Origin of the sequence: Microbulbifer bruguierae, assembly GCF_029869925.1 — a bacterium.
GTDB classification, from domain to species: domain Bacteria; phylum Pseudomonadota; class Gammaproteobacteria; order Pseudomonadales; family Cellvibrionaceae; genus Microbulbifer; species Microbulbifer bruguierae.
Genome location: NZ_CP118605.1, coordinates 1800001 through 1915343, shown reverse-complemented (window position 1 = coordinate 1915343; position 115343 = coordinate 1800001). Strand labels below are relative to the sequence as shown.

General features: G+C 56.6%; 107 protein-coding genes (2 of these 107 only partly in view). 73 read left to right on the top strand and 34 right to left on the bottom strand.

The genetic code is table 11. From position 1 onward, the window contains the following. Together PVT68_RS08255 and PVT68_RS08250 are read right to left on the bottom strand one after the other, a co-directional pair. Nucleotides 1-520, bottom strand: the beginning of a protein-coding gene (locus tag PVT68_RS08255; protein WP_280322257.1) for an alkaline phosphatase PhoX. Its footprint begins 983 nt before the window's first position; the window shows 520 of its 1503 coding nt (coding positions 1-520); it begins with the start codon at nt 518-520; its stop codon lies off the left edge, out of view. 268 nt (nt 521-788) lie between these two features. Further along, nucleotides 789-1265: an aminoacyl-tRNA deacylase gene (locus PVT68_RS08250; protein WP_280322255.1), complete on the bottom strand. Its 477-nt coding sequence runs from the start codon at nt 1263-1265 to the stop codon at nt 789-791. Between the two features lie 209 nt (nt 1266-1474). Here PVT68_RS08250 and rpsJ point away from each other — a divergent pair, with 209 nt between their 5' ends. From rpsJ to PVT68_RS08105, 29 genes are all read left to right on the top strand, one after another. Beyond that, nucleotides 1475-1786 (top strand): 30S ribosomal protein S10, encoded by a 312-nt coding sequence (gene rpsJ / locus PVT68_RS08245; protein WP_066967210.1) that lies wholly within the window; start codon nt 1475-1477, stop codon nt 1784-1786. A 110-nt stretch (nt 1787-1896) separates the two neighbouring features. Continuing rightward, nucleotides 1897-2532, top strand: a complete 636-nt coding sequence (gene rplC / locus PVT68_RS08240; RefSeq protein WP_280322253.1) for a 50S ribosomal protein L3 — start codon at nt 1897-1899, stop codon at nt 2530-2532. Nucleotides 2533-2550: 18 nt separating this feature from the next. Further along, complete coding sequence (gene rplD, locus PVT68_RS08235) at nt 2551-3165, top strand: 50S ribosomal protein L4 (protein WP_280322252.1); 615 nt, start codon at nt 2551-2553, stop codon at nt 3163-3165. Beyond that, the gene (rplW, locus tag PVT68_RS08230) at nt 3162-3458 is read left to right on the top strand and encodes a 50S ribosomal protein L23 (RefSeq protein ID WP_280322251.1); all 297 of its coding nucleotides are present in this window, start codon (nt 3162-3164) and stop codon (nt 3456-3458) included. The genes rplD and rplW overlap by 4 nt, the downstream gene beginning before the upstream one ends. 14 nt (nt 3459-3472) lie before the next feature. Continuing rightward, nucleotides 3473-4297: a 50S ribosomal protein L2 gene (gene rplB, locus PVT68_RS08225; RefSeq protein WP_280322250.1), complete on the top strand. Its 825-nt coding sequence runs from the start codon at nt 3473-3475 to the stop codon at nt 4295-4297. Nucleotides 4298-4334: 37 nt separating this feature from the next. Continuing rightward, nucleotides 4335-4613, top strand: a complete 279-nt coding sequence (rpsS, locus tag PVT68_RS08220; RefSeq protein ID WP_020411388.1) for a 30S ribosomal protein S19 — start codon at nt 4335-4337, stop codon at nt 4611-4613. A gap of 15 nt (nt 4614-4628) precedes the next feature. Continuing rightward, nucleotides 4629-4961 (top strand): 50S ribosomal protein L22, encoded by a 333-nt coding sequence (gene rplV / locus PVT68_RS08215; RefSeq protein WP_043320801.1) that lies wholly within the window; start codon nt 4629-4631, stop codon nt 4959-4961. A 19-nt stretch (nt 4962-4980) separates the two neighbouring features. Beyond that, a complete protein-coding gene (gene rpsC / locus PVT68_RS08210; protein WP_280322249.1) occupies nt 4981-5661 on the top strand; it encodes a 30S ribosomal protein S3 in 681 nt (226 codons plus the stop codon). An 11-nt stretch (nt 5662-5672) separates the two neighbouring features. Then, the gene (gene rplP / locus PVT68_RS08205; RefSeq protein ID WP_010133841.1) at nt 5673-6086 is read left to right on the top strand and encodes a 50S ribosomal protein L16; all 414 of its coding nucleotides are present in this window, start codon (nt 5673-5675) and stop codon (nt 6084-6086) included. Then, nucleotides 6086-6277: a 50S ribosomal protein L29 gene (gene rpmC / locus PVT68_RS08200; RefSeq protein WP_043320803.1), complete on the top strand. Its 192-nt coding sequence runs from the start codon at nt 6086-6088 to the stop codon at nt 6275-6277. The genes rplP and rpmC overlap by 1 nt, the downstream gene beginning before the upstream one ends. A 2-nt stretch (nt 6278-6279) precedes the next feature. Then, nucleotides 6280-6543, top strand: coding sequence for a 30S ribosomal protein S17 (gene rpsQ, locus PVT68_RS08195; protein WP_160154547.1), 264 nt, complete (start codon nt 6280-6282; stop codon nt 6541-6543). Nucleotides 6544-6599: 56 nt separating this feature from the next. Further along, a complete protein-coding gene (gene rplN / locus PVT68_RS08190) occupies nt 6600-6968 on the top strand; it encodes a 50S ribosomal protein L14 (RefSeq protein WP_280322246.1) in 369 nt (122 codons plus the stop codon). Nucleotides 6969-6988: 20 nt separating this feature from the next. Further along, nucleotides 6989-7306, top strand: coding sequence for a 50S ribosomal protein L24 (gene rplX, locus PVT68_RS08185; RefSeq protein WP_280322245.1), 318 nt, complete (start codon nt 6989-6991; stop codon nt 7304-7306). A 14-nt stretch (nt 7307-7320) separates the two neighbouring features. Continuing rightward, entirely contained in the window at nt 7321-7860 is a 540-nt protein-coding gene (gene rplE, locus PVT68_RS08180) for a 50S ribosomal protein L5 (RefSeq protein ID WP_280322244.1), read from the top strand. Nucleotides 7861-7869: 9 nt separating this feature from the next. After that, on the top strand, nt 7870-8175 hold the full coding sequence (gene rpsN / locus PVT68_RS08175) for a 30S ribosomal protein S14 (protein WP_280322243.1): 306 nt from the start codon (nt 7870-7872) through the stop codon (nt 8173-8175). Between the two features lie 27 nt (nt 8176-8202). After that, nucleotides 8203-8595 carry a 30S ribosomal protein S8 gene (gene rpsH, locus PVT68_RS08170; RefSeq protein WP_280322242.1) on the top strand — a complete coding sequence of 131 codons (393 nt, stop codon included), beginning with the start codon at nt 8203-8205 and terminating at the stop codon, nt 8593-8595. 12 nt (nt 8596-8607) lie between these two features. After that, nucleotides 8608-9141: a 50S ribosomal protein L6 gene (rplF, locus tag PVT68_RS08165; RefSeq protein ID WP_280322240.1), complete on the top strand. Its 534-nt coding sequence runs from the start codon at nt 8608-8610 to the stop codon at nt 9139-9141. Between the two features lie 9 nt (nt 9142-9150). Next, the gene (gene rplR, locus PVT68_RS08160; RefSeq protein ID WP_105101956.1) at nt 9151-9501 is read left to right on the top strand and encodes a 50S ribosomal protein L18; all 351 of its coding nucleotides are present in this window, start codon (nt 9151-9153) and stop codon (nt 9499-9501) included. 10 nt (nt 9502-9511) lie between these two features. After that, nucleotides 9512-10021, top strand: coding sequence for a 30S ribosomal protein S5 (rpsE, locus tag PVT68_RS08155; RefSeq protein ID WP_078084432.1), 510 nt, complete (start codon nt 9512-9514; stop codon nt 10019-10021). A 67-nt stretch (nt 10022-10088) separates the two neighbouring features. Then, on the top strand, nt 10089-10274 hold the full coding sequence (gene rpmD / locus PVT68_RS08150) for a 50S ribosomal protein L30 (RefSeq protein ID WP_280322239.1): 186 nt from the start codon (nt 10089-10091) through the stop codon (nt 10272-10274). A gap of 1 nt (nt 10275) precedes the next feature. Next, a complete protein-coding gene (rplO, locus tag PVT68_RS08145) occupies nt 10276-10710 on the top strand; it encodes a 50S ribosomal protein L15 (RefSeq protein WP_280322238.1) in 435 nt (144 codons plus the stop codon). 12 nt (nt 10711-10722) lie between these two features. Next, on the top strand, nt 10723-12069 hold the full coding sequence (gene secY / locus PVT68_RS08140; RefSeq protein WP_280322237.1) for a preprotein translocase subunit SecY: 1347 nt from the start codon (nt 10723-10725) through the stop codon (nt 12067-12069). Nucleotides 12070-12110: 41 nt separating this feature from the next. Next, on the top strand, nt 12111-12227 hold the full coding sequence (rpmJ, locus tag PVT68_RS08135; RefSeq protein ID WP_010133825.1) for a 50S ribosomal protein L36: 117 nt from the start codon (nt 12111-12113) through the stop codon (nt 12225-12227). 406 nt (nt 12228-12633) lie between these two features. Next, nucleotides 12634-12990, top strand: a complete 357-nt coding sequence (rpsM, locus tag PVT68_RS08130; protein WP_138236927.1) for a 30S ribosomal protein S13 — start codon at nt 12634-12636, stop codon at nt 12988-12990. 40 nt (nt 12991-13030) lie between these two features. Continuing rightward, a complete protein-coding gene (gene rpsK / locus PVT68_RS08125) occupies nt 13031-13420 on the top strand; it encodes a 30S ribosomal protein S11 (RefSeq protein WP_043320820.1) in 390 nt (129 codons plus the stop codon). A 15-nt stretch (nt 13421-13435) separates the two neighbouring features. Next, the gene (gene rpsD / locus PVT68_RS08120) at nt 13436-14056 is read left to right on the top strand and encodes a 30S ribosomal protein S4 (protein WP_280322236.1); all 621 of its coding nucleotides are present in this window, start codon (nt 13436-13438) and stop codon (nt 14054-14056) included. Between the two features lie 45 nt (nt 14057-14101). Continuing rightward, nucleotides 14102-15106, top strand: coding sequence for a DNA-directed RNA polymerase subunit alpha (locus PVT68_RS08115; protein WP_280322235.1), 1005 nt, complete (start codon nt 14102-14104; stop codon nt 15104-15106). Between the two features lie 124 nt (nt 15107-15230). After that, nucleotides 15231-15623, top strand: a complete 393-nt coding sequence (rplQ, locus tag PVT68_RS08110) for a 50S ribosomal protein L17 (RefSeq protein WP_010133817.1) — start codon at nt 15231-15233, stop codon at nt 15621-15623. Nucleotides 15624-15732: 109 nt separating this feature from the next. After that, complete coding sequence (locus tag PVT68_RS08105; RefSeq protein WP_280322233.1) at nt 15733-16008, top strand: DUF1315 family protein; 276 nt, start codon at nt 15733-15735, stop codon at nt 16006-16008. A gap of 155 nt (nt 16009-16163) precedes the next feature. On the opposite strand, the gene PVT68_RS08100 is transcribed toward PVT68_RS08105, so the two are convergent. The 12 genes from PVT68_RS08100 to PVT68_RS08045 form a co-directional block, all read right to left on the bottom strand. Then, nucleotides 16164-17111, bottom strand: a complete 948-nt coding sequence (locus PVT68_RS08100) for a 5-oxoprolinase subunit C family protein (RefSeq protein WP_280322232.1) — start codon at nt 17109-17111, stop codon at nt 16164-16166. Continuing rightward, entirely contained in the window at nt 17108-17887 is a 780-nt protein-coding gene (pxpB, locus tag PVT68_RS08095; RefSeq protein WP_280322231.1) for a 5-oxoprolinase subunit PxpB, read from the bottom strand. The genes PVT68_RS08100 and pxpB overlap by 4 nt, the downstream gene beginning before the upstream one ends. Then, nucleotides 17884-18642 carry a 5-oxoprolinase subunit PxpA gene (pxpA, locus tag PVT68_RS08090; RefSeq protein WP_280322230.1) on the bottom strand — a complete coding sequence of 253 codons (759 nt, stop codon included), beginning with the start codon at nt 18640-18642 and terminating at the stop codon, nt 17884-17886. Before pxpA ends, pxpB begins: the two co-directional genes overlap by 4 nt. A gap of 195 nt (nt 18643-18837) precedes the next feature. Then, nucleotides 18838-19593 carry a WecB/TagA/CpsF family glycosyltransferase gene (locus PVT68_RS08085; protein WP_280322229.1) on the bottom strand — a complete coding sequence of 252 codons (756 nt, stop codon included), beginning with the start codon at nt 19591-19593 and terminating at the stop codon, nt 18838-18840. A 16-nt stretch (nt 19594-19609) separates the two neighbouring features. Further along, nucleotides 19610-20635 (bottom strand): polysaccharide deacetylase family protein, encoded by a 1026-nt coding sequence (locus PVT68_RS08080; protein WP_280322228.1) that lies wholly within the window; start codon nt 20633-20635, stop codon nt 19610-19612. Nucleotides 20636-20637: 2 nt separating this feature from the next. Then, the gene (wecC, locus tag PVT68_RS08075; RefSeq protein WP_280322226.1) at nt 20638-21975 is read right to left on the bottom strand and encodes a UDP-N-acetyl-D-mannosamine dehydrogenase; all 1338 of its coding nucleotides are present in this window, start codon (nt 21973-21975) and stop codon (nt 20638-20640) included. Further along, entirely contained in the window at nt 21953-23086 is a 1134-nt protein-coding gene (gene wecB / locus PVT68_RS08070) for a non-hydrolyzing UDP-N-acetylglucosamine 2-epimerase (RefSeq protein ID WP_280322225.1), read from the bottom strand. The genes wecC and wecB overlap by 23 nt, the downstream gene beginning before the upstream one ends. A gap of 515 nt (nt 23087-23601) precedes the next feature. Further along, nucleotides 23602-25863, bottom strand: coding sequence for a GumC family protein (locus PVT68_RS08065; RefSeq protein ID WP_280322224.1), 2262 nt, complete (start codon nt 25861-25863; stop codon nt 23602-23604). Between the two features lie 11 nt (nt 25864-25874). After that, nucleotides 25875-26438: a polysaccharide biosynthesis/export family protein gene (locus PVT68_RS08060; protein ID WP_280322223.1), complete on the bottom strand. Its 564-nt coding sequence runs from the start codon at nt 26436-26438 to the stop codon at nt 25875-25877. Between the two features lie 19 nt (nt 26439-26457). Beyond that, complete coding sequence (locus PVT68_RS08055) at nt 26458-27642, bottom strand: outer membrane beta-barrel protein (RefSeq protein WP_407666133.1); 1185 nt, start codon at nt 27640-27642, stop codon at nt 26458-26460. Nucleotides 27643-27804: 162 nt separating this feature from the next. Beyond that, nucleotides 27805-29238 (bottom strand): undecaprenyl-phosphate glucose phosphotransferase, encoded by a 1434-nt coding sequence (locus PVT68_RS08050; protein WP_280322221.1) that lies wholly within the window; start codon nt 29236-29238, stop codon nt 27805-27807. A gap of 138 nt (nt 29239-29376) precedes the next feature. Then, nucleotides 29377-29811 carry a hypothetical protein gene (locus tag PVT68_RS08045; RefSeq protein ID WP_280322220.1) on the bottom strand — a complete coding sequence of 145 codons (435 nt, stop codon included), beginning with the start codon at nt 29809-29811 and terminating at the stop codon, nt 29377-29379. A 542-nt stretch (nt 29812-30353) separates the two neighbouring features. Here PVT68_RS08045 and PVT68_RS08040 point away from each other — a divergent pair. Further along, on the top strand, nt 30354-31670 hold the full coding sequence (locus PVT68_RS08040) for a right-handed parallel beta-helix repeat-containing protein (RefSeq protein WP_280322219.1): 1317 nt from the start codon (nt 30354-30356) through the stop codon (nt 31668-31670). An 82-nt stretch (nt 31671-31752) separates the two neighbouring features. Here PVT68_RS08040 and PVT68_RS08035 read toward each other — a convergent pair whose 3' ends face one another. The 3 genes from PVT68_RS08035 to PVT68_RS08025 all read right to left on the bottom strand — a co-directional run bounded on the left by PVT68_RS08035 (nt 31753) and on the right by PVT68_RS08025 (nt 36475). Next, on the bottom strand, nt 31753-33258 hold the full coding sequence (locus PVT68_RS08035) for a hypothetical protein (protein WP_280322218.1): 1506 nt from the start codon (nt 33256-33258) through the stop codon (nt 31753-31755). 76 nt (nt 33259-33334) lie between these two features. Further along, complete coding sequence (locus PVT68_RS08030) at nt 33335-34957, bottom strand: hypothetical protein (protein ID WP_280322217.1); 1623 nt, start codon at nt 34955-34957, stop codon at nt 33335-33337. A gap of 45 nt (nt 34958-35002) precedes the next feature. Beyond that, complete coding sequence (locus PVT68_RS08025; RefSeq protein ID WP_280322215.1) at nt 35003-36475, bottom strand: oligosaccharide flippase family protein; 1473 nt, start codon at nt 36473-36475, stop codon at nt 35003-35005. A gap of 308 nt (nt 36476-36783) precedes the next feature. Here PVT68_RS08025 and PVT68_RS08020 point away from each other — a divergent pair, with 308 nt between their 5' ends. The 5 genes from PVT68_RS08020 to PVT68_RS08000 all read left to right on the top strand — a co-directional run bounded on the left by PVT68_RS08020 (nt 36784) and on the right by PVT68_RS08000 (nt 42814). Then, the gene (locus PVT68_RS08020) at nt 36784-38070 is read left to right on the top strand and encodes a polysaccharide pyruvyl transferase family protein (protein ID WP_280322214.1); all 1287 of its coding nucleotides are present in this window, start codon (nt 36784-36786) and stop codon (nt 38068-38070) included. A gap of 231 nt (nt 38071-38301) precedes the next feature. Next, complete coding sequence (locus PVT68_RS08015; RefSeq protein ID WP_280322213.1) at nt 38302-39567, top strand: Coenzyme F420 hydrogenase/dehydrogenase, beta subunit C-terminal domain; 1266 nt, start codon at nt 38302-38304, stop codon at nt 39565-39567. Nucleotides 39568-39640: 73 nt separating this feature from the next. Further along, entirely contained in the window at nt 39641-40990 is a 1350-nt protein-coding gene (locus PVT68_RS08010; protein ID WP_280322211.1) for a hypothetical protein, read from the top strand. Continuing rightward, complete coding sequence (locus PVT68_RS08005) at nt 40987-41967, top strand: glycosyltransferase family 2 protein (RefSeq protein ID WP_280322210.1); 981 nt, start codon at nt 40987-40989, stop codon at nt 41965-41967. Before PVT68_RS08010 ends, PVT68_RS08005 begins: the two co-directional genes overlap by 4 nt. 1 nt (nt 41968) lies before the next feature. Continuing rightward, on the top strand, nt 41969-42814 hold the full coding sequence (locus PVT68_RS08000; RefSeq protein WP_280322209.1) for a glycosyltransferase: 846 nt from the start codon (nt 41969-41971) through the stop codon (nt 42812-42814). 75 nt (nt 42815-42889) lie between these two features. Here PVT68_RS08000 and PVT68_RS07995 read toward each other — a convergent pair whose 3' ends face one another. The 4 genes from PVT68_RS07995 to uvrA form a co-directional block, all read right to left on the bottom strand. Then, nucleotides 42890-44188, bottom strand: coding sequence for a GNAT family N-acetyltransferase (locus PVT68_RS07995; RefSeq protein ID WP_280322489.1), 1299 nt, complete (start codon nt 44186-44188; stop codon nt 42890-42892). Between the two features lie 42 nt (nt 44189-44230). Then, nucleotides 44231-50059, bottom strand: coding sequence for a non-ribosomal peptide synthetase (locus PVT68_RS07990; protein WP_280322208.1), 5829 nt, complete (start codon nt 50057-50059; stop codon nt 44231-44233). Further along, on the bottom strand, nt 50056-50865 hold the full coding sequence (locus PVT68_RS07985) for a CheR family methyltransferase (RefSeq protein ID WP_280322207.1): 810 nt from the start codon (nt 50863-50865) through the stop codon (nt 50056-50058). The genes PVT68_RS07990 and PVT68_RS07985 overlap by 4 nt, the downstream gene beginning before the upstream one ends. 458 nt (nt 50866-51323) lie before the next feature. Continuing rightward, a complete protein-coding gene (gene uvrA / locus PVT68_RS07980) occupies nt 51324-54149 on the bottom strand; it encodes an excinuclease ABC subunit UvrA (RefSeq protein WP_280322206.1) in 2826 nt (941 codons plus the stop codon). Between the two features lie 129 nt (nt 54150-54278). Between uvrA and PVT68_RS07975 the strand changes: the two genes are divergently transcribed. The 4 genes from PVT68_RS07975 (at nt 54279) to PVT68_RS07960 (ending at nt 58590) form a co-directional block, all read left to right on the top strand. Next, entirely contained in the window at nt 54279-55682 is a 1404-nt protein-coding gene (locus PVT68_RS07975; protein WP_280322205.1) for a mannose-1-phosphate guanylyltransferase/mannose-6-phosphate isomerase, read from the top strand. Nucleotides 55683-55811: 129 nt separating this feature from the next. Further along, nucleotides 55812-56987: an MFS transporter gene (locus tag PVT68_RS07970; RefSeq protein WP_280322204.1), complete on the top strand. Its 1176-nt coding sequence runs from the start codon at nt 55812-55814 to the stop codon at nt 56985-56987. 167 nt (nt 56988-57154) lie between these two features. After that, nucleotides 57155-57724, top strand: a complete 570-nt coding sequence (gene ssb, locus PVT68_RS07965; protein WP_280322203.1) for a single-stranded DNA-binding protein — start codon at nt 57155-57157, stop codon at nt 57722-57724. A gap of 17 nt (nt 57725-57741) precedes the next feature. After that, on the top strand, nt 57742-58590 hold the full coding sequence (locus PVT68_RS07960) for a sugar nucleotide-binding protein (protein ID WP_280322202.1): 849 nt from the start codon (nt 57742-57744) through the stop codon (nt 58588-58590). Nucleotides 58591-58720: 130 nt separating this feature from the next. Here PVT68_RS07960 and fabB read toward each other — a convergent pair whose 3' ends face one another. Both fabB and fabA read right to left on the bottom strand, forming a co-directional pair. Next, on the bottom strand, nt 58721-59944 hold the full coding sequence (gene fabB / locus PVT68_RS07955; RefSeq protein WP_280322201.1) for a beta-ketoacyl-ACP synthase I: 1224 nt from the start codon (nt 59942-59944) through the stop codon (nt 58721-58723). 61 nt (nt 59945-60005) lie between these two features. After that, a complete protein-coding gene (gene fabA, locus PVT68_RS07950) occupies nt 60006-60530 on the bottom strand; it encodes a 3-hydroxyacyl-[acyl-carrier-protein] dehydratase FabA (protein ID WP_280322200.1) in 525 nt (174 codons plus the stop codon). Nucleotides 60531-60793: 263 nt separating this feature from the next. Here fabA and galU point away from each other — a divergent pair, with 263 nt between their 5' ends. The 3 genes from galU to PVT68_RS07935 all read left to right on the top strand — a co-directional run bounded on the left by galU (nt 60794) and on the right by PVT68_RS07935 (nt 63926). Next, nucleotides 60794-61639, top strand: a complete 846-nt coding sequence (gene galU / locus PVT68_RS07945; protein ID WP_280322199.1) for a UTP--glucose-1-phosphate uridylyltransferase GalU — start codon at nt 60794-60796, stop codon at nt 61637-61639. Further along, the gene (locus PVT68_RS07940; RefSeq protein ID WP_280322197.1) at nt 61632-62981 is read left to right on the top strand and encodes a phosphohexomutase domain-containing protein; all 1350 of its coding nucleotides are present in this window, start codon (nt 61632-61634) and stop codon (nt 62979-62981) included. The genes galU and PVT68_RS07940 overlap by 8 nt, the downstream gene beginning before the upstream one ends. Nucleotides 62982-63200: 219 nt before the next feature. Beyond that, entirely contained in the window at nt 63201-63926 is a 726-nt protein-coding gene (locus PVT68_RS07935; protein WP_280322195.1) for a hypothetical protein, read from the top strand. Nucleotides 63927-64181: 255 nt separating this feature from the next. Here PVT68_RS07935 and ispB read toward each other — a convergent pair whose 3' ends face one another. Next, the gene (ispB, locus tag PVT68_RS07930; RefSeq protein WP_280322194.1) at nt 64182-65144 is read right to left on the bottom strand and encodes an octaprenyl diphosphate synthase; all 963 of its coding nucleotides are present in this window, start codon (nt 65142-65144) and stop codon (nt 64182-64184) included. 292 nt (nt 65145-65436) lie between these two features. On the opposite strand from ispB, the gene rplU reads away from it, so the two are divergent. The 4 genes from rplU to proB all read left to right on the top strand — a co-directional run bounded on the left by rplU (nt 65437) and on the right by proB (nt 68534). Further along, on the top strand, nt 65437-65748 hold the full coding sequence (gene rplU, locus PVT68_RS07925) for a 50S ribosomal protein L21 (protein ID WP_280322192.1): 312 nt from the start codon (nt 65437-65439) through the stop codon (nt 65746-65748). Nucleotides 65749-65779: 31 nt separating this feature from the next. Beyond that, entirely contained in the window at nt 65780-66037 is a 258-nt protein-coding gene (gene rpmA, locus PVT68_RS07920; protein ID WP_010132157.1) for a 50S ribosomal protein L27, read from the top strand. Nucleotides 66038-66138: 101 nt separating this feature from the next. Further along, nucleotides 66139-67344, top strand: coding sequence for an Obg family GTPase CgtA (gene cgtA, locus PVT68_RS07915; RefSeq protein ID WP_280322190.1), 1206 nt, complete (start codon nt 66139-66141; stop codon nt 67342-67344). A 56-nt stretch (nt 67345-67400) separates the two neighbouring features. Next, complete coding sequence (gene proB, locus PVT68_RS07910; protein WP_280322189.1) at nt 67401-68534, top strand: glutamate 5-kinase; 1134 nt, start codon at nt 67401-67403, stop codon at nt 68532-68534. Nucleotides 68535-68683: 149 nt separating this feature from the next. Here proB and rpsT read toward each other — a convergent pair whose 3' ends face one another. The 5 genes from rpsT to PVT68_RS07885 all read right to left on the bottom strand — a co-directional run bounded on the left by rpsT (nt 68684) and on the right by PVT68_RS07885 (nt 73293). Beyond that, entirely contained in the window at nt 68684-68950 is a 267-nt protein-coding gene (gene rpsT, locus PVT68_RS07905; RefSeq protein ID WP_226666362.1) for a 30S ribosomal protein S20, read from the bottom strand. A gap of 154 nt (nt 68951-69104) precedes the next feature. After that, nucleotides 69105-71258, bottom strand: a complete 2154-nt coding sequence (locus PVT68_RS07900; RefSeq protein WP_280322185.1) for an ATP-binding protein — start codon at nt 71256-71258, stop codon at nt 69105-69107. Further along, nucleotides 71212-71904 (bottom strand): proteobacterial dedicated sortase system response regulator, encoded by a 693-nt coding sequence (pdsR, locus tag PVT68_RS07895; RefSeq protein WP_280322184.1) that lies wholly within the window; start codon nt 71902-71904, stop codon nt 71212-71214. Before pdsR ends, PVT68_RS07900 begins: the two co-directional genes overlap by 47 nt. Before the next feature lie 340 nt (nt 71905-72244). Continuing rightward, entirely contained in the window at nt 72245-72952 is a 708-nt protein-coding gene (locus tag PVT68_RS07890) for an OmpA family protein (RefSeq protein WP_280322182.1), read from the bottom strand. A 200-nt stretch (nt 72953-73152) separates the two neighbouring features. Further along, complete coding sequence (locus PVT68_RS07885; RefSeq protein WP_280322181.1) at nt 73153-73293, bottom strand: hypothetical protein; 141 nt, start codon at nt 73291-73293, stop codon at nt 73153-73155. Between the two features lie 314 nt (nt 73294-73607). Between PVT68_RS07885 and murJ the strand changes: the two genes are divergently transcribed. The 12 genes from murJ to PVT68_RS07825 all read left to right on the top strand — a co-directional run bounded on the left by murJ (nt 73608) and on the right by PVT68_RS07825 (nt 88179). Further along, nucleotides 73608-75161: a murein biosynthesis integral membrane protein MurJ gene (murJ, locus tag PVT68_RS07880; protein WP_407666145.1), complete on the top strand. Its 1554-nt coding sequence runs from the start codon at nt 73608-73610 to the stop codon at nt 75159-75161. 75 nt (nt 75162-75236) lie between these two features. Beyond that, the gene (gene ribF, locus PVT68_RS07875; protein WP_280322180.1) at nt 75237-76214 is read left to right on the top strand and encodes a bifunctional riboflavin kinase/FAD synthetase; all 978 of its coding nucleotides are present in this window, start codon (nt 75237-75239) and stop codon (nt 76212-76214) included. 451 nt (nt 76215-76665) lie between these two features. After that, nucleotides 76666-79470 (top strand): isoleucine--tRNA ligase, encoded by a 2805-nt coding sequence (gene ileS / locus PVT68_RS07870; RefSeq protein ID WP_280322179.1) that lies wholly within the window; start codon nt 76666-76668, stop codon nt 79468-79470. After that, nucleotides 79463-79981, top strand: coding sequence for a signal peptidase II (lspA, locus tag PVT68_RS07865; RefSeq protein WP_280322178.1), 519 nt, complete (start codon nt 79463-79465; stop codon nt 79979-79981). The genes ileS and lspA overlap by 8 nt, the downstream gene beginning before the upstream one ends. Before the next feature lie 34 nt (nt 79982-80015). Then, entirely contained in the window at nt 80016-80456 is a 441-nt protein-coding gene (locus PVT68_RS07860) for an FKBP-type peptidyl-prolyl cis-trans isomerase (RefSeq protein ID WP_280322177.1), read from the top strand. A gap of 33 nt (nt 80457-80489) precedes the next feature. Beyond that, nucleotides 80490-81422: a 4-hydroxy-3-methylbut-2-enyl diphosphate reductase gene (gene ispH / locus PVT68_RS07855; RefSeq protein WP_280322176.1), complete on the top strand. Its 933-nt coding sequence runs from the start codon at nt 80490-80492 to the stop codon at nt 81420-81422. Nucleotides 81423-81628: 206 nt separating this feature from the next. Next, nucleotides 81629-82171 carry a GspH/FimT family pseudopilin gene (locus PVT68_RS07850; RefSeq protein ID WP_280322175.1) on the top strand — a complete coding sequence of 181 codons (543 nt, stop codon included), beginning with the start codon at nt 81629-81631 and terminating at the stop codon, nt 82169-82171. Next, nucleotides 82168-82644 carry a type IV pilus modification protein PilV gene (gene pilV, locus PVT68_RS07845; protein ID WP_280322173.1) on the top strand — a complete coding sequence of 159 codons (477 nt, stop codon included), beginning with the start codon at nt 82168-82170 and terminating at the stop codon, nt 82642-82644. The genes PVT68_RS07850 and pilV (PVT68_RS07845) overlap by 4 nt, the downstream gene beginning before the upstream one ends. Beyond that, nucleotides 82641-83690, top strand: a complete 1050-nt coding sequence (locus PVT68_RS07840) for a PilW family protein (RefSeq protein ID WP_280322172.1) — start codon at nt 82641-82643, stop codon at nt 83688-83690. Before pilV (PVT68_RS07845) ends, PVT68_RS07840 begins: the two co-directional genes overlap by 4 nt. After that, nucleotides 83690-84229 carry a pilus assembly PilX family protein gene (locus tag PVT68_RS07835; protein ID WP_280322171.1) on the top strand — a complete coding sequence of 180 codons (540 nt, stop codon included), beginning with the start codon at nt 83690-83692 and terminating at the stop codon, nt 84227-84229. The genes PVT68_RS07840 and PVT68_RS07835 overlap by 1 nt, the downstream gene beginning before the upstream one ends. A gap of 18 nt (nt 84230-84247) precedes the next feature. Further along, the gene (locus PVT68_RS07830; RefSeq protein ID WP_280322170.1) at nt 84248-87649 is read left to right on the top strand and encodes a pilus assembly protein; all 3402 of its coding nucleotides are present in this window, start codon (nt 84248-84250) and stop codon (nt 87647-87649) included. An 83-nt stretch (nt 87650-87732) separates the two neighbouring features. Further along, complete coding sequence (locus PVT68_RS07825) at nt 87733-88179, top strand: type IV pilin protein (protein WP_280322169.1); 447 nt, start codon at nt 87733-87735, stop codon at nt 88177-88179. A 15-nt stretch (nt 88180-88194) separates the two neighbouring features. On the opposite strand, the gene PVT68_RS07820 is transcribed toward PVT68_RS07825, so the two are convergent. Further along, complete coding sequence (locus tag PVT68_RS07820) at nt 88195-88707, bottom strand: GspH/FimT family pseudopilin (RefSeq protein WP_280322167.1); 513 nt, start codon at nt 88705-88707, stop codon at nt 88195-88197. Between the two features lie 313 nt (nt 88708-89020). On the opposite strand from PVT68_RS07820, the gene PVT68_RS07815 reads away from it, so the two are divergent. The 6 genes from PVT68_RS07815 to PVT68_RS07790 are packed head-to-tail and all read left to right on the top strand — an operon-like array spanning nt 89021 to nt 96381. Continuing rightward, the gene (locus PVT68_RS07815; RefSeq protein ID WP_280322165.1) at nt 89021-89563 is read left to right on the top strand and encodes a GspH/FimT family pseudopilin; all 543 of its coding nucleotides are present in this window, start codon (nt 89021-89023) and stop codon (nt 89561-89563) included. 14 nt (nt 89564-89577) lie between these two features. Continuing rightward, a complete protein-coding gene (gene pilV, locus PVT68_RS07810) occupies nt 89578-90039 on the top strand; it encodes a type IV pilus modification protein PilV (protein WP_280322163.1) in 462 nt (153 codons plus the stop codon). Between the two features lie 12 nt (nt 90040-90051). Beyond that, nucleotides 90052-91116, top strand: a complete 1065-nt coding sequence (locus PVT68_RS07805; protein WP_280322161.1) for a PilW family protein — start codon at nt 90052-90054, stop codon at nt 91114-91116. 30 nt (nt 91117-91146) lie between these two features. After that, entirely contained in the window at nt 91147-91689 is a 543-nt protein-coding gene (locus PVT68_RS07800) for a pilus assembly PilX family protein (RefSeq protein WP_280322159.1), read from the top strand. 42 nt (nt 91690-91731) lie between these two features. Beyond that, nucleotides 91732-95937, top strand: a complete 4206-nt coding sequence (locus tag PVT68_RS07795) for a pilus assembly protein (RefSeq protein ID WP_280322157.1) — start codon at nt 91732-91734, stop codon at nt 95935-95937. A gap of 18 nt (nt 95938-95955) precedes the next feature. After that, nucleotides 95956-96381, top strand: a complete 426-nt coding sequence (locus tag PVT68_RS07790; RefSeq protein ID WP_280322156.1) for a type IV pilin protein — start codon at nt 95956-95958, stop codon at nt 96379-96381. Nucleotides 96382-96425: 44 nt separating this feature from the next. On the opposite strand, the gene PVT68_RS07785 is transcribed toward PVT68_RS07790, so the two are convergent. Together PVT68_RS07785 and PVT68_RS07780 are read right to left on the bottom strand one after the other, a co-directional pair. After that, complete coding sequence (locus PVT68_RS07785) at nt 96426-97877, bottom strand: sigma-54-dependent transcriptional regulator (RefSeq protein ID WP_280322154.1); 1452 nt, start codon at nt 97875-97877, stop codon at nt 96426-96428. A gap of 40 nt (nt 97878-97917) precedes the next feature. Further along, the gene (locus PVT68_RS07780) at nt 97918-99573 is read right to left on the bottom strand and encodes a sensor histidine kinase (protein ID WP_280322152.1); all 1656 of its coding nucleotides are present in this window, start codon (nt 99571-99573) and stop codon (nt 97918-97920) included. A gap of 104 nt (nt 99574-99677) precedes the next feature. Here PVT68_RS07780 and PVT68_RS07775 point away from each other — a divergent pair, with 104 nt between their 5' ends. Then, nucleotides 99678-101306, top strand: a complete 1629-nt coding sequence (locus PVT68_RS07775) for an NAD+ synthase (protein WP_280322150.1) — start codon at nt 99678-99680, stop codon at nt 101304-101306. Between the two features lie 155 nt (nt 101307-101461). Here PVT68_RS07775 and PVT68_RS07770 read toward each other — a convergent pair whose 3' ends face one another. Further along, on the bottom strand, nt 101462-102409 hold the full coding sequence (locus PVT68_RS07770) for an outer membrane protein assembly factor BamD (protein WP_280322148.1): 948 nt from the start codon (nt 102407-102409) through the stop codon (nt 101462-101464). 124 nt (nt 102410-102533) lie between these two features. Here PVT68_RS07770 and rluD point away from each other — a divergent pair, with 124 nt between their 5' ends. The 5 genes from rluD (at nt 102534) to PVT68_RS07745 (ending at nt 111558) form a co-directional block, all read left to right on the top strand. Then, the gene (rluD, locus tag PVT68_RS07765) at nt 102534-103487 is read left to right on the top strand and encodes a 23S rRNA pseudouridine(1911/1915/1917) synthase RluD (RefSeq protein WP_280322146.1); all 954 of its coding nucleotides are present in this window, start codon (nt 102534-102536) and stop codon (nt 103485-103487) included. A 25-nt stretch (nt 103488-103512) separates the two neighbouring features. Beyond that, entirely contained in the window at nt 103513-104274 is a 762-nt protein-coding gene (gene pgeF, locus PVT68_RS07760; RefSeq protein ID WP_280322144.1) for a peptidoglycan editing factor PgeF, read from the top strand. A 268-nt stretch (nt 104275-104542) separates the two neighbouring features. Further along, nucleotides 104543-107149, top strand: coding sequence for an ATP-dependent chaperone ClpB (clpB, locus tag PVT68_RS07755; protein ID WP_280322142.1), 2607 nt, complete (start codon nt 104543-104545; stop codon nt 107147-107149). A 57-nt stretch (nt 107150-107206) separates the two neighbouring features. Then, on the top strand, nt 107207-108394 hold the full coding sequence (locus PVT68_RS07750) for an efflux RND transporter periplasmic adaptor subunit (RefSeq protein ID WP_280322141.1): 1188 nt from the start codon (nt 107207-107209) through the stop codon (nt 108392-108394). A 29-nt stretch (nt 108395-108423) separates the two neighbouring features. Further along, on the top strand, nt 108424-111558 hold the full coding sequence (locus PVT68_RS07745) for an efflux RND transporter permease subunit (protein WP_280322140.1): 3135 nt from the start codon (nt 108424-108426) through the stop codon (nt 111556-111558). Between the two features lie 13 nt (nt 111559-111571). On the opposite strand, the gene PVT68_RS07740 is transcribed toward PVT68_RS07745, so the two are convergent. Further along, on the bottom strand, nt 111572-112081 hold the full coding sequence (locus PVT68_RS07740) for a DUF4124 domain-containing protein (RefSeq protein WP_280322139.1): 510 nt from the start codon (nt 112079-112081) through the stop codon (nt 111572-111574). Between the two features lie 496 nt (nt 112082-112577). Between PVT68_RS07740 and PVT68_RS07735 the strand changes: the two genes are divergently transcribed. From PVT68_RS07735 to ilvC, 3 genes are all read left to right on the top strand, one after another. After that, nucleotides 112578-114314, top strand: a complete 1737-nt coding sequence (locus PVT68_RS07735) for an acetolactate synthase 3 large subunit (protein WP_280322138.1) — start codon at nt 112578-112580, stop codon at nt 114312-114314. Nucleotides 114315-114327: 13 nt separating this feature from the next. Further along, the gene (ilvN, locus tag PVT68_RS07730) at nt 114328-114819 is read left to right on the top strand and encodes an acetolactate synthase small subunit (RefSeq protein ID WP_280322135.1); all 492 of its coding nucleotides are present in this window, start codon (nt 114328-114330) and stop codon (nt 114817-114819) included. A gap of 71 nt (nt 114820-114890) precedes the next feature. After that, on the top strand, nt 114891-115343 hold the start of the coding sequence (ilvC, locus tag PVT68_RS07725; RefSeq protein WP_280322134.1) for a ketol-acid reductoisomerase. The gene runs 573 nt beyond the window's last position; the window shows 453 of its 1026 coding nt (coding positions 1-453); its start codon is at nt 114891-114893; its stop codon lies off the right edge, out of view.

The window sequence follows — 115343 nt, the reverse complement described above, 5'->3', positions numbered from 1 at the left end:
GGGTAAACTGGCCGAGCTTGAGGTCGAATTCCAGGGTGGTGGTGCCGCCGTACTCCGCGGGGTCGTACATGCCTCCCTCGACCAGGCACTGTGTGCCTTCCTGGGCGCTCAGTTCGTGGTTGCGTACCATGGCGATGGTTGTGCCGCGGCGCCCGCAAACGGCCATGCCGTCGTGATCGGTAGGGGTGGGACGGCCATCGTCCATCCGTTGCCCGGTCCAGCCGAACGACAGGTAGTCAAAGCCCGTCGGCAGGGCGAGTAGGCTAAGCCCCGTTGCCATACATTTGGTGGGCTTCAGAGGCCCGTAGTCTGCGCTTTGGGGGCGGTTGTGATGGGGGTTGTCGTTACCCTTATTGTGGTCTGGGTTGCGCCCGTTACCGGCTTCAACCCGGCTGGCGAGGGCGGCAAAGGCGAGGCTGGCGGCGCTGCCCATCACGCCGGTGCGCACAAAGCTCCGGCGGCTGAGTTGCGTGCTTTCTTGTTTCTGTTGGGTTGGGTTCCCCTGCTGCTGATTGTCCATAAGTCGCATCCTTATCTGGTTATGTGGATATCGTGGTGTGGTGGTAACGCCGCGAGCAGGGTGGTCGCAGGTAGTGAATTGCAAGTGCAGGGGTTGTGAAGTTTCTGCTACAGGCGCTGGATTGGTGCCCGTTGTCACACTACTTGGACGAAAGAGGTGTCGGCGGTTCGTTTTGGGGTGGGGCGTTTGGCGTTCATGCATGGACGTCGCCCACTGCGCAGAGGTGCGCAGGGGCTTGTATTATGTCGGGCCCGATTAGGGGGGGGCGTCAGAACCAGTCTTTACTCAGATCGCAATGGATGCATCCCGCCATCAGCTGGTTGAAGTCGCGACCGTCCATTGCCACCAGCGATTCGTGATCTCCCGACTCCAGATAAACCGTATCGCAAAGATCCAGGCTGCTGTCGACCAGGGTGGTGATACCATACGCGGGTCCCAGTGGTGGCAGGGCACCGACTTCGCAGTCGCTGAAGATCTCGCCGAATTCGGTTTCTTTTACCATTTCGAGCTGGTTGCGCCCGGTTTCATCGTGCACTGCGCGCATGTCCAGGCTGCTGCTCGAGGGGATGATCGCCATTACCAGGCCCTGGTCGTCCTCAAGCAGAATGGCTTTAGCAACGGTGTCTTCCCTCAGTCCGGCCTTGTGTGCGCTTTCACGGCTTGTGGCGCTATGGTCATGGGGGATAACCCGGTAGTGGACTGAATGTTCATTTAAATATTGACTGACAGTTGTGGCCATGGTCATAGTGTTGCCCTCCCGGTTTGTGCGCCCTGAGAGCGCTTTCTCTTAGTGTAGATTCGCGCCGCCACCGCCCGCACTCCATTGGCGGTTTTTCATTCTCCCTGGCGGTTGACAGATCAAATAATCACCCGTAGACTTCGCGCTCCTTTTCGCCCGCCCTCGGGGCTGTGCAAAAGGACGTTCTTTGGTTTTATTGATTGGAGTTTGATTCCATGCAGGGTCAACGCATCCGAATTCGCCTGAAGGCGTTCGATCACAAGCTGATTGACACATCTACTCAGGAGATCGTAGAGACGGCCAAGCGCACTGGCGCTCAAGTACGCGGTCCCATTCCGCTGCCGACTCGTAAAGAGAAGTACACCGTACTGATTTCTCCGCACGTCAACAAAGACGCGCGTGACCAGTACGAGATTCGTACTCACAAGCGTTTGCTGGACATCGTCGAGCCTACCGAGAAAACCGTCGACGCGCTGATGAAGCTCGATCTGGCGGCCGGTGTTGAGGTTCAGATCAGTCTCGGCTAACACTTCAAATTAACTACCGAATCCCAGGCGAAAAAGGTCTGGGTAGTGTAACGCTCTGAAATTGGGCGGCCGCAGTGGGTTAAAGCCCCGTGCACTGAGAGGTTGAAAAGATGACTATAGGTATTGTCGGCCGCAAGAGCGGCATGACTCGCATCTTCACTGAAGACGGCGCGTCTATCCCGGTAACTGTTATCGAGGTAGCTCCGAATCGCGTCACTCAGGTGAAAACTCTGGAAACTGATGGCTACTCCGCGGTTCAGGTAACTGTGGGTTCCCGTAAAGCTTCCCGTGTCTCCAAGCCCCAAGCGGGCCACTTCGCCAAAGCCAACACTGAGGCTGGCTCTGCTCTTTTCGAACTGCGTACTGACGGTTCTGAAGAGTCCTTCGAAATCGGTTCTGAAATCACTGTTGCTGGCTTTGAAGCTGGTCAGAAGATTGACGTAACCGGCACTTCCAAAGGTAAAGGTTTCCAGGGCGGTATCAAACGCTGGAACTTCCGTACCCAAGACGCTACTCACGGTAACTCTCTGTCTCACCGCGCTCCCGGTTCTATCGGTCAGTGCCAGACTCCTGGCCGCGTGTGGAAAGGCAAGAAAATGGCCGGTCACATGGGTGCCGAGCGTGTTACCACGCAAAACCTGGAAGTAGTTCGTGTGGACGCCGAGCGTAACTTGCTGCTGGTTAAAGGTGCCGTTCCTGGCGCGCCCGGCGGTAATGTAATCGTTCGTCCGGCCGTTAAAGCCTAAGTCTGAGGGGAAATAGATATGGAACTGAATATCGCTACTCCCGAAGGCGCTAAAGGCACTGTTGCAGTTTCTGAAGTGGCTTTCGGTCGTGAATTCAATCAGGACCTGGTGCACCAGGCAGTTGTCGCCTATATGGCTGGCGCTCGTCAGGGTACCAAGGCTCAGAAAAACCGCGCTGCGGTTTCCGGTGGCGGCAAGAAGCCTTGGCGCCAAAAAGGTACTGGCCGTGCTCGTGCCGGTACTATTCGCAGCCCGCTGTGGCGTTCTGGTGGTGTAACTTTCGCTGCTGAACCCCGTGATCACAGCGTCAAGCTCAACAAGAAAATGTACCGCGCTGCACTGCGCTGCATTCTCTCCGAGCTGGCTCGTCAGGAGCGCCTGGTTGTAGTTGAGTCTTTCGACGTTGACGCGCCGAAGACCAAACAGCTGGTAACCAAACTGGCACAGTACGATCTGTCTGATGCGTTGATCGTGACCGAAGAGGTAAATGAAAACCTCTACCTGGCCGCGCGCAACCTGCACAAGATCGATGTTCGCGATGTACAGGCAATCGATCCGGTAAGCCTGATTCGCTTTGACAAGGTCGTGGTTACCGTTTCTGCACTCAAGAAAATTGATGAGGTGCTGGGATGATCCAAGAGCGACTCTACAAAGTACTGCTGGGCCCGGTAATTTCCGAGAAAGCTGCTGGTCTGGCGGACGCCGCTAACCAGGTAGTGTTCAAAGTTACCACCGACGCTTCCAAGGCCGATATCAAGGCCGCGGTAGAAAAGCTGTTCAACGTTTCCGTTGAACAGGTTCGCACCGTGAACGTAAAAGGCAAAACCAAGCGCACCCGCTACGGCATGGGTCAGCGCAATGATTGGAAAAAAGCCTACGTTCGACTGGCCGAAGGCAGCGACATCAACTTCGAAGCTGCTGAGTAAAGGGGAAAGTTACAATGGCTATTGTAAAAACAAAACCGACCTCTGCTGGCCGTCGTCACCTGGTTAAGGTTGTTAACTCTGACCTGCACAAAGGTGCGCCTTACGCTCCGCTGGTTGAGAAGAAGTCCAAGACCGGTGGCCGTAACAATAACGGTCGCATTACCACCCGTCATATCGGTGGTGGTCACAAGCATCACTACCGTATGGTGGATTTCAAGCGCAATAAAGATGGCATTCCAGCCACCGTTGAGCGTCTGGAATACGATCCGAACCGTACTGCGCACATCGCCCTGGTGTGCTACGCCGACGGTGAGCGTCGTTACATCCTTGCACCGAAAGGCCTGAAAGCTGGTGCCAAGATCCAATCTGGCGACGCTGCGCCTATCGCTGTAGGTAACACCCTGCCGCTGCGCAACATCCCGGTTGGTTCCGTGATTCACGGTATCGAGCTGAAGCCTGGTAAAGGTGCTCAGCTGGCCCGCTCTGCCGGTGCCTCTGTTCAGCTGGTTGCCCGTGAAGGTCAGTACGCGACCATTCGTTTGCGTTCTGGTGAAATGCGTAAAGTTCTGTCTGAGTGTCGCGCCACCCTGGGTGAAGTGAGCAACTCTGAGCACAGCCTGCGCAAGCTGGGTAAAGCTGGTGCCAAACGCTGGCGCGGTGTTCGTCCTACCGTTCGCGGTGTGGCGATGAACCCGGTAGACCACCCGCATGGTGGTGGTGAAGGTCGTACCTCCGGTGGTCGTCACCCAGTGACACCTTGGGGCGTTCCGACCAAGGGTAAGAAAACGCGTAAGAACAAGCGCACCGACAACATGATAGTACGTCGTCGCGGCAAATAAGCCGCGCGATGTCTGAGCTGCTAGAGAGGAATCGACAGTGCCACGCTCATTAAAGAAAGGTCCCTTTATTGATCTGCATCTGATCAAGAAGGTGGAGGCAGCGATCGAAGCCAATGATCGCCGGCCGATTAAAACCTGGTCCCGCCGTTCCATGATTATGCCGGAAATGGTGGGCCTGACGATTGCCGTGCACAACGGTCGTCAACACGTGCCCGTACTGGTCAACGAAGAAATGGTTGGCCACAAACTGGGTGAATTCGCAGCTACCCGCACTTACCGTGGCCACGCCGCGGACAAGAAAGCGAAGAAGCGCTAAGCCGAGGTTATAGAGATGGAAGTACAAGCAAAATTACGCGGTGCTCGTCTGTCGGCACAGAAAGCGCGTCTGGTAGCTGATCAGATCCGCGGCAAAGGTGTCGAGGAAGCCCTGGATATCCTGGCTTTCAGTCACAAGAAAGGTGCTGCGATCGTCAAGAAGGTTCTGGAATCTGCAATCGCCAACGCCGAGCACAACGAAGGTGCCGACGTCGACGAGCTGAAGGTTTCCACCATCTTCGTGGATGAGGGTATGACTATGAAGCGCATTAAGCCGCGTGCCAAAGGTCGTGCCGATCGTATTCTGAAGCGTACTTGTCACATCACTGTGAAAGTAGCCGAGAAATAACAGGACAGGCGAGAAAACCATGGGACAAAAAGTACATCCTACCGGCATTCGTCTGGGTATCGTTAAAAAGCATACCTCTGTTTGGTATGCCGGCAGCGACGAGTACGCAGACAAGCTGTACACGGATCTGAAAGTTCGCGAATACATTCGCAAAAAACTGGCCCACGCTTCCGTGAGCCGCATCGAGATCGAACGTCCGGCCAACACCGCTCGTGTGACCATTCACACTGCGCGTCCGGGTATCGTGATCGGTAAAAAAGGTGAAGACGTAGAGCGTCTGCGCAACGACGTTAGCGCCCAGATGGGTGTGCCGGTGCACATCGACATCGAAGAAGTGCGCAAGCCGGATCTGGACGCCACTCTGGTAGCCCAGAACGTTGCTCAGCAGCTGGAGCGTCGCGTTATGTTCCGTCGCGCTATGAAGCGTGCCGTACAGAACGCTATGCGCCAGGGCGCTGAAGGTATCAAGATCCAGGTTAGCGGCCGTCTGGGCGGCGCCGAGATCGCGCGTACCGAATGGTACCGTGAGGGTCGTGTACCTCTGCACACTCTGCGTGCCAACATCGACTACGGCACTTATGAAGCCAGTACTACCTACGGCATCATCGGTGTGAAAGTTTGGATCTTCAAAGGCGAAGTCATCGGTGACGAAATCCCCGAAGAGAAGCCAGCGAAGTCTCGCAAAAAAGCTGCTAAGTAAGGGGTGCGCAGATGCTACAACCGAAGCGTACAAAATTCCGCAAGGTACAGAAGGGTCGCAACCGCGGTCTTTCCCAGCGCGGCTCTAAAGTGAGCTTTGGCGAGTTCGGCCTCAAGGCCATCGGTCGTGGACGCATTACTGCGCGTCAGATCGAAGCGGCTCGTCGCGCAATGACTCGTCACGTTAAGCGTGGCGGTAAGATCTGGATTCGTGTGTTTCCGGACAAGCCCATCACCAACAAACCTCTCGAGGTTCGGATGGGTAAAGGTAAGGGTGGCGTTGAATACTGGGTTGCCCAGATTCAACCAGGAAAAGTCCTCTATGAAATGGAAGGCGTTTCCGAAGAACTGGCTCGCGAAGCATTTGAACTCGCCGCAGCCAAGCTGCCTGTAAAAACAACTTTCGTTAAGCGTTCGGTGATGTGATGAAGACTGCAGATCTACGCTCAAAGTCAGTTGAAGAACTGAACCAGGAACTGCTGAGCCAGCTTGAAGCACAGTTTAAGCTGCGTATGCAGAAGTCCACCGGTCAGCTGACTCAGACCCATCTGCTGAAGCAGACTCGTCGCGACATTGCTCGCATTAAGACTGTGTTGACCGAGAAGGCAGGTAATTAATCATGGCTGAAGCACAACTGAAGCGGACTCTGACCGGCAAGGTCGTGAGTGACAAGATGGATAAAACCATCACCGTTTTGATCGAGCGCCGTGTTAAGCACCCGATCTACGGCAAAATCGTGAGCAAGTCCACCAAGCTCAAGGCACACGACGAAAACAATGAGTGCGGCATCGGTGATGTCGTAACCATTGAAGAATCTCGTCCGCTGTCCAAGAGCAAATCCTGGTCCTTGCAGAAAATTGTAGAGCGTGCGGCGAAGGTTTAACCCCTAGCGCATTGACATTGACTGTGAAGACCTAGAAAGGTCTTCGGAGAGGAACAATGATTCAAGCAGAATCCTACTTAGAAGTAGCCGATAACAGTGGGGCTCGCCGTGTCATGTGCATCAAGGTGCTGGGCGGCTCCCACCGTCGCTACGCTGGCGTTGGCGACATCATCAAGGTAACCGTTAAGGAAGCAATTCCTCGCGGTAAAGTAAAAAAGGGTCAGGTTATGAACGCGGTTGTGGTTCGCACCAAAAAAGGTGTTCGCCGTACCGACGGTTCCCTGATCAAGTTTGACGATAACGCAGCGGTGTTGCTGAACCAGAACCTTGCTCCGGTCGGCACCCGTATTTTTGGCCCGGTAACTCGCGAGCTGCGCGGTGAGAAGTTCATGAAGATCATCTCACTGGCTCCCGAAGTTATTTAAGCCACGAGCGGAGAAGAGTTATGCGCAAGATCAAGCGTGACGACGAAGTCATCGTTATCGCCGGTCGCGACAAAGGCAAGCGCGGCACCGTACGTAAGGTGCTGAACGACGGTCGCCTGATCGTATCCGGTGTACAGATGATCAAAAAACACCAGAAGCCGAACCCCCAGCTGGGCGTTGCTGGTGGCATTGTTGAGAAAGAAGCTGCTATCCAGGCTTCCAACGTTGCCATCTTCAACTCGAGCACTCAGAAAGCTGACCGGGTAGGCTTCAAAGTACTGGAAGATGGCACTAAGATTCGCGTCTTCAAATCCAGCGGCGAAGCCGTTGACGCATAAGTCAGGTGGAAAAAATGGCAAGGCTTAAAGAGCTCTATACCAAAGAACTCGCGCCCAAGCTGAAAGAAGAGCTGGGACTTGAGAACGTAATGTCAGTGCCACGCATCACCAAAATCACCATCAACATGGGTGTTGGTGAAGCGGTTGGTGACAAGAAGGTACTGGAACACGCAGTCAGTGACATGACTGCGATTACTGGTCAAAAACCTATCGTGACCAATGCGCGCAAGTCTATCGCGGGCTTCAAAATCCGTGATGGCTGGCCGATCGGCTGTAAGGTAACTCTGCGCGGTGAGCGCATGTATGAGTTCCTGGAGCGTCTGATCGGTATCGCGATTCCGCGTATCCGTGACTTCCGTGGCATCAGCCCGAAGCAGTTCGACGGTCGTGGTAACTTCTCGATGGGTGTAACAGAACAAATTATCTTCCCGGAAATTGACTACGACAAAGTAGACAAAATCCGCGGTCTGGATATTTGTATCACTACTACAGCAGCTAACGACGACCAAGGTCGTGCCCTGCTGAAAGCATTCAACTTCCCTTTCAAGGGTTAAGAGGATTCCATGGCGAAGAAATCCATGATTGCGCGCGAAACCAAGCGCGCTCGAACCGCAGCTAAGTACGCTGAAAAGCGTCAAGAGCTGAAGGCGATCATCGCCAGTGCCAACGCTTCCGATGAGGAGCGTTGGGAGGCTCAACTCAAGCTGCAACAACTGCCGCGCGATGCAAGCCCGGTACGTCAGCAACGTCGCTGTCGTATCACTGGTCGCCCCCACGCTGTCTACCGCAAATTCGGCCTGTGCCGTAACAAACTGCGTGAAGCAGCCATGCGTGGTGATGTCCCCGGCCTGGTTAAGTCCAGCTGGTAATCCGGCAGACTTGAGGAGTCTTAAGTAATGAGTATGCAAGATCCGTTGGCAGATATGCTGACCCGCATCCGCAACGCCCTGGGCCGCGGTAAGGGTAGCGTTTCCATGCCTTCTTCCAAACTGAAAGTATCTGTGGCCAACGTGCTGAAAAGCGAAGGTTACGTTACTGATGTGGCCGTCAGCGAAGGTGCCAAGCCTGAACTGACCATCGAACTGAAATACTTCCAGGGCAAGCCGGTTATCGCTGAACTGGATCGGGTTTCCCGTCCGGGCCTGCGTAACTACGCTGGCAAGAAAGCACTGCCTTCCGTACGCGGCGGCCTGGGTATCGCAATCGTCTCCACCTCCCAAGGTGTAATGACTGATCGCGCTGCCCGTCAGGCTGGTGTCGGTGGCGAAGTGCTCTGCACCGTATTCTAAGCGGGGGTTAATATGTCTCGAGTAGCTAATAGTCCAGTAAGCATCCCCGCTGGCGTGTCCATTGACCTGAAAGGTCAGGATATCGCTGTGAAAGGTGGTAACGGCAACCTGAACTTCTCTGTTCACAGCGATGTGGAAGTGAAGCAGGAAGAAAACCAGCTGACCTTTGCTGCACGCAACGGTTCCAAGCAGGCGCGTGCCCTCGCAGGTACTACCCGTGCGCTGGTTAACAACATGGTGGTCGGTGTCAGTCAGGGTTTCGAAAAGAAACTTCAGTTGGTCGGTGTTGGTTACCGTGCGAAAGCATCTGGTAAGTCCGTCAATCTGAGCCTCGGTTTCTCTCATCCGGTCGATTACGATCTGCCGGAAGGTGTTACCGCAGAAACTCCGAGCCAGACTGAAATCGTACTGAAGAGCAGCAACAAGCAGCTGTTGGGTCAAGTGGCCGCTGAGATCCGCGCATTCCGTCCGCCGGAGCCTTACAAAGGTAAGGGTGTCCGTTACGCCGACGAGCGCGTGTATCGCAAAGAGGCCAAGAAGAAGTAAGGCATAGATATGAACGTTAAAAAGCAATCTCGCTTGCGTCGTGCACGTCGTGCCCGCGCCAAAATGCGTGAGCTGGGCGCCGTTCGCCTGACAGTGAACCGCACTCCCCGCCACATTTACGCACAGATCCTGTCTGCCGATGGCGACAAGGTATTGGCCTCAGCCTCTACTCTGGACAAGGACCTGCGTGAAAGCAAAACCGGTAACGTCGACGCTGCTAAAGCCGTTGGCACCCTGATCGCTGAGCGCGCGAAAGCCGCTGGCGTTGAAGCGGTAGCCTTCGATCGTAGCGGCTTCAAATACCACGGCCGTGTTAAGGCCCTGGCAGACGCTGCCCGTGAAGCCGGTCTGAAATTCTAAGGGTTGAGTTATGGCTAGAGATAAAGTCGAGAAAAGCAACGACGAAGGCCTCCAGGAAAAGCTGGTCCAGGTCAATCGCGTTGCCAAAACCGTAAAAGGTGGTCGTATCTTCGCGTTCACCGCTCTGACCGTAGTTGGCGACGGCAATGGTCGCGTTGGCTTCGGTCGTGGTAAAGCGCGTGAAGTGCCGGTTGCCATCCAAAAGGCAATGGAAGCTGCGCGTCGCAACATGATCCAGGTAGACCTGAACGGTGACACCATTCAGTACGCTACCAACGGTCGCCACGGCGGTTCCAAGGTATACATGCAGCCCGCTTCCCAGGGTACCGGTGTTATCGCCGGCGGTGCCATGCGCTCCGTACTGGAAATGGCTGGTGTCCACAACGTACTGGCCAAGTGCTACGGCTCTACCAATCCGGTAAACGTCGTACGTGCAACTTTCAGTGCGCTGGGCAAAATGAGCAGCCCAGAAGACGTTGCCGCCAAGCGCGGTAAGTCTGTGGAAGAAATCCTGAACTGATTCAGTTACGGGTCGCAGCAGCAGAATCGCTGTGGCCCGATCTGAACTTGCTTTGAGTGAATGAGTCATGGCTAATAAGACCATCAAAGTCACCCAGGTCAAGAGCGTCGCTGGTCGTCTGAAGAATCATCAGGCGTGTGTCGCTGGTCTGGGTCTACGCCGCATCGGTCACACTGTGGAAGTGGAAGACACTCCCTCTGTGCGCGGCATGATCAACAAAGTGAACTACCTCGTAAAAGTAGAGGAGGCGTAACATGCGTTTGAACGAGTTGTCTCCCGCTGAGGGTCACAAGCACAGCGCCAAGCGCGTTGGTCGCGGCATCGGTAGCGGTCTGGGTAAAACCGGTGGCCGTGGTCACAAGGGTCAAAAGGCCCGTTCCGGTGGTAGCGTTCGTCCGGGCTTCGAAGGCGGTCAGATGCCTTTGCAGAAGCGTCTGCCGAAGTACGGTTTCACCTCTCGCGTTGGCCGCTTTGTTGCGGAAGTGCGTCTGGCGGAGCTGGCGAAGGTAGAAGGTGACACGATTGATTTGGCAGCGCTGAAAAATGCCGATATTATCGGCGACCACATTAAGCGCGCCAAAGTGTTCCTTTCTGGCGAACTGACCAAAGCGGTTACCGTTAAAGGTCTGGGCGTCACCAAAGGTGCTAAAGCGGCCATCGAAGCTGCTGGCGGAAAAGTAGAAGACTAAATCGAGGCCCCAATGGCACGACCAGGATCTGGTGTTAACTCCCTGGGCAACGGCAAGGGATTAGGCGAGCTTTGGGCTCGCCTTCGTTTTCTGTTTCTCGCGATACTCGTTTATCGCTTAGGGACTCACATTCCGGTGCCCGGTATTGATCCGGAAAAGCTGGCGAATCTGTTTAACCAGAATCAGGGTACCATCCTGGGTCTGTTCAACATGTTCTCCGGTGGTGCACTGGAGCGTATGAGTATTCTGGCGCTCGGCATCATGCCTTACATCTCCGCGTCCATCATCATGCAGTTGATGACCGCGGTAACGCCTTCTCTGGAGGCGTTGAAGAAGGAAGGTGATGCAGGGCGGCGCAAGATTAACCAGTACACACGTTATCTGACGGTACTGCTTGCGTTGATTCAGGGTATCGGTATGACCTTTGGTCTCGCCGGTCAGAATCTGGCGTACTCCGCGGAACCCGCGTTCGGATTTTACTTTGTGGCCGTAGTGTCACTGGTGACCGGTGCTGTGTTCATGATGTGGCTGGGTGAGCAGATTACCGAGCGCGGTGTTGGCAACGGCATTTCCATGCTGATTTTTGCCGGTATTGTGGCCGGGTTGCCCAGTGCTATTGGTCAGGCGTTCGAGCAGGCGCGCCAGGGTGAATTGCACATCCTGATGCTGCTGGCGATTGGTTTTGTGGCGATTGCCGTTGTGTACTTCGTCGTGGTTATGGAGCGCGGTCAACGCCGCATCACCATCAACCACGCACGTCGTCAGGCGGGTCGTTACTCCCAGGCGCCGGCGGCTCAGTCAAGCCACCTGCCGCTGAAGGTCAATATGGCCGGTGTAATTCCGGTCATCTTCGCCAGCAGTATCCTGCTGTTCCCTGCGACTCTGGCGCAGTGGTTCGGTCAGGGTGGTGAGGGTCTGGGTGCGCAGATACTGCAGTGGATGGCGCTGCAGCTCGGCCCCGGTCAGCCGCTGAACATTATTCTGTTCGCACTGCTGATTGGCTTCTTCTGCTTCTTCTATACGGCGTTGATGTTCAACCCGAATGAAGTCGCAGACAACCTGAAAAAATCCGGTGCCTATGTACCCGGTATCCGTCCTGGTGAGCAGACTGCACGTTATATCGATACCGTGCTGACCCGTCTGACTTTGGTAGGTGCCGTCTATATCGCACTGGTATCCCTGCTGCCGCAGTTCCTGGTAGTCGGGCTGAACATTCCCTTCTATCTGGGGGGTACTTCACTGCTGATCGTTGTGGTCGTGGTGATGGACTTTATGGCACAAGTGCAGTCGCACCTGATGTCACACCAGTATGAAGGGTTGATGAAAAAGGCAAATCTGCAAGGCTACGGCCGTCGTTGATCGGCAGCCAAACTGCAGCAGGATTGAATTGAGGTAAGGTCATGAAAGTACGCGCTTCTGTTAAAAAGATCTGCCGTAACTGCAAAATCGTACGTCGCAAAGGCGTTCTGCGGGTAATCTGCAGCGCCGAGCCGCGTCACAAGCAGCGGCAGGGCTAATCGACGCTCACGCGTCGACTAGCGACTCGCCAGGGAGGGCGGGTCAGGTGTTTTCTACCGATGGAATCGGGATAGGCGACACCAATTAATCGTGAAAGATATTTGCTGATTAACACCGCCCCGTGTTAAAAAGCGCACCGCAAGCCTCCCGGCCTGCGGCGAAACCCGAGGGTCACTCGTTGAGGCGGCCCCGGGGTTTCAAAAAGGGGGCGTTGACTGTCGTCTGCCTTAACCCAGGGTTTCCCTCTGGGCGGGTGGGCTATTGCAATTTGGTGTCTGAAAAGCTATTCTTGCGCGCCTTTTTGGTGGCGTTGATGGCTTTTTAGTCGCTGTCAGCGCCGAATCGAGAATTGAACCGCGCCTGTTACCAAAATTGTGCCGGTTCAAATACGTGGAGTATGCCTCTATGGCACGTATTGCTGGTGTAAACGTACCAGACCACAAGCACGCCGTGATCTCCCTGACCCATATCTATGGTGTCGGTCGCACTACGGCCAAGTCTATTCTGGCAGCGGTAGGTATCGCTGAATCCACCAAACTTCGTGATCTGTCCGAAGAGCAGATCGAAACCATCCGCGGTGAAGTTGCGAAACTGACCGTTGAAGGTGATCTGCGTCGTGAAGTATCCATGAACATCAAACGTCTGATGGACCTGGGTTGCTTCCGCGGTCTGCGTCACCGTCGCAGCCTGCCGCTTCGCGGTCAGCGCACCAAGACTAACGCCCGTACCCGTAAGGGTCCGCGCAAGCCGATTCGTAAGTAATCGCGCCGGTCTTCACAAGTACAGGATTTAGGATACAGGTATGGCTAAGCCAAAAACTACTGTTCGCAAAAAGGTCAAAAAGACCGTTGTCGACGGTGTTGCCCACATCCACGCATCGTTCAACAACACGATCGTGACGATCACTGACCGTCAGGGCAACACTCTGAGCTGGGCTACCGCAGGTGGCTCCGGTTTCCGCGGCTCTCGTAAGAGCACGCCTTTCGCAGCCCAGGTTGCCGCTGAGCGCGCAGGTACTGCCGCCCAGGAGTATGGCCTGAAAAACCTTGATGTCGAAGTTAAGGGCCCAGGCCCGGGTCGCGAATCTGCCGTTCGCGCTCTGAACAACTGCGGCTACAAGATCACCAACATCACCGACGTGACGCCGATCCCGCATAATGGTTGTCGTCCGCCCAAGAAACGTCGCGTGTAAGAGGGGGTTGACGAAATGGCACGTTATATTGGACCAAAATGTAAGCTTTCCCGTCGGGAAGGTACCGATCTTCAGCTGAAATCCGGCGTTCGCCCGCACGAGTCAAAGTGCCGCGCGGAAACCAAGCCTGGCGTTCATGGCGCCGGTCGCGGTCGCCTGTCCGACTACGGCGTTCAGCTGCGTGAAAAACAAAAAGTACGTCGTATCTACGGCGTGCTGGAAAAGCAGTTCCGCAACTACTATAAGGAAGCGGCGCGTCTTAAGGGTGCAACTGGTGAAAACCTGCTGCAACTGCTGGAAAAACGCCTGGACAACGTGGTTTACCGCATGGGCTTCGGCTCTACTCGCGCAGAAGCGCGTCAGCTGGTATCTCACAAGGCGATTCTGGTAAATGGTAGCGCTGTGAACGTCCCTTCCTACCAGGTTAAGGAAGGCGATGTCATCGCTATTCGCGAGAAAGCCAAAAAGCAGATGCGTATCCAACACTCCGTTTCCCTCGCTGCACAGCGTGGCGACGTTGAGTGGGTAGACGTGAATGCGAGCAAGCTGGAAGGTACCTTCAAGCGTGTTCCGGATCGCGTCGATCTGCCGGCAGAGATCAATGAAAACCTTATCGTGGAACTCTACTCCAAGTAAGGCTCTGTTCCATTTAAGGAATAAAACTGTAATACAGGTATGGCTATGCAGACTGCTGTCAACGAGTTTTTGACACCTCGTCGTATTGACGTCACCGAGTACAACCAGAACCACGCCAAAGTGGTTCTGGAACCGCTGGAGCGTGGTTTCGGCCACACTCTCGGCAACGCGCTGCGCCGCATCCTGCTGTCCTCCATGCCGGGCTGCGCCGTCACTGAAGTTGAGATCGACGGTGTTGAGCACGAGTACAGCGCAATTGAAGGTGTTCAGGAAGACGTAATCGAAATCCTGCTCAACCTGAAAGAAATTGCGGTGGTGATGCACGGCAAGGACCAGGCAGTGCTGAGCCTGAGCAAAAAGGGCCCCGGTGCGGTAACCGCTGGTGATATCCAGGTGGATCACGACATTGAAATCGTGAACCCCGAGCATGTTATCGCCAACATTACCGGTGATGTGGAACTCAACCTGCGTCTGACTGTTGCACGCGGTCGTGGCTACCAGCCCGCCGATGCGCGTCGTGATGACGAAGAGGAGTCCCGCTCAATCGGTCGCCTGCAGCTGGATGCGTCCTTTGGCCCGGTTCGTCGTGTTTCCTACAGCGTGGAATCCGCGCGTGTAGAACAGCGTACTGACCTGGACAAGCTGGTTCTGGACCTGGAGACCAACGGTACCCTGGACCCGGAAGAAGCAATCCGTCGCGCCGCCACTATTCTGCAGCAACAGCTGGCAGTTTTCGTGGACCTGGAAGGCGAGAAGGATGCCCAGCCGGAAGCGAAGGAAGAGGAAGTCGATCCGGTGCTGCTGCGTCCGGTAGACGACCTGGAGCTGACCGTGCGTTCGGCGAACTGTCTGAAAGCAGAAAACATCTACTACATCGGCGACCTGATTCAGCGTACCGAAGTAGAGCTGCTGAAGACCCCGAACCTGGGCAAGAAGTCCCTGACGGAGATCAAGGACGTTCTGGCTTCCCGCGGTCTGTCCCTGGGTATGCGTCTTGAGAACTGGCCGCCGGCCAGCCTCAAGGGCGACAGCAAGCTGAGCTCCCTGTAAAGCGTTTGTGGCGCGGGCGTGTTTGCCCGCCCGCGTGAAGAAAACCGAGTGGTGGGTGCCACCTGCAAGCACCACTCCCAGACGACTTGCTGAGAAAGCAATCGAAGTCGTGAGGAATTGAGTTATGCGTCATCGTTATAGTGGCCGTAAATTCAGTCGTACCAGCTCTCACCGTAAGGCCATGTTCAAAAACATGACCGCTTCTCTGGTAGAGCACGAACTGATCAAAACCACACTGCCGAAAGCCAAGGAGCTGCGTCGCGTCGCCGAGCCGCTGATCACCCTGGCCAAGAAGGACAGTGTTGCCAACCGCCGTCTGGCTTTCGCCCGTATCCGTGACAAGGATGCCGTGCGCAAGCTGTTCGACGAACTGGGTCCCCGTTATGAAGCCCGTCCGGGCGGATACATCCGCATTCTGAAATGCGGTTTCCGTGCCGGCGACAAGGCGCCGATGGCCTACGTCGAGCTGGTGGATCGTCCGGTTGCGGACGAAACTGCAGAAGCTGCAGAAGCCTGAGGCAAATTGCTTTAGGTTGATCGGTACTCCAATGTACCGAGCGAGGGAAAGCCGGTCATAGACCGGCTTTTCTTTTTTTCAGCACCTGATATTTCAGGCCGGAGTGAGCATGTTCCAGTCTCTGGATGATCTGTTAAAAATTCTGAACCCAACCATCGTTGCCAGTCTTAAGCGCGCTATCGAGCTGGGTAAATGGCCAAATGGGGTGGTAATCACCGATACCCAGAAATCCCTCTGTGCGGAGGCGGTTGCCTATTGGGAACAGAGCCACAGTGCACCGGAGTCGCGAGTGGGATACATACCGCCTAAAGCGACGCCTTGTGGTGATAAAAGTAGTGATGATAAAAGCGACGAGGATACAGCCCTGACCTGGGTTGAGTCTTGAACGGACAGTCTTTCTCAGCAGCCGCCGGGTCAACTATTCTGGCTTAAGTTTGTAGCGGGCCTCCGTGGGAATTACGGAAGCCCGGTAATTTATGGCTGTCGCCATCTCCCGGATACTTTTCTATCTCCCGGGACCCTTCTGGTTACAGGCGCTGGTTACAGACGCTCTTCCCGCAACTGCGCTTCAAGGCCCGCCAACAGTCGTTTTTGCTCCTGCAGAATACGCTGTGCTTCGGCTATCTCGATTCGTTCGAAATCTAATCTATCCCCAGGCTTCAGCTGTGCAAGTCGCGGTTGATCCGCCTCGATCACATGGGCGATGCGTGGGTAGCCGCCGAGAGTTTGCGCTTCCACAAATGCAATAATCGGCTCTCCACCCGCTGGTATTTGTACCGTGCCCGGACACAGTCCGGATGAGACCATCTGGGGGATGTCCTCGGTGTTCAGGGGAATACCCTGCAGACGAATACCCATGCGGTTACTGTCGGCGCTGACACGGTAAGTGTTGCGGAAAAACGCGCGGCGCGAGTCCGGTCCAAAGCACGCGGCCTCAGCTCCCTCGACCACCCGCAGCAGCGGGCGATTTCCATACTGGAGACGGTACACAGAGGGCAGGGTGCGTGACGGGACCTGGCGGCAGTGCGAGAGTGGAACGCGGTCGCCTGCACGTAGTGCGCGGCCGAGAAACCCACCGAACGCCGTTTGCAGGTGTGTTGCGCAGCTGTTGAACACCTCTGTCACATCCATTTCAGCGGACATCGCCAGATAGGCTCGGGCGCCGCTGCCGAGCCGGCCGAAGCTCAGTCGATCGCCGGCTGAGATCGGGAGAACGGTATCATTGGCAACCGGCTCGTCATTGAGTGTCAGATCAAACCGAGCGCCACAGACAGCGATGCAGAGACTCGCTTCAAATGCGATTTCCGGGCCGGTAAGGGTTATCTCCAGGCAGGGATGCGTCGGGGAGTTTTGCAGCAGGGTATTGGCCATGTGCATTGCCACGGGATCTGCTGCGCCGCCACGCGCGACGCCATAGCGCATCCACCCCGGACGTCCGCCATCCTGAATACTGGTCTGCAGGCCAGGCCTGATAATGTGGAGGCTCAAGCAGGCCCCCGCGTCTGATCGGAAGTCGTATTTTCCTGATTCTGTTCAAGGATCAGGAATTCATGCGCCGATATGGCAAAAAATTGCACTCGGTCCAGGGGGTGCGCGATAAATGGGAAGGTCTTTTCCGGTTGGAACAGCTTCAACGGCGTACGCCCAATGATCTGCCAGCCGCCGGGCGTCGACTGTGGATAAATACCGGTCTGTTGCCCACCAATTCCTACGGATCCTGCCGCCACCCGCAATGAGGGGGTGGCTTTACGCGGGCAGGCGATACTCTCATCCAGTCCGCCGAGATAAAGAAAGCCGGGTGTGAAGCCAAGCATATGTACCAGATAGGACCGGCTGGTGTGACGCTCGATTACTGTCTGCCGGTCGAGGCCGGTGTATTCGCACACCTGGGCCATGTCAGGCGCAAATGTATCCTCGTAACAAACCGGGATTCGCACCAGTTCAGACGCACGTTGACTGTATGGAGTGGGGTCGACTTGTCGCTCCTCAAGAAATTCGCCCACTGCGCGCTGCAGTTTATCGTGAATGGTCGCGGCGGATGGTTGAGCTTGCTGTTGGCCAAACAGTGGTGAATAACACACGGTGAGACACTGGTAGGCGGGGATCATCTCGAGAATTTCCGGCGAGTGTTCCCGCTGCTTGGCGGAGCCAAGAAAGGCTTCCAGGCCGATAATGAGTTTGCTCAGGTCTTCGCTGGGTTCCGCGCTGAAACAGATATCCAGTGCGGTATCGCCGTTGTCGCGCAGAAAATAGGGTGGAGTCATGATCGTATTTCGATGCTCGCATGGCGCAGCGCGCGCTGGAGATCGCGGGCTATGGTTTCAGCGTGGGGATTGTCGCCGTGCAGACATATGCTGTCGGTAGTAAATGTCAGTGGCTGATGATCAATAGAATAAAACTCGTTACCGCGTATCAGGCTTAGGGTTTGTTGCAGGCACAGGGAAAATTCCGCGATTACAGCTCCCGGCCTGTTTCTCGGCGCCAACTGGTGGTCATTCAGGTAGCGGCGATCCATAAAACCCTCCCGTAAAAAGGGGTGTCCAATACACCGGGCACTTGCTTCCACAGCCGCATTCGCCAACCCCAGGATACGAAGTTGGGGGAATTCGGAATGGATCATGCGCACCAGTGCATCTGCCAGCTCAGAATCCGCTTCCGCATCGTTGTAGAGCGCGCCGTGCAGTTTCACGTGGCTTAATTCTACGGCGTGTCGGTCCGCCGCCCGTTGCAGTACTTCAATCTGGTCGAACACGCTTTTGAGCAGATCGCTGGTGTCGATCGCCAGACTTTTGCGGCCAAAGTTTTCCGGATCCGTATAGCCTGGATGTGCGCCGATCGCGAGACGGTGACGCTTGGCATTTTGCAGGGAGAGGTCAATGGTCTCGGCGTTACCCGCGTGCCCGCCACAGGCGATACTGCAACGAGAAATAAACGGCATGATGCGTGCATCGCGGGCGCAATCCTCAGCGGATTTTCCCTCTCCCAGATCGCAATTGATGTCGATAAATGTTCTGGCCACCTTTACGACTCCACCTTCCGTACCAGATGTTGTGCTGGTGCGGCTGAAATTTCGGTGCGCCCAGTCTATCCGAGTTGGTGCCACAGTTGGAAATAAGGCGCTGCACAGGATTGCGAGCGGAGTGCGCCGGAAGATTCCATAGCGCCGGAGAGGGAATTGCACAGAAGCAATAGCTCCTGTGGGGATATGCCTTGCTCAGCGCAATGTATTGCGGCGAAACCCGCCGCGAAGTTTTTCCCGCAATAGCAGCCAGGCAAACGCGCTGTTGGTGTACAGATACCTGCGCCACATACGCCGCGGCTCCTGTAGCATACGGTAGAGCCACTCGAGCCCGGCGCGCTGTGCCCATACCGGGGCGCGCTTGACCTTGCCGGCTACGACATCGAAGGTTCCGCCTACACCCATAACGAAGTCGACTCCCAATACATCGCGCCAGCGGTGAATGAAGTTTTCCTTGCGCGGTGAGGTGATGGCGACAAATAGCAGGCGAGCACCGGAGTGGCGAATTTTTTCCACAACTGCAGCCTCATCCTGCCAGAAATAGCCATGATGCCAGCCGGCGACCATAAGGTTGGGATGTCGCAATTTCATTTTCGCCACGGCCTGCGCTACGACATCTTCACGGGCACCGAGAAAATACACCGGGAACCCGCGCGCTGCGCTCATCTCCAGCAGCGCGTAAAACAGGTCGATCCCGGCCACTCGCTCAGGCACCTCATGACCGAGAAATCGGGCCCCCCATACCACGCCCATGCCATCAATATTGATCAGATCACAGGCTTTTACCGAGGCTGACAGTGCCTGGTCCCGTTGCATGTGAACAAGCTTGGCCACGTTCACCACGACATGTTGGGTGAAGCGGCTGTGGCCCATTTTGTCCGCTACCAGCGCCACAGTTTCCTGTATGGATGCCACATCCATGGGTACACCCAGGAATTCGATTCTGCGCATGTTTTGATACCTATGGTCAGCTTGCAGTAGTTGCCCGCTCCCGCTTAACCGGAGTGGGTAGTGGGTAACCCTCGAGTTGACCGCCATGGCGATAAAGATCGCCGAGCCAGGCTCGCAGATGTTGCAGTGAGTAGGGGGAAAGTGATTTGGGATGTCCCATGACCGTAAAGTGGCTGCAGCCTTTGCGTTGAGCCTGGCGAAATGCCGTGCGCAACAGCGTGGCTTTGTAGCCGTCAACGGACACCGCCATATGAGAAGAACGTGTTAACAGGCGCAGCAGGTTCCCGTAACCGTTTTCTATAGGGTCGCCGTCGCCGAAGCGAGCATGGTCTTGTCGCTCGCCGAACACGCGGTTGAAGGCCAGGTGCCAATAGAACAATGGCGATATGCGCAGGGAAGAAATTGCCAGTTCAGTGAAGGTGCCGGTGGGGTCGGGTTGGCAGGGATCGTCGCCAAAGCTCCAGCAGCCAGAGGCTGGCGCGCTGCGGAAATCCCAATAATGTGTCCCCGATTCCGCATGGCCGCCGTGGAATACCGAGCTATCTATACGGATGCCGTTTGTCCACAGTGCTTCTGCGATCGCGGAAAAGGGTTGCAGACACCAGCCGCCGGCGCGAAATGTGAAGACCTTGTTGGCGAGGTGACGGTTAAGCTCCGTGGTACAGCGAGTGATCAGCGACTCTCTCTCTGCGGTCGGCCACTGCGCCAGCCGGTAGCGGTCGGTCACCATATGCCAGCGGTTGCCATCGTGCCAGGAATCGAACCAGTGCGGGTGGATATGCAGCTGTATCTGATGGCCGCTGTGTTCGAGCTGGCGAATATGCGCAACCACCGCCGCATAGTCGCGTTCAAGCTGCGCGGATTGCACGCTGTAGTCGCGTATCCGCGCCAGATAACTGGCATCGACGAAAAATACTGCCTTCGCGGAAAATTCATCGAGTACCTTGAGCAGATGCTCACAGGGCGTGAACAGGCAGGCTTGTGGTGTGCCGGTGCGTTTGCCGAAAAAAAGCTCGTAGTCGAACGTAAGTAACGTGCGCATGCTTACACCGTGTCTGTAAGCAGCCCGCGGCTTCCACGTTGTGGCTCGCCTCTTTCACCGTTATCCAGACGCGGCAGCAGGCCGCGGGTATCAATAACGCTCTTGTGAGAAAAATGTGTGGTGTTGAGCTGGAGAAACTCTTTGTGGTCCACCAGGATGACCACCACATCCGCCCGGGCTAGGGCGCTATCCAGATCGGCAAACTCCACCGCCAATTCAACGAGTGTCCGGGGCAGGCAGTGGATATTAGGTTCTACTGCGAGTAACTCGCAGCAAAGCGTTTTAGCGAGCTGCAGTGTGATCTGCATCGCGGGGCTTTCCCGCAGATCGTCGATATCCGGTTTGAATGCCAGTCCCAGGCAGGCGATGACCGGGTTTTTCAGGCTGTGAACGACGCGCTGGACCTGTTCTACGATGTACGTCGGACGGGTGTCATTGACGGTGCGGGCCTGCTTGATCAGTTGTGCCTGTTCCGGAGCGCTGCTGACGATAAACCAGGGGTCCACCGCGATACAGTGACCGCCGACTCCCGGGCCCGGGTTGAGGATGTCGACCCGGGGGTGGCGGTTGGCCAGGCGAATCAACTCCCACACATCGATATTGAGATGATTGCAGATCAACGCCATTTCGTTGGCGAAGGCGATATTGGTATCGCGAAACGCGTTTTCCGTGAGTTTGGTCAACTCGGCAGTGCGCGCATCGGTGACGATACAGTTACCTCGTACAAAGCGCCGATAGAACGCTACCGCAGCGTCGCTGCAGGCAGCACTGAGGCCTCCCACAATACGGTCGTTTTCCACCAGTTCTTCCAGCACGCGACCCGGAAGGACCCGCTCGGGACAGTGCGCAATGTGGATATCAACCGGGGAATTTGTATCCCGTTGAGGGAAGACCAGGTCGCCGCGCGCACTCTGCAACCACTGCGACATTTGCTCCGTGGTACCCACGGGAGAAGTGGATTCGAGTATCACCAGGTCACCGGGCTTCAGTACCGGCGCAATGGACTCCGCGGCAGCGCGAATGTAGTTCAGGTCCGGCGTGGGGGTAGCTCCCGCCGTGTCTTGCAAAAACGGCGTAGGCACCGCAATCACAAATACTTCCGCTGCTTCGGGCTTTTCTGCGGCCCGCAACAAACCGGCACCTACCGCCCTTTGTACCAGTGCCGCCAGGCCGGGTTCAACAATATGAATACGACCGGCGTTGATCGCATTCACCGCCTCCTTACTAATGTCGACACCGATGACATCGATACCGTGAGCAGCCAATACGGCGGCTGTAGGTAATCCTATATAGCCGAGGCCGACAACGGATACACGGCTATACGGCAATTTCCTGGACATCCTGAATAATACCTCTGATGATTTTCTCGCAGGCAAAACCGTCACCATAAGGATTTTGTGCACAACTCATGGCGGCATAGGCGAAGCTGTCGTCGAGTAATGTGGTGACGCCGGCAACGATATTTTTACAATTGGCTCCAACCAGTTTTGCTGTACCTGCGCGTACCCCTTCGGGCCGTTCGGTTATATCGCGCATAACCAGCACTGGCTTGCCCAGAGAGGGCGCCTCTTCCTGAATACCACCGGAATCCGTAAGGATCAGGTAAGCACGGTGCATGAGGTAGACAAACGGAAGATAGGTGAGCGGGCTGATCAGGTGCACATTGTCGAGACCGCCAAGTATCCGGGTTACCGGCTCACGGACACGGGGATTGAGGTGTACCGGGTAGACAAACTGTATATCCGGCCGCGCGGCGAGTTCGCGAATTGCACGGCAGATATTCTCCATACCTGAGCCAAAATTTTCTCGACGGTGGCCGGTCACCAGAACAATCTTCCGCTCGGGATCCAGAAATGGAAATTCCGCTTCCAGATCTGCGCTCAACCGGTCGTCGGTCTCGATCTGGCGGACTACATCGATCAGCGCGTCGATAATGGTGTTGCCGGTTACTGAGATCCGTTCCGCGGGAATGGCTTCGTTAAGCAGGTTTTGCCGTGAAAGTGCAGTGGGTGCGAAGTGATGATGGGCTATTGCACCAGTCAGCTTACGGTTGATTTCCTCAGGCCAGGGGCTGTAGATATCACCGGTGCGCAATCCGGCCTCCACATGCGCGACCGGGATCTTGCAATAGTACGCAGAAAGTGCCGCAGCCATCGTGGTTGTGGTATCTCCATGCACGATCACACGATCCGGTCGCCAGTCATTCAGTACGTCGCGCATGCGCAAAAGAATACGTGAAGTCAGCTGGAAGAGATCCTGGTCGGACTCCATGACATTCAGGTCGTAATCTGGAGTAATCCTGAACAACGCCAATACCTGATCAAGCATTTCTCTGTGTTGGCCGGTGACACAGATGCGCACCTCAAAGCGGGGATCGCGGTGCAAAGATTTTACTAGAGAAGCCATTTTGATGGCCTCCGGACGAGTTCCAAAAACTACCAATACTCGCATAGTCCGTTTCTCTGAATTCGGCTGACTTTAAGGGTAAATACAGTCTCGGCTGAATTTTCTTTACAACTTTTGATCGAGAAATTAATTCAAAACTGCTTTTTTATTTATAGTTGGGTGAGGATCTGGAGGCCCGGGAAAAGTCCGTTTACCGGTTGTAAAATATGCCCATATTTTAAATTTCAAAGAGCAGGGTCTTTGTGGTCATAATAGGCCTGTAATATGGGTAGTTTTAAGCTGTCGGAGGAACCTGATAGGGGTTGGCTGGAAATTGAAGGTATGTATTTCTCGGTTCAGGAAATTTATGGTTTTACTCAGGAGAAATATGAATAAATGAAAACGATATTTTTCAGGCCAGGAAGGTGTGTGACAATATTTTCTGAAATCGCGAGTGGGTGATATTTGGATAAATATCCTCTGTAGCGAGTAGTGGGTATTGCGCTGCAGCTGAACAGGCTGCGCCCTTGCCTCAACTTGCGTGAAGTAAGGGCGCAGCCTGATCTGGTCATGTGTTGCGATCAGTGTTGATCGTCTGCGGTTTCCAACTCTGGATTCTTGAGTTCCGGATCCGATTTCTTCTCCGATTTCTCAGAACGAGCCATCTCGTATTTCGGGGTCATGTAGTATTCATAACCGTAATACTCATCAGAGTAGATAGAGTCCTTACCTACATCTGCATGAGTCAATACAACGCCGTCGACCTGGGTTCCAATCTGAATAAAGCGGTCTATTCCCTTTTTGACAATGCGTTTCTTGGTGGAATCATATTTGACCACATACAGCAGCGCATCCGAAACGCGGGAGATGATCAGTGCATCGCTCACCGCTTTTACCGGTGGTGTATCGATGATGACGCGATCGTAAATTTCAGAGAGTTCGTGTATTTTTTCCGCAAATTGAGGTGAAACCAGCAGTTTTTGCGGGTCGCGGTAGTAGGTGCCAGCAGGCATGATATCGAGACCGCTGTAACTGTCATGATAAACGCACTCGTCAATCGAATGTGTGCCTTCGATCAGATTGGTCAATCCCGGGTGTTCCCGGGCGGTTTCAAAGTCGATGCCAACCACAGGTCTGCGCAGGTCCGCATCGACAAGCAGCACCTTTTCCACTTGCGCCAGTGCGAATCCGAGATTTTCGGTGACTGTCGTTTTACCCTCCGCTGGAACGGATGACGTCACAGCGATAACGCGACGGGACTTGGCCAGGCTGGACAGGACAACACTGGTGCGCAAAGTACGTATGGCCTCGCCGAAGGCGTACTGTTCCGGATCGAAGAAGGTGCGAAGGTGAAGATCGATTCCCGTGAGCTTTTTCATGTCCGGAATAACACCGATCAACTGCTGCCCCAGAGAGATTTCTACATCATCTGGGCCGCGTACGCCCAAGCGCAGCATGTCCAGTAAGAACGCGAGTGCGGTGGAAAAGAACAACGCCATAAACAGAGATACAGCTGCCAGTAGACTCTTGTTCGGCTTCTCCGGGGAATTGGGTACCACGGCGGCGTCCACGAAACGGGCGGGTGCGATATCGAAGCCTGAGGTCTCCCGTGTCTCATTCACGCGAGTAAAAAAAGTATCGTAAAGTTGCCGGTTTATCTCGACTTCACGTACCAACTCCTGATAACGAAATTCCTGGTGTGACACCTTCTGGTAATTCTGTTTCGCACGCTCAACTTCAAGTTCTTGCGCGCGCACGCGGGAGAGCGCGGTCTCATATTGGCTTGTTACCGCGTCCGCCAAATTGCGTACTTCGGCGGCGAGCTGTTCGCGAACCATGTCCAGTTCGTTCTGGGCGGTAATCATTTCCGGGTGTTTGGACTTGTAGCGGCGCGCCAGTTCAGCAACATTTCTCTGGGCGGCAGCTTCGTTGCGCTTGATTTCCTGAATGAGTGGATTGCCGATGACTTCGGGTAAATTGGCCAGGGCCATCTCGTTGCCTGCCAACGTCTCGAACTGTTGATGTACACTGGTGATCCGCTTCAGTTCCTGACGCATTTCCTGTAGTTGCGTCGTCATGACGTCCAGGTCTCTCTCGGCGAGCCCTCGCACGCCACTGATGTCAACAAGGTCTTCACTTTCCCGAAACGCTTGCAACTGGTTTTCGGAAACCTCAAGTTTTCCGCGCAGCGTCTCCAGTCGCTCGTTCAGCCAAGAGGTGGCCCGGCTGGTAAATTGTGCCTTGGCTTCAGACTGGGCCACGACAAATTCTTCCACCAGTGTATTCGCTGCAAGTGCTGCGAGATCCGCTGACTCAGCCTCAAACTTTATCCGCACCAGATTGGTATTTCTCGCAGGTTCAATGGTGAGGCGTTTGAGAAATGCGCTGGTTGTTGCGGCAAGCGACTGAGATGGCGCAGGCGATTCAGATGCTGTATCAGCGCCAAAAAGGGCACTGAGAAATGACAGTGGCCCCCGCGACGTTGGGATAGAGAATTCAGGATGTTTCATGAGCTCCAGGCGCTGAATGACCCGTTCTGCCAACTGTCGTGACTGCAGAATTTCCGTTTGTGTCAGGATGTAATCCCGTCGCTGAGGGCCGGCATCATAGATTTCATCCACCGCCACAGGGTTTGCCTGATCCACCTCGAAAACCAGCGATGCCGTCGCCTGATAGCGCGGCGGAATGGCGGCGATTACTGCGATTGCTGCTGCGGTAATTGCTACGGTGAGGCCGGTGATCATCCATCGCTGAGCGAACAATACCTTGCCGAAACGCTGTAGATCCGGCCCCTGGTCGAGCAGAGGTTCATCACCATCGTTATTGCCATTTGGATAGTTCATATAGATTCTCTTTAGAAAAAGCTCTGCTTGACGGTAATAATGTCGCCGGGATACAGCTTGGTATCCATCTCGGCCTCAATGACCTCCTGGTTTTCCCCATGACCGCGCTTGATAATGATCTTGCGCTGAGAAGCCCGAGGCGTTAATCCACTGGCCATCGCGATGGCTTTGTTGATGGTTAACCCGGGAAGGAATGCATAGCTGCCGGGTGTATTAACCTCGCCATCCACAAAAAAGGAGCGGTATTCCTTAATCGTTACCTCCACGCTCGGATTGACCATATACCCATCGAGCAGGCCGGCAGCGATTTTCTTTTCAAGCAGAGATGCGGTGAAACCGGCTACCTGGATTTCACCCAGGAATGGGTAGTTAATAACCCCGCTATCACTGAGGCGTACTTCCAGGGACAGCTCGTCTTCGCCAAAAACCCGGATAGTGATGACATCACCAGTTCCCAGTTGATACTGCTCTTCGAGTACCGAAGATGGTGTGTCTGCGTAGGCGGGAAGCATTCCCCAGGCGGACAGCCATAGGGCGGATAAGGGAATGGCCCAGCCTGTTACTTTTTTCGGCATGATCAGATTCCTGTCATTTTCAATAGGAAGCATCAAATCCAAGGAATACCTGGTTGCGGTCGTAGGTAAGGTCTTCCTCGTTGGCTTGTTGATTCAGGGCGGAAATGCCACTGCGGATGTCCATCCAGGGGCGAAATTGATAGCGTACGGTGAGGCCCCAGCGGCGACTTTTCTGTTGTACGTCGGTCCCGGTAAAGTCTGCTTCGGTATAGCGGAAATACGCGTTGCTACTTATTTTTTCACTCCACGCATGCTGCCAGCCGACAAGGCCCGACGTAGCGTCGACGAAATTGGCGAGGGTATCGACAGAATCGACTGGGCGTCGTTCTGCCGACAAAGTGAGTTCACTGGTCTCTGTGGGGCGCCAGTCCAGTGCCGCGATCCAGCGCGGACGCTGGTAATCTTGAATGTCGTTGTTATCGAAATACTTCCTGACGATACCGGCAAGCAGCAGTGCGGTGAACTGGGAGGTCTCCCGCTCCCCTCCGATCATTAACGAGGCCTCGCGATTGTCACGCTCTGTTATGGCACTGATGCCCTGATCGTAATGAATGCTGCGGACATCCAGTTGCGCCAGTAACGCCGTTTTTCCTCCAATATTCACGGATAGTGCTGCGCCGCCGTAGGGGGTGCGCCGGTCGGAGGCAATGAGCTCTTCAATGTAATTGCGATCCGTTACTCCAAGGGTCAGGTCCAGGTGTCCTCGAGCGCCTTCCGCGCCATAACTGTAAGTGGCGAAGAGGTTGGATTCGCGGTAGCGATCCCGTTCGTATATGAGACTTTCGAGATCGTTTGCTACCTGATCGTTGAACTCCTCGTGGATGTCCAGATAGGCAGCGCCAAAGGTCAGTGATTGGCGATTGCTGATTTCCCACTCGGCATCGGCGGTGAGCGCGTGATCAGTGAAGGAAGCACGGCCACCATCCAGATAGTTTCCGTGGGAAAGGGAGTACTCCAGTGAATAGATTACCGCGTTGCGATCGTATTCAACCGCAACGCGGGGATTCGTCAGCAATAGAAAGCTGTCGATAGGATTTTCTACAGAGTTGTTGATATTGTCGTCGTAGCGCAGGTCCATAGCGACGGCAGGTGAAACTAAAATTCCGGATCCAAGTTTTATCGGGTCGGCAGACGCGGGTGTCCAGGAAAACGCAGCTGCGATGCAACTGAATCCCAGTGCTGATTGAAAATTTCTGGCGAGCACGATATTCCTTCCTGCATGCGATATCGCTTTCAGGCGGGGACTGCTTATTACCCGTCTACAAGTAGCTCGGCAATCTAGCCGGCTTAAAAAAAGAGTCTAGAAACAGCGGGGAAAAATACACGGATAAAAATGCAAATTTCCCCAAATCGGCGCTGGCTTGTTTCAATATGCATTTTTTCCACTAAATCCGCGCACAATCGTCATGCACAGAATGTAGATGTCCAGATGCAGCGACCAGTTGCGTATGTAATCGAGATCGTGCTCTATCCGCTTATGCATTTTGTCGAGAGTGTCGGTCTCACCTCGCCAGCCATTGATCTGTGCCCAGCCGGTTATCCCGGGCTTTACCTTGTGACGCAGCATATAGCCGCTGACAATGGAGCGGTATTGTTCGTTGTGGGCCACCGCGTGGGGACGCGGGCCGACAATGGACATGCTCCCACTGAGGACATTGAACAGTTGTGGCAATTCATCCAAAGACGTACAGCGCAGGAAGCGTCCCAGCGGCGTTATGCGCGCATCGTTGCGGCAGGCTTGACGAATCTCGGGGCCATCTTCGGTACAGAACATGGTGCGGAATTTCCATACATCGATGGTAAGTCCATTGAGTCCATAGCGTCGCTGTTTAAACAGCACCGGGCCAGGTGATGACAGCTTGACGGTGAGCGCGATCAGTAGCATTAGCGGACTTAGCAATATCAGCGCAAGTGACGCCACCACCAGATCTTCCAGCCGTTTCAGCCAACTATTGAACCCTTGAATGGGCGTGTCATAGATACTCAGAATCGTACTTGTGCCAATACGCTGCCAGCGTGCGCGTAGCAGATTGGTGCCGAAAATACCCGGTAATAAATATACGGTGGCCGTTGTATCCGCCAGAGCCGCCAACAAACGGCCAATATGCCCGGCTTCACTGATGGGGAGCGCGATATAAATCAGATCCAGTTCACCACTGCGGGCGGCCTCCAATGCCTGTACAAAGTCACCCGTTACTTGCGGGTGCCGAGCTTCGAGGTCTGAACCCGAAATTGGAGCTGCAGTGGAGAGAGACGTGCTTTCCTGGTCCGGGATGCGGTAGATCCCGCGCAGTCGAATACCCAGTTGTGGATTCTTTTCCAGTTCCTGAGCGAGATCCATTGCGGCGGCGTTAACGCCCAGTATGGCTGCTGACCGAGTATTGCGATTATTCAGCCGCAAATAATGAAGTACATGTCGCAGGGCGTATCGCCATACTGCGAGGCCAAGTAGTGTGAAACAAAACCAGGTGCCCACAACCAGCCGGGAATAGTGGGAGCCATGACCTGAAAAGTATGCCATCAACAGCAGCAGCAGGCAGACCATACCCCACGCGAGGGCGGTGGTTGTCAGCATGTTGCGAAAACTGTCGGTGCGCCAGGATCGATACAGCTCCAGGGATTCAGCGATGAAGGCAAATATTACCGCCGCACTGAGGCCCGCAATCAGCCAATCCTTGTCCAGCCCGCTCCCTAAAAATGTGGAACAAATCGCCAAAGCGATCAGTATGAGTAGACCGTCTGCTGCCCGGTAGACAGCGGCGAGATCACTTTGGTGCGCGCGAATCCATCCCTGATGCACTGTTTTACCTCCAGGGTTTCCCCTAACCACTACTTGGCATCGAATCCCCAAAGGGCGCTTACTGCATACTTTGGGTAACATTTAATCAGAAAGGTTGGCAGTGCATCACAAGAGCGCAAGAAAACAGGTGAAATTTTGTCACCAACGGTTACGGATGCGCAGACCACTACCTCCCATATGCTTGCTCCAGTGGCGCAGCCAGCGTCGGACCCAGCGTCCCTGTAACCAGCCAATCGGAATTCCTGCGATACCGGCAAGGCAATCGGTAAGCGATGCGGATCGATGAGTAAGAAAAATGCCCTGAGCGATCTCCAGCGCCACTGTGGCGAGTAGTAAGGTGAGGATCAAAATCCCACGCAGGGGCGGGCGAAAGGCAAATACGAAAATGTAAGTAATTGTCAGACAGGCAAAAAAGTGCAGCAGCAGATCGAAATTGGGAAACGGTTGTGGCAGAGGATCCGGACGAAGCCCTGCATAAAGACAGCCGAGCAGGACGGCAATGAGCATCATGCGCCATTTTCCGGCATGGCGGTCCCCTTGTGCCAGTTTGAACAATGAAAAATGTTTACTCATGGCGTGTCACCCGTCAGGTTCACGCAGTAATACAACCGCCTGAGATTTCTGTTGTGTTGCTCTGAACTACTCACCTTGATACTCCAGGTACTGAGCGACCTTTGAAAGTGTATGCAATCCGCTGCGCGTAGATAATTCTTTTTGCCGGATGGCCACCATGGTATGGCGGATACTTCATGAGACTTTCACTGGCGAGGGAAATAAATGGAAAGCATTGCGACATATTCCCACGGGCTTTCCAGTAAACGCTAATCTGCTGTAATCGAGATCAGCAACCTGCGTGGGGGCGTAATGACGTGAATCCCTGGAATGAAACCATCGCCGCCAGGGCTATTTCAGTAAGCCTGCTGGGCGCTCGCAGGTGTGTACTACTGGGACAAATGGTCTGTATTCTTTGGGGCCTGTTACTGAGTGCCGCAGTGATGGCGGACTATCACGTCGATATCAACCGGGGCAGTGATGACAATGATGGCTCTGCCACCGCACCCTGGGCAACTCTGGAAAAGGCGCGACGTACTCTGAAAAGTGGCGGCCGCGTAATTGTGCACCAGGGCACCTATCCCGCGTTTGTTGAGCACAAAAAGCCTGATGCGACCGGGTTTCTCGAATTTACGGCTGCTCCTGGCAAGAGGCCACGGCTGGAGGGCATTGAACTGGAATATCGCGACCCGCAGGATGTCTATCTGGCCTTCGACGGGTTCGATATTTACAGTGAGCAGCGGCTGCGCCTGGTACAGGCATACAACGCCCGCCATTTGCGGATTCAGAACAGCGTGTTGCACGCTGATCACTGGTCACGGGGGCCGCAGCGGGGTGTTTACGCCATAAATCTTCGTCGCACCGAGCAGGTGTTGGTCGAGGGAAACCGGTTTTATGAAGTATTTCGTGGGGTACTGATTCGCAAGTCGGAGCGGGTGACAGTGCGCAGCAATTTCATCAAAGTCAAAGGCTCATCCGGCATCATGTACATGAGCGGTAGCCGCCATGGCGTTATAGAATTCAATCACATCACCGGAGAGGACTTTGTTCGCTATCCGGAGGATCCTCTGGCTTTTGATCGGCCGCATCAAAGTATCATCGCAATCAGCGCCAATGATCTTGTCGTGCGTGGAAATCTTTTGCATGGAATAGGCAACTCCTCGGGCATGATGCTTTACCCTCAGCAAATGCCACTGGACGTGCCCGCCTACAGGAACATTCTGATCGAGAGTAATGCACTGTACGATACGTCAAATTATACGGCGCTTCGTATTTACAACCTTGGCGATAACGTCGTAGTGCGCAATAATTTTTTCTTTTCGAAAAAGCGTCTGGGTGACTGTGACGGGGTGACCGACGAAGTCCACTACCGATACAACGTGGCATTAAATGTACATTCGGTGGCTGAGGGGTTTGATGGTTCCGGACTTGCGTTGTACAACAACATATTTCTCGGCGCGACGCTGATTCCCGACAATGTCGTGGAGCGTGGCAATGTCTTCTGGTCACTGCGGGCGGGTGACGACTGGCGCACACAGGCAGTCAGCCCGGATTCACGTTTGGTTGTCAGCTTCGGTCGGCGCTGTGGCAGGCAGCCGCTGCTGATGGAAGATGGTGAATTTTTCAGGACAAAGAACGACCTGGATTTCCCGCAGAAATCCGTTTTTGATCTGACGCTGGTTGGTGAATCCGAACATTTCCCTAAAGTGGACATGTCACAATTGCCGGAGTTTTTTCTGGCACCGCTGGATGACAGCGGGTTTCTCGCTGCGCCTGTGCCGCGCAGTCGCGTGGAAAAACCACTTCCGGGGCCCTGGCAGCAGCCTGTCCAGTCCACACCCCTTCCTGTATCTCTAAAATCTCCGGTCGTTGAACACTAGCCCTGTGCGGAGTGTTTTTCAGCGTTGATGGCGTTGTTTAAACGGGCTGGCGAATATTCGTCGAGCAACGCATCCACGCCTGTCAACCGCGTAACTTTTCCAGTAGATCCGAATCACCATTGCCGAGAGCACGGATCTGACGCTTGATGTGGTCACGCAGTTTGACGGGCAACATCAGTCGCAGCTCCTGTTGCAGAAAGCGCAGCTTCGCCAGACCGTGTGCCCGGTTGAACGGGTATCGCAGAAGTTCCGGCCACAAGGTGTTTACAACGGCGCGACAAAGTTGTTGGCGTGCGCGTTCTGTTTCCGGCAGCGACAGCAGCGCCTTGTAATAGCGTAGGGAGTTAAATGGGCTGATTGACGGCAGGGCGATCTCATGCCCGTACATACTCGGCCCCGCCCAGCAGCCCAGTCGAAGTTCCGTGTAGGCGATGTCGAGTATATTACCCACACTCATGCCGGACGGTAATGAGGCCAGCCACTCACGGCTGAGCTGAACGGTCACTTCATTTTCATTGATTTCGAGTCTGTGCAGGAATTCCCGAGGACTCAGGGATTGCCTTTTCTCATCGCCGTTATACCAGTAAGGGGTGCGCATGGCCTCGCCACAGGTTCCGGTGATTTCATGGCAGTGCGTGTTGTACACTCGCGCGCTTGCGCAAAGTGCGGCCACGGTATCCTTGATGCAGTGGCCGGTGCGTTCCAGCCATTGTTCTATTTCACAATCTGCCGGTGCCACAAACGGCAGCTGGCGGTAGTCGAGGCCAAACTGACGTGCGATGCGCGCGGCAATATGACAGTCGAGGCGTGTACGGCTATCTCGCATTGAGATCGTTTGAAATCGCATCTCGGGGAGGAACTCCCGCGATGCGGCCAGTACCATGCGCGAATCAAAACCACCGGTAAGGTGTGCCACATTATGCCCGGATTCCACCAGGGCTCTGACATTGCCGCGCACCCACTGCGCAATGTTCACGGCAATACTTTCGACATCCACCTGTGGATTGCCATGCAAACCTTCGCCCTGTGGCTGCGGAAAATATCGGATGCTGCACCTGTCTGAGAGGTTCAGCCGATGATTGGGCAGCAGACGCTGAATCCCGGTATATGGTGTTACGCCAAAGGGGTACCAGAGTTCGCGTACGGCGCAGGAAAATGCGCGCGTTATACGCGCATTTTCGTCCAGTTCCTCCACCAGCCTTATGACTGCGGGGCTTGAGGCGGCCATGGAACCTTCTGTGCTAAATACCAGCGACATCAATCCGCCGGGATCCGTAACGGCAGACAGCTGATTGCGGCACTTGAACAGATAAACAAAGCGGCCACCAAGTTCATCGTATTCTGCCGCGAGCCCGTTGTCCTGCTCTGGCTCACGCCACTGAATGACGTCCCCGTTCTTCAGCAATCTTCCGCGCCACAATATCCAGCCAAAAAGCAGGCCTGTTTCCCTGCCGTTTTTATTGCGTACCCTGACGAGTGGCACTTCCGGTGCCAGGCTCAACCACCAGTCGAACAATGGAATTTTTCGCCAGCTGGGAAAGCCGGTAAGCGGTGCTTTTGCCAGCAAGAATTGCTTTGGGAGTTGCATTGAGGATTACATCTGGTCAAACAATCAGGGCGCGAGATCAACGCGTACAACTTCTAAGACAGGACGATGATCGTGATCAACTTCGAAATCTGTCCAGTTCACTGGTATTCGGATTGCGCCATGGATTGATCAGCCTTTTGATTTGCTTGCGTACATGCGTCGGCAGCATCTCGCGAAATTCCTGCGAGAGAAAGCGAAGTTTATCCAGACCCTGCGGCCGATTAACCGGGTGATGTAACAATTCCGGCCACATAGATTGGATAAACTCACGAGCGATCTGGTTTTCTTCCCGCAAGTTTTCCGGTATCGATAATACGGCTCTGTATATACGTGCGCTGTTGAAGGGGCTGAGTGAAGGGTGTTCAATATCGTGGCCATACAGGCTGGCGCCCGCCCAACCCGCGAGACGCAGTTCCAGATATGCAATATCCAGTAAATTCCCGACACTGACGCCTGCGGGCAGCGTCGCCATCCACTGTTCAGCAAGTTCTAGGGTTGTTTCATTGATAGCTATTTCATAGCGTCGCAATAGGGCATCGGCGCTCAGAGTCTTTCGCTGTCCATCGCCAGAAAACCAGAATGCCGCGCGCATTACCTCGCCGCAGGCGCCGGTTATTTCGTGGCAGTGACTGTTGTGAACACGGGCTGTCGTGCAGAACGAGGAAACGGTGTCCTCGATGCAGTGACCTGTTCGTTCCAGCCATCCATCGATTTCAGCTTTGGATGGCGTGATAAAGTCAATTTTTCGATAATTGAGTCCGTAGCGTTTCGCCAGGCGCTCGGCAATATGGCAGTCCAGGCGATTGCCTGGGTCGCTGGTTGCAACGGTCTGGAAGCGCATCCGTCGATGAAAATCATGTGATGCTGCCAGCACCATTCGGGAATCAAAGCCACCAGTGAGATGGGCTACATTGTGACCCGCGTCCACCAGTGCCTTCAGGTTTGCGCGTGTCCATTTTGCGATTGACGCGGATGCGGCCGTCAGGTTTACCTGGGGGTCGCCGCGTAATCCCTCCCCCGCAGGTACAGGGAAAAATCGGTCAGCTCGCCAGTTCGACAGCGTGAGTCGATGGTTGGGCAGCAGGCGCCGTAGGCCCTGGAAGGGGGTGGTGCCAAATGGATACCAGACTGCTGACTTGTAGCCCACAAAGGCCTGACAGATCCGCTCATCTTTTTTCAGATCGCCTTTCTGCCGAATGACGGCGGGGGACGAGGCGACAATATTGCGTTCTTCACTGTATACCGGGGACATCAGCCCACCGGCATCAGAAATCACCGCCAGCTGATTCAGGTACTCAAAAAAATACACGAACCGTCCGCAGAGTTCGTCGTATTCGCTGGCGATTCCATTGCTCTGCTGCTTTGACCGGATAGTGTCGCCGTTTCCCAGAACCTTTCCCCGCCAGATAACCCAGCCGGCGATCAATCCGGTTGTACTTCCGCGCTCGTCGAGCACCTGGATCAATGATAATTCCGGGGCGTGAGCGAGCCACCAATCCAGATATTTCACCGTTTTCCACCCTGGAAATTCAGGTGTTGGAGTTTTTGTTAGCAAAAATTGTTTGGGAAATTGCATGGCGTTTCTGGTCAGGTTTAAAAAGGTTTTTTTACTCGAAGCCTCGGGCTCGAAAATCTCCAGTTCGCATCGAAATTCAATCCGGAAACGGAAATAGGGCGGTCGGGTAAACGATACCGCCACATTGTTCCAGTTAGCGATCGTGTCGATGGCCTGCGAAAGCCATTTTCAGGATGGTCGTTCGGCGCGCGCCCAAACCCGGTATCGCCACCACAGATGGAGGTATTCGCGACGCAGGTCCGGGTCAGTCAGTGACAGTAAACCGGCCAGGGTCAATGCAACTCCCGCTCCATAGCATAGTTGTAGTAGCTGCTCGGAAAGTACTGCACCCGCCGGTAGCGGCTCTCCGAAAGCGAATACAATCGCCGAGACCGCAGTTGCACAGGCTGTGACGGTTATCAGGCGGCGTACAAAAGTGGATTTCCCTTCTGCCAGGGGCGCGAGATATACGGAGATTGCCAGGGCCACCACTTCGCCGCCGATGCCACAGGCGGCCACCGTCTGCACGGGATAACCGGCGCTCGCGAGATACAGTGCGAGCGGCAGGGAAAAACTGCGAAAAACATTGGCGATCATCGCGTTTTCCGTACGCCCCTGACTGTTGGCAATAATCGATGGCGCAATGCGTAAAACCCTTAGCGCCTGCATGATGCCAAGCAAGCCGATAACACTGGATGCTTCAAGGTATTGTGTGCCAAAACTGAGATGAATCAGCGCGGACCCCGCGAGGGTAAAGCCGATGACCATCAACAGACCGAAACAGGTACAGGCTGTTAGCGCCAGCGTGCAGCAGCGCAAATAAAACTCAGGCTTGTCACGATTGCGAGCGAGTACGGGCATCAGCAGGAAAGCGCTCAACTTGGCGAAGATCAGGGTCGGTAGCAGCGACAGGGAAAAGGCTACGCTGTACCAGCCGAGTACATGCATGTCGAAGTTGGAGCCGATAATCACCCGGTCACCCTGGAAAATGCCAAACATCAGAAAGCCGTTGATCAGCAGTGGCCAGCCAAAGCGTAATTTGCGCTGCACCAGTCGCCAGTCGAAAGTCCAGCGGTAAGGGCGTCTGGCCAGCAGGTGGGACGCGATCACACACAGCAGGGACTGCAGAATGATGACCACCAGCATTACCCGATAATCGTCAAAGAGCAGGGAAGCCAGGCATGCGGTCAATAGAGTGAGTAACTCCGGTAGCGTATCGAAAAGTGCCGTGGGGAGGAAATCCAGGTGTCGCTGACGCACCACCAGGTCGAAATGCAAAAGCCCGTGTAGAGCCGGTACCAGTGCGATCAGCTGAAAACTGGAAATCAGATGGGGAAGACCGAACAGCCGTGCCACCGGCGCGGCTATCAGAAATAGCAGCAGAGCCAGAAGCAGCCCTTTCACGAATTGGAGCAAATGTGCAGAGGCGAGCATGCCATCACTATCACCCTCGTCGTCCTGTACCAAAACCCGGTCGAGAGCCAGGTTGCTGGTCATTTCCACCAGGGAAATGGTCAGTGCAAATGTGGTAGCGATCCCGAAGTTTTCACTGTCAATGTGTCGCGCAATGATGATGTTGCGCAGCATGGAACTTATCGCTACCAGGGCCTGGCTCACACTGAGTACCGAAGCGCCTTTCAGGATTCTGTAACGGACCGACAAAGACTGGCTCCCGTTGTCGCCTTTCGCGATAGTTTGGCTCACAGCGTGCAGGCAATACACGAATTACGATGACGCCACCGGCGTGGCGGGAGCGTAACGCCAACTGAGTTTAGACAGGTTGTAGTGGCGCAGGTGTACTCCGCTGCCATTTATCGTGCACAAAAATTTCCTCTCCCTGTGAGCGACGGTGTCGCAGGTCATCTATTCTCAGGCGAATAACCCGGGGTTTTTTTGACCGGGTTTTTCCTGAAGGAAAATAACGCGTTGTGATTGCACAATAATTTTCTCAGCGGACAACAGGCTAATCGATGACTGCCATATCCCTGCTTGGTGCGGCTCCAGATACCGGTAACCTGGGCGTAAGTGCTCTTTCCCGCGCGGTTACTCTTGGAATCAAAGAGCGTATTCCCGATGCCGATCTGTGTGTTTTTGACAATGGGCGGGGTATGCGCAGGCACAAGGTCGCGGCTGCAATGGGGGAGCCCTGGACAATTCGCCGTTGCGGCCTTAGTAACAGCCGGCGTATATATCGCCGGGAAAGCCTCGCCCATATGCAGTTGAGCCAGTGGTTGCCCGTACTCGACAACCCGGGCGTGCGAGCCATCGCAGAATCCCGGGCGGTGCTCGACATCAGCGGCGGTGACAGCTTTACCGATCTGTATGGGCCCCATCGATTCGAGCTGATCTGCAGGCCAAAACAGATAAGCCTGCGCACCGGGCGCCCACTGATCCTGTTGCCGCAGACCTATGGCCCTTTCCGCGAAAAAAGAAATCGTACACGGGCGGTGGAAATCGTCCGTCGCTGCCACTCGGCCTGGGCCCGCGATAGTGAAAGTTTTTCCATTCTGCGCGATCTGCTCGGACCTGATTTCGACAGTGCGCGCCATCGCCGCGGTGTCGACGTGGCTTTCCTGTTGCCGGCAGCGGAGCCTGCTCCGGTGGATTCGGTGCTGCAGTCCTGGTTGGCGGGTACGAGTGGTGAAACCGTGGGGCTGAATGTCAGTGGATTGATCTATAACGGTGGACCTGATGCCGCACGACGTTACGGTATCGTCGCAGATTATGGCGCTGCATTGCAGCGTTTGCTGGAGCGGATGCTGGTGGAATCGTCAGTAAATATTCTACTGGTTCCCCATGTGCAGGCATCCCCTGATCAGGTCGAATCGGACCTGCGCGCCTGTCGGCAATTGCTTGCGCGACTTGGTGCACCTGCTCGCAGTCGCGTGCAGATCCTTGAAGAGCAATATGACGAGATGCAGATCAAGTGGATCATTTCCCGGCTCGCGTGGTTTTGCGGAACGCGCATGCACTCAACCATCGCCGCCCTGTCTTCTGGCGTGCCCTGTGCGGCGATTGCCTACAGTGATAAAACCCGCGGCGTTTTCGCCAGCTGTGGTCAGCAGAAACTGGTATTTGATCCCCGCGATCTGGATACCGTGGATCTGGTGGACGCCGTCTATCACGCCTTTCAGCAGCGTGTATTCCTGCGGGAACCGTTGCAGCAACAGTTACCCGGTGTGTTGGCTGAGGCGCGGGAACAGATGGATGCCATCGCCGCGAGCTGTCTGGAAACCTATCCTGAAGTGTGTGCGTAGTATCACCAGTGGGGTGGAACCCCGACGGGTCTATGGGACGTGATGAGCGCCGAAAATGTTGCCCGATTGCGTTGTGCATAGGTTGGTCCTCCGTGATCGACCTAGTATTTATGAAGCTCTGATATTCATGAAGCTCTGGTATTGATGAAGTTGTGCTCCCGCGTGGTGGCCAGTCGTTGAATTGCGCCAGACCTGCTTTACCTTGTCATCGTCCGTCGGACATGGAAGTCCATGCAGATTATCGAGACCATCGAAGACGTCAGAAATTATCAGTTGTGCACAGGTTGTGGTGTTTGCGCGGCACTCGAAGGCGAGCGCTACACCATGGAGGATGTGCCGACGGAGGGACTGAGACCGCGGGTGAAAGAAGGCGCGCCCGTGGCAAGTGGCGATGCGTTTCAAGCTTGTCCCGGTATCCGTTTGCAGCATGAAGCCGCCGCACAGGACCCAGCGCTGGATTCCGATTTGCGAGCGGCCTGGGGACCGGTATACCAGGTGCTCGAAGGGCACGCCTGCGACGGAGAGCTTCGCTTTGCGGCCTCCAGTGGTGGCGCCGCCAGTGCACTGGCGCTTTACTGCCTGGAACAGCGGCAGATGCGCGGTGTACTGCACACTGCCGCCGACCCGCACCAGCCCTATCGCAACCGCACGGTGTTCAGTCGCGATCGCGCGGACCTGCTGGCCGCGACCGGTTCCCGCTATGCACCATCGAGTCCCTGTGCGGAATTACAAACAATCATCAACGCAGACGGTGAGTGCGTTTTTATCGGCAAACCCTGCGACGTAGCAGCGGTACAGGCGGCGCGCAAGCAATCGTCCTCTCTGCATAGCCATCTCGGCCTGACGATCGCGTTCTTCTGCGCCGGAGTTCCCTCAACCAATGCATCCCTGCAGCTGGCGGCACAGCAGGGGGCCAGGGAGCCTGAATCGATTCGCGCGTTGCGCTACCGGGGTAAAGGCTGGCCCGGGGTCTGGTCGCTGGACTTTATGGACCCGGGCAGTACTGAGGCCGCAACGCCACGGCAGAGCACACTGAGTTACGCGGAATCCTGGGACTTTCTGCAGCGCCATCGCCAGTGGCGTTGTTACATATGTCCCGATCACACCGGGGAGTTTGCGGATATTTCCGTGGGCGACCCCTGGTATCGGGAGATAGATCCCGGTGAGCCAGGCAGTTCACTGATCGTGGTGCGCACCCAGCGCGGGCAGGAAATTCTGCAAGGCGCCATCGCCGCGGGCTATCTCCATGTGATCAAGCGGGATACCAGTTTGCTGCCCCGCTCGCAGCCGGACCTGCTGGCCGCGCGGGGCAACCTGTGGGCGCGGCTGTATACCCTGCGATTGTTTGGCGCTGCGGCGCCGAATTATCCCGGTTTTGCACTGTTTCCTTTCTGGTGGCGCGAGCTCAATTTCGTCGACAAGCTGCGTTCGGTCATCGGCACAGTAAAGCGTATATACAGAAAGCGGCTGCGCCATCCGGTTGCTCAAACACGGTGAAGAATGACCCGGGTGGGCTGTTGATGGTTTGGTCGGTAGTTGTATCGGTAGTTGTATCAGGAGGTAATCGCCGATGAATGAACGGGTAATGCCGGACCACTTTGGTGGGGCCCTCTGGGTGGACCATACGGTGGTGCATCCACTGGGGCTCGCTGCATTGCTGGTCGCCCTTGGGGCGCTGTTTGTATTGCCGCGGCGCTATCACCTGTTGCCGCTGATCCTGATCGCAGTGGCCCTTCCCGGTGCGCAGCGCATCGTACTCCTTTCTCTCGACTTCACCTTCGTGCGGATCATGATTCTGGCAACGCTGTTTGCCGCCATGGTGCACGGGCAACTGCGCGCGATACGCTGGGGATTGCCGGACACGCTGATCGCGATTGCGACACTGTGGAGCCTGCTCGCTACGGCGGTGTTGAGTGGTGGCCTGGCCGGTGTTGTCACCGGTGCCGGCAGTGCCATCGATACACTTGGTGCTTACCTGCTGGGGCGGGCGTACCTGCGTTCATTCCAGGACCTGCGACGACTTTTGTTGTGCTTTGCGCTGCTGTCGCTGCCGATGCTCGCCCTGTTTGTGTTGGAGCAGCTCAGTGGGCACAACCTGTTTGCAATATTTGGCGGTGTGCCCGAGGAAACCATCGTACGCAGTGGCCGCTTGCGCGCCCAGGGACCTTTCCCGCATCCGATTATGGCCGGTGTCTGCTGGGCGACGATTCTGCCGTGTCTGGTGGCCTTGTGGCAGGGGAAAACCGGTGCGCGGGTGTTGATAGCGGCGGGCATTACCTGTATGCCGCTGATCGTGCTTGCCACGGCTTCCAGTACGCCGGTTGTGGCGCTGATGTGCGGATACCTGGGGCTCGCACTCTATGCCTGGCGGCGGTATATGCGGCCGCTATTTATGGGAATGGCCGTCGTACTGCTGTTGATGCAGTTGTCGATGGAAATGTCTGTGTGGCACCTGATGGCGCGTATTGATGTGGTCGGCGGTTCTACCGGCTGGCACCGCTACAACCTGATTCAGCAGGCGATCAATCATTTCGGCGAGTGGTGGGCATTCGGCACCAATGCCACCGGGCACTGGGGTTGGGGCCTGCAGGATATTACCAACCAGTATGTGCTGGAGGGGGTTGCCGGCGGTATGGTTCAGATGCTGCTGTTTATGGCATTTCTGCTGGTGTTGTTTTTACGCATTGGACATGCCCAGCGCACCGCAACGTCGTTGGCGGAGAGTCGGCTCTGGTGGGGTATGGCGGTGGCGCTGTTTGTGCACTGCGTCAGTTTTCTCGCGGTATCCTATTTCGGTCAGATGGTATGTATTTTCTATCTGTTTGCCGGTGCCGTTGCCGCGGTCAGTGAACGGCGCAGCCCGAAGCGTGTGGCGTTGCGCGCGCGCCCCGCAATTTCTGCGCAGGTAACGAGCACATGACGATACGGAAATATACCGACGGTGGTACCCGGACCCCCGACCACGGATCGGTTCGTCTCAATATCGTGATTGTCTGTTACAACTGCGGAGCGGAAATCGCCCGCCTGTTGGCAGATATTGTCGACGGTGATCTGCCCCTGGAAGCCATCGAATTTTTTGTGGTGGACAACGCCTCCGGCGACGATTCGCGCACGCTACTGCGCGGGCTCCGGTTGCCGCGTATAACCCTGATCGAATCGCCGCGGAATCTGGGCTTTGCGGCTGGCTGCAATCTCGGTGCGCGGGACATTGGCAACAGCGCACCGATCCTGTTCCTCAATCCGGATGTGCGTCTGCAACACGACAGCCTGACAGGCTTGTTGGGCTTTGCCGCGGACAATACCCACTGTGGTATCTGGGGTGGTATTACCTGCAATGTCCGGGGCGAGCTGGACGGCAAGTCCGCCTGGCGGGAACCCTCGCTGCTGGATCTGTTGTGTTGGAGCCTCGGTGTCGACGCATTGCTCGGCAAGGTGCTCGGCCGTACCAGCGGCGGTTATTCCCTGCGCGCCATTCGTAAAAACAGTGACGTCGATGCGGTATCCGGGTGCTTTCTGCTTATCGAGCAGAAACTGTTTCGCGCGTTGGATGGATTTGATGAGGATTTCTTTCTGTACTCTGAGGAAATCGATTTGTGCCGACGGGCACGCTTGCTGGGCGCGCGCCCGCGAATTACTGATCGCGCGCTGATCCAGCACGCGGGTAGCCAGACCTTATCCGGCCTCAATAAACTCAACCATCTATACCGTTCCAAGCTGCGTTATTTCCGCAAACACGGCGGTGCATTTCCTGCCGCGGTGGCGCGATGGTTGATTGCATTTGGAACCGGACTGCGCATGTTTGCCTTTTCTGTTCTTGCCATGGTGAACCGTCGTTTCGCCGGCCGGCGGGAACTGTGGCGGCAGTTTTTCACCAGCCAACGGCAATGGACGCACTGATATGCCTGACAATGACAAACCGGCGGTCATCATTCCCGCACATAACGAAGAGGCCAGTATCGGCAAGTTGCTGCAGGCGATCTATCCCGGAGTAATTGAAAACAGATATTCGGTGACGGTGGCCTGTAATGGTTGCAGTGACCGAACGGCGGCGGTGGTGCGGCATCACTTTCCCGAGGTGCAGTGTCTGGAAGTCGAGCGTGCGGGCAAGACGCACGCGTTGAATGAGGCAGAGGCGCTGGGGCTCGGCTTTCCCCGTATTTATGTGGATGCTGATGTAAGTATTAGTCAGGGATCTCTGCAGCATCTGATCGACAAATGTGACGCCTCCGCAGAGCCTCTGGTGGTGGCACCGCGGGGATTTTTGCACACGGCGCACAGTGATCACCTGGTCAGAATCTATTATCGGGCCTGGACGAAAACCCGTTTTTTCAGCGAGTACGGATACGGGGCGGGAGTCTATGCCCTGAACCGGGCGGCGCGGGAGGCATTTGCCCTGTTTCCGGAGATCATTTCCGATGACGGTTATATTCGTGCGCGCTTCGGCTATCGCAATATCGCGGTGTGCGAAGGGGCCCGCAGTCAGGTCAGTGTGCCGGGCAATTTTATGGATCTGCTGCGAATAAAAACCCGCAGCAAATTGGGGAAACTGCAGCTGGCCAGGCAGCGGGATTGCCGTGTTCCCGCCACGCGCGGAATTTCCAGCTTCACCAGTAAGCCCTCACCCTGGGAGTTGTTGGTGTATTACGCCGTGAACCTGCTCGCCTTTGCCAATGCACTGCGCTATCGCTTCCGGTTTACGCAATATCGTTGGCACCGGGATGAATCCAGTCGTCAGGCTTCCTGATCCGGTTGCCGTTACTGTAGTCTCGCGGAGGATTTTCCTCTCCGGTTTGATGATGCGTTTTTCCGTTACAGCCGACTAGCGGCCGGGCCGCTCAAGACGGCGCCGCCACAGCTGGCGGATACGATCCAACATGCCGGCGGACGCCAGCAGTCGCCGTGTGCCGTGGCTTATACCCTGCACCAGAGCGTCGCTCGCGCCGGCAATGGTCGCCGCCGGTGAGCGGGCGTAGAGATGAAACGTTGCTTCTTCACTGTGCTGGGTGCCGTAGAGTTCCTTGTAGGCGGCTCCGCCGTAGCCGAAATCAAACCAGCGCACACCTTCCTCCTGCAACCGCTCGATGGTACGTCGCAACAGAAACGTACCCGGGCGGATAGCGCGATACTCCGGCAGAAAGGCGGTGGCGATGGCGTTGAAGGTACCGTGGTAGACAGCACCGATCCCATAGGCGAGATCGATGCCGTCGGCATGCAGCAGATAGCCGCGCAGATTTCCGTTGGCGGCGAGAATACTGAGGGTCCTGCGCCAGTGCTCTGAGTTACTCACGCCAACACCCATGCTGCCGTGGTAACTCTGATTACTGATGGCGGTGGCGATGTCGATAAGGCCAGAGACGTCCTCCGGGTTACGCAGTTCCCGCACATATACCTGTCCCGCGAACGCTTCCTCCAGTTTGCGATCCTGGCGGCGAAAGGAGCTGCGGGTTTTTGCGGAGTTACTCGTCAGCGGTTGACCCCCGGCGTCGGTGAGTTCGATCAGCCAGCGGCCGGAACGTACCGGGTTTCCATCGCCGGCATTGCGCAGGCCCGCATTTAGCCGGGCACCGATCTCGCTGTCCAGGGGCAGATGGTGGATGGCAATGCAATCGACTTCCGCGGTGGCAAGGAGTTGGCGCAGGTATTCCAGCTGCCGGTAAGTGATTTCCGTGGCGCGGGATTCGAGTCCGCCGTGGAGGATTTCCAGGGTTTTAAGTTTCGGCATGGGGATTCGCAGCGGGCCAATACTGCGCTGCGGGCGCGCAATCCGGATGCGGCCGATCAGAATGCCCGCCGGATGGCCACGGTATTCCCACAGGGCAATGTGGGGTGCTTGGTAGGTATCATTGTCCAGGAGAAACGGAAAGAAAAAATTGGCCGCGGCATAGACGGGACGGGGGCCATCATCCCGTTGACGTTCACGGTATTCCCAGTATTCGAGCAGCGCGCGGGCAGTGTCGGGCTCGCGGGCAACCCGCGGTCCCGGCTCGTACTCTGCCAGGCGCGTCGCCGCGCCTGGTTTACGCAGCCGACTATCGGCGACTTTCTCGGCTTCAATTTCCATATCGATGGTTTCCGCGTTTTTTCTTGTGTCTTTTACTTCTTTCGTGTCTGTGTCCATAGTCACGCCCACCTCCTTGCGGATCTATTTATCGGCTATCGGTTAGCGGATGCGTTCACCTTCTAGCGGTTTGAGGAATTCACGCCGGCTATGGTGCAGCTCTGTTGCGGACATTTCCCACCACCTGAGAGTAAGCAATTTGGCGATGGTGTCGCGAGAAAATCGGTAGCGCACCACGCGCGCGGGATAACCGGCAACCACTGCATAGGGAGGAACATCTTCGATGACGATAGCGCCGGCTGCGATCACCGCACCGTCACCAATTTTGCATGTTGGGTAGAGAATTTTTGCTCCGTCACCTATCCACACGTCATTGCCCACCTCGATATTGACGCGATCGAGGTTGTAGCCTGCGCTAAAGCCCATACCGGCATAATAGAAAATGCCGTGGGTCGACAGGGTGTTGCGTGGGTGGTCCGCATTCTGGAAGCGCGCGGTGCGATAAATGGTGCAGAATTTGCCGATGCGGGTAGACGACTTCAGGCTTATCGGATCAAACGTGACACTGCTGAATTCGCCCACGTCGATATTGAAATACTTGCGGTAGAGTTCGCGTATGGTAAGGCTGAAGGTGGAGCCGCCCTCCAGTTTGAGAATCAGATTCTGCAGCTGCGCGCGAATCCGCACGCGGGGAATAGCAAACAGCGGGGCCAGCACTCGCTTCGCAAACCAGGAGCGGCGCATTTTCATGCCGTGGGGGAATTGCGGCAGATCTTGCGCGCCCTTGTGCCGTTGCAGCCCTGCCAGGATATCGTCGACCTGCTGCTGCGTTCGCGCATCGGTGCCGGCAGTAGCCAGTACCTGCTGCTCGGACTGACCTTCGCGGAATTTCTGAATCGCCTGCGCCAGCTCCGCGACCGTGGGAAAATCGAACAGCAGGGTTGGGGGGAGCTCAATAGCGAAGGTCGTATTGAGTCTGGTGACGGCATTCAGCGCCAACAGCGAGTGCCCGCCTAGATCAAAAAAGCTGACGTCATCCGATGGCACTGGAGACTTGAGCAATCCCTGGAAAACTTCGCGCACCTGAGTGGCGATATCTATCGCCGTATGAGTGGCGACAAAGTCGGCGTTGCCCGCAGGAATTTCAGCGGATACGGAGTGCGGTGGTGTGAACGCCTTGCGGTCCACTTTACCGTTGGGGGTCAGCGGAAATTCGGGCAGGGTGACAAAGGCGGTGGGTAACATATATTCCGGCAGTGATTTCTGCAGCGCTTTTCGCAACGTCGCCGTGTCTGGCTGTTTGTCATTGGCGGCGATCAGGTAGGCCACCAGGTACTTGCTGCCGCAATCGTCGTCGTGCGCAATCACCGCGCTCTGGCGCACTGCGGGATCTTCGGCCAACAGCGCTTCAATCTCGCCCACTTCCACCCGGAAGCCACGGATTTTTACCTGGTGGTCCATACGCCCCAGGTATTCGATGCGTCCATCGCGCCGGCGCACCACCAAGTCGCCGGTGCGGTACAGCCGTTCGCCGTCGAGGGCCGCGCAGTGGAAGAACTTTTCACCGGTGAGTTGTGCGCGATTCAGATAACCCAGTGCCAGCCCTTCACCACCGATACAGAGTTCGCCGGGAACACCCGCAGGCAATAATTGTGCAGCCGGGTCCAGTACATACAGACTGGTGTTGGCAATAGGCTGGCCGATATAGGCCGCATCTTCCGCCGCGCGGATGGAATTGATGGACGACCAGATGGTGGTTTCGGTAGGGCCGTACAGGTTCCAGATTTCCAGTCCGCAGTCGAGCAGACGTGCGGCCAGATAGCGCCCCATGGCCTCGCCACCACAGAGCACGCGCACTGAAGGTTCACCGCGCCAGCCGTGATCGAGCAGCATGCGCCAGGTGGAAGGGGTGGCCTGCATTACGGTCACATGTTCACGGCGCAGGGTTTCCTGTAACGCTTTGGGATCGCGTGACTGGCGACCATCCTGGATCACCAGGCGACCGCCACTCAGCAGTGGCAGGAAGAGTTCCAGCAGGGCGATATCGAAGCACACGGTGGTGACGGCAAGTAATGTATCGTCTGCACTGAAACCCGGTTGTGTCCCCATGGAGCAGAGGAAATTGACCAGGCTACGCTGGGAAATCTGCACGCCTTTGGGATTACCGGTGGAGCCGGAGGTGTAAATGACATAGGCGGGGTCGTCGGTGCTGGAGTTTGGCGACGGAATTTCAGCGACGATGTCCGACTCCATCGTTTTGTCGAGATCAATCGCGGCATCCGTGTCAAACGTATCGCCATGCTCCAGGGTAATAATTTGGCCGCTGAATTCTGCCAGCTTGCCCCGGCTTTCGGCGTCGGTAATCAACAGCGTCGCGGCGCTGTCCTGTGCGATATACGCGAGCCGTTCTGTGGGAAACATGGGGTCCAGGGGCACGAAGGCGGCGCCGGTTTTCCACACCGCGAGCAGCGCAATCAGCAGGTTCGCGGAGCGCGTCATGCAAACTGCTGCCAGTTGACCGCCGCCCAGTCCGTGCCCACGCAGTCGCTGGGCGAGGCGATCGGCGCGTCGGTTTAGTGTCTGGTAGTCGAGGGTTTGCTCCGGTGCAATCAGCGCACAACGCTCGCCGTATTGCTGTGCCTGCTGTTCAAACAGCTGGACGGCGCTGCGGTGTAAGGGCAGTTCGGCGGCACTCCGGTTCCACGCGGTGCGCAGTAGCTTGCGCTCCGCGGGAGCCACCAGCGGCAGTGTTGCTGCCGGGCGCTCGGGGTGTTCCACGATGCTGGTCAGCAGCTGTATGAAATTCTGACAAAGACTGGCGGCGGTGGCGCGGTCGAACAGGGCGCGGCGGTATTCGAGGGTGCCGGACAGCTCCTGGTCACCTTCCAGTACCGACAGGGTGAGATCGAACTTGGCACCACCACTGTGGCTGTGCAGTGGCGTGACGACAAGCCCGGGTATTTGCCAGTGATCTGCGTGTACCTTGCGGTGAATAAACAGGTGGCGAAAAAAGGGCGATTCACTGGCGCTGCGGTGCGGGTTCAGTGTGGCCACCAGATCCTCGAACGGCACCTGGTCATTGGCAAACGCGTCGATAGTGGTCCTGCGCACCCGTTGCAACAGGGTGCGGAAATCTGGTTGCCCGGAAAAATCCGTGCGCAGTACCAGGGTGTTGATGAACAGGCCGATCATTGGTTCTGTCTGGGTATGCTGGCGTCGGCCACTGGGCGTGCCGATCACGATATCCGACTGCTGGGTATAGCGGTGCAGCAGTAATTGCCAGGCGGCGAGCAACAGCATAAAAGTGGTGACGGATTCCTGGCGTGCAAGGCCGCGCAGCGCAGCGGACAGTGAGGCGGGCAGGCGGAAGGTCTCCAGTCCGCCGCGGAAGTCCGCGGTTTGCGGGCGCGGGCGGTCTGTGGGTAATTCCAGTGGTGCCGGTGCATCGGCGAGCTGCCGCTGCCAGTAGGCCATTTGCGCCTGGTAACCTTCGCTGCCACTGCGACGCTGTTCCCAGAAGGCGTAATCGGAAAACTGGAAATTCAGCGCCGGCAGAGACGCTTCGCACTTGTGGATAAACGCCTGATAAAAGTGGCCCAGCTCGCGAAAGAAAATACCGCTGGACCAGATATTGTCATAAATGATGTGGTGAAAGGTCAGCGCCAGGATCGCCGCCTCGCGGTTTACCCGCAGCAGTCGTGCCCGAAACAGCGGACCCGCGGCCAGTGCCTGTTTATCCATCCGCTGGCTGCGCGTGACATAACGGTTGCGCGGTCGCGGACGCAATTTGACTTCCGGTAATTGGACGTCGCCGGTGGCCAGAATCTGTTGCCGTGGACCTTCGTCGTCGGTGGGGAAACAGGTGCGCAAAATATCGTGGCGGGCGATCACGGCGCTCAACGCCTGCGTCAGCGCAGCGGTATCCAGTGTGCCCTGCAGGAAAACAGTGTTGGATATCTGGTAGGCGCTGCTGTTGCCCCACAGTTGTTCTGACAGCCACATACGCTTTTGCGCAGCGCTTAGTGGAAGGCGCGCGTTGGCGGGCGCATGAACCAGTGCGTCGTCATCGGTGTTGACACGATTTTTTTCTGTTTCAGGCTGGATCCGCTCGATCCGTTCGGCCAGTGCACGCAGGCTCGTGGCCTCGAAAACAGCGCGCATATCCAGACGGATATGGAACTGCTCATTGATACGCGCAAGTAATTGCGCGGCATTCAGGGAGTGGCCGCCGAGCGCGAAGAAATTTTCGCCGACACTGATACTGTCCCGAGCCAGCAGTTCCCTGCAGAAATCCACCAGCCGTATTTCTGTGCACCCGCGGGCTTTGATCAGCGGGGCGCCTGGCAATTGTATATCCGCCGTCGGTGCCGGCAGCGCGTTGCGATCCACCTTGTTGTTCGGGGTTTTCGGCAATTGCTCCAGGCGCACAAACAGTGTGGGAATCATGTAGTAGGTGAGCTGCTCGGCGAGATAGTCGCGCAGGGTCTGCACACTCAGTGGCGTGGCGTCATCGGGCACAGGCTCCGCGACAAGGTAGGCGACCAGTTGCCGTTCACCTTCCATGTCCCGCGCGACTACCACCGCTTCGGCAATGTGCGGGTGCGCCAGCAGGCGCGCTTCCACTTCTCCCACTTCAACGCGAAAGCCGCGAATTTTTACCTGGAAGTCCTTGCGCCCACGGTGATGAAGCAGACCATCCGGGTCCATTTGCCCGAGATCGCCGGTGCGGTAAATCACTATGTTAGGATCCGTCTGGTCGCGGCCGAAGGACTTTGCCGTGGCAGCAGGGTTTTTCCAGTAACCCTGTGCCAGATAGCGGCTGCGTGCGGTGATTTCGCCGATTTCGCCCGCCGCAACTTCCTGTCCGTCGTCATTCAGCAGCACCACGTCTACCCCTTCTACCGCATAGCCGATGGGTACTACGTCGCCTTCGAGGCGGGTGTCCGGGCCGATGTGGAAATAGCGGATGGTGCCAGTCTCAGTGGAGCCGAGCCCGGTGTAAAACTCGATCTGTGGAGTGAAAACCTTGCGTGCCAGCGCAATATCACTGGTGAGTACGCGTTCGCCGCCAAACGTCACCAGGCGAATACTGAAGACATCGCTGGGGCCGCGATATTGCGCGGCGAACTCCCGAAACAGTGACGCCACTGAATGGTAAATAGTGATGCGCCGGGAACGCAGCCAGTCCGCCAGTTTTTCGACCCCGTGGCGGTGAAAATCGTAGGGGAAGAGTGCCGCGCCATTGAGCAGGGCGCCGAATATGCAGTAAACCGAGGCGATGACGCTGCAGGAATAGAACAGGGTCATGCGGTCGTCGGGTATCACCTTTTGCAGGTTGCTCCGGCGCATGCAGCCGTGCAGCAGATTGCGGTTGTTCTGCAGCACGCCCTTGGGTTGGCCGGTGGAACCGGAGGTATAGATGATGTACGCCAGCGCATCTGGCGTTACCGGAATATTCAGATTGTCGCTGGGGGTGTTATCGGGAATGTCCTCCAGATCGAGAATACGGGCGTCCTCACCGGTGAGCTCCAGCGCTGTGTCGCGACAGGTACTGTTACTCAATATCAGGGCTGCCTGTGACTCCCGGTAGATATGCCGGTTGCGCTCGGTGGGGAATGCGGGGTCGATAGGCACATAGGCGTGTCCACATTTCAGTACCGCCAGAATCGCGGCGATTTGCGCGATGCCTTTTTCCAGAAACAACGCGATGCGCACCGGCTCCTCGGCCGGTGTAAAGGCGATAATCTTCCGCGCCATACGGTTGGCCAGGTGATTGAGCGCGCGGTAACTGAGAGACGCGTTGGCGTCACTGATGGCGATGCGCTCGCCGTGCTGCGTCACTATCTTTTCAAATCGCTGCGCCACCGATTGCTCGGTTTCCTGAATCCCGAAATGACCGAGTTCCTGTGAAATTTCTTCGACAATACTCATACGCTGGCCTTGCGATAAATGGTGCAGTGTTCGCGGATCCACTCGCGCGAGCGCCGGGTGAATGGTTTTCTGCCCCAGTAGGCGCCGGCCCAGGCGTCGCCGCGGTCCTGGCGCGCATCGTTGTGAATTTCCTCAATCAGGTAGGCTTCCGGCTGCAGCTGGAATTTTTTCGTTAGCTGCACGCGCATTTCGGTGTCCATTCCATTGATGAATAACGCCGCTCCCGGATGCAGCAGGCGCTGCAGGTTGGCAAATGCGCGGCGGGCGTTGGTGGCTGGCAAGTGGAATAGTACGTTCTGCGCAAATACCAGGTCTGCCTGGCCCAGTGCGGCGATAAAATTTTCGTCCAGCATATCGCCGACATGGAAAGATATTGGCTGCAGAATTTCCGGTTTTACCCGGTAGACCCCGTCTTCGATATCGAATGTTTCGCCGACAAAATCCTCGCGCACGAACGGGCCCTGATATACCTCATCGCGGCTGTAGCAGGGGTTCTGCGCACGCTCGATTACCGATGGCACCAGGTCAAATGCCTCGATCCGATATTCCAGTTGTGGGAAGTGGCGGTGCAATACTGCCGACAGCGAGATGGGCTCGGCGCCGCTGCAACAGCCGAATACCAGAATGCGCAGGGGGGATTCCCTGGCGTTAAGCATCTGTGGCACTACCCGTTCAACCAGCGCCTGGTACTGGTGGGGAAAACGGTAGAACTGGGTGTAAATTCGGTTTTGGCGCGGAGCGGTTTTGACGATCAGCCAATGTTTAATATGCCGTATGAAATTCTTCAGGCGAGAAGGGCTGTCCATGTCGGGGAACTTCCTGGCTTTGCTGTTACGGATAAAAAAATATCGAGAAACAAAAGATAGGCGACCGGGAGTCAGTGGGCAGACAATTCACGTCTGTTTATTCCGAAGAGGGAGGTGGCAGGTATTTTTGCCGTATTTTTTGCTGTGACTTTTCCCATGAAGGCACGTCGGAAAAGAATTTCCTGTACGCGAACCGGCCCCGGGTCGTTGCGGAAATTATAGGGTTGGTTGATGGTTTCGCCGGATAGAGTGAGGAAATCAGGGTCAATTATTGGAGCAAAGGCAGGGCTGCGAACCGTGATCCTTGCGCGGCAATTTTGTTTGTTCTGAGGGTGGGAAGAGTCTCAAATGCGGTTCGCAGGGGTGATTGAGCAAGCGGGATTTTTCAGCGCCAGTTGCAAAGGTGCCACTACCGGGAGTCCGGAAGTGGCACCGGCGAACACATGCCAATTTGCCCGCTAGGCTTTCAGCATCGGTTTGAGAAAACGCCCGGTGTGGGAACCTTTCACTTTGGCTACCTGTTCCGGTGTGCCGGTGGCAATGATTTCGCCACCGCCGGAGCCGCCTTCCGGACCCAGATCCACGATCCAGTCCGCGGTTTTGATCACATCTAGATTGTGCTCAATCACCACGATGGTATTGCCGTGGTCGCGCAGGCGGTGCAGAACATCCAACAGTAACTGGATATCGGCAAAGTGCAGGCCGGTGGTGGGCTCATCGAGGATGTACAGGGTTTTGCCGGTGTCGCGCTTGGACAGTTCCCGCGACAGTTTGACCCGCTGCGCTTCACCGCCGGACAGGGTGGTGGCGGCCTGGCCCAGTTTGATATACGAGAGGCCAACATCCATCAGCGTTTGCAGTTTCTTGGCGATTGCCGGCACCGGGTCGAAAAATTCCCGCGCATCTTCCACCGTCATTTCCAGAACTTCGTGAATGCTCTTGCCCTTGTATTGCACCTCCAGGGTTTCGCGGTTGTAGCGTTTGCCTTTACAGGTATCGCAAGGCACATAGATGTCCGGCAGAAAATGCATCTCGACCTTGATCACGCCGTCGCCCTGGCAGGCCTCACAGCGTCCGCCCTTCACGTTGAAACTGAAGCGACCGGGTTTGTAACCGCGGGAGCGGGCTTCCTGGGTGCCGGAAAACAGGTCTCGGATCGGGGTGAAAATCCCGGTGTAGGTGGCGGGGTTGGAGCGCGGGGTGCGGCCGATGGGGCTCTGGTCGATATCCACGCACTTGTCGAAATGGTCCAGTCCCTTGATTGACTTGTGCGGTGACGCCTTGAGGGTGGTGGCCTTGTTCAGGGCGGTGGCTGCCAGCGGATAGAGGGTGGTGTTGATCAGGGTGGATTTACCCGATCCGGACACGCCGGTGACACAGGTGAACAGCCCCACCGGGATTTCCAGGTCCACCTTCTTCAGGTTGTTGCCCGTGGCGCCCTCGATACGCAGCACCTCGCCGCTGGCGGGGATGCGTTTTTTCGGTATCGCAATCTGTTTGACACCGGACAGGTATTGCCCGGTCAGCGAGCGCTCACAGGCGGTGATCTCGTCATGGGTGCCTGCGGCCACCACCTCGCCACCATGCACTCCCGCACCGGGGCCGATATCGACGATAAAGTCCGCCGCGCGGATGGCGTCTTCGTCGTGTTCCACCACGATTACCGTGTTGCCGATATCCCGCAGGTGGGTGAGGGTGTTCAGCAGGCGCTCGTTGTCGCGCTGGTGCAGGCCGATGGAGGGTTCGTCGAGAATGTACATAACCCCCACGAGGCCGGCGCCGATCTGGCTGGCCAGGCGGATGCGCTGGGCCTCACCGCCGGACAGGGTTTCGGCACTGCGGTTGAGGGTCAGATAGTTGAGGCCGACGTCCACCAGGAAGCGGAAACGGTCGCGCAGCTCTTTCAGGATCTTGTCGGCGATCTCTTTCTGCGCGCCCTGGAACTTGAGCTGATGGGCGAAATACTCGAAGGCATCCCCCACCGGCAGGGCGGTGATCTGCGCCAGGGTGCGGTCGTCCACAAATACATTGCGCGCTTCCCGGCGCAGGCGGGTGCCTTCGCACTCGGGGCACTTCTGGGTGCTGAGGTACTTGGCCAGTTCCTCGCGCACCGACTGGGATTCGGTATCCCGGTAGCGGCGCTGGAAGTTGGGAATAATGCCTTCGAAGGTGTGGCGGCGAATGGTCACGTCGCCGCGGTCGTTCACATAGCTGAAGTCGATGGACGTGTCGCCGCTGCCGTGCAGTATGGCTTCGCGGTCGCGCTTGCGCAGTTTCAGCCAGGGCTTGTCCAGGTCGAAATCGTAGTGCTCCGCGAGTGAGGCGAGCATGTGGTAGTAGTAGACGTTGCGTCTGTCCCAACCGCGAATGGCGCCCTCGGAGATACTGCTCTCCGGGTCGAGAATCACCTTGTCCTCATCGAAGAACTGCTTCACCCCGAGGCCGTCGCAGCTGGGACAGGCGCCCGCCGGGTTGTTGAAGGAAAACAGGCGCGGTTCCAGTTCATCTAGTGAGTAATCACATACCGGGCAGGCGTGGCGAGCCGAGAACAGACGGTCGTCTTCTTTGCCCTCCATAAAACTGATGGAGGCGATCCCGTCGGTGAGGTTGAGCGCGGTTTCAAAGGATTCCGCCAACCGCAGCTGCAGGTCGTCGCGCACTTTGAAACGGTCTACCACTACTTCCACGGTGTGCTTCTTGCGCTTGTCCAGCTTGGGGGTGTCGTCCAGGTCGCACACGGTGCCGTCGATGCGCGCGCGCACAAAACCATCCCGACGCAGTTGCTCGAACACGTGCAGGTGTTCGCCCTTGCGGTCGCGGACCACCGGTGCCAGCAGCATGATCTTGCTGCCTTCTGGCAGTGCCAGTACCTGGTCCACCATCTGGCTGATAGTCTGCGCCTGTAGTGGTTCGTGGTGCTCCGGGCAGCGGGGTTCGCCGACGCGGGCGAACAGCAGACGCAGGTAGTCGTAGATCTCAGTGATGGTGCCGACGGTGGAGCGGGGGTTGTGGGAGGTGGACTTCTGTTCGATGGAAATGGCTGGAGACAGGCCCTCCACCGTATCCACATCGGGCTTTTCCATCATCGATAGGAACTGGCGCGCGTAGGTGGAGAGTGACTCCACATAACGGCGCTGGCCTTCCGCATAGAGGGTGTCGAAGGCGAGTGAAGACTTACCAGAGCCGGACAGGCCGGTGATTACGATGAGCTTGTCGCGGGGAATATCCAGGTCGATATTCTTCAAATTGTGGGTGCGTGCACCCCTTACGTAAATCGTATCCACACTCTGTCCTGTAATGTTGGCGGGATTTGCCGGCAGTGAAGCGGGCGCAAAGAAACGGCCAAGTATAATCTGGCGCGAGAGTGTGCCAAACTCTGTAGGACCGAATAACCTGGAATGGATACGGATGTCATGATTCCTGTGATTTTATGCGGTGGTACCGGATCACGCCTGTGGCCGCTTTCCCGCGAAGCCTACCCGAAACAGTTTCTCTCCCTGGCCGGCAGCCAGACCATGCTCCAGGCCACCGCCTTGCGTTTGAGTGGCCTGGCAGAAGTACAGGCACCGATTCTGGTGTGCAACGAAGTCCATCGCTTTGCTGCCGCCGAACAGTTGCAGGAGATCGACCGCGCGCCCCAGAGCATTCTGCTGGAACCCTGCGCACGCAACACCGCGCCGGCGATTGCGCTGGCGGCGCTGGCGGCCACCGAGTCCGGCGAGGACCCGCTGCTGTTGGTGCTTCCCGCGGATCATGTGGTCGCCGACGTCGCCGCCTTCCAGTGCGCGGTGGATACGGCGCGCGGGCTGGCGGACAGCGGCCACCTGGTGACTTTTGGCATAGTGCCCACTACTGCGGAGACCGGATATGGCTATATCCGCAGCGGTGAAGCGGTGGACGGGGGCTGGAAGGTCGCCGAATTCGTGGAGAAGCCGGATCTCGCCACCGCCGAACAGTACCTCGCCAGCGGTGAGTACAGCTGGAACAGCGGTATGTTCCTGTTCCGCGCCTCGCGCTATCTCGAGGAGCTGGCCGAGCACAGCCCGGAGATGCTCGACGCCTGTCGCGCCGCTTTCTCCGGCGCTATCTGCGACCTGGATTTCACCCGTATCGACGCGGAGGCCTTTGCCCGCTGCCCCTCGGACTCGGTGGATTACGCGGTTATGGAGAAAACCGAATCCGCGGCGGTGGTCCCCATGCAGGCCGGCTGGAGCGATGTGGGCTCGTGGTCGGCGCTGTGGGAGCTGGCGGAGCGGGACGACAACGACAACCTGCTGCGAGGCGACGTGCTGGCGGAAGGCGCCAGCGGCTGTCTGGTGCACGGTGGCAATCGCCTGATCGGTATTCTCGGTGTGCAGGATCTGGTGGTGGTGGACACCGATGACGCCTTGATGGTGGCGCACAAGCACCGGGTGCAGGAAGTGAAGACCATCGTACAGAGACTCAAGCAGAGCAATCGCAGCGAAGCGGAAAATCACCGCAAGATATTCCGTCCCTGGGGGTATTACGATTCCATCGACGCCGGCCCCCGTTTTCAGGTCAAGCGCATTGTGGTCAAGCCCGGTTGCCGGTTGTCCCTGCAGAAACACCATCACCGCGCCGAGCACTGGATTGTGGTACGCGGTACTGCCATGGTCACCCGTGGCGACGATCAGCTGCTGCTGACGGAAAACGAGTCCACCTATATTCCTCTGGGGGTGGTACACCGCCTGGAAAATCCCGGCAATATTCCCCTGGAGCTGATCGAGGTACAGTCCGGCAGCTACCTGGGGGAAGACGATATCGTGCGTATAGAGGATCAGTACGGACGTAATTGATCGGTTTTTCCTTATAGTTATTCCCTATCTGTCCGTTTGCTGGCGGAGACTCTTTCTCCGCCTCGGCGGCTGCTACAATGCGCACCAGTTTTCGTTGTTCGCATTTGCCTACCTGTTCCGGAATTGTTGATGAATCCCACTGAACGCCGCGCACTCGCCGGTCTCGCCTCCCTATACGTTTTTCGCATGCTGGGTCTGTTTATGGTGCTGCCGGTGCTGTCGCTGTACGGCGCCGACTACCGCGGTAGCACTCCTGCCCTGCTGGGGCTGGCTCTGGGTGCCTATGGCCTGAGCCAGGCGCTGTTGCAGATCCCCCTGGGGATATTGAGCGATCGCTGGGGCCGCAAGCCGGTGATTTTCCTGGGACTGGCGGTGTTTGCAGCCGGCAGCCTGGTCGCAGCATTGACCGACTCGGTGTACGGGCTGATTTTCGGGCGCATTCTGCAGGGGGGCGGTGCCATTGCCGCCGCCACCATGGCGCTGGCGGCGGACCTGACCCGTGACGAAAATCGCGGCAAGGCGATGGCGGTGATCGGCGCCTCTATTGGCGTCGCCTTCGTACTTGCGGTAGTGCTGGGCCCGCTGCTGGCGGGATTCGGTGGCCTGTCGGCGATTTTCTGGTTGACCGCGATTCTGGCGGTGCTGGGGATGCTGCTGGTTTGGCGCCTGGTACCGAACCCGCCTGTGAACGCCGCCCCACGAGGACCCAGACAGGGGGATTTTGCCCGCCTGCTGGGACAGGTTGAGATATGGCGGTTGGTGTGCGGGGTGTTTTTCCTGCATCTGTTGCTGACCATGATGTTTGTGCCGCTGCCATTGCTACTGGTGGACAAACTGGGCATCGCCAGCGAGCAGCACTGGAAACTCTACGCTCCGCTGTTGGTTGGTGCTTTCGTACTGATGGTGCCGCTGATGCGTATGGCGGAAAAGCGCCAGCAGGTACCGGCGGCTATGCGGCTGGCACTGCTGGGGCTGGTTTTTGGCGGCGTGGCACTGATGTCCCGGGTACCGGGTTACTGGATCGTGGTCTGCCTGGGGGTATTCTTTCTCGCCTTCAACCTGCTGGAGGCGCTATTGCCGGCCCAGCTTACCCGGGTGGCACCCGCTGAGTGCCGCGGTGCCGCCACAGGCCTTTATGCCACGCTGCAATTCCTCGGCGCCTTTGCCGGCGGCAGCCTCGGCGGGGTGATTTACGGGTGGGGCGGAGCCCCTGCGGTGGCCACCTTTGCCCTCGGTACACTGGTGCTCTGGTCCCTCGCCTGGTGGCAGATGCGCGGTACCCGTGCGGGGTTGGCGAGCAGCTGATGCGGCGGTGACGGCGCCCTGCGGAGTGTTGTATGCTGCTGGATAAAAATACACTGTGAGCGGCGCAAGAGACTGGCTTTAGAGCCGGTCCTTGCGCCGCTTGCCGATTCTGAATTTTCACCATTTACGAAGTTTGACCCAAAAGGGTAAATCGAGAGGAGAGGCTTATGGCCAGGGGCGTTAACAAAGTAATTCTGATTGGCAATCTGGGCGGCGACCCGGAAACCCGCTATTTGCCCAGCGGTGGTGCCGTCACCAACGTCACCGTGGCGACGTCCGAAACCTGGAAAGACAAGCAGACAGGCCAAAACCAGGAGCGCACTGAATGGCACCGTGTGGTGTTCTTCAACCGCCTGGCGGAAATTGCCGGCGAATACCTGCGCAAAGGCAGCAAGGTCTATCTGGAAGGTTCCCTGCGTACCCGCAAGTGGCAGGACAAGCAGAGTGGCCAGGACCGCTATACCACCGAAATCGTCGCCAGTGAAATGCAGATGCTGGACGGCCGCGGTGAACAGGGTGGCGGTGGCTACTCCCAGGGTGGTGGCCAGGGCGGTTACCCGCAGCAGGGCCAACCCCAGGGCGGCTTCAACCAGGGCGGCGGCTATCAGGACGAGTACGCCCAGGGACGCTCCGCACCTTCCCCTATGGCGCCTTCCCAACAGGGCAACAAGCCCGCAGGCAACCAGCCGCCGGCGGGTGGCTTTGACAACAGCTTTGACGACGATATTCCCTTCTAAGCCGGGTTCTGATTTCCATGCATCACACTGGCTATCAGCCGGATACGGTGGCGCTGATCGGTGCGGGCAACGCCATCGACGGCGCCCTGCAAAAAGGGCTGCAACGGGTGGGCTTCCGGGTGCAGTTACTGACTGCCGAGCAGCTTACATCCGGACAGTTTGCCGCACGCGCAGACACCATCGTGATCAATGCCGCCAGTTGTGGCGGCAGTGCCCATATGGATACCGCAAGAGCAGCCTGTGAGGCCCTGTGCGCGCAGCCGTTTACGGCACTGCTGCACCTTTCCTCCTACGGCGTGTTCGGCGGCGCCCGCCGCAAGAAAATTGATGAAGATGAGCTCCCGTCTCCCGGCTCTGCTGGTGGCCGCGACTGGCTGGCCTGTGAGCAGGTGTTGGCGGCACAGGAGAATGTGAGCATTCTGCGCCTGGGGTGGCAGATAGATCGCAGTGATCGGGCGCTGCTGGGACGGATAATCCGGGGCTTGCTGGAGGGCAAGCCCGTGGCACTGGATGACGTCAGCCGGGGCAACCCGGTGACCGTGGCAGATCTGGCGCGGGTAGTGGTAGCCATTACCCAGCAGCTGGCGAGCGGCGCGCCCAGGTCCGGGATCTATCACTACGGCTCTGCGGATACCTGCAGCGCGATGGAGTTCGGACGCGAAGTGGTGGATCGGGTGCGCTCCCTGTACGGTGAGGACTTCGCCGCGGAGCTGGTGGCTCTCGAACCTTCCGGGGACGATCGCTCATCGGTACTGGGGTGCGGCAAGTTGCGGGATGTGTTCGGTATCCAGCAGCGCAGCTGGCGGCAGGGGTTAACCCGCCAGGTGGAGTTGTGGCTGGAGCGGTTGCAGAAACCGGAAAGCTGATCTGGCCATTGCTGCGGTGTTGCAGGTAGCTGGTCAGATGACGGACAGGCAATAAAAAAGGGGCAAAAGCCCCTTTTTTATTGCCTGTCCAGCACTCCAATCGCAGTACGCGCAGTACACGGAACGGTAATCAGAACTTGTCGAAGATCAGGCTCGCATTGGTGCCACCGAAGCCGAAGCTGTTGGACAGGGCGCGGCGTACCTCGGTCTGGCGCAGTTCGGTGACGAGGTCCAGACCAGCGGCTGCTTCATCGACGGTTTCCACGTTGGCGGAGGCGGCGATAAAGTCGTTCTGCATCATCAGCAGGGTGTAGATCGCTTCCTGCACACCGGCGGCGCCGAGGGAGTGCCCGGTGAGGGATTTGGTCGAGGCAAATGCCGGGACCTTGTCACCGAAGACTTCCTTCATCGCACGCAGCTCGGCCACATCGCCCACCGGGGTAGAGGTGCCGTGAGTGTTGATGTAGTCGATGCTGCCTTCGAGTCCCTTGCCATCCATACCCGCCAGCGCCTGCTGCATACAGCGCGCGGCGCCTTCGCCACTGGGGGCAACCATATCGTAGCCATCGGAAGTGGCCCCGTAACCCACCAATTCAGCGATGATGTTGGCACCGCGGGCCTTGGCGTGCTCCAGTTCTTCCAGTACCACACAACCGCCGCCGCCGGCGATCACAAAGCCATCGCGGTTGGCGTCGTAGGGGCGTGAGGCCTTGGTGGGGGTGTCGTTGTACTTGGACGACAGGGCACCCATGGCGTCAAACAGGTGGGTCAGGCTCCAGGCCAGTTCTTCACCACCGCCGGCAAAGACGATGTCCTGTTTGCCCATCTGGATCAGTTCGGCGCCGTTGCCGATACAGTGCGCAGACGTGGCGCAGGCGGAAGAAATGGAGTAGTTCACGCCCTTGATCTTGAATGGCGTGGCGAGACACGCAGACACCGTGCTGCCCATGGTCTGGGGTACCCGGTAGGCACCTACCCGGCGCACACCCTTGGTCTTGAGGGTCTCGGCGGCTTCAATGACGGCGGTGGTCGAGGTGCCGCCGGAACCCATCACCAGACCGGTGCGAGGGTTGGAGATGTCGGACTCTTCCAGTCCCGCCATGGCGATGGCTTCGGCCATCGAAATGTATGCATAGGCGGCAGAATCGCCCATAAACCGAAGGTGTTTGCGGTCGATGTGCTCTTTGAAATCGATATCGACGACGCCCGCGACCTGGCTGCGCAGGCCCAGCTCGGCGTATTCATCCATATAACGGATGCCGCTGCGACCGGCTTTCAGGGAGGCCAGCACTTCTTGCGTGTTGTTGCCGATGCAGGAAGTGATGCCCATTCCGGTAATGACTACCCGGCGCATAGTGATCTCCAATAAAGCTTGTAGATTGAATTGTTATTGTTTTGTGTGACAGACAGACGGATTAAAAGTTGTCTGTACGGGTAAACAGTCCGACCCGCAGATCCTTGGCGGTATAAATTTCGCGACCGTCAACGGAAACAGAGCCGTTGCCGATACCCATCACCAGCTTGCGCTCAACCAGGCGGCTCATCTGGATATGGTATGTGACCTTCTTGTTGGTCGGAAGAATCTGGCCGGTAAATTTGACCTCACCGCAGCCGAGGGCGCGTCCACGGCCAGGGTTGCCTTTCCAGGCCAGGAAGTAGCCAAGCAGCTGCCACATGGCGTCGAGGCCGAGGCAGCCTGGCATTACCGGGTCGCCGGGGAAATGGCAGTCGAAAAACCACAAGTCCGGGGTGATATCCAGTTCGGCGATCAGCTCCCCTTTACCGAATTCACCACCTTCTTTGGAGATGTGGGTGATGCGGTCCAGCATCAGCATATTGGGAGTGGGCAGCTGGGCATTGCCCGGGCCGAACATCTCTCCGCGGCCACAGGCCAGAAGCTCTTCACGGTCGTAGCTGCTTTTTTGAACGAAATTACTCATTTGGTCCCCGATTTTGGGCATTCTTTACTCGAGCCGGCATTCTAAGGGCTGGGGATGTCTTGTCCAGTCAGTCATCCTCCTTTTTGTGACCGGAAATGTCTCAATTAACCCTTGACCGCGCACCATTAGTCTAATGTGGCAGTTAGCCCTGTACTGTGATTGAGGGCCAGAGGAGGCAGGCTGATTCTTGTCTTAAATTTGTGATAACTTTCGCAAACCCGGCACAGGGCCGTGCCGGGTGGGTATTCCAATAAGGGCGCGCAATGCTGAAAAAGTGTCTTTTTCCGGTGGCAGGGTACGGGACCCGCTTTCTGCCGGCAACCAAGGCCATGCCAAAGGAGATGCTGCCGCTGGTCAACAAACCATTGGTGCAGTATGGGGTTGAGGAGGCTATCGACGCCGGCCTCGTAGAGATCGGCTTTGTCACCGGTCGCGGCAAGCGCGCGATCGAAGACCATTTTGATACCAATTTCGAGCTGGAACACCAGATTGCCGGTACCGGCAAAGAGCGTTATCTGGACAGTGTGCGCAACGTGATTGACCGCGCCAGTTTTTCCTACACCCGCCAGGGAGAGATGCGCGGGCTGGGGGACGCCATCCTGCAGGGGCAGCGATTGGTGGGCGACGAGCCATTTGGCGTGGTGCTTGCAGATGATCTCTGTCTGAACGACGGCCCCGGGGTACTGGGGCAGATGGTGCAACTGTACAACCAGTTCCGCTGCAGTATCGTCGCGGTAGAGGAAGTGCCGCGGGACCAGATTCACAAGTTCGGCGTTATCGCCGGCAATGAAATCAAACCCGGCCTGTATCAGGTTACGGATATGGTGGAAAAGCCGGCGACCGAGGAAGCTCCCAGCAACATGGCCATTATTGGCCGCTATATCCTGACGCCGGATATTTTTGACCTGATCCGCCATACCCCGCCGGGGAAAAATGGCGAGGTGCAGATTACCGATGCGCTGCTCGCCCAGGCCCAGAAGGGTTGCGTGCTCGCATATCGCTTTCAGGGGCGCCGTTTCGACTGCGGTTCGGTGGACGGCTTTGTAGAAGCCACTAATCACGTTTATAAAACTATCTATCTTCCGGGGGAAAAAGATTCAGATGACTGAATTAACCTGTTTTAAAGCCTACGATCTGCGCGGCCGCGTGCCTGATGAGCTGAACACTGAGGTCGCCTACCGTGTAGGTCGCGCCTTTGCCCAGTTCCTCGGCGCGCGCCGTGTGGTCGTCGGCCACGATATCCGCCTTACCAGTGGCGAGCTGACCGACGCACTGGCAAACGGCCTGCGCGATGCCGGCGCCGATGTGTATCACATCGGTGAGTGCGGCACGGAAGAGATCTATTTTTCCACCTTCCACGGGGACTTCGATGGCGGCATCTGTGTGACCGCCAGCCACAATCCGATGGATTACAACGGCATGAAGTTTGTCCGCCAGGGCTCCCGTCCGATCAGCGGCGATACCGGTCTGCTGGATATCAAACGCCTTGCGGAAGAAAATAATTTTGCCGCGGTGGAAGAGCGCGGTGAACTGCACACCTTCGCCCACCGCGATGATTTCGTAAAACACCTGCTGGGCTATGTGGACACCGCCGAGCTCAAGCCTCTGAAGCTGGTCGTCAACGCTGGTAATGGCGGTGCTGGTGCCGTGGTTGACGCCCTGGCGCCGAGCCTGCCGTTTGAATTCGTGCGCGTAAACCACGAGCCCGATGGCAATTTCCCCAACGGTATCCCCAACCCCATCCTGCCGGAGAACCGCGAGTCCACGGCAGCAGCGGTGCGCGAAAGCGGTGCGGATTTCGGTATCGCCTGGGACGGTGATTTCGATCGCTGTTTCTTCTTCGATGAAAATGGTGAGTTTATTGAGGGTTATTACGTGGTCGGCCTGCTGGCGGAAGCTTTCCTGGTCAAAGCCCCGGGAGCCAAAGTGGTACACGATCCTCGCCTGACCTGGAATACCGAAGACATCGTGCGCGGCGCCGGCGGTGAGCCGGTGGAGAGTAAAACTGGCCACGCCTTCATCAAAGAGCGTATGCGCAAGGAAGATGCCATTTACGGTGGCGAAATGAGCGCGCACCATTACTTCCGCGATTTCGCCTATTGCGATAGCGGCATGATCCCGTGGCTACTGGTCGCCGAGCTGGTAAGCCGCTCCGGAAAATCCCTTTCACAGCTCGTGGGCGAGCGTATGAAGGCATTCCCGTGCAGTGGCGAGATCAATTCCAAGGTGGCGGATCCGAAAGCGTTGCTGAAAGCTGCGGAAGACAAGTACGGGCCGGATGCCAATAGTGTTGAGCATGTGGATGGTCTGAGCGTTGCCTTCGACGAGTGGCGATTCAATCTGCGCATGTCCAATACCGAACCGGTTGTACGTCTCAATGTCGAGTCCCGCGGGGATGAGGCGCTGATGAAGGCCAAGACCGAAGAACTGCTCGGCCTGATTCAAGGCTGATATTGATCCGGTGGGCGGGTATTTCCGCCCACCGTTTTCCTGCTGCATTCCTTTCTTTTGCTAATTCCGTTTTTAAATCCTGTCGCCTTTCCGCCGTTTTCCCTTCTTTGCGCCTCTATCGGGCACAGCCTGAAAGTTTTGTAACAATTCCGATTTCTCTGTCGTCAGATTCATTCTCGTCGTTTATCCTCGGGTATGAGCCTGTTCACGAGAATAACTATGAATTCGATCCGCTTTGTGCTGTTTCTTCCGGTTGTTTTGTTTGTCGGTTTTTTCGCGCTTGTTTTAGCTTGGTTGTTTATACCGGGCTTTGGCGAACTCGTGGATGGTCTCGACGGACAAACTCTGCTCGTGATCATTATGCTGGGCATCAGTCTATGGATGGCAGCATCCTTTCGGCGGCGTCGAATTTTTTCGGTATCTGTGGATCTGGTGCGCATCCAGATTGCGTTGATAGCGACCTCTCAGGTATTTCGCCGCGCAGAATTTGATGAAATCTTCTTCTTGTTTGTGGCTGCGATTGTGGGCTTTTTCCTGCTTCGATTGGACCGCGTGTGGCTTTACTCCGAACGGCAGCTCTACGGCTATGGCGGGGAGGTGTTGCGCAGCGCGATACAGCGCTTGGCGGATAGCGGGAAGATTATCCTGATCTCGAATTCTTCACAGGAGATAGAAGGGCGCTTTGTGGCAGGGCGGGCGCGTGAAAGCACAAATAGAAACCTATCGGAACGAGAAATTGCATTTCAACTGAAGTTCGGTAAGGCGCCTATACCCAGTTTAAGCATGTGGGGGCCCGATGCACCCGTGTATGCTCGTGCACTGCTCTCTGAGCTTGATGCGGAGCTGGAATCCTCTGGTGCTATTGAGAGTTATGTCTTTTCGTGGAGGGTGACAGTTTTGCTCGCCGTTCCTTTGTTGCTCGGCCTAATGTGGGTTGTTCTTTAACGATGCCAGGAGTGTCGGATCACTCTTGCGGATTATAATTTTCCTTTTTGTAGGCGATGCTCAAATCTTCAATGCTAAGGCGGGGTGCCGGGGGCGGGTTTTCAGGAGCGTCGGCAACAGGGATGTTGCCGACGCAGCGTACAGGGACGTATCCACAGCGGTCCTGAAAACCCGCCCCCGGCGCCGCGCCGCCACCGAGCCTGCTTCAGAACCCCCAAAATAAATTAACCCGGCGAAGCCGGGTTAATTTATTGATCAAACTGTCCGCTGAATCGAAAATTCCGCCAACTGCCGAAGCGCAGTCTTGTATTCACCTTCCGGCAAAAACTCCAGTTTCTCAAGCGCCAGCTCGACCTCTTTACTGGCGCGGTCAAGTGTATAGTCCAGTGCGCCACAGGCCTCGATCGCGGCAACAATCTCAGTGAGCTTGTCCGCAGACTTCTTCTCGATCGCCTCCCGCACCAGCGCCGCCTGATCGTCGGTGCCATTGGCCATGGTGTAAATCAGCGGCAGTGTGGGTTTGCCTTCCGCAAGGTCATCACCGACATTCTTGCCGAGCTCTTCCGAATTACCGCGGTAATCCAGAGCATCGTCCACCAGCTGGAAGGCTGAACCCAGGTGGCGGCCGTAAAGTTTCAGGGATTCCCGTTGTTCCGCGTTGCAACCGGCGAGAACGGCTGCGGTCTCACAGGCCGCTTCGAATAGAGCGCCGGTCTTCTTGTGGATAACGCTCAGGTAATTGGCTTCTGTCACCGCGGGATCACCGGCGTTCACCAGCTGCTGCACCTCGCCCTCGGCGATGGTGTTGGTGGTGTCAGACAGGATCGCCATGATGTCCATGTCCTTCAGTGCCACCATCATCTGGAACGCGCGGGAATACAGGAAATCGCCCACCAGTACCGCCGGTGCGTTGCCCCACTGGGCGTTGGCGGTAATACGGCCGCGGCGCATATCGGACGTGTCCACCACGTCATCGTGCAACAGGGTGGCGGTATGAATGAACTCGATAATGGCGGCTAGGGTAATGTGATCGCTGCCCTGGTAGCTTGCCGCACGGGCGCAGAGCAGGACCAGCAGTGGGCGCAGCCGTTTGCCGCCGGCCTCTACCAGATAGTGGCCAATGTTCTCCACCAGGGGAACGTCGGAGTGCAGTTGGTCGATGATTTGCTGATTGACCGCCGCAAAATCGTCGGCGGCTACCCGGTGGAAAGGTAGCATGCTGGGTTCCTTATAGTGCGCTCATTTTCTCTCAGGGCGGCAAGACTAGCGGTTTTGGCTGCGGGCGGAAAGGCATCAAGTGGGACCGCCTGCCCGAAAAACGCACTATTGTATCAATCGGCCGAATTGATTAGAATCTGCGCCCCGTTCGATCCGGGCCCGCCTTCTGAGGATGGTCCCAGAGTCGGGAAGTAGTTTTAACAACACGGCGCAAGCTCCCAAAATGCTGGCTCAGCGGTCACAATGTAGACCCTGCCGCTGCTTCGTGTCGTCCATTTTGGAGCATAGAAATATGTACGCTGTTATTGAAAGCGGTGGTAAACAGCACCGTGTAGAAGAAGGCGAAGTTCTGCGCCTGGAAAAAATTGAAGTGGCTACCGGCGAATCTGTCGATTTTGACAAGGTTCTGATGGTAGTTGACGGTGACACCATCAACATCGGTGCGCCGGTAGTGGAAGGTGCCAAGGTGACTGCAGAAGTGCTGAGCCACGGCCGCGGCGAAAAGGTGCGTATCATCAAGTTCCGTCGTCGTAAGCACTCCATGAAGCGTCAGGGCCACCGTCAGTGGTACACCGAAGTTAAAATCACTGGCATCAAAGGCTAATCACCAGGTAACAGAAGAGGAGTAACTACTCATGGCACACAAGAAAGCTGGCGGTAGTACGCGCAATGGTCGCGATTCCGAAAGTAAACGCCTGGGCGTTAAGCGCTTTGGCGGTCAGGCTGTCTCCGCAGGCAGCATCATCGTTCGTCAGCGTGGCACCAAGTTCCACGCTGGTGTAAACGTTGGTATGGGCAAAGATCACACCCTGTTCGCTACCGCTGATGGCGTAGTGAAGTTTGAGGTGAAAGGCGCCAACAACCGTAAGTTTGTTTCCATCGAAACAGCCTAAGCGGTCACAACGCCCGATAAAAAGCCCCGCATTTGCGGGGCTTTTTTGTATTGATCTGCCGCAAATTACACTGAAGACCGGATAACCCGGTAAGTAGAGTCATGAAATTTGTAGATGAAGCACCGATTTCGGTGCAGGCCGGCAACGGCGGTAAGGGGTGTTGCAGTTTTTGGCGCGAAAAATTCGTCGCCAAGGGCGGCCCTGATGGTGGCGACGGTGGCGACGGCGGTTCCGTGTTCCTGGTGGCCGATGAGTCACTGAATACCCTGGTGGACTACCGCTACCAGCCCAACTATCAGGCCCAGCACGGAGAGTCTGGGCGCGGTCGCAACTGCACCGGCGCCAAGGGCGAGCACCTGCTGCTGAAGGTGCCGGTAGGGACTACCGCCATTGATGAAGACACCGGGGAAACCCTGGGTGATCTGCTGGAGCCGGGGCAGAAGTTGCTGGTGGCTCAGGGCGGTTTTCACGGGATCGGCAATACCCGCTTCAAGTCCAGTACCAACCGCGCCCCCCGCCAGACCACGCCGGGCAGTGAGGGTGAGCACCGCAACATCAAGCTGGAGCTCAAGGTGCTGGCAGATGTGGGCATGTTGGGATTGCCCAATGCCGGTAAGTCCACCTTCATTCGCGCGGTATCCGCGGCCAAGCCGAAAGTGGCCAATTACCCGTTTACCACCCTGGTGCCGAACCTGGGTGTGGTGAAGGTGCAGAAGTACCGCAGCTTCGTGATTGCCGATATTCCCGGTCTGATCGAGGGTGCGGCGGAAGGTGCGGGGCTGGGTATCCGTTTCCTCAAGCATCTGACCCGCTGTCGGGTGCTGTTGCATCTGGTGGACCTGGCGCCGTTCGACGGCTCTGATCCGGCGCAGAATGCGTTGGCCATCGAGCGCGAGCTGGAGGCATTCAGTCCCACCCTGGCCGGACGCGAGCGCTGGCTGGTGCTGAACAAGACCGACCTTGTGCCGGCGGCGGAGCTGGAGGAGCGCTGTCAGTCAGTGATCAACGCCCTTGGCTGGCAAGGGCCGGTATTCCGTGTCGCCGCAATTCGTGGTGAGGGTACCGATGTTCTTTGTGGTCAGCTGATGGATCACCTGGAAGAGGTGAAGCATCAGGAAGAGGTGGATGGCGATCTGTTCGAGGCGGAGCAGGAAGCCCAGCGTCAGATGCAGACGGAAGCGCGCGAGCGTATTGAAGCCCTGCGGCTTGCCCAGCGCGGCAGGCGCAAAGGCGAGCAAGAATCTGACGAAGATGATGAAGATTGGGACGACGATGACTATGACGTCGATGTAGAATATCGCCAATGATTTTTCTACCCCTGCAGTGGAATATCCTGCAGGGCGCCTTCTGAATCGAGGAAAAAATGGATTTCAGCTCGGCACGTCAGCAGCTCACCGGTCGCAAGCGCTGGGTCGTAAAAATTGGCAGTGCACTGTTGACCGATAATGGCCGTGGGGTAAACCGCGCGGCCATCCACAACTGGGCGGGGCAGATGGCTGCCCTGCGTCGCCAGGGTATTGAAGTGCTACTGGTTTCCTCCGGTGCGGTGGCGGCGGGGATGGATCGTCTGGGGTGGCGCAAGCGCCCGGAGTCGATTCATCAGTTGCAGGCTGCCGCCGCCGTCGGCCAGAGCCATCTGGTGCAGGTGTACGAACAGGCCTTCGGTCAGTACGACTGCCGCACCGCGCAGATCCTGCTGGATCACGACGATCTCTCCAATCGCACGCGTTACCTGAATGCCCGCAGCACACTGAAGACGCTGCTGGCCCTGGGGGCGGTGCCCATCATCAATGAAAACGACACAGTGGTGACCGACGAGATCCGTTTCGGTGACAACGACACCCTGGGGGCGCTGGTGGCGAACCTGGTGGAGGCGGATGTGTTGTTGATCCTCACCGATGCCGATGGATTGTTTACTGAAGATCCCCGCGACAATCCTGCCGCCGAACTGGTGCGCGAGGCGGTTGCTGCGGATCCGCGGCTGGTGGCCATGGCCGGTGATTCCCGCAGTGGGCTGGGGCGCGGCGGCATGGCCACCAAGGTGCGCGCGGCCCAGTTGGCGGCGCGTTCCGGTGCGCGTACGGTGATTGTCGGCGGTAGTATCGACGGTGTCATCGAGCGGGTCGCCGCGGGCGAAGAATTGGGCACTCTGCTGTTGCCGGAAGCGGATCCCCTGACCGCGCGCAAGCGCTGGCTGGCGGGGCAGTTACAGGTGCGTGGACAGTTGCAGCTGGACGCGGGCGCTGAACGGGCTCTGCGAGCGCAGGGCAAGAGTCTGCTGCCGGTGGGGGTTACAGGTGTCAGCGGCCGCTTTCATCGCGGCGAGCTGGTGAGTTGTGTGGGGGTCGATGGGGTGGAGATTGCGCGCGGCCTGGTGAACTATGACAGTGGTGAGGCGAAGAAAATCTGTGGCCAGCCTTCGGATCGGATTCTGGATCTGTTGGGCTACCGGGACGACGACGAGCTGATCCATCGCGACAATCTGATTCTGCTCTAAGTGATGTAGTTTGGGTTTGTAGGGGCTCGCTGGGCGTTAACCGGTGTTGAGGTTTTGGCGTCGGCCTTCGCGTCAGGTATTGGATGGTTTTGTTCAGGCAATAAAAAACCCCGCATCAGCGGGGTTTTTTGTGCTCAGGAAGTGGCGGCTCAGGCAGCCAGCTTCTTGATCTGGGCGTTCAGGCGGCTCTTGTGGCGAGCGGCCTTATTCTTGTGAATGATGCCCTTGTCAGCCATGCGGTCGATAACCGGCACGGCAGCCGCGTAAGCGGTTTTGGCTTTTTCTGCGTCACCTGCATCGATGGCCGCAACTACCTTTTTGATGTAGGTACGCACCATGGAGCGCAGACTGGCGTTGTGATTGCGGCGCTTTTCGTTCTGGCGCGCGCGTTTCTTCGCTTGAGGTGAGTTGGCCACCGGTTGCTCCTGTCTGGAATCAATAAAACTCGAACATCGGGCCGGGGGCCCGTTTGGGACGCGACATTATCCCCAGCATTGGTTGTTTGTCAACCGCAGCACTCGGCTGTTTGTGACTGGTTCGACTTGTGCTGGACCGGATTCCACGGTGTGGTCAGTGGGGCAGCTGCAGAGTAAAGGTCACGCCCTTGCCGTCGTCGCGATTTTTGGCGCGCAACTCTCCCTGGTGGAAATCGGCGATCAGCCGCGCGATATGCAATCCCAGTCCCAGGTGACCGGCCTTGCCGCCGTCGTTGCGCACGGAAACCAGTGAGTCAAACAGCTTCCGGCCGAAGCCGTCCGGCAGTGGTGGGCCGTCGTTACTCACCGCAATCAGCAGGTGCTTTTTCTTCGGCGATACCACAACTTGAATCTCGCTGCCCAGCGGCGCAAAGCTCACCGCATTGTCGATCAGCTTGTCCAGCAGCTGGGCCAGCAGCTCGGGGGCGCCGTGGTAGGGGAGTGGGGGTTGCGGGCACTGCAGCCGGAACTGGTGGCTGGGGTGAGCGTCGGCGTAGCTCTGGGTCAGCACCTCTAGCAGATCGGCGAGATCAAAGTCTTCCCGCTCCGCCTGGCTGATACTGGCTTCCAGGTGAGTGGCGGCGGACAGTGCGTTGAGAATGGATGACAGGCGCGCGCCACCGTCGGCGGCCCGCTCGGCGTAGCGGCGGCTGTCGCTGTCGAGTTCACCGGCACTCAGGTTGTCCAGTGACGAGCGCACGACCGCCAGTGGGGTGCGCAGCTCGTGGGACAGTTTACCGGCCAGGCTGCGCAGGTATTGGTGGTAATGGTCCAGCTCCGACAGCAGGCTGGCGAACGCGCGATTCAGTGCACCCAGCTCATCCTTGACCCAGGGTTGTGGGAAATCACCGCGCAGGCGACCGCTGGCGTCTACCGCATTGCGCGCAGCCTGGTGCAAACGGCGAATGCGCCAGGACAGCCAGCTGGCGTAGCCCAGCAGCAACAGCAGTACGAGGCCGGCGGCGCCGGCGGTGGTGAGCCACAGGCGACGGGCGGCGGATTCCGTCAGGGACTGTAGCGCACTGGCGGACTGGGCGGTGATGACCCGTCCCAGGAGCGGCCGTTCGATAATATCGTCGGCGCGGGTGACCACCGGCACGCTGACGACGCCGATGCGCTCGTCATCGCCGCCACTCTCCCGGGCATCAAACCACCGGCCGGCAGTTTCCCGGTTGTGGATCAGGGACTCTGGATACTGGTCCCGCGGCAATGGTGGCAATGGTTCGCCGGCGAGGATCTGGCGGTAGAACCAGTGCATCAGCCAGTGGCGGGTGTCGCTTTCGCCAGTTGCTCCGGGGGCGTATTCGTCGCGGATAAAACGGCTGCCGGCGCGGGCCAGTACGAACCCCTCCTGGTCCACCACCGTCAGCTGCAGTTCCGGGCGCGCAAAGTGTTCCAGTTCCTGCTGCAATGCGGGCAGGGGTTCCACCAGTGCACCGGGGCGGCTGTCCGCGGGCAGGGTGCTGGCGCGACGCGCGGGCGTGGCACCGTCGCTGTGTTTGCGGTCAAGCACGGTGATCGCCAGCTCCCCTCCAGTCAGCGCGTAGGGCAGGGAGAATTCCAGCTGGTAACCGTGGGGGGAGGCGGCCCAGCGCCCGCGCAGTCGCAACTCCCGTTGGTAGTCACCGCGACGGGCGTCGTACCACAGGGCGCGCACCGGTCCCTGGCTGGCGACGGGTAGGGTGTACTGCCGAAGAGCGGTGTGGATTTCCACGGTGTCGCCGCTGGAGATACCGCTGCTGCGAGGGTCGTGGTAGCTGGCGCTGCGATCTTTGACCGTCAGCAATAGGTAGATCTGGTCGCCGTGTTTGCCGAGGGTGACCTGGGCCAGGGGTTTGCCCTGCTCATCCCGCAGTACGCGCGGGGATAATTCGAGTGCGCGCCACTCTTCGCCAAGGCCATTCAGTATTGGGGCCTGAGGCAGCGGGTTCAGGTACAGCTGGGCGCCCGGTGGGCGGCCGCTGCGGTTGGCATTGGGGGCGATCAGTTCCGGCGCGCTGGCGAGGCGTGCGGCAACGGCATTGCCGGTGGCTTCCAGGATCTGCATCTGTCCCTGGCTCAGGGCCTGATCCACCTGGCGCAGGTACTGGCAGCCAGCCCAGGGCAGGGCCAGGGTACAGAGACTCAACAGCACCAGTTGCCGGCGTAATTTCACGGTGTGCGGCTCGGTGGATGTTGCGTGTTTTTTCTCTCCATCGGCTTCATACCTGCCAGCGGTAACCCATGCCGTAGGCGGTGCCAATGGCATCAAAGTCGCCGTCGATGGTCTGGAACTTGCGCCGGATGCGTTTGACATGGGAGGTGATGGTGTTGTCATCCAGCACCACGCGCGCCGCCTCCATCAACTGGCTGCGGGATTTGACGTGCCCCGGGCGCCTGGCCAGGGCATGGACGATCCAGAATTCGGTCACCGTCAGGTCTACCGGCTGCCCTTGCCAGTGGCAGTGCAGGCGCGAAACATCCAGGGTCAGGGCGCCCTGGGTCACGATTTCGCTGTCGTCGCTGTGAGAGTGCATGGCGCTTACCCGGCGCAGCAGGGCGCTGATTCGGGCCTGCATATGGGGGAGGGAGATGTCCTTGGTCAGGTAGTCGTCCGCGCCAAGCCGCAGACCGGAAATGATATCCAGCTCGGAATCCCGGGCCGTGAGAAACAGGATCGGCAGGGTCGGCGCCATCGCGCGCAGTTCCCGGCACAGGTCGAAGCCGCCCTCTATTTCGGCGCCGAGACCCACATCGATGACCGCCAGATCCGGCAGTCGCTGTTTGAAGGCGGCCAGGGCATCCGGGCGGGTGTGATAGAGATTCACCTGATAGCCGGTGCGGCGCAGGGCGTCCCGGTAGTTCTCGGCAATGGCGATTTCGTCTTCGACGATGGCGATCGTGGGGCTGGTCATCTGGGCTCGGGCACCGTGATTCGTTGTTATCTGGCTCGTTATCTACGTGGGTATCTACCAGGGTATCTTCGTTGTTATCCGGGGTGACTCTCGGTTATCTGGCGGAAAATCATGCCCGAACAGAGGGGGCGGTGGCAAAAAATCTGCGCAATAAAAAAGCGCGCGGCATACCAATGTCGCGCGCAAGGTTACAGCTTACAGGGTTGCACGGTTCCAGGGGGGAGCCGGCGGCGAGTGCTTTTTCAGAGCACCTGCCGCTGGCATCAGGGGTTCAACAATCTTTCAGACGACAGACGCAAAAACTACTACTTCGAAAGCCGGCGTTTCAAAAACTTTGGGTTCAGAAGGTGCCGGCCACGGATTCCGGCAGGCCGAAGTGGATATCTACCCGGCGCTCCAGGGCGTAGCTGTCTAGGTCGCCCTTGGTGGCCTTCGACTGGCTGGCACCCAGGGCGCGGCGCGCGATACGCTCCGGCGCCACACCGCAGGCTTCCAGGGCCCGCTGCACACTGAGCGCACGCTGGTCGGACAGTACATTGTTGTAACCATCGCTGCCGCGGGGGTCTGAATGGCCTTCCAGGTACACCTGCAGCTGTGGGTGGCGGTTCAGGAAGTCGGCCATGGCGGCGACCTGGTGTTCCTGGGCCTCTTGCAGCTGGTCGTCTCCGGTGGTGAACAGCATCTGGAATTCGAGGCTTTCCATTGCCAGCTGCTTGGCATCATTGGCGGACAGGCGCGCCGCATCCAGTTGTTGTGCCAGGTTGCCCAATTCGCTGCGGCTTTCGGTCAGTTGAGTTGCGAGCATGTCTGCCTCTTCAGCTTGCTTGATCTGTTCGCCCAGCCAGGCTCCACCAAGGGCGCCGGCAATAAAGCCTACCGGGCCACCCACGGCGGCACCCGCAATGGCGGCGCCGGTAAATACAGTGGCCTGTTTGGCCGGGGTCAGGGGGTCGCCCTGCAAATTCTTCTCGGTGTCAGTAGTGGCCACAGCAGCAATGGTGTTCAGGGTCAGACTGCTCAGGGTTACTGCCATCAACATCTTTTTCATGATCGTGTTCCTTGCGATAGGTTTGAAATGACTGCTCTCTGTTTCCGATCCGGTAGCTTTACCGTCTCGGTTGATCGTCATTTAAACCTCGCAAGGAGGCGCTGGCGTGGCGCCAGCGGGGCAAATTCCGCAGCAATTATGGCGAATTGTGACAGGCCGCCCTGTGATTCAGTTCGCCTCTGGCAAAGTCTGCGTCGCAGTCATTTCTGGTATCGTCGATAGCGACTGTCACGGGGCCGCTCGATACGTACCCGCACCCGCTGGGGTCGCGGGCCTATGGCCACAATGGCATACAGCAGAATCGCCAGAAGCAGTGCGATAATCAGCGCATTGATGGTCATTCCGTTTCTCCTTTGTTACCGGCAATCCCTGCGGTTCGCCAACGGCATAGACTGAGTATAGTTCCGCGTGGCGCCAAAAGTAGGGCATCCAGTTGTCTGTCGCCATGAACGCCGACGGGATGTCTGTGGTGGCAGCGCTGGATTGCGGTAGACTTGCCGGCCATCACTTCCGTGAAGTCTGTATACCTTCAATTTTTGTCACTAGTCAGTAAACACTACCAGTAAATAGGAATAGGGACTTGGCCGTATCACCGCCCGACAGGGAAGGATCTGGGGCACCAGCTCAGACAGAAATAAATAGTTCTCAGCGCGGCCTGTTGCGCGGTACATCCGTGGTTGGTGGCGCCACCTTACTATCCCGTGTGATGGGGTTGGCGCGCGACGTGGTATTTGCACGACTCACCGGTGCCAGCGACGCGGCGGATGCTTTTTTTGTTGCGTTCAAAATCCCCAATTTCTTTCGCCGGCTCTTCGCCGAGGGGGCCTTTTCCCAGGCGTTTGTGCCGGTTCTCGCGGAGTACCGCCAGAAGGGGGGGCTCGCGGCGGTCAGGGAACTCAACGACCGTGTCGCCGGCGCCCTTGGTGGCACCCTGTTGCTGGTCACTCTGTTCGGCGTACTCTGCGCGCCGCTGGTGGCCGGAATCTTTGCGTTCGGCTGGTGGTGGGGGGGCAGCGAGCCGCAGAAATTCGCCCTGGCTGCGGACATGTTGCGGGTCACCTTTCCCTATTTGATGCTGATTTCGCTCACCGGATTTGCCGGAGCCATTCTCAACAGCTTCGACCGCTTCGCGATTCCCGCGCTGACCCCGGTGCTGCTCAACCTGGTGCTGATTGCTGCAGCGACGGTGGCGGCGGGGTGGTTTGAGCCACAGGTGATGGCCCTGGCCTGGGGCGTGCTGATTGCCGGCGTGGTGCAGCTGCTGTTCCAGATCCCCTTTCTCGCCAGAGAGGGACTGTTGCCCCGACCGCGGTGGGACTGGCAGCATCGGGGGGTGCGCAAAATCCTGCGCCTGATGGCGCCGGCGATTTTCGGGGTGTCAGTGACCCAGATCAGCCTGGTGCTGGACACCATGCTGGCGTCTTTCCTGCCCACGGGGTCGGTAACCTGGTTGTATTTCTCCGATCGACTTACCGAGCTGCCTCTGGGGGTGTTCGGGGTGGCGGTGGCCACGGTGATTTTGCCCAATCTGTCGCGCCAGCATGCCGGTGGCGATCCGCAGCGCTTTCGCCACACCATCGACTGGGCACTGCGCTGTGTGACCCTGATCGCGCTGCCGGCGGCAGTGGCGCTGTTCATTCTCGCCGAGCCGCTTCTCACCGTACTGTTCCAGTACGGCAATATGACCCCGCGGGATATGGACATGGCCGCCTGGTCGCTGCGGGCCTACACCTTCGGGTTGTTGGCATTCATGCTGATCAAGGTGCTGGCTCCCGGTTATTTCGCGCGTCAGGACACGGCCACGCCAGTGAAATTCGGTCTGATCGCCATCGCGTCGAAAATGCTGTTGAGCCTGCTATTTGTCATCCCCCTGCATATGTACTTCCAGCTCGGCCATATGGGACTCGCCATGGCTACCGCCGGGCAGGCGGCGATCAACGCCTGGCTGTTGTATCGCGGTTTGCGCGAGGGCGGCGTTTACGCGCCGGAGGCCGGTTGGGGCGCCTTTCTGATGCGCCTGCTGCTGGCAAACCTGGCGATGGTGGCGGTTTTACTGACGCTGCTTTATTTCTGGCCGCACTGGTTTGACTGGTCCTGGTGGCAGCGTGCCTGGCGCATGGGCGCGCTGGTGACGGCAGGTGGTGCGGCTTATGGCCTTACCCTGCTCGCCAGCGGCCTGCGCCCGCGGCATTTTCGGGCCACTTCCTGAAATTTGCCGGTCCCCAGAGGGGCCGCAAATCCGTTATACTGCGCCGCTTGATTTTGCAAGGGTGAGTGAAGCAACGTGACCGAGCAACGGGAGCTGATTCGCGGGTTACACAACCTGCGGCCGCGCCACCGGGGATGTGTGGCGACCATCGGATCTTTCGATGGCGTGCACCTTGGGCACCAGGCCATCATCAGCCAGTTGCGGGCCCGTGCCAGTGAGCACAAACTGCCTGCAGTTGCGATCATCTTTGAGCCCCAGCCCCACGAGTACTTCTCCGGCGAAAAAGCGCCGGCGCGACTGATGCGTTTCAAGGAGAAGGTGCTGGCGCTGTTTGCCGCTGGCGTGGACCGGGTACTTTGCCTGCAGTTCAACGAGCGCCTGCGCAGCCTAAGTGGTGAGGCTTTTGTCCAGCAGGTACTGGTGGATGGGCTGGCAATCCGCCATCTGGTGGTGGGGGATGATTTCCGCTTCGGTTGCGATCGCAGTGGTGACTATGCGCTACTGCAGCGGACCGGTGTGGAATCCGGTTTTACCGTGGAGGACACGGCTACCCTGGAGATTGCCGGTGAGCGTGTGAGCAGTACCCGCATCCGCGAGGCGCTGCAGTGTGCAGATTTTGCCCTGGCGGAGCAGCTGTTGGGCAAGCCCTACCGGATCACCGGCCTTGTGGCCCGCGGTCGGGCACTGGGTCGGCAACTGGGTGCACCTACGGCCAACGTACGCCTGCACCGCTACCGCTCGCCTCTGGTCGGCGTGTACACGGTGACCGCAAAGCACACCGACGGCAGCCCCATGAGCGGCAGCTGCATGGAAGTGGCGGGTGTGGCCAATGTGGGTTTCCGCCCGACGGTGGAAGGCGAGGGCGCTAAGCCACTATTGGAAGTGCACCTGTTCGATTTCAGTGGCGATTTGTATGGCCGTGAAATCGCGGTCACTTTCCATCACAAGTTACGTGACGAAGCGAAGTTTGAGTCCCTCGACATCCTCAAACAGAAAATCGCCGCAGACATTGAAAACGCTAAAGCGTGGTTTGCAAACAGCAAATCAAAATGAACGAATGACCAATTCGTATCTGACGAAGTAATTCACCCAGATGCGAAAGCAGAGCGCCGGGGGCGGGTTTTCGGGAGCGTCGCAAACAGGATGTTTGCGCCGCAGCGCCCAGGGATGGGTTGAAGGGGGGCGCCTAGCCCGGTCCCGAAAATCCGCCCCCGGCGTTCTGCTGCCACCGGAATCGCTTCAATGGGCCCCCGGCTCATCAACGGAGCTCTGTTCATACATCGGTGGCGCCAGAGCACTGGGGATCAGGTTTCAAAATCGCTGCGAGTACATCCATGTACGCTCCGGCGGTGACGTCCTGTCACCGACGGTTTTGAAACCTGATCCCCAGCACTCCGGCTTAAATTCTAAGTTTCTTGCTTCGTAAGCCATTGGGCCCGAACGAAGTGAGAGGCAGTGTTGAACGATGAATTACTTTTCGAGCTACAACCGAAGTAGATAGCCAATGACCGATTACAAAGCGACCCTGAATCTGCCTGAAACCGATTTCCCCATGCGCGGCAATCTGCCCAATAGGGAGCCGGAAATTCTGAAGAAATGGCAAGAAGGAAAGCTCTACGAAAAAATTCGTGAAGCCCGTGCCGGTCGTGAACAGTTTATCCTGCACGACGGCCCTCCCTATGCCAATGGCGATATTCATATCGGTCACTCGGTCAACAAGATCCTGAAAGATATCATCGTCAAATCGAAAACCCTCAGTGGCTTCGACGCCCCCTACGTGCCCGGCTGGGACTGCCACGGCCTGCCGATCGAGCACAAAGTGGAGCAGAAGGTCGGCAAGGCCGGCGTAAAGGTAGATCACAAAACCTTCCGCCAGAAATGTCGCGAGTACGCCGCCAAACAGGTAGAAGGGCAGAAAAAAGATTTCATCCGCCTCGGCGTATTCGGCGAGTGGGACAACCCCTACCGCACCATGGATTTCCAGTTTGAAGCCGACATCATTCGCGCCCTTAGCGGCGTGGTGAAAAATGGCCACCTGTCTCGGGGATTCAAACCGGTCTACTGGAGTGTCGTGGGTGGTTCCGCGCTGGCGGAGGCAGAAGTCGAGTATCAGGACAAAACCTCCTTCTCCATTTATGTGAAATACCCGGTAACCAAAGAAGCGGCACTGGCCATCGCCGATGCCGCCGGTGGCCACGCCGGTGACGGCGACCTTTCCGTGGTTATCTGGACCACCACCCCCTGGACCCTGCCGTCCTCACAGGCAGTTTCCGTACACGCCGACCTGGAATATGTTGTGGTGCAGGTGGGCGACGAGCGCCTTTTGGTCGCTGCAGAACTGAAAAACGCAGTGCTTGAAGTGGCGGGTTTGAGTGGCGAGGTGGTCGGTCACATCCAAGGCGCCGCGCTGGAACACTTAAAGGTCAACCATCCGTTCTACGACAAGCAGCTGCCGCTGATCCTCGCCGACCACGTGACCACCGATGCCGGTACCGGCTGTGTACACACCGCGCCGGACCACGGCCCGGATGACTTCAATGTGGGCAAGCGCTACGGTATCGAAACCCTGAACTATGTGGACGACAACGGTGTTTACCGGGACTCGGTGCCGCTGTTTGCCGGCGAACATGTGTACAAGGTGGACGGCAAGATTGTCGAGCTGCTGGAAGAAAAGGGTGTACTGCTGCACCAGGGCAAGCTGGTACACAGCTACCCGCACTGCTGGCGTACCAAAACCCCGCTGATCTACCGCGCGACTCCGCAGTGGTTTGTCAGCATGCAGCAGAACGACCTGCTGGAACACGCGCAGAAAGCCGCGGACGAAGCGCAGTGGATTCCCAGCTGGGGCAAGGCGCGTATCGATTCCATGCTGAATGCGAGCCCCGACTGGTGTATCTCCCGTCAGCGCACCTGGGGTGTGCCTATCGCGCTGTTCGTGCACAAAGAAACCCACGAAATCCATCCGGATACTCCGGCGTTGATGGAAAAAGTCGCGCAGAAGGTTGAACAGGGTGGTATGGACGTCTGGTTTGAACTGGATGCCAAAGAGCTGCTGGGGGACGATGCCGACAACTACCAGAAAGTCACCGACACCCTGGATGTGTGGTTCGATTCCGGCGTGACGCATTACGCTGTGCTGGAGCGCCGCGACGGCCTGCGTTTCCCGGCGGACCTGTACCTGGAAGGTTCCGACCAGCATCGCGGCTGGTTCCAGTCCTCCCTGAAAACCTCCATCGCCATCAATGACTGCGCGCCCTACAAACAGGTGTTGACGCACGGCTTTACCGTGGATGCCCAGGGCCGCAAGATGTCCAAATCCATCGGCAATACGGTGGCGCCGCAGGACGTTATCAACAAGCTGGGCGCGGACGTGCTGCGCCTGTGGGTTTCCGCCACCGATTTCAGTGGCGAAATGGCGGTGTCCGATGAAATCCTCAAGCGCACCGCGGACTCTTACCGCCGCCTGCGCAACACCGCGCGTTTCTTCCTCTCCAACCTGGCGGGCTTCGAGCCGGAAACGGATTTGTTGCCGGTGGATGAACTGCTGGCGCTGGACCGCTGGGCCCTGGAGCAGGCGGCCAAACTGCAGGACGAAATCATCGCCGCCTACGACCGCTATCAGTTCCACCAGATCTATCAGAAACTGCACAACTTCTGTGTGGTGGAAATGGGCGGCTTCTACCTGGATATCATCAAGGATCGCCAGTACACCACCCAGGCAGACAGCGTCGCGCGCCGCTCTGCGCAATCGGCGCTGTACCATATCATGCACGCGTTCGTCCGCTGGATCGCGCCAATTCTCAGCTTTACCGCCGAAGAACTGTGGCAGTTTGTTCCCGGTAACAAGGAAGACAGTGTGATGCTGGCGGAGTGGTATGAATTCCCGGCGTTGCCGCAGGGTGCGGAAATGGACAGTGAATTCTGGGATGCCATCGCCGACGTTAAGACAGCGGTGAACAAGGTACTGGAAGAACAGCGTGGTGCCGGCAATATTGGTGGCTCCCTGCAGGCATCCGTGACCCTGTTTGCGGATCCTGCACTGCAGGAAAAGCTGGCGGCACTGAAAGACGAGCTGCGCTTTGTACTCATCTGCTCGTCCACTTCCGTGCAGCCATTGTCCGACGCCGCTGGTGCGCAAGAGACCGAGCTGGCGGGCCTGCGGGTTGCGGTGCATAAAGTGGATGCGCCCAAGTGTGGTCGCTGCTGGCACTATCGCGAAGACGTGGGCAGCAACAAAGAGCACCCGGAGTTGTGTGGTCGCTGTGTAGATAACGTGAGCGGCGACGGCGAGGTACGTCACTATGCCTAAGCTGTTCGCCGCCCCCTGGCGCTGGTACCTGCTCGCGCTATTGGTGATTCTGCTGGATATCGCTACCAAGGTGTGGGCCGTGGAGCAGTTTATGCACGGCCCCGCGCTGCAGATTGTTCCGGGTTTTCTGCAATTTACTTACGCAGAAAATTACGGTGCCGCGTTTAGTTTTCTCGCCGATGCCGGTGGCTGGCAGCGTTGGTTTTTCGGCGCAGTGGCGCTGATCTTCAGCGCCGTCGTCATTGTCTGGATTCGCCGTCTGCCACAGGGCCGGCGCTGGGAGCCCACCGCGCTGGCGCTCATTCTCGGCGGTGCCCTGGGCAATCTGTGGGACCGTATTTTGCTGGGTTATGTGCGCGACTTTATTTCCGTGTATTACGGTAACTGGCATTTTCCGGTGTTCAACGTTGCCGATGTAGCCATTTCGGTGGGTGCCGCGATGCTGGTGATCGAGCTGCTGTTTTTCAAAGAACAGAGTGAAACTTCCAGCAAAAACAGCGCAGAAGTGTAAATTTTCAGAGCAGTACCATATTTAGAGCAGTAGCATGAGCAATAACGTAATCGGTGAACACAGCCGGGTAACCCTGCACTTCAGCCTGAAACTGGATGACGGTTCTGAGATCGATTCCAACTTCGAGGGCGATCCGGCCACTTTTATCGTGGGTGACGGCAATTTGTTGCCCGGTTTCGAGCGTGCCCTGTTTGGTCTCAAGGCCGGCGACGAGGCTGAGATCGAAGTCCCGCCGGAAGCGGGCTTTGGCCAGCGCAACCCGTCCAATATCCAGAAAGTACGCCGGGATCACTTCGCCGCCGATATGGAACTGGAAGAAGGTCTTGTAGTTTCCTTCGACAACGGCAGCGGTGAACTGCCCGGAATTATCCGCGAGATCGGCGAAGACGAAGTGGAAGTTGATTTCAATCACCCGCTGGCCGGCCAGACGGTGTTCTTCCATGTAAAAATTCTCGAAGTGGCCTCGGTCAACTAATTCTTCAGTTAGACAGGTCAAGGACGCAACAGTATGCAAATTCGCCTCGCCAACCCCCGCGGTTTCTGTGCCGGTGTCGATCGCGCGATCGATATCGTCAACCGCGCGCTGGATGTCTTCGGCGCACCAATCTATGTGCGGCACGAGGTCGTGCACAACAAGTTTGTGGTCGACAGTTTGCGCGAGCGCGGTGCCGTCTTTGTGGATGAGCTGGATGAAGTACCGGACGATGTCATCGTCATCTTTAGTGCCCACGGTGTATCCAAGGCGGTGCAGCAGGAAGCGGCCAGCCGCGGCCTCAAGGTGTTTGATGCTACCTGTCCGCTGGTTACCAAGGTGCACATGGAGGTGAGTAAATTCAGCAGTGACGGCAGTGAGTGCATTCTGATCGGCCACCAGGGTCACCCGGAAGTGGAAGGTACCATGGGACAGTACGACACCAGCAATGGTGGCGCCATCTATCTGGTGGAGGATGCGGCAGACGTGGCTAGGCTGGAAGTGAAGTCTCCGGACGACCTCACTTTCGTCACCCAGACTACTCTCTCTGTAGACGACACCTCCCGGGTGATCGACGCCCTGAGAGCCAAATTTCCCAATATCCGCGGTCCGCGCAAAGACGATATCTGCTACGCGACCCAGAACCGCCAGGATGCCGTGCGTCAGCTGGCACTGGAATGCGATCTGGTGCTGGTGGTAGGCAGCCCCAACAGTTCCAATTCCAACCGCTTGCGGGAGCTGGCAGAGCGCTGCGGCACCGATTCCCATCTTATCGACGGGCCCGGGTGTATCTCTCCCGCCTGGCTCGCGGGGAAAAATACCATCGGCATCACCGCCGGGGCCTCGGCGCCGGAAGTGCTGGTGGAGAGGGTGATTCTCAAATTGCGCGAACTGGGTGCAGACGCGCCGGATGAGGTGGCTGGTATTCCTGAAAACATCAGCTTTTCTCTGCCGAAAGAGCTTCGCTGAGCGCTTTAGGCTCTCTTGTTTTTCTCTTTTCTCCTCTTCTTTTTACTCTGTTTTTTCCCTTCTCCCGGGCTGACCACTTGTCGGCCCGATGCTACCGTTTGTGTGTTTTAACGCCAAGAAATGACCCTAAAGTGCTAAGCTCCCACCCCGCTTGGCACCGTTTTCATTGGTGAAAATTCCAACAAATAACAAGTAGTGCGGTTCAGATGAAAGTCCCAACAGAATCCAGGGGGTTCACCCTGGTTGAACTGATGGTTGTCATAACGGTATTGGCCATCGTTATGGCAATCGGCATCCCCTCTTTTAATACGTTGATCAAGAATAATCGTTTGACCGCCGCGGTAAATGACCTCGCGGGCGGATTGAGTTATGCCCGTGCAGAGGCTGTACGGCGAGGGCGCTCGGTGCGGGTGGACAGCCTGTCTGGCGGCCTCTCCGAGGGACTGCGGGTCTGGTTCGATGCCGATGGTGACAACGGCTTCGACGACGACGGCACAGAAGAGTTGAGGTTGGTCAATTTCTCCGGGTCCAGCGGCGTTACCGCTGCCGGAAATGTGGATGGTACCGCGAGCACTTCCCTCAGCCTGAGTTACAGCCCGCGAGGCTCCGTCAGTGGCGGTGGCAACCAGTTCAAATTGACCCTGTGTGACGACCGCGCGGGTAACTACGGCAAGGAACTCAATGTGCTGGCGTCTGGGGTTATGCGAACCAATTCCAACATCACCTGTGCACAGGAGGCCGCGTCTTGAATGCCTTGAGTAAATCCGCCGGCGCTACCTTGATCGAAGTGCTGGTCACCGTTCTGGTTCTTGCGGTGGGGCTGCTGGGTCTTTCGTCCACACAGGTGATGAGCCTGAAGAATGGCAACAACGCTCACCACCGCTATCTCGCCGCACTGGCAGCCCAGGAAATGGCCGAGCGTATACGGGCCAACCCTGCAGGGCTCGGGCTTGGGAGCTACAACGACAAGACCGTCAACGGCACCGATGAAACGGCGCAAAGTTGCAGCTCTGGCTGCGATGGTGCCCAGATTGCGGTGATGGATCTGTACGACTGGGGGCAGGTCATTTCCGACAATTTGCCAGGGGGTACCGGAGAGATAGACCGGCAAGGCAATGTAGTCACTTTTACCGTGAAATGGAAAGAGCAGCACACGGGTGAAGAGGCGGGGACCGGCGACGGTCTGGACGATTCGGAATTTGTATTGGTGGTGGAGTTATGAAGCGGAATTCCCTGTCCGGGCAGCACGGCCTGTCCCTGATTGAACTGATGATTGCGATGGTGCTGAGTGCCATTTTGCTGTGGGGCGTTTTGCAGATCTTCGACAGCAACCGCGACACTATCCGTATGCAGAACGCCTTTGCGCGGGTGCAGGAAAGTGGCCGCTTTGCCATCGACCTGCTGGGCAAGGAAATTCGTATGGCGGACTACTGGGGGTGCGCTCCAGATACGGCCAGTATCCGCAACCACCTGGATACCAACGATCCTGATTACTCGGAGGATGTTCTGGGTGATCTCGGGGCCGAGGGCATCCTGGGTACCGACAATGCTTCCAGCCTGACCATTGGCAGTAAAACGGTAACCGATGGTACAGACGTACTGTATCTGCGCGGCGCCGACGATGCCTGTGGTGGCACTGGCCGTATGGTGCCGAGTACCCAGGCCGCGGCACTGCATGTAAGCCAGAACTGCAATGTACAGCAAGGGCAAACAGTGCTGCTGAGCAATTGCCAGAGTGGCGAACTGATGACCATCACCAACGTACAGGGTGGTGGTGGCGGTAGCTCAAACAAGCTCACCGTTGTCCACAACCTGGGCTCCCTTGCGGATGGCCTTATCGAAAACGCGACCAAAGACCTCCAGCGTCAGTACGGCGGAGATGCCCGCATTCTCGTGCCCTACCAGCGCATCTTCTTTATTTCCTCCAGTGACGTCACCGCCGGTAGCCCGGCTCTGTTTATCAGCGAGAACGGTGCCGACGCCCAGGAACTGATACCCGGAGTGGAGGATATGCAGATCCTGTACGGTCGCGACACCAACGGGGATAACACCGCGGATACCTGGACCAATGCCAGCGGCCTTACTCCGGAGCAGATGGAAGATGTCCAGGTACTGAGACTACAGCTGGTGGTGACCAGCGATATGAACGTCGATACCGAGGAACTGACGGTAACAGACCTGGACAACACCAATACCACCTACGACGACGGCAAATTGAGGAAGGTCTACCTGACCACAGCCAAAATCCGCAACCGGGGGAGCATGTAATGGCGTCGCTACGCAAGCAGCAGGGGGCCGTGCTGGTGATCAGCCTTATCGTGCTGCTGATATTGACCATGATCGGAATGTCCGCCGCACGCACGGTTTTGCTGCAGGAAAAAATGACTTTTGCTTCCCGCGACGCCAAGGTCGCACTGGAAGTGGCGGAAGCCGTGGTCAAGCAGGCAGAAGCGTATGTGGAAGGTCTTTCCACGACCGGTGATTTCGGTACGGCCAGCTGGCTGCATGTGGAGGGCGAAGGGCCGGACAGCCTGCTGGATACCACCACCTGGGACAACACCAACTCCCGGGAATTTGAAGTGGAAATGCTGGCCGCGGACGGCACCAGCAAGATGAAAGGCCGTGCCTATATCGAACTCGCCGGTGAGGCCGACAAAGAAGACCCGGCGAATGACATTGTGGTCGGTGGCTACGGCCAGTCCACCGGCGGTGGCGAAATCAAAGTGTTCCGTATTGTTGCGCTGGGCGTGGGTATCTCCGAAACCACCACGCGTACCATTGTCAGCCACTACGGAAAACGCTTCTAAGGTGTAAGGGAATTCAAGATGCGAAAAAACAAAACACTACGCCGGACTCTGAAAACCATCGCCAGTGCCGGTTTTACCTTTGCCTACACCCTGGCAGCTGCCGAGTCCGTGCAAATCGCGAATACCCCGTTGCAGGCTACCGGGACTGTGCAGCCTAACCTGATGATTTTGCTGGATTCGTCCCTATCGATGAATGCATGTGACGTTGAAGGCGGGTGGGCGTGTACTGACACCCTCTCCGACGGGCGAAGCCGATTGCAAACCGCAAAGGCGGCGGTGTCGGATTTGCTGGACTCGATTTCAGATGAAAGCATGCGGGTGGGGTTCGCCACTTTTGATGGTTCTTCAGGGGCAAAGATTCGTCGGAATATCGATTCTTTGACCACAACACAGCGTGACGCGATCAAAACCCAGGTTAGCGACCTTTCGGCCGGCGATTTTACCCCACTGGCCGAGTCGGTGATGGATATAGGCCGTTATTTTACCTACGGATATACCAGTGACCTGACCCTGCATCCGGGTGATTCTTTCGATCAGACCGAAAGCACCGCTGGTGTCAGTAGTATATTTTCCAGCGCACCCGCGTATGTCGATGGTCTCTCGGCACCCAGTAATGTTGTGCAAGCGTACTGCCAGAAAAATTTTATGCTGTTGCTTACCGATGGCGAGCCAACAGAAGATCGAAGTATCAGTGATAGCCTGAAGGACTATGCCTATAGCTGCCCGGAAGCTGATTCCAGTTGTAAAAATAAGAAGCCCAATGCGGATGGAAGCTACGGTGATAGTTATGCATTCAGCGGCTCCGCTTATTTACGCGATGTGGCCGCCGCGCTCTATGACATGGATCTTCGTCCCGACCTCAACGACTACGATGACAATGCAGTAAAAAATAACGTAACCAGCTATTTCGTAGGGTTTGCTGATGGGGACCTCGCGGATAACCAGTTGCTCAAAGATGCGGGCGCTAATGGTGGTGGCAGTTATATCTATGCTAATAATGCTGCCAGTCTGGCGGACGCATTTAACAGCGCTATCGGCTCTATCGCCAACTCCATCGGCAGCCAGTCGTCAGTCTCTTTCAACTCGACCTCGCTGGATATCGGTTCGGTTATCTATTCCGCACAGTTCGATACCAGTGACAACAGCGGTCGACTGTATGCGCGTTCGATGAATGCGGACACAGGACGAATTGCCGCGACCTTATGGGATGCGGCTGAAAAGCTGGCAGTGCGCACTTCTGCAGATAGACAGATTATTACCTCGCTCAATGGCGCGGGAGTACCTTTTACCGCCAGTGCTTTGCGCAGCGCTGACGCAATTGTGAGTAACAATGTCAGCGTTGTTGTAAAGCGCAACGGTTCTACCAAAAGGAATGTGCAGCTTGTGGTAGATAGCACGCCGTTAGGATCTTTGGTATCGCTGAATAATGACAAGGATACTGCTCTGGAAGGCACTGTCTCGGATACATCGGCGGATATTCGTATCGTTTGTAGTGACTGCACAAGCACCGGTTCGGTGACGATTGTTAGCGCAACCCTCAATGGTGTTGCGCAAAGTGTTGGTGTTGACGTGACCTCGGAAGGCGCGTCACACAGCTTGGGCAGCCTGGAAGACAACGGAGTGGTAACCTATACCGCTCACCGTATGGATTTGCAGGTAAACGCACAATCTGGAAATCCCGACGACCTGTGGGAAGACCGCCTCAACTATATCCGCGGCGATACGTCCAAGGATGCCACTGACGATTTTCGCCGCCGTGGTACTTTTAATAGCGGCGATGCCTCCGGTCAGGTCAAACTGCTTGGTGATATCGTCCACTCCACGCCTATCTATGTTGGCAAGCCGGAGCTGAACTGGTCGGAGAGTTTCGGTGGTGATGTCTATACCCAGTTCCAGCTCGACAATCTCAGCCGTACTCCTATGGTTTATGTCGGCGCCAATGACGGTATGTTACATGGCCTTCGCGCGAGTGACGGCGTAGAGATTTTTGCCTATATACCCTCGCTGTTGCTGAGCAATGATCAGGGCAAAGGCCTGCACGCCTTTACTTCCCCGGCCTACAACCATCGCTACTATGTCGACCAGACGCCGACTATCTCGGATGTGTATATCACGCCCCGCAGCAGTAATTCGGACGAGTGGCGCACGGTACTGGTGGGCGGCCTGCGCGGGGGTGGCAAGGGGTATTTCGCCCTGGATATCACCAATCCGGATGCGACAGGTACGGATAAGTTGAGCACCGCCGAAACCAATGCTGCGAACATTGTCATGTGGGAATTCGATGGCGGTGACGCAACCGATCGCGCAAATATGGGACTGAGTTTTTCCGAAGCGCAGATTGCCAAATTGAATAACGGCAAGTGGGCCGCAATTTTTGGTAACGGCTACGAGAGTGATAACGGCGTGGCGGGCTTGTTTGTCGTGTATATCGAAGAAGGAATGGACGGCTGGAGCAGCGGCGACTGGAAGTTTATTTCCACGGGTGTGGGGGCTACCGGTAGCGGCCGCAACAATGGCTTGTCCTCGCCGCGCCTGATTGACCTTGATGGCGACAACGTAGTCGATCGCGTGTACGCCGGCGATATGCGCGGCAATATGTGGGCCTTTGATCTGGAATCCAGCAGTGATGCTAACTGGCAAGTGGATTACAGTGGCAAGCCGTTATTCAGTGTCGGTAGCGGGGAAGCGCGCAATGCGATTACCGCAGCGCCGATGGTTGCACGTAACACGGCGGTGCCCAACGGCGATGCGCCCAACGTGTTGGTCATGTTCGGAACCGGCCAATATCTTGCGCAGTCGGATCTTTCCGAGAGTACCGGAGGGAATTTTTACGCGGTCTGGGATAAGGGTACTTCCGAGCTGGATGCCGCCAGCCTGGCACTGCGTACACCGGAAGAGTCGGCGTCCGGCAGGTCCATTTCCAGTACCACTCTCACAGCGGTCGACTGGTCGACCCAATACGGTTGGTATATGTCGCTGAAGGACTCATCCGGTAGTTATGCTGCCGAGCGGGTGGTGAGTGCCCCGGCGCTACGCCGGAACACCTTGTTCTTCAATACCATCATACCGAACCCGCAGCCCTGTGCCTCCAGTGGCACCGGCTGGCTGATGAGTCTGGATTTCCGCACCGGTCTGCCGGAAGTGGGTTTGCAGCGCCCGGTTGCAGATTTCAACAACGACGGCGAAATCAATCTGAACGATTCCGGGTATGTGGGCAAAATCTTTACCAGTACCCCCTGCACCGGAGAGGGTTGTGGTGATAGCGACGCTCTTCCGCCGGGGATGCCGGGGCAACCAGGTTTTATTGGTGAGGTGCGGTGTACGCCTGGCAGTGCGGGGGATGTGATCTGTGACGATATCGATGTGGGCAAGGAGGAGCGCGAAGGGCGTCTTTCCTGGGAAGAAGTCACCCCGGACTGATGTGGCGATTTTACAAAACCGTTAGAGGCCCGGGCTCGTGTCGTCCGGGCGTTCAATGACAAGAAGTTTGCTGGAGAGAAAGTATGAAAGCACAGCGCGGGTTTACCCTGATCGAGCTTATCATCGTCGTGGCCATTATCGCCCTTCTTGCGGGGATCGCCTGGCCGTCCTATCAGGAGCACGTAAAGACAACACGGCGTGCAGATGCCCAGGGTGCCCTGATGGCGCTGGCACAGGCAATGGAAAGGCACTTTACTGACAAGGGTACTTATAGCGGCGCGGCGGACAATAACGGTATCCCCACAATTTTTGCCGGCGAAGCGCCGCTCGACGGTGGAGCAAAATTCTATAATCTGAGAATTACCGCCGCTGACGGCACTTCCTATACGCTTCAGGCGCAACCGAAAAATGGTCAGGCCGGAGATGGCAACTTGCAGCTGAAATCCAGTGGCCAAAAAGCCTGGGATCGTGACAACGATGGCAGTCTTACCGATGCAGGGGACCTCTGCTGGAGTAAATCCTGTTCCTGACCTCTTGAATTGCTATCAGCAATTCTCCGCAGTGGTTCGGGCGACCCTGACCCGACCACTGCGAGTTAGAATGAGTTGGTAGCCATCTTCACCATCTGTCGGACAGATGGTGAAGGTTCCTGCCTGGAATCCGCCACTGCTCAATGTACCCGCAAAGCGGCTTTCGCCACTGCCGATAAATGATACATAGTTGGTAAGAGGTGTGTTGGCAGTTACGGTTACGCCCGCCAGTGGGCCAGCTGTGATTATTTGTGGTTCGTCTAAATCCCGTTCGCCATCGAAATCCCGGTCATAAAATACTTCCCAGCCGGATTGCCAGCTTCCGAGTTTGCGCAAAGTGGCCCTGCGATTACTGGAAATGGCTTTGGTTCGTGTAAGTCGAATGGCCTGTAGTAATGCGTCCGTTGCGGTACGGGTTCTATTGGACTCTACCTGCTGCTGGAAGCTGGGAATGCCAATGGTAAGAAGAATACTCAGAATACTGAGGGTGATTAGTAGCTCTAATAACGTAAGACCTCTCGCACACATAACTCCTCCCTGAATTCGCCATAATGCTAACGGCGTCCATCCTGGAGACCGTTTATTCCCTTATTTTTACCGTTTGTCGGTCGTAACAGCGGCGCCATACCGTTGCGTGATAGGGTGCAAAAAAAATTAGCATTGCAGTGATTCTGTATCCAGTGGCGAATTAGCGCTTTTGGTCCAGTTAATGAAAGGTGCGCCAGATTTAGGAGTTCGCTCGTACCAGTTCAGTAATACGTCGCTTTTTATTCGACGCCGCAAAAAAAATCAGTGATTGCGATAGGGATTATCGTCACAGGCTCAAGGGAGTTGGCCAATCATGGGATTCAGACAACAGGGACTTACCCTTCTCGAGTTAATGGTGACACTTGCCGTGCTCGCCGTTGTGGCTGCCATAGCCATTCCAAATTTCACCACCTTGGTTAATAACAATCGATCGATCGCTCTGGGAGAAGACTTGGCCGGAGCGCTTCATTATGCACGCAGCGAAGCGGTAAAACGCTCCGCCAGTGTCACCTTGTGTGCAAGCGCAAGCGGAACCGCTTGCGATGGCGATTGGACAGATAACTGGATTGCTATTGTCGATACCGCAGCCAGCGACAGTTCGGCGATCCCTGTGGTCGGGGAAGTACTTAGGCAATGGCAGATAGCTGGAAATAGTGCGGTAATCAGTGCCAAACAAGATACGTCGGACGTGGATTTTGTTCGTTTTACCGGCAAGGGTTTGTTGGGCGGGTCAGGAAGTGGCTCAATCGTAATAAATTCCAGTATTAGTGGCTGTGCTGCAAATTCTGGACGGAGGTTGACAATCGGTGTTGCGGGTGTAGTCAGTGTCGCTCGCAGTTCCAATGGATGTAGCTGAAACGGAGTTCGGTTATGAAAAAGCAGCAGGGTGCAGGGCTGATTGAAGTCCTGGTGACTGTATTGATTATGGGGACATCACTATTGGCATTGGCGGCATTGCAGAGTAAATCACTGCATTACAACCACGGTGCCTATCTTCGCTCTCAGGCGAATATCCTTGCCTACGATCTTCTCGACCGAATCCGGCTAAATCAGGAAAAGCTGGATTCCTATCTACTTGAGCCGGCCGACCCTGCGGATGCGGATGCCGACGCCCCCGAAGAAGAAGCTGAACCCGCCGAATCAACTCTCGCCAGCCAGGACTTGGAGGAGTGGCAGTCTGAACTTCAGTCGGCACTGCCGGGGGCAAATGGTCAAGTGAGTTGTGAGGCAGTACACCGGGTATGTACAGTAACTATTGAGTGGTCTGAACAAAACAGTTCCGGCGACACCAGTGAAGACACCACCAAGTTTGTTTATACAACCCGTATTTAAGAGATTCCTTGAATGAAGAACTTCCAACAACAAAGAGGTATCTCACTGGTCGAGTTGATGATTTCCATCACCATCGGCCTGATCCTGATGACCGGAGTAGTGCAGCTGTTTCTTTCCAGCCGCGTAACTTTTTCTACCCAGCAAGCGTTGGCGCGCGTGCAGGAAAGCGGTCGGTTGGCGATGGATTTTCTCGCGAAAGATATTCGGATGGCGGGTTTTGCTGGTTGCAGCAGCCGGCATATCGATTTGACGAATCAATTGAATGACCAAAGTCTTACATCCTATAAATTCAATGTGGCTATCGAGGGGGAAGATGATATTGGTGCAGAGCCCCCCGCGGGTTATCCGGATGAGGCACTGGAAGGGACGGATATCCTCGTAGTGCGCAGTGCGGGTGGCAGTTCTCTCGGCATTAAAAAAATGAATGATGCTGACTATGTTTACGCGCGATATACGTCTGATGTCGCGCCCTGTGGCGAAAATCAGACAGGATCCAGTGGTATTTGCTCTGGTGATATCTTGATGGTTGCCAACTGCAGATCGGCTTACGTGTTCCAGGCTACCGAAGTGCTTGGAGATTCCGTTGATGAAGAAGTTCAGATTGCTCATGCCGCTGGTGATAACCCTGGTAACCACGTTGTAACTTGGGGGGGAAGTGATGACGCCGCTTCCGGCGCAAGCTTTGGACCAGATGCGCAAATCTTTCAGATGATCACGACGGTCTACTACATTGCCGATGGCGCTTCCGGGGCGCCAAGCCTATGGCAGGAAGTTAATGGCCTCGCGCCCCAAGAACTTCTCGAAGGTGTGCAGGATATGCAGTTGACTTATGGCGTTGACAGTAATGGTGATGGTGCTCCAGATAACTATGTAGATGCCGGCGAATTGACCGGGGCGATCGCCTGGAGTGATGTGGTCAGTGCCCGTGTAGAACTGTTGGTGCAAAGTTCTGAAGACAATGTGTTGAGCGAACCGCAATCGTACACATTTAATGGAGTTGAAGTGGATGATCCTGGTGATCGTCGCTTACGGCAGGTGTTTAGTAGTACCGTCGCCATTCGCAGTCGAATCTATTAATACAGGGATAACCAAAACAGGGAATGTGAAATGAATAACTCTGGGTATCCGAAAAATTTTTGCGGTCAGAGGGGGGTCACTCTCTTGGTCGGCTTGATTATGGTGCTGTTGATGACATTGGTGGGTATGGCTGCGATTCGTGGCAGTAATATGCAAGAGCTGATGGCTGCCAACATGCGGGATCACAATCTGGCACTGCAGGCCGCTGAGGCGGCATTGCGTGCAGGTGAGGCTCGCCTTGACGCGAATGTTCTTCCTGCGTTTACCGGCACAGGGGAGAATGCCGAGTTGATGCAGGCACTGGAAGAGGGCGGGAACTCGGATTACTGGGCTGGTTACGAATGGGCGGAAGCCAAAACCCCCACCTTGAATCTTAAAGGCGTGGCCAGGCAACCCCAGTATATTATCGAAGAGGTAACGACGATTTCATCGACAAGTGGCGTTAATGGAAACGCGATTGATTCGGCGAGCCAGATGGGTCAGGAAAATATGGTTGTTTATCGGGTAAGTAGTCGTGGGTTTGGTGGTAGCGAAGATACCGAAATCATCCTTCAATCAACGTATACGCGCTAATCAGGCAAGGTCCGGACAACTATGATCTTCCAAAAAAGTAAAATGAAAAATTTCGTGCAGGTGCTTTCAGCAGTGCTCACATTTGGCATTGCTCAAAGCGTACAGTCCCTGGAATTTTCCCAGTCTCCACTGTTTCTGGCGCAGCCGGTAAAACCGATTGTAATGCTGAATATGTCCAATGATCATCAGCTTTATTTTAAGGCTTATGATGACTATACGGATCTTGACGCGGATAAAATTGCGGATACGACGTACATGAATAGCTATGACTATTATGGCTATTTTGACAGTGGGAAATGTTACGACTATGAGTCTTCCCGATTTGTTCCCAAAGGTTTATCGATAAATCATTATTGTGACGGGGTAGCGGGGAGCTGGAGCGGTAATTTTCTTAATTGGGCGACGATGACCCGTATGGACGCGGTAAGAAAAATTCTCTATGGAGGGTACCGCTCTACCGATGGCGACGATGAAGGTATTACGGTGCTGGAGCGCGCCTATTTGCCGCACGACGCACATTCCTTTGCCAAATATTACAACGGCGAAGACATCTCCCAGCTGACGCCGATGGATTTTGGTGGAGGGGAAAATACTCAAGAGTCCGGTATTACCCTGTGTAATACCACACCGAAGGACGCCTCGGAATCGAACTTCTCCCAGGGTAATACTGATGCCCCTGAAATTAGAGTTGTACAGGGAAACTACTCTTTATGGGCGAGTAACGAACGCTGGCAGTGCCGTTGGAGCGAAAATGTCGGAAACAACAACGGAAGAAATGGCAACGACTCATTGGTTAGCGGTATTAACGCAGGTTCTTCCAGTCCATCCGAAGATGACGGAAGCACCTATGTAGCCCGGGTAGAGGTTTGTAAAGCCGGGTTTCTGGAGAGCAATTGTCGAGCGTATCCGGATGGAAATAGTAAGCCGGCGGGACTTTTACAGCGGTACGGAGAAAAGGGCGATATCTTATTTGGTTTGATGACCGGGTCTTATACCAAGAATAAATCCGGGGGTGTGTTGCGGAAGAACGTCGGTAGTCTGGCTGACGAAATCAATGTCAACAGTGACGGAACCTTCAGTAACAATCAGGGTATTGTACGGACGATCGATAAATTACGCATTTATGGCTACCGGTATTCCGGTGGTGAAAATGGCAGTTATCTCGGTGCCGGAGGCGGGGATAACTGTAGCTGGGGTTGGGATAGTTTTGACGATAACCAATGCTCTAACTGGGGTAATCCACAGTCAGAAATTTTCTTGGAAGCTTTGCATTATATTGCTGGGAAGAGCGCACTGAACCCTGTTGCTGGCGATGACAAAATTTCCGGGCTGACAAGTGTTGCTGCAGGCGATTGGGAAACACCGGTAACGTCTGCAAATCACTGTGCGGCGACCAGTATTATTCAGTTTAACGCTTCAATCAGTTCCTATGATGGTGATACCACTAATGCGTTGGGTATGGACGTCGGGGCTATGACCGACAGGGTTGGTGAATTGGAGGGATTGTATGGGAAGCAGTTCTTTGTCGGCACTCATGGGGACAATGACGATCAACTTTGTACCGCCAAGACAGTGACGGCATTGTCTGGTGTGACAGGTACCTGTCCTGACGCCCCGCGGCTGGAAGGGACGTACAATATTGCCGGCATGGCTTACTACGCACGAAAAAATGATTTACAGCCACTAATTCAGGGTACGCAGACGGTAACTACCTATGGCGTAGCTTTAGCTCCTGCGGTACCCAGGGTCGATATACCGGTACCGGGAATGGAAGGGAAGAAGATAACTATCTTACCGGCCTGTCGTAATCACTACGTGCCAAATGGTCCTGGTCAGATTACCGATACGAACTGTGCCATCGTCGACTTCAAAATAGTTAGTCAGTCTGAAGATGGTACCAGCGGCAAGCTCTATGTTAACTGGGAGGATAGTGAGCAGGGAGGAGATTTTGACCAAGATATGTGGGGAGTGATTGACTACAGTGTTTCGGGCTCAGGTAATAGTGCTGTCGTTAGTGTTTCTACCAATGTGGTCGCCGAATCGACCGCTGACGAGTACAAAATGGGCTTTGGCTACATCATCAGTGGTACTGTCGATGATGGCTTTCATGCGCACTCCGGTATTAACGGCTTCACTGGCTTCGGATGTGATGATTGCAATGTAGGTGATAGTGCATCTCTGCGAACCTACACTGCCGGAACATCCCTCGCACAGTCCCTTGAATCCCCACTTTATTATGCCGCGAAATGGGGGGGGTACAGTGATGGAGATAATGGACTTCCTCCAGACGATGCCACCATCGCCGCCGCTGAGCCGTCAACCTATTTTTACGCGATCGATCCCGCCGAACTCGAAGAGAGTTTGAGTAATGCACTGGAGAGCGTCGCGGCCAGCGCGGGCTCCGCCTCTTCCGTCGCAACCAGTTCTACCCGGTTGGGTACCGATACCGTAATTTACCAGGCACTGTTTAACAGTACGGACTGGAGTGGCGAACTGAAAGCGTTGGAGCTGAACGAAGACGGAACCATCGGGGACCAGATGTGGGAGGCCAATAACGCTAAGTTTATTCCCCTATCCGATAGGAATATTTTTACCTACAGCAATGGAGATGGCGCGCTTTTCAATTGGGAAAGCGCAGAAGGGCAACCGGGTATTTCTGAAGCCCAGAAACTGATTCTGGCAGGTGATGACGAGGCGGAAGTGGGAGCCGCGCGACTGACTTGGATACGCGGCTCTGCGGTTGCTGGCATGCGTGACCGGGCAAAACTGTTGGGAGATATCGTCAATTCAAGCCCGGTTTTCGCGGGGCGCAAAAAATATAATTATCATTTGTTGGAATCGGATCTCGGTGGAGATTCCTACCTGACCTACTATCAAACGCATAAGCAGAATCGAAAAGAGGTAGTCTACGTAGGGGCTAATGACGGTATGTTGCACGCCTTTGATGCGGCCTCGGGTCATGAGCTCTTCGCCTATATTCCATCTGGGGTTTACGAGTCTCTAAGAAAAATGACCTCGCCGGACTATGGCACTGGTGACAACCGGCATCAATATAGTGTCGATGGGCCATTGTTTGTGGGTGACGCCTATTTCGGCGGAGAAAATCCAGCGTGGAAGAATATCCTGGTCGGAACCTTGGGTGCTGGCGGAAAAGGAATTTATGTTTTGGATGTGACCGACCCGGAATCCTTTGATGAAGGTGATGTAATGTTTGAGTTGACGGATGCTGATTTCCCGCAACTTGGCAATATCACCGGTGCACCAATTATTGTACCTACCGGCGATGGTTGGAAATTGATTTTCGGTAATGGCTACAATTCGGAGGGGTCTCGAGCAAGTCTGGTTGTCGTGGATCTTGATAATCCGTCTGAAAATTCACTGATACTGGAAACCAACGAAGCCGGCCAAAATGGTCTCGCTGGCCCTTCATTACTTCCAAACGGACGTGGCGAGGTTATTGCTGCTTACGCTGGTGATTTGTTTGGCAATCTGTGGAAGTTTGATCTCAGCGGCGAAAATTCTGAGAACTGGAGTGTGGCTCTGGAGGCGACAGTAGAGGACGAGGAAGGGAATGAAATAACCGTGAATGCACCACTGTTTACTGCCATCGATCGTAATGGCCAGGTGCAGCCTATCACCTCAACACCTACGCTCGGGATAAATGAGCAGATGGATAATGCGGTTATGGTGTATTTTGGTACTGGTAGCTATCTTTCCGACACGGACAATGAAGCTGGCACAACGATCAATAGTTTTTATGCGCTCGCTGATCAGGGAGAAGTGATTTCCGGGCGATCCGACCTGATGCAGAAGGTCATTTCTGAGGAGGAAAACGGAGTCCGGACGGTGTCAAATAATTACATCCAGACTTGGTGGGGGGATAAGAGCGGTTGGTATCTGGATTTGATTCATGGGGATAACGTGACCGGTGAGCGGGTAATCAGCAAGCCTTTGCTGGTCTATGATCGCCTGTTATTCCCGACGATGATCACATCGAATGATTCCTGCTCATTTGGTGGTAGTGGTTGGCAAATGGAGTTGGTTGCGGTGGGAGATCGTTTTATCGGCCACTCAATTTTTGGCGTGGATGGGCAGCAGGTGGATTACGCCATCATTAGTTATTCTCAAATGGTCGAGGCAGGACGCAATAGTTATTTGCCTTCAAGTAATATCAAGGGCGAGTTCCAGGTGGATTCAGGGATTATTCCTCCGGGCGCAAAAGGCAGAATTTCCTGGAGAAATTTTTAACGCTATTTGGATAAAATCATGAAGCGAATGACGTATCAGCAGGGCTTTACCCTTATCGAGCTAATAATCGTGGTAGCGATTATTGGGGTTATAGCGGGTATCGCCTATCCCTCTTACATGGACTCTGTACGTAAGAGCAACCGATCCGATGCGAAAGCCAGCTTGCACGATGTGGCTCAGCGATTGCAGCGTTGTTTTACGGTTTACAATGCCTACAACAGTGAAGACTGTTCCGTTGCCGAATCATTGAAGGATGATGGTGTAATTTCTTCGGGGGAAGGGTTGTATGACATTACCGCTGCGTTGGCGACAACGACGTATCGCCTGACGGCTACGCCTGTTGTGGGCGGGATCCAGGATTCGGATAATAGATGCAGGACTCTTACCTTGAATCAGGCGGGCGTGCGAAACGCGACAGGCGCTGATACGGCGAGCTGTTGGTAGCTTACGACCTGTTTTCCTATATCACTGACCCGGCTTAGACCGGGTCAGTCGTTTTCCAGCCCCAGCTTCTTCAGACGATAGCGCAGCGAACGAAAACTGATTCCCAATTTTTCTGCCGCTGCGGTCCTGTTCCACTGGGTTTCGTTCAGCGCTTTTTCCAGCGCTTCGCGCTCGATGGACTGCAGGAAATCGTCGAGGGTTTCGTATTCGGATGTGGAAAATTGCTGCGGATAGACCGGGTAGCGCGATGTCCCGGAGTTTGTGTTTCCGGCGTTCACTTCGATATCGGCGGCCGCGAGGTAAACAGAATGGCCACATGGTGATGTTGGGGGTAGCGGGGCTTCGGTGTGGAGTAGCAGGTTTTCTGCGCGCAGGGTATTACTGTCGCTGAGTGTGAGAGCTCGTTCAAGAATGTTTTCCAATTCCCGCAGGTTGCCAGGAAAGGAATATGCCTGAAGGGCGTCGACGGCATCTAGAGTCACTCTGGGGGGCGTGAATCTTGCCGATCCCTGGGTGTTTGCGGATAGCCAACGCAACAGGTTGCGGGTCAGCAGGGGGATGTCATCGGACCTCTGCCGCAGTGGCGGGACTGCCACTTCGATGACACTGATTCGGTAATACAGATCACTTCTGAAGTACCCACTGCGTACGTTGCTGGCAATTTGCCCGAGTGAGGCGCTCAGAATCCGGACGTCCAGCTCTATCGTCTGATCTGTGCCTGTGGGGGTAAAACGTTTTTCCTGAATTGTGCGCAGAAGCCTGGCCTGAATTTCCAGCGGCAGTTCGGTCACTTCATCAATAAAGAGCGAGCCGCGGTTGGCTTGCTGCAGGAGGCCGGGTTTGTAGTTGCCGCCCGATGCGCAACCAAACAGGGTTGCTTCCAGCTGTTCGGTGGGGATGGCGCTGCACTGCAAGGAGATAAAGGCTTCCTGCGCGCGCGGTCCCTGTTGGTGAATGCTGCGTGCGGTCAGTTCCTTACCTGAACCGATTTCGCCGTAAATGTGTACAGGTGCATCGCTGCGAGCCACTTTTTCGATCTGCTGACGAAGTGCCTGAATGGCTGCAGACTGACCTTGCAGCATGGGGGGGAACTCCTGCTGTGCGAGGTGATGGTCCTCACTCAGGCGCAGTGCCAGCTGCACCAGGGCACGCAGTCGCTCCAGATTGACCGGTTTGCTGACAAAATCAAACGCGCCGAGCTTTAGCGCGCTGATGGCGCTGTCCATATTACCGTGTGCGGTAATCACTGCGACGGGGAGCGTCTGACCCGGAGGCAGATCCTGGATTTTTTCTACAAGCTGCAAGCCGTCGCCGTCCGGTAGCCGCATATCGGTGAGACAGAAGTCGTACTGTTTTTCACTGAGACGCCGGCTGGCTTCGGCGACAGACATGGCGACATCCGCGCGCACGTCCATGCGTTGCAATGTCATCGAAATCAGGTCGCAGATGTCGGGCTCGTCATCTACCACGAGGGCAATGGGTGAACGGTCTGCCATGGTTTGTGATTTGTCAGCGGTTGGCGTTATTTTTTTGCGGTCAGAATATCTGTCCGGGGCTGGCGAATTCTACTCTGAAGCAGCTGCGTCTGTCCTGGCTGCGGCAGTAATACAGATTGGCCCTGTTGGCTTCGCAAAGTTCCCGGGCAATGTATAGCCCAAGCCCGGCACCGGAGGACTCTGTGGTGAAAAAGGGCTCGAAAATCTGTTCACCATTTTCATCGGAAATGCCCTTTCCTCTGTCCAGAACCTCCAGCCGGGCACAGGTGCGCTGCTCGATATAATGTACGGCAATTTCTGCTTCTGCTTTGCCTGTCGCCAGTTGCGAGTGGCGTACCGCGTTGTTGCAGAGGTTTGTAAGTACTTGCGCCATCTGGTTCGGGTCAAAGCGGGCGTAAACCGGCTGCGCAGGAAGAGTAAGTGTGATTTCGATTTCCTTTGCGGCGCCGGCCCGGTAATCCTCAAGAAAAAGGCTTGACCAGTTTCGTAGGTCGAGTAGCTGAGGCTCTGCCGGCTGTCGCCGGGATAGTTGCATAACGTTTTCGACAATCTGGTTTACCCGCTGACTGTGACGGCCAATGATTTCCGTCAGTTGGCGGTCTTCGTCGCGCAGGGACTTAGACTCGGCGAGCAGTTCGGCGGCATGGCTGATCGCTCCCAGGGGATTGCGAATTTCGTGGGCGATGGAGCCTGTGAGTCGCCCCAGCGATGCGAGCTTTAGCTGCTGTGCATGCTGGGTGAGTTTGCGATTGTCTTCGAGAAATACCAGTGTGCTCGTCCTGCCTGCATCGGACAGGTTACTGAGGTGCGCGCGTAGTTCGCTGCGTCCCGGGCCAGGCAGAAGGCCACTGCTGGAACCCGCTTGGCTGCGTAAATGCGTAAGAGCCTGGTGAAAGTCGGTGCGCAATGTGTAGCCGGTGCTGGGATGGATACCGAGCAGCTGTTGCGCAGCGCGATTGGCGAGTTCCGGGGTATCACTCTCATCCAGTACCAGCACGCCAGTATCCATATGCGCGACAATCTGCTGGGTGAGGCGCTGCAGGTGCGCCGCCTGTCGCCGCTCCTGCTCGGCCTTCTGATTGGCGAGGCGGATATGGCTGGACAGATATTGCAGTGCGGTAACACAGGTAAACAGCAGGATTCCCAGGCTGCCGGCGGACACTATGTCCTGGGTGTCAGCGCTGCCAGTAAGTACGCCGAACAGCTGCTGTCCAATGATGGCGATACTGGTAATGGCCGCAAGAAATGCGCTCATGCGCCGGTCGAGTAGCAGTGAACCCACGGCGCAGGTGGTCAGTAACAGGTAGCCGACGCCGGAATGGAGGCCGCCGCTGGCCTGAATCAAAAGCAGGAAGGCGAGAATATCGCAACACAGGATGCTGCCGATACGCAGTGGTGTGGTCAGGAAACCGCTGGGATAGAGGAACAGCAGCCAGGCGATATTGAGAATTACATAAGTGATGGCGGTATCCAGGTACAGCGTCGGGTAAAGGGTGCCGACGGAGCCTTTACTGATACCGGAAGCAAACAGTCCCAGTAATATCAGACCGATGGTCACCCGGTACCAGGCGTAGATTTTCAGCAGGTCTTGCTGGCGCAGCTGAGGTCGGGGCAGTTCGACGGATAGTTCAGTAGCGCTGTTCGCGCGCGTGCCAACCCACTGTGCGGTGGTATTGGGCGGGGCTTCACTGCTCACTTTTTATTCTCGTTGTCCTGGGCAAAGGGGGCAAAATCCGCGCGGATGTTGTACGCCCGGGCGGCGTGGCTACAATAGCCGCCTCAATCCAATGGGGTATAAAGATGTCTACTTTGCAGCTAGTGCTGGCGCAAATCAATCTGCTGGTGGGGGATATACCGGGGAATACTGACCAGATAGTCGAGGTCGCTCGCCGCGCCTACCGGGAATACGCTGCAGATCTGGTGCTGTTCCCCGAGCTGACCCTGTGTGGCTATCCGCCGGAAGACCTACTGCTCCGTCCCAGTATGCAACGGCGTATTGATGCCGCCCTGGACCGACTGAAACAGGCGGATCTTCCCTGTGCGGTCTTGATTGGCTACCCGCGGGTGATTGCCGGTACCGTGCTGAATATGGCGGGTATCATCCAGGATGGGGAGCTGGTGGCGGAATATGCCAAGCAGAAACTGCCCAACTATCAGGTGTTCGACGAGCTGCGCTATTTCGTGCCGGGAGAAAAGCCCTGTGTGGTGAATATCAAAGGGATACCCACCGCCGTGACCATCTGTGAGGACATCTGGCACCCGGAGCCGGTAATACAGGCCGAGCGCGCCGGTGCGAAGCTGATGCTGAATATCAACGCCTCTCCGTTCCACCGGGGCAAGGCCAAAGAGCGGCTGGCGTTGCTTGGTCGTCAGGCGCAGGCGGGAAATATGCCCATCATCTATGTCAATGCCATCGGTGGGCAGGATGAACTGGTATTCGATGGCGGTTCTTTCGCGGTGGATAAAACCGGAGAACTGCGCGCGCGCGCGCCGGAATTTGTCGAGAGCCTGCTGCCGGTTACCGTTGAGTCGGCTAGTGGCGAAGTCTCTCTGGTCCCGGGAACTGATAGCAAGCCCCTGGATGGGCTGGCCTCTACTTACCAGGCACTGGTACTCGGGGTTCGTGATTATGTGAACAAGAACCGCTTCAAGGGGGTGGTGCTTGGACTTTCCGGCGGTATCGACTCCGCCCTCACCCTTGCCATTGCCGTGGATGCACTGGGGCCCGACCGGGTGGAAGCGGTGATGATGCCGTTCCGCTATACCTCGGATCTGTCGAAAAACGACGCCGCGGATCAGGCCCGGCGGCTGGGTATTCACTATAGGGTGATCGGCATCGAGGGTATCTTCGACGCCGCCATGCTGGCGCTGGAGAGTGAATTTGCCGGCAGTGAGCGGGATACCACCGAGGAGAACATACAGGCTCGTGCCCGCGGTATGTTGCTGATGGCCATCTCCAACAAGAAGGGTTTTATGGTACTGACTACCGGCAACAAGAGCGAAATGTCGGTGGGCTACGCCACGCTTTACGGTGACATGGTGGGGGGGTACAACGCGCTCAAGGACGTACCCAAGATTCTCGTGTACGAACTCTCCCGCTACCGCAACACGATTTCTGAAGTGATTCCGGAAACTGTGATCACCCGGGAACCCAGTGCAGAGCTGGCCCCGGATCAGGTGGATTCGGACAGTTTGCCGCCGTATGAGGTGCTGGATGAAATCCTGCGCCAGTATATTGACCTCGACCACAGTGCGGCGGAAATCATCGCCATGGGGTTTGATAAAGAGACGGTGATGCGAGTGGTGGGTCTGGTGGATCGCAACGAATACAAGCGTCGTCAGGCGGCAGTAGGCGTACGCATTTCCGAGCGTGGTTTTGGCCGTGACCGGCGCTATCCGATCACCAACGGTTGGAAGGCGGGGGAGTAATGTGCTTCCGCTCCGCTGATTGCTACGTTCTCACTCTGTAGGAGCATACTTGCAAGCGGACCTTCGTATTTTCAGAAATTCGCCTGCAGGCAGGCTCCTACACGAAAAAGGCCCCGCTGCTCACGCCGCGGGGCCTTTTTTGTAAGGGTTGTCGCTTAAAGCTCCGGAGGCAGTGGCGCCTCATCCGGGCGGTATTCCGCGTTGTACAGCTCACGGCTGTCGAATCCGCGGGGGTCAGACTTCTCGAATACGCCAAGAGTCATGCGGTGGACCAGGCTGCGCCCGCCGGTTCCACTGAAATACTTGTAGTTGAAGGTGCCATCATTGCGAAATGCCGGGTGATGGGGGTAGTTGGTTCGCAATACCGCCATCGAGGTGGCTTCCAGCTGTGACATTTCCAGCAGATGGTAGGACTGTACCATTACCGCCAGAGCATCCGGGATGGCAGGGGTTTGCTGGAAGTTTTCTACTACGTAGCGGCCACGGTTGGCGGCGGCCAGGTAGGCACCACGTTTGAAGTAGTAGTTGGCCACGTGGATTTCGTAGCGGGCCAGCAGATTGCGCAGGTGGATCATGCGCTTTTGCGCGTCCGGGGCGTAGCGGCTTTCCGGATAGCGCGCCATCAGCTGTGCGAAATACGCAAAAGACTCACGGGCGGAGCCAGGATCGCGGCGGGTCATGTCTGTTGGCAGGAAGCGTTCAAACAGACCGCTGCCCTCGGTAAAGGACGCCAGACCCTTCATATAATAGGCGTAGTCTACATTGCGATGCTGCGGATGCAGGCGAATAAACCGATCTGCTGCCGAGATCGCCGCGTCGTTCTGATAGTCGCGGTAGTAGGCGTAGATCAGCTCCAGCTGGGCTTGTTCGGCGTAGTTGCCAAACGGGAAGTTGTCTTCCAGCGCCCGCAGGTTCTTGATTGCCATCTCCCACTGGCTGGATTTGAGTTGCCGTTGGGCTGCTTCGTAAAATGCCTGCTCGGTACGGTTACCGGAGGGCAGGCCCTCTTCATCTTTCTCGTCCGTGCTGGCACATGAGGCTACCAGAGCTACCAGCAGTGCCAGCCACAACGTTTTCCAGGCCTGCTTATTCCAAGACCACATTGCCCCTCGCTCTATCATTATTTGTCTCAACCTTATTAAACTAGCCACCCAAAATTCACCGGGGGCCGAAGGGCAGCTATTTAACCACAGCGCCACGCCAGCCCAAAGTATTAGACCCATTCGGATGAGCAATCAAATACAACTCGATATCGAAGTCCCGGCGTCACACGCCGGCCAGAGGTTTGACCAGATCGCAGCGGATTTGATCCCTGATTATTCCCGCGCGCGCCTGCAGGCCTGGATCAAAGGCGGCCAACTCACGGTAGATGGTCATACCGCCAAGCCCAAGGACAAGCTCTTTGGCGGCGAACAGTTGTGCCTGCGTGCCGAACTTGAGCCCCAGGGGGAGTGGCTGGCACAGGAAATGGCACTGGATATTGTCTACGAAGACGACAGCCTGCTGGTGATCAACAAGCCCGCCGGGCTGGTGGTGCACCCCGCCGCGGGTAATCCCGACGGTACCCTGCTGAACGGCCTGCTGGCTCATTGCCCGGGGCAGCAGAACATTCCCCGCGCCGGTATTGTGCACCGCCTGGACAAGGACACCAGTGGCCTGATGGTGGTCGCCAAGACCCTGCAGGCGCAGGCGGATCTGGTAGATCAGCTCAAGGCCCGAACGGTCAGCCGTCAATATGATGCGATCGTTCAGGGTATGCTTAGTGGCGGTGGTACCGTTGACGCGCCAATGGGGCGGCATCGGACCCACCGCCTGAAAATGGCGGTGGTACCCGTTGGTGGAAAGGAGGCGATTACGCACTATCGGTTGCAGGAGCGCTTCCGTGGCCACACCCTGGTGCGTTGCCAGTTGGAAACCGGGCGTACCCACCAGATCCGAGTGCATATGGCCCATATCCGCCATCCACTGGTCGGGGATCCGTTATATGGCGGCCGCGGCAAGCTGCCCCCCGGCGCCAGTCCCGAACTGATCCAGACATTGCAGCAGTTTCCCCGGCAGGCGCTGCATGCCGCCGAACTTGCGCTGATCCATCCCGCTACCGGCGAGCCGATGCACTGGTCGGCACCTATGCCGGAGGATATGCTGCAGCTAATCCAATTATTGCGGGCAGACAATGACTGAGCCCCGTACTTCTACAGGAACCCCTATGGTGGCCGACCACTATTTAGTCCCTGACTGGCCTGCGCCGGGTAATGTGCGCGCTTTTTTCACGCTGCGACAGGATGGCCACAGCGAGGGAGGTTATGCCGCCTTTAACCTGGCCGATCACGTGGGGGATTCGCCAGACGCTGTGGCGGCAAATCGGGCACAGCTGCAGGCGGAACTGCAATTGCCGAGTGAGCCACAGTGGCTGGAACAGATCCACAGCGACAGGGCGGTGGAAGCACAAAGTGACGGCATGGTCCGTACTGCGGATGCCAGTTATACAGCAGAGAGCAAGGTTGTCTGTACGGTGTTGACCGCGGACTGTTTACCGTTGCTGGTGTGCAACCGCGACGGCTCCGAAGTGGCGGCGATTCACGCCGGCTGGCGCGGGCTGACTGGCGGTGTGATTCGCGAAACCATCAATGCTATGACGAGTAAACCTCAGGACCTGATGGTGTGGCTTGGTCCTGCTATTGGTCCTGAGGCGTTTGAGTGTGGCGTGGATGTGTTGGAGGCGGCGTTTGAATCTTCCCTAAGTGAAGCCCACGCGGAAGCTATTGCCAAATGCTTTGTGCCCCACGATAAAAAGCCACTGCATTTCCTGGCGGATATCTATGGCCTTGGATGCGCCGAGCTGGCGGAACTGGGGGTGACCGAAATTTTTGGTGGTGACCGTTGTACAGTTACCGAGGATTCGGAGTTCTTCTCTTATCGTCGCGATAGGGATACCGGGCGCATGGCTTCTTTAATCTGGTTTGAGTGATCTTCAGGCTTCCTTTTTAAGCAGGTCTTGTGGCGGCAAGGTACTGGGGGTGGGATTTCAGGACCGCTGTGAATGCTGCCACCAAGTGCCTCTCTACCAGCGGGCTAATTGAAGATCCAATTGATTTCGATCAAGTACATCGAGCTTGAAATCCCGCCGCCAGCCCGCAAATTACTGATCAGCACTAGACTGTATTCGTCATTGCATTACCGCGCGTCGTCTATCTTCTTGTCCGGCGCGTCAATGATCAGGAGAGGGTATAAGCACAATGCGCATCGATCGGATGACCAACCCACTGCAGGCCGCCATTGCCGACGCACAATCCATCGCCGTTGGCCGTGACCACAATCAGATTTATCCCGAACACTTATTGCAGGCGCTGCTGGATCAGTCCAATGGCAGTACCACTGCGTTTTTGAATCAGGCCGGATTTAACATCAATGGCCTGCGCAACGACCTGGCCAAACGCCTCGACCATCTGCCCACCGTCAGTACACCCACCGGCGATGTCGGCATGTCGCAGGAACTGATGCGCCTGTTCAATCTGGCCGATAAAAAAGCCCAGAAAAATGGCGACAGTTATATCGCCAGCGAAACCGTACTGCTCGCCGCCTTCGATCCCGCCGCCGGCGAAGTGTCGAAAATTCTGAATGCCCACGGTGATCTAAAACACTTGCAGGACGCCATCACCAAAGTCCGCGGCAGCGAAAAGGTCAACGATCCCCAGGCGGAAGAGGCGCGTCAGGCACTCGACAAGTACACCATGGATTTAACCGCCCGCGCCGAGGCCGGAAAGCTCGACCCGGTGATCGGCCGCGACGATGAAATTCGCCGCACCATTCAGGTATTACAGCGCCGCACCAAAAACAATCCGGTGCTGATCGGCGAGCCCGGTGTGGGCAAAACGGCCATCGTCGAAGGCCTCGCCCAGCGCATCGTCAACGGCGAGGTGCCGGAGGGCTTGAAAGACAAGCGCCTGTTGTCACTGGATCTCGGTGCTCTGCTGGCCGGTGCGAAATTCCGCGGTGAATTCGAGGAACGCCTGAAGGCAGTGTTGAACGAACTGTCCAAACAGGAAGGTCGCGTCATTCTGTTTATCGATGAACTGCACACCATGGTCGGCGCGGGCAAGGCCGAGGGCGCGATGGATGCGGGTAATATGCTGAAGCCCGCGCTGGCTCGCGGCGAGTTGCACTGCGTCGGCGCAACGACGCTAAATGAATACCGCCAGTACATCGAAAAAGACGCGGCGCTGGAGCGGCGTTTCCAGAAGGTGCTCGTGGACGAACCCACCGAAGAAGACACAATCGCGATTTTGCGCGGTTTGAAGGAGCGCTACGAAGTTCACCACGGTGTGGACATTACCGACTCCGCAATTATTGCCGCCACCAAATTGTCCCAGCGCTATATCACCGACCGCCAACTGCCGGACAAAGCTATCGATCTGATCGATGAGGCCGCGAGCCGTATCCGTATGGAAATCGATTCCAAACCGGAGGAGATGGACAAACTCGAGCGCCGCCTGATTCAGCTGAAGATTGAGCGCGAGGCGGTGAAGAAAGATAAGGACGACGAGGCGGCGATTAAGCGACTGCAGAAGCTCGAGGAAGACATCGACAAGATCGAAAAGGAATACGCGGATCTCGAGGAAATCTGGAAAGCGGAAAAAGCCAAGCTCGCCGGCAGTGCGGATATCAAGAACAAGCTGGAACAGGCCAAGCTGGATATGGACGCCGCGCGCCGCGCCGGCGATCTAACCCGCATGTCCGAAATCCAGTACGGAGTGATTCCACAGCTTGAAAAGCAGCTGAAAATTGCCTCGGACTCATCTGACACCAGTGAAAACCAGTTGCTGCGCAACCGCGTTACCGATGAGGAAGTCGCGGAAGTGGTTTCCCGCTGGACCGGAATCCCGGTATCCAAAATGCTGGAAGGCGAGCGCGAAAAACTGCTCAAGATGGAAGACGCGCTGCACCACCGTGTTATCGGTCAGGACGAGGCGGTGGAGGCTGTGTCGAACGCCGTGCGCCGCTCCCGCGCCGGGCTGTCCGATCCCAATCGCCCCAACGGTTCTTTCCTATTCCTCGGCCCCACTGGTGTGGGCAAGACCGAACTGTGTAAGGCACTGGCAGGTTTCCTGTTCGATACCGAAGACGCCATGGTGCGTATCGACATGTCGGAGTTTATGGAGAAGCACTCCGTCGCCCGCCTGATCGGAGCGCCGCCCGGCTATGTCGGCTACGAGGAGGGCGGTTACCTCACCGAGGCGGTGCGGCGCAGACCCTATTCCGTGCTGCTGCTGGATGAGGTGGAAAAGGCGCATCCGGATGTATTCAATATTTTGCTGCAGGTACTGGAAGACGGCCGCCTTACCGATGGCCAGGGGCGCACCGTCGATTTCCGCAACACAGTGGTGGTGATGACGTCTAACCTCGGATCGGACCTGATCCAGAAGTTTGCCAGCGCCCGCGACGATGACGAGATCGACAGCGAAATCCACTATCGCCAGATGAAAGCGGCGGTAATGAATGTCGTGGGCGAACATTTCCGCCCGGAGCTGATCAATCGTATCGACGAGGTGGTGGTGTTCCACCCGCTGAATCGTGCCGAAGTCCGTTCCATCGCCGAGATCCAGTTGCAGAACCTGCGCAAACGCCTGGCGGATCGCGATCTGAAACTGGATGTTTCCGAGGATCTGCTGAATAAGCTGGCGGATGTAGGCTTCGATCCAGTATATGGCGCGCGTCCGCTGAAGCGCGCGATTCAGATGTGGCTGGAAAACCCGCTGGCTCAGGATGTGCTTTCCGGTAAATTCGCACCGGGGGATACCATTCATGCGACGCTTGAGGGAGATAAAGCCGTCTTCAATAAGTAGTCGCTTATAGGTAGTACCTGAGGCCCACGGACGGGCAGATTTCAATGGAACTGATGTATGGCATTGGCAAGGCAGCTGTTTAACCGGCGCATGATGTGGATGCTGCTCGGCTGCCTTGTGGTGTTCGGAGGTATCTTCGGTTTCAAATTTTTCGGCCGCTACATGATGAACCAGTTTATGGATAACATGTCGCTGCCCCCTGCCACCGTTACTACTGCCCCTGTCGAGCAGCAGCGCTGGCAGACCCGGTTGAGTGCGGTCGGCAGCATGCGCGCCATCAATGGCGTCAATGTCACCACCCAGGCCCAGGGTGAAGTCAAAGCCATTTATTTCGAGTCCGGACAGTTCGTGGATAAGGGGGCGTTGCTGGCGGAGCTGAGCGCTCTGCCAGAAACTGCTCAGATCGAAGTGCTGGAAGCCGAACGCCGGCTTGCTGAACGGGACTTCAAGCGTATTTCCGCGCTTTACAAAAAAGGCGTGGCCACCCTGCGCGAGCTCGACCAGGCTCAGGCCACTCAGGACCAGGTGCTCGCTAATCTGGCAGTACAGCGGGCCACCATCAGCGAGCGCAGTATCACGGCGCCATTTTCCGGTCAGCTAGGAATTCGCCAAGTTGACCTGGGTCAGAATGTGGCACCCGGCGACCCTGTGGTATCGCTGCAACAATTGCATCCGATTTACGTGGATTTTTCCCTGTCCGAGCAGGATTTCTCCCGGGTAAAGGAAGGGCAGGGGGTCGAGCTGACAGCCGCTGCCATCCCCGGGCAGAATTTTTCCGGACGAATCACCGCTATCGATCCATCGATTGATCCTGCCAATCGCACGTTCTTACTGCAGGCCACCCTGCAAAACCCAGAGCGCAAGCTGCGGCCCGGTATGTTTGCAGACGTAGCCGTCAAGGTGGAAAAGTTTCGCAGCGTACTCGTTGTACCCCGCACCGCAATCAGCTTCGCTCCCTATGGCAATGCGGTATTTATTGTTCGCCCGGCAAAGTCCGCCCTTGCGGAATCCACCAATAACAAAGCCGTGGCGCCATCTGCGCAGGCGCCCCAGTGGATTGCGGTGAAGCGCTTTGTGAAGACCGGGGAAGAACGCGGTGATCTTATTGAAATTATCGAGGGCGTAAGGGAGGGCGAACAGGTGGCGACCAGCGGCCTGCTCAAACTGCGCAACGAGGGTGGGGTGATCATCAACAATACCAGTCCTCTACCAGAGAATCTGAATCCGACGCCGGATAACAGCTAGCGGCGTTGGACTGCAGGCAGGGATGCCGTGTGAAATTCACCGATATTTTTATCCGAAATCCGGTGCTGGCCTGCGTGGTCAGTCTGTTTATTTTTTTACTCGGACTGCGCTCGGCGAGCGAGCTCAATGTCCGCCAGTACCCGGAGCTGGAAAATGCGGTGATCACCGTGAGCACTGTGTATGTGGGCGCGGACGCGGACCTGATCCAGGGCTTTATCACAACGCCGGTGGAGCAGGAAATCGCCAGCGCCGATGGCCTGGACTATATCGTTTCCACCAGTTTGCAGGGTATTTCCGTGATTCAGGCCTATGTGCGGCTGGATTACGACCCGAATGAAGTGCTCACCCAGGTCGTGGCCAAGGTCAACAAGCTGCGCAATGAATTGCCGCTGGAGTCAGAAGACTCCACGGTGGAGTTGGCGGTAGGGGAAACCATCGCTGCCATGTACCTGTCCTTTTCTTCCGAAATTCTCGATAACAACCAGATTACCGATTACATCACTCGCGTAGTGCAACCCAAGCTTTCCACTGTGGCCGGGGTCCAGCGTGCGGAGCTTCTGGGTAATCGTACCTTCGCAATGCGCGTGTGGCTCAGGCCGGGTGAGATGGCGGCGCAGGGCGTTACCGCGGGGGATGTGAGCAACGCGCTGCGGCAGAACAATGTACTGGCTTCGGTGGGGAGCACCAAAGGTACCAGGGTGGCGATGGATATTCGCGCCGATACGGATATCGCATCGGTGCAGCAGTTCCGCAAACTGGTGGTGCGTGCCGATGGTGATCAGCTGGTGCGCCTTGAGGATGTGGCGGAGATCGAACTCGGCTCCGAATCCTACGATACTTCTGTGACTTTCAACGGTCGCTCCGCCACCTTTGTGGCGGTGGAAGTTGCCCCGGATGCCAATGCTCTGGAAGTCATTGCTGCGGTGCGTGACAAACTCCGCGGCGAGATATTTCCACAGTTACCAGAAGGCATGCTGGGGGAAATTCCCTACGACAGCACCGAGTATATTCAGGACTCCATCAACGAGGTGGTGAAGACCATCGCTGAGGCGGTGCTGATTGTGATCGTGGTTATCTATCTGTTTCTCGGCTCGTTGCGCAGTGTCATTATTCCTGCGGTGGCGGTGCCGCTGTCCTTGGTTGGTGCACTGTTCCTGATGTTGTTGATGGGCTTTTCCATCAATCTGTTGACGCTACTGGCGATGGTGCTGGCAATCGGTATTGTGGTGGACGATGCGATTATTGTGCTTGAGAACGTGCATCGGCATATCGAAGAAGGAATGACACCTCAGGAGGCTGCGCTCAAAGGTGCCCGGGAGCTGGCATGGCCCATCGTCGCCATGACCACGACACTGATTGCGGTGTACCTGCCGATCGGGTTTCTGGGGGGGCTTACCGGTACCCTGTTTGTGGAGTTTGCCTTTTCTCTGGCGGGGGCGGTGTTGCTGTCTGGCGTCGTGGCTCTGACATTGTCACCGATGATGGCGGCCAGAGTGCTGCGGGCGGAAGAAGGAAAACGCGGTAATCGCCTTGAAGTCTGGCTGCAAAGAAGTTTGCACGGGCTGGAGTCCGGCTATCGGCGGTGGTTGCACGGTGCGCTGGATGATCGTCTGGTAATTCTGGTTTTTGGCCTAATTGTTCTCACCAGTTGTTTTTTTCTCTTTGTTACCTCGCCCAGTGAACTGGAGCCAAAAGAGGATCGCGGGTTCGTGTTGGGGATTGCCAGTGCCGACTCTTATGCAACGCTGGACTACGTGGAGCAGTTCACCGATGAAATCAATGGCGTTCGCGATCGTCACCCTGAAGTGGAAAACCTGTTCCTGCTCAATGGTGTCGGTGGGGCGGGTAACAGTACTAACAGCGCAATTGCGGGTTTTGTGTTATCTCCCTGGACAGAGCGGGACAAAGATACTCAGGAAATGCAGGCGATTATTGCCGGTGAGGTATCGCAGATCGCCGGGCTGAAGATTGCGACCTTTGTGCCGCCCAGCCTGCCCACTGCCGGTGGAAGGCTGCCGGTCGAGTTTGTGATCGGCACTACCGAGCCGATTGCCAATCTTGCCAGCTTCGCCGATGACATCATGACGCGGGGCCTGGCAAGTCGGCGGTTTATCTTCCTCGATGCGGATCTGAAACTGGACAAGCCCCGACTGTCGGTGATTGTTGATCGCGACAAAGCGGCTTCCATCGGAATCACCATGGCCGATGTGGCGCGGGAGCTGGGGGCGATGATGTCCGGTGCCTATACAAACCGCTTTTCGCTGGAAAATCGCAGCTACAAGGTGATTCCCCAGGTCGTGCGCGCGGAGCGGCTGACCGGCGACCAGCTGGAGCAATATTACATCCGCGCCGGTGACGGCTCTCTCGTACCTTTGTCCACATTGGTCCGCCTTGAGGAGACCGTAGAGCCACAGCAACTCAAGCGGTTCCAGCAATTGAATGCCGTGACCATTTCTGGCGTGCCCAGACCGGGAGTGCCATTGGGGGAGGCGCTTGGGGTGCTGGAATCTGCCGCGACGGAAGTATTGCCGCGAGAATATTCCACCGACTATTCCGGTCAGTCGCGACAGTTCAAGCACGAGGGCTCGGACCTGTTGCAGACTTTTTTCTTTGCGCTGATCGTGATTTATCTGGTGCTGGCGGCTCAGTTTGAATCCTGGAGAGACCCTCTGATCATGTTGGTGACCGTGCCCATGAGCGTGTGTGGGGCGATGATCTTTGTCAGCCTGGGGCTGACAACCCTGAATATTTATACCCAGGTAGGACTGGTTACCCTGATCGGGGTTATTACCAAACATGGCATCCTGATTGTCGAATTTGCCAATCAACTGCAGATACAGGGGAGAAGTAAGCGGGACGCCATCGAAGAGGCTGCCGCCATCCGCTTGCGCCCGATCCTGATGACAACGGCTTCGCTGGTGCTGGCGATGGTGCCGCTGCTACTTTCCGCAGGTCCCGGAGGTGGCGCGCGCTTTGCGATGGGGTTGGTGGTCGCATCCGGTATGACGATTGGCACCGTGTTTACACTGTTCGTGGTGCCGGCAATGTATCTGTTTCTCGGGCGGGATTATCGAGGGGGAGTTGCAGTGGTGACTGGACCAGGTGGGCTAGCTAGCGGCGGGGCTGCGGCAGATGGCGAAGCCCCCGCCGCAGATCGGAATTGACCCTGCGCCAGGTTTAGCAGTTGTTCTGCAGTGTCTGCTTGGCCTGTCGGATACGCTGCTGCCGCTCTTCTTCCGGCAGCACGCGGTAATTTCCGCTGGCATCTACTTCCCGCACTCTGGCGTGGGACTCAAGCTCGTGCAGATGCTGCTGGGCATTGCGGCAGCGCTGTTCGCGGGCTGCCATTTCCGCTTTGTTCAGGGCTTGCTGGCTGTCCTGGTTGTCAGATTGTTGCTGGCTTTCCGTGCTCTCTACGGCATCTTCCGGCTTTGACGCGGTGGCCAGTGCTCGTTGTGCTGCCAGCGCGTCCTGCTCTTGCTGCCACTGCCGGAATCGCGCCGACTTGGGCGCTTTGACAACTTCAACCCCCTCCTTTTGTGGCGGATGCGAGCTGAAGTGCACCACGCCTTGCTCATCCACCCACCGGTAGATGCCGTCTGCATGTACGACGGCTGCCAGGCTCAAGCCCAGGGTCAGGGTGGTGATGAATGTGCGCATGGGAAAACTGCCTTGTGTTGCTGTCATTCTAATTGTTACTTGCCCGGTAACATTAACGTATTCCTGCGCGTGATTGTAATGGGCTGTAACGGCATTGTTGCTACAGAGTTAACAAAATTCGCGGACATTGGCCGATGAGGGCGTCTGCTGGACATACAGTCAGTTGACACTTGGTCACCAAGCTGGACAATTTGCCGCTCACTCGGCGAAGTAGATGCCACCGCAACACCCTGTGGTTCGCACACTGTTCTCTGGTGGGTTAAGCACCCGCCACCTCCTGTCGAGGAGGTCCTCCCCATCTGGAGGCCTTGGAGCTCAAAACCTCGGTTCCGCAACCGGGTTGCTCCGCGCAGATTGTCGTTACAGCGTAGCCATCCTAAAAAATGGGTTAAATCTGCGTTAAAGGCTGATATTTATCACGCTTTTCCTTTAGAATCGCCGTCTGGCTTTCGCGTCGACCGGTTTTTCTGGACTATTTGGATGATGCGGATCCTAAGAATTGAGAAATTTTGAGGGGGCTCAAGTGGAATTACTCTCCGGCGGCGATATGTTGGTTCGCGCGCTGCAGGATGAAGGGGTAGACCTGATATTCGGCTATCCCGGCGGTTCGGCACTGCATATTTACGATGCCATCTTCCGGCAGAAAGGCATCAAGCATGTTCTGGTGCGTCATGAGCAGGGCGCGACCCATGCTGCTGACGGCTATGCCCGTGCTACCGGCAAGACCGGTGTGGTACTGGTCACTTCAGGCCCAGGTGCCACCAATGCGATCACCGGTATCGCCACCGCTTATATGGATTCTATTCCGATGGTGGTGATCTCCGGTCAGGTGCCCTCGGACAAGATTGGTGAAGATGCCTTTCAGGAAACCGATATGGTTGGCTGTTCGCGACCGATCGTGAAGCACAGCTTCCTGGTCAAAAATGCGGAAGAAATCCCCGAGATTGTCAAAAAAGCCTTCTTTATTGCCTCTACCGGCCGTCCGGGCCCTGTGGTGATTGATGTTCCTAAAGACATCACCAATCCGGTCGACCGTTTTCCGTATAAATTTCCGGAAAAGTTGCGCATGCGCTCCTATACCCCGGCGGGTAAAGGCCATACCGGCCAGATTCGCAAGGCGGTAGCGCTTCTTCTGTCTGCCAAGCGCCCGGTAATCTATGCCGGTGGTGGTGTGGTGCAGGGAGACGGCGCCGAGTTGTTGACCGAGCTGGCCCAGCGTCTGAATTACCCGGTTACCAATACGCTGATGGGGCTGGGTGCCTACCCGGGTACCGACAAGCGCTTCCTGGGTATGCTGGGTATGCACGGTACTTTTGAAGCCAATACCGCGATGCATCACGCCGATGTAATTTTTGCGGTGGGTGCGCGCTTTGACGACCGGGTTACCAATACCCCGAGCAAGTTCTGCCCCGGTGCCAAGGTCATTCATATTGACGTGGACCCTGCATCTATTTCCAAAACCATTACTGCGGATGTGCCGATCGTAGGCACCGTGCAGTCGGTGTTGGCTGAAATGCTGGAAATGCTCAAGGCCTCGAAAGAGATGCCGGATCAGTCGGCTATCGTGGACTGGTGGCGTCAGATCGACGACTGGCGTGAGCGCCACGGCCTGTACACCGCCCCCCGTTATCGCACCGACGGCGACATGATCATGCCTCAGGAGGTGATCAGCGCGGTACACCAGATCACCAATGGCGATGCTTATGTAACCTCAGATGTTGGCCAGCACCAGATGTTTGCCGCGCAGTACTATCTGTTCGATAAGCCTCGTCGCTGGATCAACTCCGGCGGTCTTGGCACCATGGGCTTTGGCCTGCCGGCGGCGCTGGGGGTGAAGATGGCATTCCCGGATTCTGAAGTGGTGTGTGTGACCGGGGAAGGCAGTATCCAGATGTGTATCCAGGAGCTGTCAACTGCGACCCAGTACAATTTGCCAGTAAAAATTCTGTGTCTGAATAACCAGGCTCTGGGTATGGTGAAGCAGTGGCAGGAAATGCAGTACGAAGGTCGCCTCTCCAACAGTGTCTATGAGGAGTCTCTGCCGGACTTTATCAAGCTGGCAGAAGCGTACGGGCATCTCGGAATGAAGATTGAGCACCGCGATGAGCTGCACGGCAAATTGACCGAAGCTTTCGCGATCAAGGATCGCACGGTGTTTATCGACGTTTACGTCGATCCGTCAGAACACGTTTATCCCATGCAGGTCATGCCCAGTGGCTCCATGCGGGATATGTGGCTTAGCAAGACGGAACGGACGTAAGGGGGTAGGCAGAATGCGCAGAATAATTTCAGTTCTGATGGAGAATGAACCTGGTGCGTTGTCACGGGTGGTTGGTCTGTTTTCCCAGCGAGGCTACAACATCGAAAGCCTCACGGTAGCGCCAACCGAGGATGCGACTCTGTCGCGCCTGACGTTGACGACCATAGGGGACGACCACAAGATCGAACAGATCACCAAAAATCTGAACAAGTTGATCGATGTGGTAAAGCTTGTGGATCTCACTGAAGGTTCACATATTGAGCGCGAACTATTGCTCGTGAAGGTGCGCGCGTCCGGTGCTCAGCGGGATGAGGTCAAACGCAGTGTGGACATCTTCCGTGGCCAGATCGTGGACGTCACCAGCAATATGTACACGGTACAGGTATCGGGTACCAGCGAAAAACTGGACGCTTTCTTACAGGCGCTGGGCGAGCACACCATTATGGAAGTGGTTCGCTCTGGTGTTTCCGGAATCGCCCGAGGCGAAAAAATACTCAGTATTTGAGCGTCGAAGTAAAAGTTTCCGGGTAATTCCCCGGAAAAGATATTCAAAGCACATTAACCAGGAAGTAAGTTATGCAAGTTTATTACGATAAAGATTGTGATCTTTCTTTAATCAAGTCCAAGACTGTTGCCATCATCGGCTATGGTTCCCAGGGCCACGCCCACGCCAATAATCTGAAAGACTCCGGCGTAAGTAATGTTGTTGTTGGTCTGCGCAAGGGTTCCGCTTCCTGGGCCAAAGCGGAAAAGGCTGGCCTGCGCGTGGCTGAAGTTGCCGATGCGGTAAAAGATGCTGATGTGGTTATGATTCTGACTCCGGACGAGTATCAGGCAGGTGTATACCGCGAGCAAGTTGCCCCTAACCTGAAAACCGGCGCAGCACTGGCTTTCGCCCACGGCTTCAACGTGCACTTCGAACTGATTGAGCCGTCTAAAGAAGTAGACGTTATCATGATCGCGCCGAAAGGCCCTGGCCATACCGTGCGCTCCACGTACCTGGAGGGAGGCGGTGTTCCGACCCTGATC

What these genes read in the sequence shown, in the direction of transcription:
- PVT68_RS08250 (WP_280322255.1), bottom strand. Translation starts at nt 1,265, where the DNA reads ATGACCATGGCCACAACTGTCAGTCAATATTTAAATGAACATTCAGTC.
- rpsJ (WP_066967210.1), top strand. Translation starts at nt 1,475, where the DNA reads ATGCAGGGTCAACGCATCCGAATTCGCCTGAAGGCGTTCGATCACAAG.
- rplC (WP_280322253.1), top strand. Translation starts at nt 1,897, where the DNA reads ATGACTATAGGTATTGTCGGCCGCAAGAGCGGCATGACTCGCATCTTC.
- rplD (WP_280322252.1), top strand. Translation starts at nt 2,551, where the DNA reads ATGGAACTGAATATCGCTACTCCCGAAGGCGCTAAAGGCACTGTTGCA.
- rplW (WP_280322251.1), top strand. Translation starts at nt 3,162, where the DNA reads ATGATCCAAGAGCGACTCTACAAAGTACTGCTGGGCCCGGTAATTTCC.
- rplB (WP_280322250.1), top strand. Translation starts at nt 3,473, where the DNA reads ATGGCTATTGTAAAAACAAAACCGACCTCTGCTGGCCGTCGTCACCTG.
- rplV (WP_043320801.1), top strand. Translation starts at nt 4,629, where the DNA reads ATGGAAGTACAAGCAAAATTACGCGGTGCTCGTCTGTCGGCACAGAAA.
- rpsC (WP_280322249.1), top strand. Translation starts at nt 4,981, where the DNA reads ATGGGACAAAAAGTACATCCTACCGGCATTCGTCTGGGTATCGTTAAA.
- rplP (WP_010133841.1), top strand. Translation starts at nt 5,673, where the DNA reads ATGCTACAACCGAAGCGTACAAAATTCCGCAAGGTACAGAAGGGTCGC.
- rpmC (WP_043320803.1), top strand. Translation starts at nt 6,086, where the DNA reads ATGAAGACTGCAGATCTACGCTCAAAGTCAGTTGAAGAACTGAACCAG.
- rpsQ (WP_160154547.1), top strand. Translation starts at nt 6,280, where the DNA reads ATGGCTGAAGCACAACTGAAGCGGACTCTGACCGGCAAGGTCGTGAGT.
- rplN (WP_280322246.1), top strand. Translation starts at nt 6,600, where the DNA reads ATGATTCAAGCAGAATCCTACTTAGAAGTAGCCGATAACAGTGGGGCT.
- rplX (WP_280322245.1), top strand. Translation starts at nt 6,989, where the DNA reads ATGCGCAAGATCAAGCGTGACGACGAAGTCATCGTTATCGCCGGTCGC.
- rplE (WP_280322244.1), top strand. Translation starts at nt 7,321, where the DNA reads ATGGCAAGGCTTAAAGAGCTCTATACCAAAGAACTCGCGCCCAAGCTG.
- rpsN (WP_280322243.1), top strand. Translation starts at nt 7,870, where the DNA reads ATGGCGAAGAAATCCATGATTGCGCGCGAAACCAAGCGCGCTCGAACC.
- rpsH (WP_280322242.1), top strand. Translation starts at nt 8,203, where the DNA reads ATGAGTATGCAAGATCCGTTGGCAGATATGCTGACCCGCATCCGCAAC.
- rplF (WP_280322240.1), top strand. Translation starts at nt 8,608, where the DNA reads ATGTCTCGAGTAGCTAATAGTCCAGTAAGCATCCCCGCTGGCGTGTCC.
- rplR (WP_105101956.1), top strand. Translation starts at nt 9,151, where the DNA reads ATGAACGTTAAAAAGCAATCTCGCTTGCGTCGTGCACGTCGTGCCCGC.
- rpsE (WP_078084432.1), top strand. Translation starts at nt 9,512, where the DNA reads ATGGCTAGAGATAAAGTCGAGAAAAGCAACGACGAAGGCCTCCAGGAA.
- rpmD (WP_280322239.1), top strand. Translation starts at nt 10,089, where the DNA reads ATGGCTAATAAGACCATCAAAGTCACCCAGGTCAAGAGCGTCGCTGGT.
- rplO (WP_280322238.1), top strand. Translation starts at nt 10,276, where the DNA reads ATGCGTTTGAACGAGTTGTCTCCCGCTGAGGGTCACAAGCACAGCGCC.
- secY (WP_280322237.1), top strand. Translation starts at nt 10,723, where the DNA reads ATGGCACGACCAGGATCTGGTGTTAACTCCCTGGGCAACGGCAAGGGA.
- rpmJ (WP_010133825.1), top strand. Translation starts at nt 12,111, where the DNA reads ATGAAAGTACGCGCTTCTGTTAAAAAGATCTGCCGTAACTGCAAAATC.
- rpsM (WP_138236927.1), top strand. Translation starts at nt 12,634, where the DNA reads ATGGCACGTATTGCTGGTGTAAACGTACCAGACCACAAGCACGCCGTG.
- rpsK (WP_043320820.1), top strand. Translation starts at nt 13,031, where the DNA reads ATGGCTAAGCCAAAAACTACTGTTCGCAAAAAGGTCAAAAAGACCGTT.
- rpsD (WP_280322236.1), top strand. Translation starts at nt 13,436, where the DNA reads ATGGCACGTTATATTGGACCAAAATGTAAGCTTTCCCGTCGGGAAGGT.
- PVT68_RS08115 (WP_280322235.1), top strand. Translation starts at nt 14,102, where the DNA reads ATGCAGACTGCTGTCAACGAGTTTTTGACACCTCGTCGTATTGACGTC.
- rplQ (WP_010133817.1), top strand. Translation starts at nt 15,231, where the DNA reads ATGCGTCATCGTTATAGTGGCCGTAAATTCAGTCGTACCAGCTCTCAC.
- PVT68_RS08105 (WP_280322233.1), top strand. Translation starts at nt 15,733, where the DNA reads ATGTTCCAGTCTCTGGATGATCTGTTAAAAATTCTGAACCCAACCATC.
- pxpB (WP_280322231.1), bottom strand. Translation starts at nt 17,887, where the DNA reads ATGACTCCACCCTATTTTCTGCGCGACAACGGCGATACCGCACTGGAT.
- PVT68_RS08085 (WP_280322229.1), bottom strand. Translation starts at nt 19,593, where the DNA reads ATGCGCAGAATCGAATTCCTGGGTGTACCCATGGATGTGGCATCCATA.
- PVT68_RS08080 (WP_280322228.1), bottom strand. Translation starts at nt 20,635, where the DNA reads ATGCGCACGTTACTTACGTTCGACTACGAGCTTTTTTTCGGCAAACGC.
- wecC (WP_280322226.1), bottom strand. Translation starts at nt 21,975, where the DNA reads ATGTCCAGGAAATTGCCGTATAGCCGTGTATCCGTTGTCGGCCTCGGC.
- wecB (WP_280322225.1), bottom strand. Translation starts at nt 23,086, where the DNA reads ATGCGAGTATTGGTAGTTTTTGGAACTCGTCCGGAGGCCATCAAAATG.
- PVT68_RS08065 (WP_280322224.1), bottom strand. Translation starts at nt 25,863, where the DNA reads ATGAACTATCCAAATGGCAATAACGATGGTGATGAACCTCTGCTCGAC.
- PVT68_RS08060 (WP_280322223.1), bottom strand. Translation starts at nt 26,438, where the DNA reads ATGCCGAAAAAAGTAACAGGCTGGGCCATTCCCTTATCCGCCCTATGG.
- PVT68_RS08045 (WP_280322220.1), bottom strand. Translation starts at nt 29,811, where the DNA reads ATGAGTAAACATTTTTCATTGTTCAAACTGGCACAAGGGGACCGCCAT.
- PVT68_RS08035 (WP_280322218.1), bottom strand. Translation starts at nt 33,258, where the DNA reads ATGCAACTCCCAAAGCAATTCTTGCTGGCAAAAGCACCGCTTACCGGC.
- PVT68_RS08020 (WP_280322214.1), top strand. Translation starts at nt 36,784, where the DNA reads ATGACTGCCATATCCCTGCTTGGTGCGGCTCCAGATACCGGTAACCTG.
- PVT68_RS08015 (WP_280322213.1), top strand. Translation starts at nt 38,302, where the DNA reads ATGCAGATTATCGAGACCATCGAAGACGTCAGAAATTATCAGTTGTGC.
- PVT68_RS08010 (WP_280322211.1), top strand. Translation starts at nt 39,641, where the DNA reads ATGAATGAACGGGTAATGCCGGACCACTTTGGTGGGGCCCTCTGGGTG.
- PVT68_RS08005 (WP_280322210.1), top strand. Translation starts at nt 40,987, where the DNA reads ATGACGATACGGAAATATACCGACGGTGGTACCCGGACCCCCGACCAC.
- PVT68_RS08000 (WP_280322209.1), top strand. Translation starts at nt 41,969, where the DNA reads ATGCCTGACAATGACAAACCGGCGGTCATCATTCCCGCACATAACGAA.
- PVT68_RS07995 (WP_280322489.1), bottom strand. Translation starts at nt 44,188, where the DNA reads ATGGACACAGACACGAAAGAAGTAAAAGACACAAGAAAAAACGCGGAA.
- PVT68_RS07990 (WP_280322208.1), bottom strand. Translation starts at nt 50,059, where the DNA reads ATGAGTATTGTCGAAGAAATTTCACAGGAACTCGGTCATTTCGGGATT.
- PVT68_RS07985 (WP_280322207.1), bottom strand. Translation starts at nt 50,865, where the DNA reads ATGGACAGCCCTTCTCGCCTGAAGAATTTCATACGGCATATTAAACAT.
- PVT68_RS07975 (WP_280322205.1), top strand. Translation starts at nt 54,279, where the DNA reads ATGATTCCTGTGATTTTATGCGGTGGTACCGGATCACGCCTGTGGCCG.
- PVT68_RS07970 (WP_280322204.1), top strand. Translation starts at nt 55,812, where the DNA reads ATGAATCCCACTGAACGCCGCGCACTCGCCGGTCTCGCCTCCCTATAC.
- ssb (WP_280322203.1), top strand. Translation starts at nt 57,155, where the DNA reads ATGGCCAGGGGCGTTAACAAAGTAATTCTGATTGGCAATCTGGGCGGC.
- PVT68_RS07960 (WP_280322202.1), top strand. Translation starts at nt 57,742, where the DNA reads ATGCATCACACTGGCTATCAGCCGGATACGGTGGCGCTGATCGGTGCG.
- fabB (WP_280322201.1), bottom strand. Translation starts at nt 59,944, where the DNA reads ATGCGCCGGGTAGTCATTACCGGAATGGGCATCACTTCCTGCATCGGC.
- fabA (WP_280322200.1), bottom strand. Translation starts at nt 60,530, where the DNA reads ATGAGTAATTTCGTTCAAAAAAGCAGCTACGACCGTGAAGAGCTTCTG.
- galU (WP_280322199.1), top strand. Translation starts at nt 60,794, where the DNA reads ATGCTGAAAAAGTGTCTTTTTCCGGTGGCAGGGTACGGGACCCGCTTT.
- PVT68_RS07940 (WP_280322197.1), top strand. Translation starts at nt 61,632, where the DNA reads ATGACTGAATTAACCTGTTTTAAAGCCTACGATCTGCGCGGCCGCGTG.
- PVT68_RS07935 (WP_280322195.1), top strand. Translation starts at nt 63,201, where the DNA reads ATGAATTCGATCCGCTTTGTGCTGTTTCTTCCGGTTGTTTTGTTTGTC.
- ispB (WP_280322194.1), bottom strand. Translation starts at nt 65,144, where the DNA reads ATGCTACCTTTCCACCGGGTAGCCGCCGACGATTTTGCGGCGGTCAAT.
- rplU (WP_280322192.1), top strand. Translation starts at nt 65,437, where the DNA reads ATGTACGCTGTTATTGAAAGCGGTGGTAAACAGCACCGTGTAGAAGAA.
- rpmA (WP_010132157.1), top strand. Translation starts at nt 65,780, where the DNA reads ATGGCACACAAGAAAGCTGGCGGTAGTACGCGCAATGGTCGCGATTCC.
- cgtA (WP_280322190.1), top strand. Translation starts at nt 66,139, where the DNA reads ATGAAATTTGTAGATGAAGCACCGATTTCGGTGCAGGCCGGCAACGGC.
- proB (WP_280322189.1), top strand. Translation starts at nt 67,401, where the DNA reads ATGGATTTCAGCTCGGCACGTCAGCAGCTCACCGGTCGCAAGCGCTGG.
- PVT68_RS07900 (WP_280322185.1), bottom strand. Translation starts at nt 71,258, where the DNA reads ATGCCATTGGCACCGCCTACGGCATGGGTTACCGCTGGCAGGTATGAA.
- pdsR (WP_280322184.1), bottom strand. Translation starts at nt 71,904, where the DNA reads ATGACCAGCCCCACGATCGCCATCGTCGAAGACGAAATCGCCATTGCC.
- PVT68_RS07890 (WP_280322182.1), bottom strand. Translation starts at nt 72,952, where the DNA reads ATGAAAAAGATGTTGATGGCAGTAACCCTGAGCAGTCTGACCCTGAAC.
- PVT68_RS07885 (WP_280322181.1), bottom strand. Translation starts at nt 73,293, where the DNA reads ATGACCATCAATGCGCTGATTATCGCACTGCTTCTGGCGATTCTGCTG.
- ileS (WP_280322179.1), top strand. Translation starts at nt 76,666, where the DNA reads ATGACCGATTACAAAGCGACCCTGAATCTGCCTGAAACCGATTTCCCC.
- lspA (WP_280322178.1), top strand. Translation starts at nt 79,463, where the DNA reads ATGCCTAAGCTGTTCGCCGCCCCCTGGCGCTGGTACCTGCTCGCGCTA.
- PVT68_RS07860 (WP_280322177.1), top strand. Translation starts at nt 80,016, where the DNA reads ATGAGCAATAACGTAATCGGTGAACACAGCCGGGTAACCCTGCACTTC.
- ispH (WP_280322176.1), top strand. Translation starts at nt 80,490, where the DNA reads ATGCAAATTCGCCTCGCCAACCCCCGCGGTTTCTGTGCCGGTGTCGAT.
- PVT68_RS07850 (WP_280322175.1), top strand. Translation starts at nt 81,629, where the DNA reads ATGAAAGTCCCAACAGAATCCAGGGGGTTCACCCTGGTTGAACTGATG.
- PVT68_RS07840 (WP_280322172.1), top strand. Translation starts at nt 82,641, where the DNA reads ATGAAGCGGAATTCCCTGTCCGGGCAGCACGGCCTGTCCCTGATTGAA.
- PVT68_RS07835 (WP_280322171.1), top strand. Translation starts at nt 83,690, where the DNA reads ATGGCGTCGCTACGCAAGCAGCAGGGGGCCGTGCTGGTGATCAGCCTT.
- PVT68_RS07830 (WP_280322170.1), top strand. Translation starts at nt 84,248, where the DNA reads ATGCGAAAAAACAAAACACTACGCCGGACTCTGAAAACCATCGCCAGT.
- PVT68_RS07825 (WP_280322169.1), top strand. Translation starts at nt 87,733, where the DNA reads ATGAAAGCACAGCGCGGGTTTACCCTGATCGAGCTTATCATCGTCGTG.
- PVT68_RS07820 (WP_280322167.1), bottom strand. Translation starts at nt 88,707, where the DNA reads ATGTGTGCGAGAGGTCTTACGTTATTAGAGCTACTAATCACCCTCAGT.
- PVT68_RS07815 (WP_280322165.1), top strand. Translation starts at nt 89,021, where the DNA reads ATGGGATTCAGACAACAGGGACTTACCCTTCTCGAGTTAATGGTGACA.
- pilV (WP_280322163.1), top strand. Translation starts at nt 89,578, where the DNA reads ATGAAAAAGCAGCAGGGTGCAGGGCTGATTGAAGTCCTGGTGACTGTA.
- PVT68_RS07805 (WP_280322161.1), top strand. Translation starts at nt 90,052, where the DNA reads ATGAAGAACTTCCAACAACAAAGAGGTATCTCACTGGTCGAGTTGATG.
- PVT68_RS07800 (WP_280322159.1), top strand. Translation starts at nt 91,147, where the DNA reads ATGAATAACTCTGGGTATCCGAAAAATTTTTGCGGTCAGAGGGGGGTC.
- PVT68_RS07795 (WP_280322157.1), top strand. Translation starts at nt 91,732, where the DNA reads ATGAAAAATTTCGTGCAGGTGCTTTCAGCAGTGCTCACATTTGGCATT.
- PVT68_RS07790 (WP_280322156.1), top strand. Translation starts at nt 95,956, where the DNA reads ATGAAGCGAATGACGTATCAGCAGGGCTTTACCCTTATCGAGCTAATA.
- PVT68_RS07785 (WP_280322154.1), bottom strand. Translation starts at nt 97,877, where the DNA reads ATGGCAGACCGTTCACCCATTGCCCTCGTGGTAGATGACGAGCCCGAC.
- PVT68_RS07775 (WP_280322150.1), top strand. Translation starts at nt 99,678, where the DNA reads ATGTCTACTTTGCAGCTAGTGCTGGCGCAAATCAATCTGCTGGTGGGG.
- PVT68_RS07770 (WP_280322148.1), bottom strand. Translation starts at nt 102,409, where the DNA reads ATGTGGTCTTGGAATAAGCAGGCCTGGAAAACGTTGTGGCTGGCACTG.
- rluD (WP_280322146.1), top strand. Translation starts at nt 102,534, where the DNA reads ATGAGCAATCAAATACAACTCGATATCGAAGTCCCGGCGTCACACGCC.
- pgeF (WP_280322144.1), top strand. Translation starts at nt 103,513, where the DNA reads ATGGTGGCCGACCACTATTTAGTCCCTGACTGGCCTGCGCCGGGTAAT.
- clpB (WP_280322142.1), top strand. Translation starts at nt 104,543, where the DNA reads ATGCGCATCGATCGGATGACCAACCCACTGCAGGCCGCCATTGCCGAC.
- PVT68_RS07750 (WP_280322141.1), top strand. Translation starts at nt 107,207, where the DNA reads ATGGCATTGGCAAGGCAGCTGTTTAACCGGCGCATGATGTGGATGCTG.
- PVT68_RS07740 (WP_280322139.1), bottom strand. Translation starts at nt 112,081, where the DNA reads ATGACAGCAACACAAGGCAGTTTTCCCATGCGCACATTCATCACCACC.
- ilvN (WP_280322135.1), top strand. Translation starts at nt 114,328, where the DNA reads ATGCGCAGAATAATTTCAGTTCTGATGGAGAATGAACCTGGTGCGTTG.